The organism is Leptospira stimsonii (assembly GCF_003545885.1).
Classification (GTDB): Bacteria; Spirochaetota; Leptospiria; order Leptospirales; family Leptospiraceae; genus Leptospira; species Leptospira stimsonii.
This window is the reverse complement of record NZ_QHCT01000004.1, coordinates 330,344-432,588: the sequence shown is the minus strand read 5'-3', so window position 1 is coordinate 432,588 and position 102,245 is coordinate 330,344. Positions and strand designations below refer to the sequence as shown.

106 protein-coding genes and 1 riboswitch (1 of these 107 cut by a window edge) are annotated in these 102,245 nt (G+C 42.2%); of the genes, 49 read left to right on the top strand and 57 right to left on the bottom strand.

What is annotated here, in order from left to right:
* Positions 1–550: 550 nt before the first annotated feature.
* From DLM75_RS16600 to DLM75_RS16495, 18 genes are all read right to left on the bottom strand, one after another.
* The gene (locus DLM75_RS16600) at positions 551–1,126 is read right to left on the bottom strand and encodes a hypothetical protein (protein WP_118969598.1); all 576 of its coding nucleotides are present in this window, start codon (positions 1,124–1,126) and stop codon (positions 551–553) included.
* A 230-nt stretch (positions 1,127–1,356) separates the two neighbouring features.
* Entirely contained in the window at positions 1,357–2,055 is a 699-nt protein-coding gene (locus tag DLM75_RS16595) for a hypothetical protein (RefSeq protein WP_118969597.1), read from the bottom strand.
* Between the two features lie 215 nt (positions 2,056–2,270).
* A complete protein-coding gene (locus DLM75_RS16590) occupies positions 2,271–3,500 on the bottom strand; it encodes an SIR2 family protein (RefSeq protein WP_118969596.1) in 1,230 nt (409 codons plus the stop codon).
* Positions 3,501–3,707: 207 nt separating this feature from the next.
* Positions 3,708–4,313 carry a HEPN domain-containing protein gene (locus DLM75_RS16585; RefSeq protein WP_118969595.1) on the bottom strand — a complete coding sequence of 202 codons (606 nt, stop codon included), beginning with the start codon at positions 4,311–4,313 and terminating at the stop codon, positions 3,708–3,710.
* Positions 4,313–5,338: a ParA family protein gene (locus DLM75_RS16580; RefSeq protein WP_118969594.1), complete on the bottom strand. Its 1,026-nt coding sequence runs from the start codon at positions 5,336–5,338 to the stop codon at positions 4,313–4,315. Before DLM75_RS16580 ends, DLM75_RS16585 begins: the two co-directional genes overlap by 1 nt.
* Before the next feature lie 266 nt (positions 5,339–5,604).
* On the bottom strand, positions 5,605–5,928 hold the full coding sequence (locus tag DLM75_RS16575; RefSeq protein ID WP_118969593.1) for a type II toxin-antitoxin system PemK/MazF family toxin: 324 nt from the start codon (positions 5,926–5,928) through the stop codon (positions 5,605–5,607).
* Positions 5,922–6,170, bottom strand: coding sequence for an AbrB/MazE/SpoVT family DNA-binding domain-containing protein (locus tag DLM75_RS16570; RefSeq protein ID WP_118969592.1), 249 nt, complete (start codon positions 6,168–6,170; stop codon positions 5,922–5,924). The genes DLM75_RS16575 and DLM75_RS16570 overlap by 7 nt, the downstream gene beginning before the upstream one ends.
* 772 nt (positions 6,171–6,942) lie before the next feature.
* On the bottom strand, positions 6,943–7,608 hold the full coding sequence (locus DLM75_RS16560; protein WP_118969591.1) for a DUF4145 domain-containing protein: 666 nt from the start codon (positions 7,606–7,608) through the stop codon (positions 6,943–6,945).
* A gap of 263 nt (positions 7,609–7,871) precedes the next feature.
* A complete protein-coding gene (locus DLM75_RS16550) occupies positions 7,872–8,201 on the bottom strand; it encodes a helix-turn-helix domain-containing protein (protein WP_118969589.1) in 330 nt (109 codons plus the stop codon).
* The gene (locus DLM75_RS16545; protein WP_118969588.1) at positions 8,185–8,550 is read right to left on the bottom strand and encodes a type II toxin-antitoxin system RelE/ParE family toxin; all 366 of its coding nucleotides are present in this window, start codon (positions 8,548–8,550) and stop codon (positions 8,185–8,187) included. The genes DLM75_RS16550 and DLM75_RS16545 overlap by 17 nt, the downstream gene beginning before the upstream one ends.
* A 1,198-nt stretch (positions 8,551–9,748) precedes the next feature.
* Positions 9,749–10,132: a PIN domain-containing protein gene (locus DLM75_RS16540; RefSeq protein WP_118969587.1), complete on the bottom strand. Its 384-nt coding sequence runs from the start codon at positions 10,130–10,132 to the stop codon at positions 9,749–9,751.
* A complete protein-coding gene (locus DLM75_RS16535; protein ID WP_118969643.1) occupies positions 10,132–10,347 on the bottom strand; it encodes a DUF2191 domain-containing protein in 216 nt (71 codons plus the stop codon). The genes DLM75_RS16540 and DLM75_RS16535 overlap by 1 nt, the downstream gene beginning before the upstream one ends.
* A gap of 207 nt (positions 10,348–10,554) precedes the next feature.
* Positions 10,555–11,589 carry a tyrosine-type recombinase/integrase gene (locus tag DLM75_RS16530; protein ID WP_118969586.1) on the bottom strand — a complete coding sequence of 345 codons (1,035 nt, stop codon included), beginning with the start codon at positions 11,587–11,589 and terminating at the stop codon, positions 10,555–10,557.
* A gap of 464 nt (positions 11,590–12,053) precedes the next feature.
* Entirely contained in the window at positions 12,054–13,067 is a 1,014-nt protein-coding gene (locus DLM75_RS16525; RefSeq protein ID WP_118969585.1) for a patatin-like phospholipase family protein, read from the bottom strand.
* Positions 13,068–13,485: 418 nt separating this feature from the next.
* Positions 13,486–14,907, bottom strand: a complete 1,422-nt coding sequence (locus tag DLM75_RS16510; protein ID WP_118969582.1) for a high affinity choline transporter 1 — start codon at positions 14,905–14,907, stop codon at positions 13,486–13,488.
* Positions 14,908–15,084: 177 nt separating this feature from the next.
* Positions 15,085–15,432 carry a hypothetical protein gene (locus DLM75_RS16505; protein ID WP_118969581.1) on the bottom strand — a complete coding sequence of 116 codons (348 nt, stop codon included), beginning with the start codon at positions 15,430–15,432 and terminating at the stop codon, positions 15,085–15,087.
* A 58-nt stretch (positions 15,433–15,490) separates the two neighbouring features.
* Positions 15,491–15,829, bottom strand: coding sequence for a hypothetical protein (locus DLM75_RS16500; protein WP_118969580.1), 339 nt, complete (start codon positions 15,827–15,829; stop codon positions 15,491–15,493).
* A gap of 237 nt (positions 15,830–16,066) precedes the next feature.
* Positions 16,067–16,561 carry a MarR family winged helix-turn-helix transcriptional regulator gene (locus DLM75_RS16495; protein WP_118969579.1) on the bottom strand — a complete coding sequence of 165 codons (495 nt, stop codon included), beginning with the start codon at positions 16,559–16,561 and terminating at the stop codon, positions 16,067–16,069.
* Between the two features lie 77 nt (positions 16,562–16,638).
* Between DLM75_RS16495 and DLM75_RS24290 the strand changes: the two genes are divergently transcribed.
* Positions 16,639–16,809, top strand: a complete 171-nt coding sequence (locus tag DLM75_RS24290) for a hypothetical protein (RefSeq protein ID WP_158586484.1) — start codon at positions 16,639–16,641, stop codon at positions 16,807–16,809.
* 503 nt (positions 16,810–17,312) lie between these two features.
* Here DLM75_RS24290 and DLM75_RS16480 read toward each other — a convergent pair.
* Positions 17,313–18,023, bottom strand: coding sequence for a nitroreductase (locus DLM75_RS16480; RefSeq protein WP_118969576.1), 711 nt, complete (start codon positions 18,021–18,023; stop codon positions 17,313–17,315).
* A gap of 106 nt (positions 18,024–18,129) precedes the next feature.
* Here DLM75_RS16480 and DLM75_RS16475 point away from each other — a divergent pair, with 106 nt between their 5' ends.
* The 9 genes from DLM75_RS16475 (at position 18,130) to DLM75_RS16435 (ending at position 28,762) form a co-directional block, all read left to right on the top strand.
* Entirely contained in the window at positions 18,130–18,729 is a 600-nt protein-coding gene (locus DLM75_RS16475; RefSeq protein WP_118969575.1) for a TetR/AcrR family transcriptional regulator, read from the top strand.
* Positions 18,730–18,903: 174 nt separating this feature from the next.
* Positions 18,904–19,167: a metal-sensitive transcriptional regulator gene (locus DLM75_RS16470; RefSeq protein WP_118969574.1), complete on the top strand. Its 264-nt coding sequence runs from the start codon at positions 18,904–18,906 to the stop codon at positions 19,165–19,167.
* A gap of 365 nt (positions 19,168–19,532) precedes the next feature.
* Positions 19,533–19,757, top strand: coding sequence for a YgaP family membrane protein (locus DLM75_RS16465; RefSeq protein WP_118969573.1), 225 nt, complete (start codon positions 19,533–19,535; stop codon positions 19,755–19,757).
* A complete protein-coding gene (locus tag DLM75_RS16460) occupies positions 19,754–21,184 on the top strand; it encodes a TolC family protein (RefSeq protein WP_118969572.1) in 1,431 nt (476 codons plus the stop codon). The genes DLM75_RS16465 and DLM75_RS16460 overlap by 4 nt, the downstream gene beginning before the upstream one ends.
* Positions 21,174–24,368, top strand: coding sequence for an efflux RND transporter permease subunit (locus DLM75_RS16455; protein ID WP_118969571.1), 3,195 nt, complete (start codon positions 21,174–21,176; stop codon positions 24,366–24,368). The genes DLM75_RS16460 and DLM75_RS16455 overlap by 11 nt, the downstream gene beginning before the upstream one ends.
* 68 nt (positions 24,369–24,436) lie before the next feature.
* A complete protein-coding gene (locus DLM75_RS16450) occupies positions 24,437–25,918 on the top strand; it encodes a SpoIIE family protein phosphatase (RefSeq protein ID WP_118969570.1) in 1,482 nt (493 codons plus the stop codon).
* Between the two features lies 1 nt (position 25,919).
* Complete coding sequence (locus tag DLM75_RS16445; protein WP_118969569.1) at positions 25,920–27,359, top strand: tetratricopeptide repeat protein; 1,440 nt, start codon at positions 25,920–25,922, stop codon at positions 27,357–27,359.
* Positions 27,356–28,354 (top strand): LB_137 family protein, encoded by a 999-nt coding sequence (locus DLM75_RS16440; RefSeq protein WP_118969568.1) that lies wholly within the window; start codon positions 27,356–27,358, stop codon positions 28,352–28,354. Before DLM75_RS16445 ends, DLM75_RS16440 begins: the two co-directional genes overlap by 4 nt.
* Positions 28,355–28,363: 9 nt before the next feature.
* On the top strand, positions 28,364–28,762 hold the full coding sequence (locus DLM75_RS16435) for an STAS domain-containing protein (RefSeq protein ID WP_118969567.1): 399 nt from the start codon (positions 28,364–28,366) through the stop codon (positions 28,760–28,762).
* A gap of 113 nt (positions 28,763–28,875) precedes the next feature.
* Here DLM75_RS16435 and DLM75_RS16430 read toward each other — a convergent pair whose 3' ends face one another.
* Positions 28,876–29,271, bottom strand: coding sequence for a hypothetical protein (locus tag DLM75_RS16430; protein ID WP_118969642.1), 396 nt, complete (start codon positions 29,269–29,271; stop codon positions 28,876–28,878).
* Positions 29,272–29,702: 431 nt separating this feature from the next.
* Positions 29,703–31,304: an EAL domain-containing protein gene (locus DLM75_RS16425; RefSeq protein ID WP_118969566.1), complete on the bottom strand. Its 1,602-nt coding sequence runs from the start codon at positions 31,302–31,304 to the stop codon at positions 29,703–29,705.
* Between the two features lie 890 nt (positions 31,305–32,194).
* Between DLM75_RS16425 and DLM75_RS16420 the strand changes: the two genes are divergently transcribed.
* Positions 32,195–33,304 (top strand): AraC family transcriptional regulator, encoded by a 1,110-nt coding sequence (locus DLM75_RS16420; protein ID WP_118969565.1) that lies wholly within the window; start codon positions 32,195–32,197, stop codon positions 33,302–33,304.
* 243 nt (positions 33,305–33,547) lie between these two features.
* Positions 33,548–34,696: a helix-turn-helix domain-containing protein gene (locus tag DLM75_RS16415; RefSeq protein WP_118969641.1), complete on the top strand. Its 1,149-nt coding sequence runs from the start codon at positions 33,548–33,550 to the stop codon at positions 34,694–34,696.
* 708 nt (positions 34,697–35,404) lie between these two features.
* Here DLM75_RS16415 and DLM75_RS16410 read toward each other — a convergent pair.
* The 3 genes from DLM75_RS16410 to DLM75_RS16395 form a co-directional block, all read right to left on the bottom strand.
* Positions 35,405–35,941: an STAS domain-containing protein gene (locus tag DLM75_RS16410; protein ID WP_118969564.1), complete on the bottom strand. Its 537-nt coding sequence runs from the start codon at positions 35,939–35,941 to the stop codon at positions 35,405–35,407.
* Complete coding sequence (locus tag DLM75_RS16405; RefSeq protein WP_241547955.1) at positions 35,919–37,514, bottom strand: sensor domain-containing diguanylate cyclase; 1,596 nt, start codon at positions 37,512–37,514, stop codon at positions 35,919–35,921. The genes DLM75_RS16410 and DLM75_RS16405 overlap by 23 nt, the downstream gene beginning before the upstream one ends.
* 352 nt (positions 37,515–37,866) lie before the next feature.
* Positions 37,867–38,274, bottom strand: a complete 408-nt coding sequence (locus tag DLM75_RS16395; RefSeq protein WP_118969562.1) for a hypothetical protein — start codon at positions 38,272–38,274, stop codon at positions 37,867–37,869.
* Positions 38,275–38,381: 107 nt separating this feature from the next.
* On the opposite strand from DLM75_RS16395, the gene DLM75_RS16390 reads away from it, so the two are divergent.
* Both DLM75_RS16390 and DLM75_RS16385 read left to right on the top strand, forming a co-directional pair.
* Positions 38,382–38,636: a hypothetical protein gene (locus tag DLM75_RS16390; RefSeq protein WP_118969561.1), complete on the top strand. Its 255-nt coding sequence runs from the start codon at positions 38,382–38,384 to the stop codon at positions 38,634–38,636.
* A gap of 48 nt (positions 38,637–38,684) precedes the next feature.
* Positions 38,685–39,059 carry a nuclear transport factor 2 family protein gene (locus DLM75_RS16385; protein ID WP_118969560.1) on the top strand — a complete coding sequence of 125 codons (375 nt, stop codon included), beginning with the start codon at positions 38,685–38,687 and terminating at the stop codon, positions 39,057–39,059.
* A 61-nt stretch (positions 39,060–39,120) separates the two neighbouring features.
* On the opposite strand, the gene DLM75_RS16380 is transcribed toward DLM75_RS16385, so the two are convergent.
* Entirely contained in the window at positions 39,121–39,828 is a 708-nt protein-coding gene (locus DLM75_RS16380) for a Crp/Fnr family transcriptional regulator (protein ID WP_118969559.1), read from the bottom strand.
* 74 nt (positions 39,829–39,902) lie between these two features.
* On the opposite strand from DLM75_RS16380, the gene DLM75_RS16375 reads away from it, so the two are divergent.
* On the top strand, positions 39,903–40,979 hold the full coding sequence (locus DLM75_RS16375; RefSeq protein WP_241547954.1) for an N-acyl homoserine lactonase family protein: 1,077 nt from the start codon (positions 39,903–39,905) through the stop codon (positions 40,977–40,979).
* Positions 40,980–41,103: 124 nt separating this feature from the next.
* Here DLM75_RS16375 and DLM75_RS16370 read toward each other — a convergent pair whose 3' ends face one another.
* Positions 41,104–41,721 (bottom strand): hypothetical protein, encoded by a 618-nt coding sequence (locus tag DLM75_RS16370; RefSeq protein ID WP_118969558.1) that lies wholly within the window; start codon positions 41,719–41,721, stop codon positions 41,104–41,106.
* A gap of 212 nt (positions 41,722–41,933) precedes the next feature.
* On the opposite strand from DLM75_RS16370, the gene DLM75_RS16365 reads away from it, so the two are divergent.
* Genes DLM75_RS16365 through DLM75_RS16350 form a run of 4 tightly spaced genes read left to right on the top strand, consistent with a single transcriptional unit; the run spans position 41,934 to position 43,698 of the window.
* Positions 41,934–42,290, top strand: coding sequence for an ArsR/SmtB family transcription factor (locus DLM75_RS16365; protein ID WP_118969557.1), 357 nt, complete (start codon positions 41,934–41,936; stop codon positions 42,288–42,290).
* A gap of 27 nt (positions 42,291–42,317) precedes the next feature.
* Positions 42,318–42,821, top strand: a complete 504-nt coding sequence (locus DLM75_RS16360; protein WP_118969638.1) for an SRPBCC family protein — start codon at positions 42,318–42,320, stop codon at positions 42,819–42,821.
* Complete coding sequence (locus DLM75_RS16355; RefSeq protein WP_118969556.1) at positions 42,818–43,249, top strand: hypothetical protein; 432 nt, start codon at positions 42,818–42,820, stop codon at positions 43,247–43,249. The genes DLM75_RS16360 and DLM75_RS16355 overlap by 4 nt, the downstream gene beginning before the upstream one ends.
* Complete coding sequence (locus tag DLM75_RS16350; protein WP_118969555.1) at positions 43,246–43,698, top strand: VOC family protein; 453 nt, start codon at positions 43,246–43,248, stop codon at positions 43,696–43,698. Before DLM75_RS16355 ends, DLM75_RS16350 begins: the two co-directional genes overlap by 4 nt.
* Before the next feature lie 6 nt (positions 43,699–43,704).
* Here DLM75_RS16350 and DLM75_RS16345 read toward each other — a convergent pair whose 3' ends face one another.
* From DLM75_RS16345 to DLM75_RS24840, 3 genes are all read right to left on the bottom strand, one after another.
* Entirely contained in the window at positions 43,705–44,196 is a 492-nt protein-coding gene (locus DLM75_RS16345; protein WP_118969554.1) for a TPM domain-containing protein, read from the bottom strand.
* A 143-nt stretch (positions 44,197–44,339) separates the two neighbouring features.
* On the bottom strand, positions 44,340–45,053 hold the full coding sequence (locus tag DLM75_RS16340; RefSeq protein WP_118969553.1) for a glycoside hydrolase family 25 protein: 714 nt from the start codon (positions 45,051–45,053) through the stop codon (positions 44,340–44,342).
* A gap of 125 nt (positions 45,054–45,178) precedes the next feature.
* A complete protein-coding gene (locus DLM75_RS24840) occupies positions 45,179–45,301 on the bottom strand; it encodes a hypothetical protein (RefSeq protein WP_277738621.1) in 123 nt (40 codons plus the stop codon).
* 174 nt (positions 45,302–45,475) lie between these two features.
* Here DLM75_RS24840 and DLM75_RS16330 point away from each other — a divergent pair, with 174 nt between their 5' ends.
* On the top strand, positions 45,476–46,801 hold the full coding sequence (locus tag DLM75_RS16330) for a glycoside hydrolase family 3 N-terminal domain-containing protein (protein WP_118969551.1): 1,326 nt from the start codon (positions 45,476–45,478) through the stop codon (positions 46,799–46,801).
* Between the two features lie 117 nt (positions 46,802–46,918).
* Here DLM75_RS16330 and DLM75_RS16325 read toward each other — a convergent pair whose 3' ends face one another.
* The 3 genes from DLM75_RS16325 to DLM75_RS16315 all read right to left on the bottom strand — a co-directional run bounded on the left by DLM75_RS16325 (position 46,919) and on the right by DLM75_RS16315 (position 48,835).
* Positions 46,919–47,617, bottom strand: coding sequence for a FecR family protein (locus tag DLM75_RS16325; RefSeq protein ID WP_118969550.1), 699 nt, complete (start codon positions 47,615–47,617; stop codon positions 46,919–46,921).
* Between the two features lie 99 nt (positions 47,618–47,716).
* Positions 47,717–48,103 (bottom strand): nuclear transport factor 2 family protein, encoded by a 387-nt coding sequence (locus tag DLM75_RS16320; protein WP_118969549.1) that lies wholly within the window; start codon positions 48,101–48,103, stop codon positions 47,717–47,719.
* A 360-nt stretch (positions 48,104–48,463) separates the two neighbouring features.
* A complete protein-coding gene (locus tag DLM75_RS16315; RefSeq protein WP_118969548.1) occupies positions 48,464–48,835 on the bottom strand; it encodes a hypothetical protein in 372 nt (123 codons plus the stop codon).
* A gap of 223 nt (positions 48,836–49,058) precedes the next feature.
* Between DLM75_RS16315 and DLM75_RS16310 the strand changes: the two genes are divergently transcribed.
* The gene (locus tag DLM75_RS16310; RefSeq protein ID WP_118969547.1) at positions 49,059–49,385 is read left to right on the top strand and encodes a hypothetical protein; all 327 of its coding nucleotides are present in this window, start codon (positions 49,059–49,061) and stop codon (positions 49,383–49,385) included.
* Between the two features lie 79 nt (positions 49,386–49,464).
* Here DLM75_RS16310 and DLM75_RS16305 read toward each other — a convergent pair whose 3' ends face one another.
* The 4 genes from DLM75_RS16305 to DLM75_RS16290 form a co-directional block, all read right to left on the bottom strand.
* Complete coding sequence (locus DLM75_RS16305) at positions 49,465–50,118, bottom strand: dienelactone hydrolase (protein ID WP_118969546.1); 654 nt, start codon at positions 50,116–50,118, stop codon at positions 49,465–49,467.
* Positions 50,119–50,149: 31 nt separating this feature from the next.
* Positions 50,150–50,836 (bottom strand): Crp/Fnr family transcriptional regulator, encoded by a 687-nt coding sequence (locus tag DLM75_RS16300; protein ID WP_118969545.1) that lies wholly within the window; start codon positions 50,834–50,836, stop codon positions 50,150–50,152.
* 201 nt (positions 50,837–51,037) lie between these two features.
* Positions 51,038–51,772 carry a LytR/AlgR family response regulator transcription factor gene (locus tag DLM75_RS16295; protein ID WP_118969544.1) on the bottom strand — a complete coding sequence of 245 codons (735 nt, stop codon included), beginning with the start codon at positions 51,770–51,772 and terminating at the stop codon, positions 51,038–51,040.
* A 1-nt stretch (position 51,773) separates the two neighbouring features.
* Entirely contained in the window at positions 51,774–53,732 is a 1,959-nt protein-coding gene (locus DLM75_RS16290; protein ID WP_241547953.1) for a PAS domain S-box protein, read from the bottom strand.
* Positions 53,733–53,983: 251 nt separating this feature from the next.
* Here DLM75_RS16290 and DLM75_RS16285 point away from each other — a divergent pair, with 251 nt between their 5' ends.
* The 12 genes from DLM75_RS16285 to DLM75_RS16230 all read left to right on the top strand — a co-directional run bounded on the left by DLM75_RS16285 (position 53,984) and on the right by DLM75_RS16230 (position 67,967).
* A complete protein-coding gene (locus DLM75_RS16285) occupies positions 53,984–54,424 on the top strand; it encodes an Hsp20/alpha crystallin family protein (RefSeq protein WP_118969636.1) in 441 nt (146 codons plus the stop codon).
* Positions 54,425–54,572: 148 nt separating this feature from the next.
* A complete protein-coding gene (locus DLM75_RS16280; protein WP_118969543.1) occupies positions 54,573–57,134 on the top strand; it encodes a cation-translocating P-type ATPase in 2,562 nt (853 codons plus the stop codon).
* A gap of 2 nt (positions 57,135–57,136) precedes the next feature.
* A riboswitch (cyclic di-AMP (ydaO/yuaA leader) is annotated at positions 57,137–57,271 on the top strand.
* Entirely contained in the window at positions 57,271–57,435 is a 165-nt protein-coding gene (locus DLM75_RS24285) for a hypothetical protein (protein ID WP_158586483.1), read from the top strand. (Overlaps the previous riboswitch by 1 nt.)
* 649 nt (positions 57,436–58,084) lie before the next feature.
* Complete coding sequence (locus DLM75_RS16270) at positions 58,085–60,616, top strand: ATP-binding protein (protein WP_118969541.1); 2,532 nt, start codon at positions 58,085–58,087, stop codon at positions 60,614–60,616.
* A gap of 428 nt (positions 60,617–61,044) precedes the next feature.
* On the top strand, positions 61,045–61,320 hold the full coding sequence (locus tag DLM75_RS25035) for an MASE3 domain-containing protein (protein ID WP_118969540.1): 276 nt from the start codon (positions 61,045–61,047) through the stop codon (positions 61,318–61,320).
* A 238-nt stretch (positions 61,321–61,558) separates the two neighbouring features.
* Positions 61,559–61,924: a response regulator gene (locus DLM75_RS16260; protein ID WP_241547952.1), complete on the top strand. Its 366-nt coding sequence runs from the start codon at positions 61,559–61,561 to the stop codon at positions 61,922–61,924.
* Between the two features lie 112 nt (positions 61,925–62,036).
* On the top strand, positions 62,037–63,176 hold the full coding sequence (locus DLM75_RS16255; RefSeq protein WP_118969539.1) for an Acg family FMN-binding oxidoreductase: 1,140 nt from the start codon (positions 62,037–62,039) through the stop codon (positions 63,174–63,176).
* A gap of 164 nt (positions 63,177–63,340) precedes the next feature.
* Entirely contained in the window at positions 63,341–64,924 is a 1,584-nt protein-coding gene (locus tag DLM75_RS16250; protein ID WP_118969538.1) for a methyl-accepting chemotaxis protein, read from the top strand.
* Between the two features lie 240 nt (positions 64,925–65,164).
* Entirely contained in the window at positions 65,165–65,926 is a 762-nt protein-coding gene (locus tag DLM75_RS16245; RefSeq protein ID WP_118969537.1) for a DUF1554 domain-containing protein, read from the top strand.
* 83 nt (positions 65,927–66,009) lie between these two features.
* Positions 66,010–66,330 (top strand): DUF1330 domain-containing protein, encoded by a 321-nt coding sequence (locus DLM75_RS16240; protein ID WP_118969536.1) that lies wholly within the window; start codon positions 66,010–66,012, stop codon positions 66,328–66,330.
* 202 nt (positions 66,331–66,532) lie between these two features.
* Positions 66,533–67,483: an alpha/beta fold hydrolase gene (locus tag DLM75_RS16235; protein WP_241547951.1), complete on the top strand. Its 951-nt coding sequence runs from the start codon at positions 66,533–66,535 to the stop codon at positions 67,481–67,483.
* Between the two features lie 67 nt (positions 67,484–67,550).
* Positions 67,551–67,967 carry a hypothetical protein gene (locus tag DLM75_RS16230; protein WP_118969534.1) on the top strand — a complete coding sequence of 139 codons (417 nt, stop codon included), beginning with the start codon at positions 67,551–67,553 and terminating at the stop codon, positions 67,965–67,967.
* A gap of 2 nt (positions 67,968–67,969) precedes the next feature.
* Here DLM75_RS16230 and DLM75_RS16225 read toward each other — a convergent pair whose 3' ends face one another.
* The gene (locus tag DLM75_RS16225; RefSeq protein ID WP_118969634.1) at positions 67,970–69,298 is read right to left on the bottom strand and encodes a sterol desaturase family protein; all 1,329 of its coding nucleotides are present in this window, start codon (positions 69,296–69,298) and stop codon (positions 67,970–67,972) included.
* 260 nt (positions 69,299–69,558) lie between these two features.
* On the opposite strand from DLM75_RS16225, the gene DLM75_RS16220 reads away from it, so the two are divergent.
* The 3 genes from DLM75_RS16220 (at position 69,559) to DLM75_RS16210 (ending at position 74,778) form a co-directional block, all read left to right on the top strand.
* Entirely contained in the window at positions 69,559–70,716 is a 1,158-nt protein-coding gene (locus tag DLM75_RS16220; RefSeq protein ID WP_118969633.1) for a lactonase family protein, read from the top strand.
* 274 nt (positions 70,717–70,990) lie between these two features.
* Entirely contained in the window at positions 70,991–72,694 is a 1,704-nt protein-coding gene (locus DLM75_RS16215) for an FG-GAP-like repeat-containing protein (protein ID WP_118969533.1), read from the top strand.
* A gap of 284 nt (positions 72,695–72,978) precedes the next feature.
* Positions 72,979–74,778 (top strand): methyl-accepting chemotaxis protein, encoded by a 1,800-nt coding sequence (locus tag DLM75_RS16210; RefSeq protein ID WP_147456648.1) that lies wholly within the window; start codon positions 72,979–72,981, stop codon positions 74,776–74,778.
* A 12-nt stretch (positions 74,779–74,790) separates the two neighbouring features.
* On the opposite strand, the gene DLM75_RS16205 is transcribed toward DLM75_RS16210, so the two are convergent.
* Complete coding sequence (locus tag DLM75_RS16205) at positions 74,791–75,738, bottom strand: porin OmpL1 (RefSeq protein ID WP_118969531.1); 948 nt, start codon at positions 75,736–75,738, stop codon at positions 74,791–74,793.
* A gap of 69 nt (positions 75,739–75,807) precedes the next feature.
* Between DLM75_RS16205 and DLM75_RS16200 the strand changes: the two genes are divergently transcribed.
* Positions 75,808–76,122 carry a hypothetical protein gene (locus tag DLM75_RS16200; protein WP_118969530.1) on the top strand — a complete coding sequence of 105 codons (315 nt, stop codon included), beginning with the start codon at positions 75,808–75,810 and terminating at the stop codon, positions 76,120–76,122.
* A 203-nt stretch (positions 76,123–76,325) separates the two neighbouring features.
* Here the strand turns inward: DLM75_RS16200 and DLM75_RS16195 are convergent, their stop codons facing one another.
* Positions 76,326–77,174, bottom strand: a complete 849-nt coding sequence (locus DLM75_RS16195; protein WP_118969529.1) for a class I SAM-dependent methyltransferase — start codon at positions 77,172–77,174, stop codon at positions 76,326–76,328.
* 443 nt (positions 77,175–77,617) lie between these two features.
* Positions 77,618–78,193, bottom strand: coding sequence for a TetR/AcrR family transcriptional regulator (locus DLM75_RS16190; RefSeq protein WP_118969528.1), 576 nt, complete (start codon positions 78,191–78,193; stop codon positions 77,618–77,620).
* Positions 78,194–78,677: 484 nt separating this feature from the next.
* Here DLM75_RS16190 and DLM75_RS16185 point away from each other — a divergent pair, with 484 nt between their 5' ends.
* From DLM75_RS16185 to DLM75_RS16170, 4 genes are all read left to right on the top strand, one after another.
* Positions 78,678–80,414 carry a mucoidy inhibitor MuiA family protein gene (locus DLM75_RS16185; protein ID WP_158586482.1) on the top strand — a complete coding sequence of 579 codons (1,737 nt, stop codon included), beginning with the start codon at positions 78,678–78,680 and terminating at the stop codon, positions 80,412–80,414.
* Between the two features lie 114 nt (positions 80,415–80,528).
* On the top strand, positions 80,529–80,999 hold the full coding sequence (locus DLM75_RS16180) for a PaaI family thioesterase (RefSeq protein ID WP_118969632.1): 471 nt from the start codon (positions 80,529–80,531) through the stop codon (positions 80,997–80,999).
* 76 nt (positions 81,000–81,075) lie between these two features.
* Complete coding sequence (locus DLM75_RS16175; RefSeq protein WP_118969526.1) at positions 81,076–81,867, top strand: helix-turn-helix domain-containing protein; 792 nt, start codon at positions 81,076–81,078, stop codon at positions 81,865–81,867.
* 116 nt (positions 81,868–81,983) lie between these two features.
* Positions 81,984–82,622, top strand: a complete 639-nt coding sequence (locus DLM75_RS16170) for a hypothetical protein (RefSeq protein WP_118969525.1) — start codon at positions 81,984–81,986, stop codon at positions 82,620–82,622.
* 536 nt (positions 82,623–83,158) lie between these two features.
* On the opposite strand, the gene DLM75_RS16160 is transcribed toward DLM75_RS16170, so the two are convergent.
* Complete coding sequence (locus DLM75_RS16160; protein ID WP_118969523.1) at positions 83,159–84,085, bottom strand: NAD(P)/FAD-dependent oxidoreductase; 927 nt, start codon at positions 84,083–84,085, stop codon at positions 83,159–83,161.
* A gap of 251 nt (positions 84,086–84,336) precedes the next feature.
* On the opposite strand from DLM75_RS16160, the gene DLM75_RS16155 reads away from it, so the two are divergent.
* The 4 genes from DLM75_RS16155 (at position 84,337) to DLM75_RS16140 (ending at position 87,169) form a co-directional block, all read left to right on the top strand.
* Positions 84,337–85,254, top strand: coding sequence for a LysR family transcriptional regulator (locus DLM75_RS16155; RefSeq protein WP_118969522.1), 918 nt, complete (start codon positions 84,337–84,339; stop codon positions 85,252–85,254).
* Positions 85,255–85,434: 180 nt separating this feature from the next.
* A complete protein-coding gene (locus DLM75_RS16150) occupies positions 85,435–85,776 on the top strand; it encodes an ArsR/SmtB family transcription factor (RefSeq protein ID WP_118969521.1) in 342 nt (113 codons plus the stop codon).
* A 1-nt stretch (position 85,777) separates the two neighbouring features.
* A complete protein-coding gene (locus DLM75_RS16145; protein ID WP_118969520.1) occupies positions 85,778–86,248 on the top strand; it encodes an SRPBCC domain-containing protein in 471 nt (156 codons plus the stop codon).
* Positions 86,249–86,359: 111 nt separating this feature from the next.
* Positions 86,360–87,169: an alpha/beta fold hydrolase gene (locus tag DLM75_RS16140; RefSeq protein WP_241547949.1), complete on the top strand. Its 810-nt coding sequence runs from the start codon at positions 86,360–86,362 to the stop codon at positions 87,167–87,169.
* 139 nt (positions 87,170–87,308) lie between these two features.
* On the opposite strand, the gene DLM75_RS16135 is transcribed toward DLM75_RS16140, so the two are convergent.
* Both DLM75_RS16135 and DLM75_RS16125 read right to left on the bottom strand, forming a co-directional pair.
* On the bottom strand, positions 87,309–87,743 hold the full coding sequence (locus DLM75_RS16135; protein ID WP_118969631.1) for a MaoC family dehydratase: 435 nt from the start codon (positions 87,741–87,743) through the stop codon (positions 87,309–87,311).
* Between the two features lie 482 nt (positions 87,744–88,225).
* The gene (locus DLM75_RS16125; RefSeq protein ID WP_118969517.1) at positions 88,226–88,816 is read right to left on the bottom strand and encodes a TetR/AcrR family transcriptional regulator; all 591 of its coding nucleotides are present in this window, start codon (positions 88,814–88,816) and stop codon (positions 88,226–88,228) included.
* Between the two features lie 142 nt (positions 88,817–88,958).
* On the opposite strand from DLM75_RS16125, the gene DLM75_RS16120 reads away from it, so the two are divergent.
* Positions 88,959–89,387, top strand: a complete 429-nt coding sequence (locus DLM75_RS16120; protein ID WP_118969516.1) for a GFA family protein — start codon at positions 88,959–88,961, stop codon at positions 89,385–89,387.
* Between the two features lie 172 nt (positions 89,388–89,559).
* On the opposite strand, the gene DLM75_RS16115 is transcribed toward DLM75_RS16120, so the two are convergent.
* Positions 89,560–89,883, bottom strand: a complete 324-nt coding sequence (locus DLM75_RS16115) for a winged helix-turn-helix transcriptional regulator (protein WP_118969515.1) — start codon at positions 89,881–89,883, stop codon at positions 89,560–89,562.
* Between the two features lie 114 nt (positions 89,884–89,997).
* Here DLM75_RS16115 and DLM75_RS16110 point away from each other — a divergent pair, with 114 nt between their 5' ends.
* Positions 89,998–90,708: a hypothetical protein gene (locus DLM75_RS16110; protein WP_118969514.1), complete on the top strand. Its 711-nt coding sequence runs from the start codon at positions 89,998–90,000 to the stop codon at positions 90,706–90,708.
* Positions 90,709–90,938: 230 nt separating this feature from the next.
* Here DLM75_RS16110 and DLM75_RS16100 read toward each other — a convergent pair whose 3' ends face one another.
* The 5 genes from DLM75_RS16100 to DLM75_RS16080 form a co-directional block, all read right to left on the bottom strand.
* Positions 90,939–91,535 (bottom strand): class I SAM-dependent DNA methyltransferase, encoded by a 597-nt coding sequence (locus DLM75_RS16100; protein ID WP_118969512.1) that lies wholly within the window; start codon positions 91,533–91,535, stop codon positions 90,939–90,941.
* A 39-nt stretch (positions 91,536–91,574) separates the two neighbouring features.
* Entirely contained in the window at positions 91,575–91,916 is a 342-nt protein-coding gene (locus tag DLM75_RS16095) for an EthD family reductase (RefSeq protein WP_118969511.1), read from the bottom strand.
* Between the two features lie 356 nt (positions 91,917–92,272).
* Positions 92,273–92,443 carry a hypothetical protein gene (locus DLM75_RS24280; RefSeq protein ID WP_158586481.1) on the bottom strand — a complete coding sequence of 57 codons (171 nt, stop codon included), beginning with the start codon at positions 92,441–92,443 and terminating at the stop codon, positions 92,273–92,275.
* A gap of 130 nt (positions 92,444–92,573) precedes the next feature.
* A complete protein-coding gene (locus tag DLM75_RS16085; RefSeq protein ID WP_118969509.1) occupies positions 92,574–94,115 on the bottom strand; it encodes an FAD-dependent monooxygenase in 1,542 nt (513 codons plus the stop codon).
* Between the two features lie 9 nt (positions 94,116–94,124).
* Entirely contained in the window at positions 94,125–95,282 is a 1,158-nt protein-coding gene (locus tag DLM75_RS16080) for an FAD-dependent oxidoreductase (protein WP_118969508.1), read from the bottom strand.
* Positions 95,283–95,392: 110 nt separating this feature from the next.
* On the opposite strand from DLM75_RS16080, the gene DLM75_RS16075 reads away from it, so the two are divergent.
* Entirely contained in the window at positions 95,393–95,953 is a 561-nt protein-coding gene (locus DLM75_RS16075) for a TetR/AcrR family transcriptional regulator (RefSeq protein ID WP_118969507.1), read from the top strand.
* An 80-nt stretch (positions 95,954–96,033) separates the two neighbouring features.
* On the opposite strand, the gene DLM75_RS16070 is transcribed toward DLM75_RS16075, so the two are convergent.
* The 7 genes from DLM75_RS16070 to DLM75_RS16040 all read right to left on the bottom strand — a co-directional run bounded on the left by DLM75_RS16070 (position 96,034) and on the right by DLM75_RS16040 (position 99,820).
* Positions 96,034–96,465 (bottom strand): hypothetical protein, encoded by a 432-nt coding sequence (locus DLM75_RS16070; protein WP_118969506.1) that lies wholly within the window; start codon positions 96,463–96,465, stop codon positions 96,034–96,036.
* 22 nt (positions 96,466–96,487) lie between these two features.
* Entirely contained in the window at positions 96,488–96,883 is a 396-nt protein-coding gene (locus tag DLM75_RS16065) for a DUF2200 domain-containing protein (protein ID WP_118969505.1), read from the bottom strand.
* Positions 96,884–96,958: 75 nt separating this feature from the next.
* Positions 96,959–97,399 carry a VOC family protein gene (locus tag DLM75_RS16060; RefSeq protein ID WP_118969504.1) on the bottom strand — a complete coding sequence of 147 codons (441 nt, stop codon included), beginning with the start codon at positions 97,397–97,399 and terminating at the stop codon, positions 96,959–96,961.
* A 115-nt stretch (positions 97,400–97,514) separates the two neighbouring features.
* Entirely contained in the window at positions 97,515–97,931 is a 417-nt protein-coding gene (locus DLM75_RS16055) for a GFA family protein (RefSeq protein WP_118969503.1), read from the bottom strand.
* A gap of 55 nt (positions 97,932–97,986) precedes the next feature.
* On the bottom strand, positions 97,987–98,460 hold the full coding sequence (locus DLM75_RS16050) for an SRPBCC family protein (protein ID WP_118969502.1): 474 nt from the start codon (positions 98,458–98,460) through the stop codon (positions 97,987–97,989).
* Positions 98,447–98,791 (bottom strand): ArsR/SmtB family transcription factor, encoded by a 345-nt coding sequence (locus DLM75_RS16045; RefSeq protein WP_118969501.1) that lies wholly within the window; start codon positions 98,789–98,791, stop codon positions 98,447–98,449. The genes DLM75_RS16050 and DLM75_RS16045 overlap by 14 nt, the downstream gene beginning before the upstream one ends.
* A gap of 381 nt (positions 98,792–99,172) precedes the next feature.
* Positions 99,173–99,820 carry a TetR/AcrR family transcriptional regulator gene (locus DLM75_RS16040; RefSeq protein ID WP_118969500.1) on the bottom strand — a complete coding sequence of 216 codons (648 nt, stop codon included), beginning with the start codon at positions 99,818–99,820 and terminating at the stop codon, positions 99,173–99,175.
* Between the two features lie 85 nt (positions 99,821–99,905).
* On the opposite strand from DLM75_RS16040, the gene DLM75_RS16035 reads away from it, so the two are divergent.
* Positions 99,906–101,489: a phytoene desaturase family protein gene (locus DLM75_RS16035; protein ID WP_118969499.1), complete on the top strand. Its 1,584-nt coding sequence runs from the start codon at positions 99,906–99,908 to the stop codon at positions 101,487–101,489.
* A gap of 128 nt (positions 101,490–101,617) precedes the next feature.
* Here DLM75_RS16035 and DLM75_RS16030 read toward each other — a convergent pair whose 3' ends face one another.
* Positions 101,618–102,245 carry the 3' portion of a hypothetical protein gene (locus DLM75_RS16030; protein WP_241547948.1) on the bottom strand. It continues 110 nt past the right edge of the window, so only the last 628 of its 738 coding nucleotides appear in the window; the start codon falls outside the window, past its right edge; the stop codon is at positions 101,618–101,620.

The following is a 102,245-nucleotide window of genomic DNA, read 5'->3' as shown; positions in this document are numbered from 1 at the left end:
ATGGAAGCATAATCGTTTGATAATCGGGTATTGACATAGTTTTCCTTATTATTTGGAGCTTTCGCCTAACGAAAGAGGCTTCTCGACGTTTGCGTTCCTGGAGCGCGATAAACGCGCGAAAGGATTTTAATTCGGTTTGAGTGAGCCTTAGCGAACGTCTTGCAAACCGAATTAAAAAGCAAATGTGCCGAAGGCCAAGCGAGAGTTGCGAAGCAATCTCGAAGCGCCGCGAGAAGCCGAAGTTATGCGCTGAAAACGCATTAAACGAAAAGCCTATATTTTATCTGTGGAATTCGATTAAATTCCCATCCTTTGAAATTTTCAATTTAAGTTCAAAATAGTCCGTGAATTTTTTTAACTCATTTTCCCAATCATCGGAAAAGTTTTTAAAGAATCTAAAATAGGCATTATTCATAATTACAAATTTTCGTTCACATGATCCTTTTTGTTCTGACTTCTTTGACAATAGAGTATAATTCGTGTTCCAATGCACTCCCACTTTTGGAGGCGCCGATGAGCATTTCTTCCACTGCTTTAATGTAATACATACTTAATCCTTCAGATTAACTTGTCGCTCTGATATTGGAAAGCTTTTCCCAATTCCTGAGTTAATATTGATGAAAACATGAAATATTCCTTCGTTCAATTTAGGCTGATAAGCAGAAGTCACTGCATCAGAATTGATAAGCAAAAGCTTATAATCACTTTTTAAAGTCGAATTTTTTAACTTATCCACAGCAGAGCTTTTTTTACCTTGAAAAAAAGAAGGAGCCACATTGAAAGCTTCGCCAATCAGATTTTTAGTACTGTTATTCGCTGTTATATCATGACTATTTTCATTTTCGTTTCCATATTCAATTGTATAAATTTCAAATGGAAATATATTATTGTCGAATATCCATTTAATTCCTTCTAAAATAACAAGATCTGTCATTATCCTATTAGCCGCCTCAAATAATGTTACAGTTGGATAGGGCTCAACATTAATAATTTCCCTTTTCAACAATGTAAGTAGCTCTAATCCCTTCTTTTGTCCAATTGAAGCCCCGATCTCTTTTATCGAATTTTTATAGTTCAAGAGAATATTCTCAATATTGCCTCTAGTTACATTTCTTTCAAAGTTCATTGATATTTTCCAAAGCTGTTTTGCGTTTTTTGCGCATAACGAAAGAGGCTTCTCGACGTTGCGTCTCCGAGCGCTTGTGCGCGACGGAGTTGGCACGAGGTTCGAGGCGCCTTAGCGCCGGCTCGCGAACCAAAGTGACAAAGCAATGTGGCTTTAGCCCGTAGTGAGTCCGAGCGGGAACCGCGAGTGACGAACGAAGCGAGAAGCCGAAGTTAGGCGTAGTTGTGGCTTTAATGAAATTTAATTTTTAGAGAATCATTAAACTCTTCGGTTTTAATAATTCTTGAAATATCCGCAATGTTACCTATATTAAATTTTTCAGCCCCTAAGTTACCATTCTCGAAGTTAATCAAAATTCGATATTCGTTCTGATGTTTAAAAATACTCCTCTTATGAAATCCAAGTCTTTCTTTATTAAAGGTTCCATGAAAATCTTTTTCATCAAAGTATTCGACTAAGCCTAAACTTCCTTGAAGATTGTTGCTCTTAATCGCTGTTTGAACTCTCTTTAAAAATTCCTGAACGTTCGCGACAATAAGCATGTATTTTCCTAAGCCGTAGTTTTTTATATCAAGCTTTAGCGATTGTTCAAATTCGGAGATTTGATTTTCAGAGACTTCCTTCCAATCACCGCTATTTAAAGAATACATACAAAAAGCATGATGATCTAGTAATGAATTTTTCGATACGATAACTGGGGCAGCTATATCTGCCGAGTCGACTTGAAAATCTCCTATAGTTATCGAAATTTTATCTGGTTGAAGATGACTTTCAATCCCTTCATAAGAGTCACCTCTGAATTCTCCGTCAACATTCTCGTAGCTGCTATATACGCGCAGTGTATTCATATACAATACACCGGATTGAAACTCTTCAAGATGCTCCCGCTTATCTTGTATTTTAAAAAGAGAATAAATTATTTTTTTCATTTTTATTTTGCCGCAATTACGCCTAACGAAAGAGGCTTCTCGACGTTGCGTCTCCGAGCGCCTGTGCGCGATGGAGTTGGCACGAGGTTCGAGTGAGCCTTAGCGAACGTCTTGCGAACCGAAGTGACAAAGCAATGTGGCGGAGCCCGGAGTGAGCGCGAGCGGGAACCGTGAGTCGCGAACGCAGTGAGAAGCCGTAGTTAGACGGCGTGGATTTATAGAAAATCTTCTACTAACATATTCAAGTTGTAAATTTGGCACCTATTTCGAGCTATTACAGTTTGATAGTTTTTACTTTCTCCACATATAAGATATAAGACATTCTCTGTCCTGAAGGAAAATTTTCTAATATATCTATTTATATGTTTATCCTGAAATCCGTATCCAATCACTATTAAATTTTTTGATCGCTCCAGTATTTCACTAAATTTGAATAATAGATCTAAAAACAAACTATCGGGATTTAACTTTTCTCTTTGTCCAAAAATTAAACTTGGAATACCAAAGTTACTTTTTGCATCATTAATTTTTATAGTTCGATTTTCTAGTTTTTGCCAGAAGTAGTTTATCGATCCATGTAATTTATAAAATTTATTTATTGATTCGTTATTATAAACAGAAGTAAAGGTTTCATAGCCGTCAATTATTTCGAAACCATCATCCAGACAATAATCCTTTGGTAAAGTTTTCGCAACCTCTTCAATTGTATTATCATAATTTAAAGTAAAAATATGCTTTTTTATTCTATTCTCTATAAGAGGCGATAAATATTGGACTTTATTTACATCTTTGATATTCAAAATTTCTATTAACTTTAAATGCAGTAAGTGGTATAACTCAGCAAATTTTTCCTCTGGCTCATTCCAATTTTCCACTTTTTTTCTGATAAAATTACTAATATCTTCAATTATATATTTCAAATCTGAACTTGCTCTTCCAAAAAGTTCATCAAGATCTCTTTTTTCGTAATCAGGTCCTTTAAGATAATTTATGTTATTTACACTTTTAATTACCTCAGAAAAAGCATCGTGGACAGTATTAAATACATTTTGTATAGGTAGCAATAGGATCTTTTCAATGTCAATTGATTCTATTTTGTTTCCACGATCCAATTTCTCAATATAATTATTCCACGACGAAATAAAAGGCCGAGCTTCTAGATCTTCTCTTTCATAAATCAACTTAATTGCACTAACAACTTCCTCAATATTTGGAATTTCTAAAATACCTTCTCCTCTAATTGATTTTTGATGCATAATGCCAGTAACGACAAATGCATACATTTCCGCTGCCTTCTTTAATGAGGATTTTTGCTTAATTGATTCATACAAATCAGTCGTCAAGCGTTTTGTTCCTGGCATGCCGGCTTTGATAGAAGCGCCTGCACCTAGTAATACTACTAATTCTTGTGAATCAAGTTTCTCTAATAAATCTTGATATTTCATTTTTCATCCATGCCGTCTAACGAAAGAGACTTCTCGACGTTGCGTCCGCAAGCGCCTATGCGCGACGCGGTTGGCACGAGGTTCGAGCGACCTTAGTCGCGTCTCGCGAACCGAAGTGACAAAGCAATGTGGCGAAGCCCGCAGTGAGTCCGAGCGGGAACCGCGAGTGGCGAACGAAGCGAGAAGACGAAGTTATGCGCCGTATTTCTATTTTACAAGATCGTAAATTGCTCTTCCTAATTTTGAAATAAAACTCAAAATATCGTTTATATCTTCCTCAAGGACAGATTGTCTCTGGTAGGAATTATAAGGATAATCACCTTCATGCACAATTTGATTTCTTCTGATAGCCACATTCTTTAAAAAAGTCTTAACGTGATGTGTTGTTTCAGACATTTCTAAACTAATTTTATCCCATTTATGATTCTCAGACCAAATATAGGAAAGACCGTCTGCAATATTCTCAGGCTCTTGGAACGACTTAAAACCATTTGTTATAATTATTTGTTTTTCTATCAAATCTGTCTCGATCAATGGGTTACGCTTAATTTCGTTTGAGATTTCAAGAGGGATATTAAATTTATTGAACTTTTGAGTTGCTGTTCTTCGACTTTGATATATTTCTAACATTCCTCTTAGAATTAAGTCATGAACTAATTTATCTAAGGAAGATAGGCTTTGAACCCATTGCCATCGCAACAAATCTGAATAATCCATTGGAGGCTTAACTATTGAATGAATATAACTATATAGTGAAGTAATATTCTTTGTATTAGATAAATTTTTTTCAAAATTTAAAAAAGCAGTTTTCATTACACACAACTAATAATCGTATTAGCTATTTTTAGAAATATATTATTAAATCTTTCTCTACTAGCAATTAATTGTTCCAATATTGGCCCAGTACTCGAAAGTTGCGCGTCACTAAGACTGAAGACTGGTATTGAATGTTCATGTGATTTCTGTAACAATGCGCCAAATTCAGAAATTTCTGCTAAGCAATGATTATGGATGTCATTAGATTGTAGCTTATCATCATCTACCAACATATTATGATTTCTAAGCTCTGGAACTAATTCCTCTTCAATGGTTTTATTAATTTCAGAAATTCTGTCTTGATATGGACGAGCAGCTTTTCCTTTTCGAAGCGAAAATCTTTGGATGAGATGCCCTATATATTTGATTTCCTTTTCCGGGATAGGATAAGATGCATCTTTGAAAAGTTGACTCGAATTTTTAGCCCATTGCTTCCATCTAGGCAATATAGATTTTAAGGTTCGTATCGCCATGATCGAAAACGGATCAGGATTTGTTGGAATAATAAAACCATCGGCAGACATTACGAAGGCTTGATTTAATGAGCTTAGACCGGGATTCATATCAATGAATACATAGTCAACATTGTACTTCGCGCAGGTTAATTTGATTAGTTCTTCGAAAGCACCTGGCAAATTCTGCAAGGTTGTTATCGCATTATTGCTATTCATCGCCAGGCTAAGCGACGGATCGTATTCGGATAAATTAGGATGTCCTGGAATTAAAAAAAGATTTGAATTGGCCGGAGGAGTTACACAATCTATAGAGGAGATAGGCTTCGGCTTCCCTTCAAATGCAACCTTCACCGCATCTTTAATATTATTGAATTTTGTTCGCTCGTCTTCATAAAACTCTTCGAAATTATCTCCAATGATAAGGCTAGATAAATTACATTGTGGATCTCCGTCAACGAGCAAGACCTTTTTATTTAGATCCGTTAATTTCCATGCAATGTTGTAAGTTGAAGTTGTCTTACTAACGCCACCTTTATGGTTAAACAGAACAATAGTTTTTGTAGACATTTACTTAATTACCTTAAATTATTTATTAATAAGAGACTTTATTGAAATATGGCGCATAACGAAAGAGGCTTCTCGACGATTGCGTTTCTGGAGCGCGCTAAACGCGTGGAAGAATTGGCGCGAGGCTTGAGTGAGCCTTAGCGAACGATCACAAGCCGAGTGACAAAGCAAATGTGCCGAAGGCCAAGCGAGGGTTGCGATAGCAATCCCGAAGCGCCGCGAGAAGCCGAAGTTAGACGACGGTTTTTATCAAGTTGATTGGAATGCTAATCAACTAACATTTCCTTTATAATCAGTTTCATTTTATTAACTGTTTTGGGATCTATTTTTCCTAACTTTTTTACCAGACGCGTTTTATCTACAGTTCGAATTTGATCTAGCACCACCCAACCTTTCTTTCCTTGAAATGTCAGTTCAACTCTTGTTGGATAAGATCGTGATTTAGTAGTCATTGGTGCAATAATTATTGTGCCAATAGCCTTGTTCATTTCATTAGGCGAAACTATTACACAAGGTCTTGATTTCTTTATCTCGTGTCCGACCGTTGGATCCAAATTTATTAAATATACTTCGTATTGAGAAATCACCACTCCCAATCCTTGTCTGATAGATCTATTGAATCAGGAATGAGTAATTTATCATCTTTATTAGATGACATTGTCTTGAATTGTTTTTCCCAACCTTCTCTCGGTTTCGATTTTAGAGGTACAATAATTAGTTTATTATTATCGATTAGTAAATCTACTTCTTCTTCAATATGACATTCTTCTAAAACTGCCTTAGGAATCCGAATACCTTTCGAATTTCCAATTTTTACAACTGAAGCTTTCATAGTAATTACTATGTAATTACATTAAAATTTGTCAATCAAAAAGAGGCTCTCCTTTCGACATAAATAAAAGCCAAAATCATCGACTTGGGCTTGGATCTAAAGACATTCCTTACAAAAGGACATTTAAAAACTGTCGTCTAACGACAGAAGCTTGCCGACGTCGCGTCCCCGAGCGCTTCTGCGCGACAGGGTCGCGAACTTCTACTTCTGCAAATCTCTTCTTTTACTACTTAGTTAAGTTCGCGAAGCGATGTGTCGAAGACCGAAGTGAGTCCCGAACGGATTCCGTGAGTGGCGAACGAAGCGGCAAGCTTTAGTTAGCCGCTGTTTGCCCAATCAATATCAAATTGCATCGCGGGGACTGCTGGGGGCTCAAGAAACATTGATTACGGAAATAGTAACTTTTGAACTTTAAAGTTTTTCCTGGAAGGAAAGACCAACACAGAAAAACCCTAACACTTCTTTCTTAATTTCCGGATTAGAATCAAGTGAGTATAGTAGAGAAGAACAAATCCGGAATTTCCCCTTGCCCCGCTTCGTCCCCGCGCCTTTTACCGTCATCCCCGGGCAAATGGCGGCTAACGAAAGAGGCTTCTCGACGTTGCGTCTCCGAGCGCTTGTGCGCGATGGAGTTGGCACGAGGTTCGAGCGACCTTAGTCGCGTCCCGCGAACCGAAGTGACAAAGCAATGTGCCGAAGGCCGGAGTGAGCGCGAGCGGGAACCGTGAGTCGCGAACGCAGTGAGAAGCCGCAGTTAGGCGAAGTTCTGCTCTTATTTCATCTCCGGCTTTCCCATATCAGAAAGTTTCTTATTTAATTCTGTTCTTTTAGTAGCCAATTTAGAAGGTTGAATAAAATAAAAGTCAAATAACGTTTCTAATACTTCAATACTCCATTCTGCCTCGCCGATTTCCACATCAACAATTTCACCGCTGCTAATACTCTTCTTCGGATGAGCTGCATAATTTCCAATGTTTCGAATTGCATCAATACTATTTGCGATATACGTTGGCAAGCTTCCTGATGAAATAATTTTGCTAATCTCATCATCCAATGATTTTCCTTTTATTTGCGCATAGTTGTGAAGTAGATTTTGCAAGCAACGTCTGCTAAGTGCGGCGCTCGCTTTGGGACTAACATTTAAAACATTGCAAGCTTCTTGATAGTCATTCAAAAGGCTTAACGGAATTAATTCAGAAGGTAAATAATTCCTTGAAACGGTTCGAGGATAAATTAATTCTTTAAACTTTACTTCCTTTATAGACCAGCCGCCAGAATGTCCGTAAATTTTACCACATAATATATAAATGACGATCTTTTTGCATTCTTCGTTTGGGCAAACAAAGCTCTGAAAAATCCAATCTCCTTTGATATCTGTATCAATACGTTCTTCGTTTATTTCTGGCGTTGTTTGATGTAAACAGTGAGGACATTGCATAAGTTACCTTGAAAAGAAATTTTGCAGAATTTCGTCTAACGACAGAGGCTTCTCGACGTTGCGTCCGCAAGCGCTTGTGCGCGACGCGGTTGGAACGAGGTTCGAGCGCCCTTAGGCGCGTCTCGCGAACCGAAGTGACAAAGCAATGTGGCTTTAGCCCGTAGTGAGTCCGAGCGGGACCGCGAGTGACGAACGAAGCGAGAAGCCGAAGTTAGGCGATGTTTTTGCCGAAGCACAAACAAATTACGCCAAGGATGGCGTTTTTAGTTTTTAATTCCTAAAATATTTAATGCTTTAGAATTGTTTTTAAGAATGAACAACATTCTCTGAGCTGGACCTTGCGGAATGTTTTTTCCCGATTCCCAAGCTTCAATTGTTTTAGCAGAGACACCTAATGCTTGAGCGAAAGTATTTTGAGTAAGATGTAAATTGGTCCTGATATTTCTAATTTCTTTACCTTTAAATGTTGGTAATTTCAGAATCTCAATAATCTGCTCTTTTACACCAGGAACTTTTTTGCCTTTTGTGTATTCAATTGCTTCATTAAGTCCTTTAGAAAGACTATTAAATAGTTTGCTACTTTCTTTTTTCATGTCGTTCTCTCTTCGATTGAATTAATTCTTTTAGAGAAGTTACTAAATCCGCTAAGATCGTAAGTTCTTTCTTTGAAAGATTTTCTTTATCGTTCTTTTCAAGAAGTGTTATTAAGAATAATACTGAGAATTCTTCAATATCTAAATAAAAGACTCGAATTCCACCACTCTTACCGATTCCTTTCTTTTTCCATCGTATCTTTCTGATTCCGTTAGAACCTTTAATTACTGGACCGTATTTTGGATTTTCTAAAAGAAACTCTTGAAGTTCCTTTAACTCTTTATCTTCAAGTCCGGCTTTCTTCCAAAATAGATCGAAATCTGGAAGGTGAATGAATATTCTCTTCAATAAATCAATTAACCCTATTTAATAGGGTATTGTCAATCTCTAAATCCTTACAAAATCTCGGTTTAAATCGCCGCATGGACGCGGCGAAAGTAATCGGAGAAGCCTTGGCAAAAATGTTCGCCTAACGACAGAAGCTTGCCGACGTCGCGTCCCCGGAGCGCCTTTGCGCGAAAGGGTCGCGAACTTCTATTTCTGAAGATCCTTTCTATTACTACTTAGCCAAGTTCGCGAAGCGATGTGTCGAAGACCGAAGTGAGTCCCGAACGGGAACCGTGAGTGGCGAACGAAGCGGCAAGCTTTAGTTAGCCGCTGTTTGCCCAATCAATATCAAATTGCATCGCGGGGACTGCTGGGGGCCCAAGAAACATTGATTACAGAAATAGTAACTTTTAAACTTTAAAGTTTTTCCTGGAAGGAAAGACCAATACAGAAAAGCAATAACACTTCTTTCTTAATTTCTGGATTAGAATCAAATTAGTCTAGTAGAGAAGAACAAATCCGGAATTTCCCCTTGCCCCGCTTCGTCCCCGCGCCTTTTTCCGTCATCTCCCGGGCAAATGGCGGCTAACGACAGAAGCTTGCCGACGTCGCGTCCCCGAGCGCTTCTGCGCGACAGGGTCGCGAACTTCTATTTCTGAAAATCTCTTCTATTTCTAATTAGCCAAGTTCGCGAAGCGATGTGTCGAAGACCGAAGTGAGTCCCGAACGGGAACCGTGAGTGGCGAACGAAGCGGCAAGCTTTAGTTAGCCGCTGTTTGCCCAATCAATATCAAATTGCATCGCGGGGACTGCTGGGGGCTCAAGAAACATTGATTACAGAAATAGTAACTTTTGAACTTTAAAGTTTTTCCTGGAAGGAAAGACCAACACAGAAAAACCCTAACACTTCTTTCTTAATTTCCGGATTAGAATCAAGTGAGTATAGTAGAGAAGAACAAATCCGGAATTTCCCCTTGCCCCGCTTCGTCCCCGCGCCTTTTACCGTCATCCCCGGGCAAATGGCGGCTAACGAAAGAGGCTTCTCGACGTTCGCGTTCCCGAAGCGCTTGTCGCGAAGGGATTGACGGAGGCTTGAGCGAACCTTAGTGAGCGATTACAAGCCGAACGTCAAAGCGAATGTGCCGAAGGCCGGAGTGAGCGCGAGCGGGAACCGTGAGTCGCGAACGCAGTGAGAAGCCGAAGTTATGCGAAGTGCCTGCTATTGTTTCGACTGATAAATCTTTTCAGGATTTAAAACTTTTAATATTTTCTTATCCAAGGTCCAAAGTTTCAGGTTTCTTTTCGTTGCTTCATTAATTATTACTGAATCAATTAGACCAACGCCTTTATCCTTTAACTTCTGTTCGTAGGATAGTTTACCTGCTTCAAGAAAACTATTCTCTGATGTTAAAGTATTTAAATTTTCCCAATAGTCTAATATAAATGAAATCTCTGATTTACTTTTACAACCTTGCAGAAGTTCTCCAAAGATTACTTCATGGACAATAACTTCAGAAGATTCTATTAAATCTCTTAGTTCGCTAAAATATGGTTCATTTCTTTTGAAAAACTCGATCCAGATTGAAGTATCAACTAATACCATTATCTATCTCGATTTAGATTTCGTATATTTTCACTGCTAAATCCTTTCTGAAAAGCTAATGGTGATTTATCTAATTTCTGATTTAACTTCTTAATTTTTGCCTGCTTTAACCATTCAGAAAGTGCCTTTTGTAGCGAATCTGTAATATTCTTCCCGCCAGAATATTTCTGAATTTCAGCTATCAAATCATCGGGCAAAATCGCTGTAACTTTCATACGATCTATGATACGATATACTTTCGTATTTTGCCAGCCTTTTTTATCATTCTCTCCGATTTCTTTATCTCTCAAAACTTAATTCTAAAATCAAGTTTTGCAGGCATTTCGCATAACTCAAACTATCTGAGTGTAAAATAGAAATTGCACTGGCGAATTTCGTATAAACGCCGAAAACCCCAGGATAGGCGACGGGCGTATAAACGCCTAATTCTTTTTGAGGTTTAGGAGATCGAGGGGACTTGCCACTTCGGTAAGACGGACTTGGCTGACCTGAGTATAGATCTCTGTTGTTCGAACGCTCTTGTGGCCCAAGAGAAATTGGATGTGTTTGATGTTTGTACCTGCCTCCAGGAGATGGGTTGCGAAGGCATGTCGAAGGCTATGGATGCTCACCGACTTCTTGATTTCCGCCTTCTTTTTCGCCATCTCGAAGATCTTTTCCGCGGTCCGGATATGGATCGGCTTGGAAGGATCTTGTCCTGGAAACACCCATTCTTCGTAAGGATTTGCTTTTCGAAATTCTCTCCAGAGAGAGGCGCAAGCCTGAGAGAGCATCGTAAAACGGTCCTTCTTTCCTTTTCCCTCGCGAATCTTCAAACTATTCCTCGTTTCGTCTATGTCTTCCGGTTTCAGTTTCACGAGTTCGCTCACTCTCAGACCGCTCGCGTAGCAAAAAGAAAGAAGAAGTCTGTGTTTTGGATTCGGGAGCGCGGAAAGAATATTAGAAACTTCTAAAGGAGAAAGAATATTCGGAAGTTTTTGTTCTCTCTTCGGCCTCGGAAGATTCTTAAACCAAGGTTTCCCCAAGAAAATTCCGAAGTAAGAATTCAGAGCCTGGATTCTTAAAGAAATGCTTGTGGCGCTCAAACGTTTTTCCAAAAAAGAGACTTCCAAAAACTTCAGGACGTCCTTCTTTTCGATTTCCTTCGGATTCTTTCCTGACCATTTCAAAAGAGAGAGAACATTCGAATAATAAGATCGAATCGTCCTCCGCGATGCGTTCTTCATCCGCAAAGACGTGATCCAACCTCTAAGTTCCAATTCTCCCCTGAGAACGACTTGGGAAGAATCTAACCTCTGGAAAACCTCTAAGGTCGCTTCCGAAAAGGGAAGAACCCAATGCTTCTTTAAAGGATCCCATTTTGCCTTGGGGAGCCTCCTCACGAACTCATACGCTTTGGAATCGTAGGGGAATCGAACTAAAAGAAACCTTCCCTTCTTTTCTAAAAAGAAATGCATGAGGGAAGGATTGAAGACTACTAAATATTTGTATAGTTAAAAATGGAAAGGGAAGAATTCCAAAATGCGTAGCTTCGCCCCATAAGTCACAAATGTTTGAAAAAAATAGAACGAGGTAGTATACGGTCAAGGAGATTCTGACACATTCTGCGATCTTTGATTTTCTTTTTTCACAACTTCATTATTTTGTAATTTTGTTTTTCTTCTTTACGCAGATTCCTCCAAAAAATGCCTTTCTTTTCGGGAAAGAAGAGATGTTTCTTCACATTCTTTCGAAGTCGCCTAACGTAGAAATCGTCCTCCTTTGCGGAAGAGCGTTTTTGAAGAATGGATTCTTCACTTTTTTTGGAAGTTGTTTTTTTGGTTTCTTCTCTTGGAGGGAAGAACAAAAGAACGAGAGTTTTAGAAAGGGGAAAGGGGCCTAAGGGGAATCCATTTTTTCAAAGGAATCCTCTTTTTGGGGACTAAGAATTTGTTTTTGATTTGAGCGAGGAAACGGCTTTGGCCCAGTCTCTCTTGAGATATTCGAAAATTCTTTCTTTCTGGAGACGGGCGTCCTGTTTTCCCAGCTCGTACGCTCCTCGGACACCGATCGGATCCGTATAGTCGAAGGAAGTGATCGGCAGAGGTTCGGAAGGTGTTTGTAAAAAACATCTCTCCAAAAGTTTCGGGTCTTTTCCCACGATCGTCGTCGGTTCGTAGTAGATTCCGATCGTCTTACTGTCGGGTGGAAACGTCTCTAAAAGGAGATTGTTCGTGAGACCTCCGTCGAAGTAATATTCTTTTCCGTGACTCTGAACGGAAACCACGGGAGGAACCGAAGAAGAATTAAGAATGATCTGTTCGACGGTTTCGGGATCGTTGAAATCTTTTTCCGTAAATAAGACTTCTTTCATATTCCAGTTTCTAAGAACCCTCTGCATCCTTTCCGTGTTGAGTCCCCGCGCGCGATCTCTCTCGTCTTCTAAAAATGCTTTCGCCGTTTCCGCGATCAGTCTCGCGAGGCGGAATTTATTTTTGAAAGAATCCGTCTTAGGAATGGCGCGTAACGTATGAATGAAAACTTTCGTCCCGGATTTTATGATTTTTTCGAAATCCATTCCAAAACGGATCGTCTTTCGATACATTTCTTCGTGAGGAAATGCCCGTTCGCCTTTAAAGAGACGGCTTAGATAAAAGTTCTGAGGATTTTTTCTTACGATGTTTTCGAAAAAGGCCACACATTCTTCTTCTCCGTCGCAGATCAAACAGAGAACCATCGCCGCCCCTGCAGAAACTCCGGAGACTTCTCTGAATTTTAATCCCCAGGATTTTAATTCATGTCCAAAACCCAATCCGTAAAACGCCTTACATCCACCCCCGGCAATCGCAAAACTGATTTCGTTTTCCATCCAGAGACCTTGAAAGGCTTCTCCCAGTTTTGTCTGGGATTCCTGTCTTCTCGCAAACGCAATGGAATCGTCTAAAACGGGTGGCATTGAATTCTCCGAAAATACATTTTGACCATAGTTTGACGGGGAACTCCTACGCGAAAAGAAATTATTGGAGAATTTTTTTCTTTCCTTCTTTCTAAACCTGCGATCCTCAACGAAGGATAAAAAGAAGAATGGAACCCAAGAGAAGCCACTTTTTCTTTTTGTTCGACCCTCCTTTCGAGTGAGAATCTTCTCGTTGTTCCGACGGCTTTTTTGTGAAAGGCACGCCCCACCCTGATCTTGGGTGGAGGTGGAGAGGCGGCGGGAAAAACTCCGGAAGATTTCCCTTATCACAGATTGGGTTTCTTTTCAAGGAAGATTTTTCGAAACATTCTGTAGGAACTCCTACAAAACTTTTTTTGGGAAATCGTCTCGATTTGAAAAAGGGTTCCGACCTTCAGAGAATTCCGTAGAGTAGCTCCTACATTTCCCCTTTCGATTCTTTCTCTAAGCTTCCCTGGACTGAAAAGCCAAGACCCCTTCTTTCTAAAAAATCTCCTGCAAGAAGGGCAAACCAGCTTGCGATCAGTCCAGGAATCGACGCAGGAATTTCAAAAGAACCGAGATTCCAAAAAAGCCATACGATAAACCCGCAGATCATCGAAGCGACTGCTCCCGTTCCCGTGGAACGTTTCCAAAAAAGTCCGGCGACTAAGGGGACAAAAAGGGAAACCAAACTTAACGCTGATGCTTGGGAAACGAGTTCGTAGATATTACTCTTTGTAACCGCCATCGACAAAGAAACCAAGGTGATCACAACAACAGAAATTCTTAATATTCTTAAAAGATATTTTTCGGAAGGATTTTTTAAGAAGGGACGAACAACGTTCTCACCCAAAACGGAAGCCGGAGCCAGAATCGCACCGCTCGCCGTGCTCATCACCGCGGAGAGAAGCGCGCCGAAAAAGAGAATTTGCGTAAACAATCCCGTATGAGTCAGAACCGTTTTTGGAAGAATCATCTGAGCGTCCGCGGCGCCGATCTCCGGATAAACTTTTCTCGCACATAGAACAGCGAGTAACGGAAGTAAGGCGACGCTCAGATAGAAAAAGGAAGCCAAAAGGGAAGAATAAACCGCAACCTTTTCCGATTTCGAAGCCATCACTCTCTGAAAGATATCTTGTTGAGGAATCGATCCCAGCCCGATCGTCATCCAAGCGGCGATATAAATTAAAATACTTTTCGCATCCATCTCTGGAACAAATCGAAAGAACCCTGGTTTCGTGGAACCTAAAACGACTCCGATCCCTCCCGCTTTCTCGCTCAGATCCCAGACTAAATAAGCAAGTCCTAATACAATTAGAATCGTCTGCAGAAAGTCCGTAAGCGAAATCGCCCACATCCCTCCGATCGTCGTGTAGACCAAAACCACGCCCGCTCCTAGAAAAATTCCCGTGGAAACCGGAAGATCAGTCAAGGAGTGAAGAATGATTCCCAACGCGACGAACTGAGCGGCGATCCAACCGAAATAGGAAGGAATCATAAAAATGCTCGAAACGACTTCTGCCCTCCTTCCAAAACGATTCTTATAAAAATCGCCGAAGGTAAGAATGTTCATCCGATAGAGAGGTCTGGCGAAAAAAAGTCCTACCAAAAAAAGACAGAGGGCCGCGCCGAACGGATCTTCGATGACTCCTAAAACTCCTTCGTCTATAAATCTTGAAGAAGCGCCAAGCAAGGTCTCCGAACCGAACCAAGTCGCAAACAAAGCGGAAGAAGCTAAAAAAAGGGGAAGTCTTCTTCCTGCGAGAACATAGTCTTTTGAATCGCTTACAAAACGAGACGCGATCGCTCCGATCAAAATCGTTGCGACGAGATAGAGGATCACCGAAATTCCAAGCAATGAATTAATTACCTTCTCTTTTATTCTTTATTATTTTTCTCTCAGAAAGGCAATTCAAAAGCGATGGATTTTCTTAACGGTTCCGTTTTATTCTTCTTAGCTCCTTTCTCTCGATCTTCCCGACTTCGTTTTAAAATCGAGGATGAAGAATGGGTTGTTTATTTTTTTTGTTTTAACTCAATTGTGTCCGTGAGCTTTTTTACAAAGATCGGCGAGTTGGGAGTGATTTAGATTTCCAAAGTGTTCTAAATTTCCGGGAGAATCGCGAACCCATTTGTCGTAATGACCTTCATCGCTTCGAGAAAGATTGATAAGACATTCGTACGCCGGAAGCGTCCCTCTGAGATCTTTCATTTTTTTAGAAAGCGCGTCCGCGCCTTCCTTTGAATTTTCGAATGTGTATTCGAATCTTTCTTCCATCCGAGAATTGATTCGATTCGCTTCGATCTGTTCTCCGATCAACTTGAGTTCCGATTCGGAAAGAATGAGAATCGTAAAAATAAATATCGATTTGCTTAAGACCATCTTATCCTTTCCAACCCGGAAAAGAAATTTTTTTGATCCCGTTTTTTAAGATTGAGAATTATTTATTTTTTAGAGACGCCTTTTTACAGAGATCGGCTAACGCTCCATGAGTCAGACCTTCGGTTTCACCCAAATTCTTAGGAGAATTCGGAACGGGTTTTCCGTAAAATCCACCCTCCTCTTTGGAAAGATTGATGATACAATCCCTGGAAGGTTCGTTTCCTTTTAACTCCGACATTTTGTTTTCAATCAAAGAAAAACCTCCCTTCGTATTTTCAAAAAGAAACTCGGATTTACCGTAGGAAACTCCCGTTCGAGCGTTGATTCTTTCACTGATCAACTTGAGTTCTAAAGGAGAGAGAATCAGAAGCGTGAAGATGATTAAAATTTCGGACATGAAATTCTCCTAAAACCTCGGATCAAAATTCACCTTGAAAAGAGGAAATAAATTTTCATTGAAATGATCCGAATGAAAGGATTCGTCCAGACAAAAAAACTTCTCTCGCGAAACCCTATGAATTTTACGAACGCGATTCTAAAATTCTTAAATGGAATTCCGGAACCGTCCTTCCGAAAAACGTAAAAAAGACTCAAAGTTCTTTCGCTCGCGAACCGGGAGAAAGGAATGGAACGATCATTCTTCCTTGGATTGGGAAGAATTACGAAGATGAGTCGCTTCTTGAATGAGTATTTTGGTTGCCTCTTCTTGAAAACGAATGAGCAATTTCAATTCTTCTTCTTTGTAGTTTTGAAAAAGATTCATCATCGCGTTCCCCATCGGGGAATAAATCTTTCCCGCGTCTTCGATCGCCTCCGGTATCAAATCAACAACTACCTTTCTTCGATCGTTCGGATCAGCACTTCGACGAACGATTCCCGCCTTCTCCAAACGATCGATAACCGACGTAACGGCTCCGGTCGTCAAACCGAGGGATTCCGCTATCTTACCGGCAGTGATCGGACCACCTTCCAGGAGAGGGAGTGTTTTCATATCCGTCGCATTGAGCCCGAATTTTTCGGCGGCGGCCTGATGATAGAGAACGGTCGCATTGCTAGAATGATGGCAAACCAGTGAAAGTTTCTGTAGGAGCTCCTCGCGAGAAGAATTTTGCAGATTATCAGTTGACATATTTAGTTAGATTGATTAAGATACTTAATCGTTCTTACGATTTAGAAAAAGAAATAAAAGACATAAGGAGCTTTCTCATGAATTTACAAAGCAAAGAAATCGAAGATTCCGTCAAGCTTTCGCTCGGAAAGTGGTATAGCTGGGACACCCCGACGGGACTGAGCATAGCGCTCCTCTCGTTCGGAGTTTTTCTGGTCCTTCTAACCGTAGTCGGATACATCGGTCGTTCTATCACGCTTCTTCATTGAGCAAGCGGATCGAAAAATTCAAATTCTCCGGTTCAAAAACATTCTTGCTTCAAACTTGCAAAATTTCCTCCGAGAAATAAGAGTTTTCGGAGGAATCGGAATCACAGCGACGAGTTCCACATCGAGAAACGATCGACCAAAAAAAGAAGATCGAAATCCTAAGATTCCTCCGTCGGAACTCCGACATCCCCGTCGAAGTCGCGCACCCCACCCTGCGGCGCGATCCGTAGAGAGTGCCGCGCTGAGTTTTGGGTGGAGGAGGAAGGTGGCGGGAAAATCTCCGGCTGACATTCCACTATCAGAAAATTCTTCTTTTTGCAAGCTAAAACGGTTCCTAAGCTTGGTCGGAACTCCTACAAAAACTCCCCGAATTGGCTCACTCGAAGAACTTCGCAAAAATTTCTTTCCCTTGCCCCAACAAGATAAATTAGTTATTTAGTTTATTATAATTTACTTTTTTACTTTCCGGACCACTCATTCTTACCAAAGAGAAAAACGTTCCTTCAGTAAAACTTGAGGAGTTCTCCCGAAGCTTCTCTGGGAGTATGGAATCGATTGAGATTGGAATCAGCCTTTGGATAACCGAGACTCAAACCGCAAACAACTTTCTCCGATTCGGAAAGATTCAACTCCGATCTCACCACTTCCGGAAACGCGGATAATGCCGCCTGCGGAACGGACCCTAAGCCGTAACCTCGCGCGAGCAACATCAAGGTATTGAGATAACATCCGATATCAAGCGCGATATAAAAATTCAAATCAAACTCGGTTGTGATAAACACCGCAGTCGGCGCTCCGAAGAATTCGAAATTCCGAAGCATAAAATGATCCCTCGCATCCTTATCCTTTCGCTCGATTCCGGCGACTCCATAGATCTTCATTCCAAGATCGAACATTCTTTTCTTTGCATTCGCCGGAAAAGAAGCCGGCCAGATCGTATCGGGAACCGGTTCTCCCTTCTTTGCCCTTTCGACGAGAAGCTTCGCCATCGTTTCTCTTCTCGCTCCGCTTACGACATGAACCTTCCAAGGTTGACTATTCTTCCAGCTCGGCGCTCGGAGCGATTTCTGAAACAAGTCTTGCAAGATACCCTCTTCGATCGGTTTTGATTCGTAATCTCGAATGCTATGTCGAGTGAGTACGGCCTCTTCCACGCTCTTTGCCACCCCGGCGACGTTTAAAAAATCGGTTTCTCTGGTTTCATTTGATGACATAAAAACTCCAAATTGGACTTGCCTTATCCGAATTCCTCCGATTCAATGAAAGAAAGAAGAGCGGAACAGACAAGTCTGTCTACTATTTCAACAAAGGGAATGAAGAATGTCAAGTAGAGAATCCGGCCCAAAATCAAGAATTTTAGAGACCGCAGTTCGACTCTTTCAATCACAAGGTTATGGAAATACCGGAATCAATCAAATCATCCAAGAATCGAAAACGGCAAAGGCGAGTTTCTACGATCACTTCCCATCCAAAGACGATTTAGGTCGCGCCTACATCGAATTCTATGGAGAAGAACAACTTGTCCTTTTGGAAAAATTAAAATCAAGATCCTCCGATCCTCAAGAATTCATTCGCGCTTGGACTCAAATCTTAAGAAGACAAACACGAAACAGTAGCTTCGCCGGTTGTCCAATGGCGAACACAGTTGCACAGATTGCCTCCACGTCCCACTCCATTTCGGAAGAGGCAAAAAGAGTGTCCCTAAAAACGATCGAAATCCTAACTTCTTATTTGGGAGAATGGCAAAAGAAAGGTTTGATCTCGATGAATACCGATCCGAAACTTCTCGCAAGAAGGGTCTTCGCCTGTTACGAAGGCGTTCTTCATACATGGAAACTTACCGGAAAAATTTCGGCGTTAGACGACCTTCCCGTACTCGTAGATGCGATTTTCCATTCTCCCTCCTCCAAATCTCTTTGAAATAGAAACTCGGGGATTTTAAGAATTTCGAATTCTTCCTCATCTCCATTTTTAATTCTTTTGAACGTTCCTTTCTTGTAATCCGTTTCTTATAAGCCGCGCGCGGCGGGTCAGAAGACTACTAAGGTGGAGAATTTCAATTGACGCCCTATATACCCCGTATGGTATTTGGCTATGACGAATCAAAACGACACCAAACTTCTGATCAATCGAATCCACAGGATCAAAGGACAACTCGACGCAGTGGAAAAAGGGCTTCTTAACGATTCGATGGACTGCGAAAAAACTCTCCTCCTATTAAAGGCCGCGAGCCAAGCGATCAAAAAATTCGGTGAAGCATACGTGCAGGAATATATGGATCGTTGTCTAACGGAGAATAAGAAAAAGCCGAATATGGAAAACATTCGAACTGCGATCAAAGCCGCTTTTTTCCTTTGATCAAAAAATTCTTCTCTAAACCGATTCGAAAGGCTCTTTTGAGGCTTCTATAGACTTCTACCTATCCTAAGTTTCGATTTTAAATTCCTGGATCCGCTCGTTTCAATCGATTCCTCATCCTTTTTCTTCGAGGTTTGTTGGAGAAGATGTAGAATAAGGCCTCAACGAAAGCCTCTACTACTGTATCCCCCATCAGGTTCGATTTCTGTGCACAACTCGAGTCAAATACCGAATCCATTCCCCTCTTCCCTCAAAAGCTCTAATTCTTAAATTTTAGAATTAAAATATCTCTTTTCAAAAACATATACCCCTGTGGGTATGTCAATTAGTATATACCCCACAGGGTATATACTAAGGAGAATGAGATGAACCGTTGGTATAGAGAAAGGCTACTTTTTTTGATAGCAGGCACCGTATCTTTGATAGGCGTTACTTTGGGACTACTCGTGAACCCTTGGGGTTTCCTATTGAATTTCCTCGTAGGAATCAATATGATCCTCTTTGCATTCGCGGGCTTTTGTCCGATGTCGCTGATCTTAAAAAGTTTCGGAATCCCCTCTCTTCGTGAGATTCAAGGAGAAAGGAGATGAAATCCTTTTCAGGAATTCTTCCGATTCTTTTCGCCTTTTTCGCCTCGCCCTTTTGGGGCGAGGTTTACGCCGATAGCGTTCTTGAATTTTCGGAAGTATGGACTAAAATTCAAACGCAGGCCCCCAACTTAAAATCGAAAGCTCTGGAAGTCCAAGCCACGGAAATCTCGAAGGATCGTGCTAAAAAACACTGGCTCCCAAAAATTTACGCCGATGTTCGTTCCTATCAGACAAACGATCCTGCTCTGAATTTTATGGGGAAACTCGGACAAAGATCGGCGACTCAATCGGACTTCTCCACTGCGAGCGTTCGTTCTCAACCTTCCAATTTTTTGGATACGAATAATCAACCCTACACCGGTTTGAATTCGAATACCGCGAATATTTTCGCAAAAGACACACTGAACAATCCGGGCTCTCAAACCTACGCCCGAGGGACCTTGGGAATAGAACTTCCTCTTTATGAAGGCGGAGGGAAATCATCCGCATCCCTTATACAAGAGAAACGATTGAACGCCGTTCACGCAGAAGAAAAATACATTCGTTTTCGCGAATATTCGAACGCCGCTGTCGCTTATCAATCCATTCTTCTTGCCGAAGAAAACGGAAAGATCGCTGAAAATCTTCATCGTAAAATCTCCGACTTCCTAAACCAATATCAGTTAGGGAACCGCTCCAACCTCGTGGGGTTTTCCGGATCCTTGGCGCTGAAGTCATTACAACTTATATTAGATGTTTCTAAAAAAGAACAGGAGACCGTTCGACAAAGCGCAGACGAAACTCTTCACTTTCTCGCCGTTGATCTTCCCGAGGATTTTAAACCGAAAAAGAACACTCTCCTTAAGTTTGTGGAAGAATATCTTCCTCTTCCGGGCGAACAAGAATCAGGTCATACTCCTCTCTCGGATGCTTATTCGGCTTATGCGGACGGAGCGAAAGAATCCGTGAATTCGGAAAAATCCAAATTCTTACCCAAAGTGGCGGCCTACGCGGAAACGTATGCATACGACGGGAATCGAAATTTTGCAAATTCTTACAACGCCGGCATCTATCTGCAAATGAATCTTTTAAGTCCGACCGACATAGGCGCGTTAGACGAAGCAAAAGTGAAGGCAGAAGGAGCGAAAAAAAAATCCGAAGAGATTAAACTCAGAGAGGAAAGTAATTTTAGAATTCTTCTCCAACAGGAAAAAACACTTTCGGAAAACCTTAAATCGATCTATGAATCGGTCCGAATCCAAGAGGAGCAATTACAGGTTTCTCAAAAACTTTTCCGCAACGGAACCATCCAAGCACCTCAACTCGCGGAATCCTTTTCGGCGATGGTCCAACTTCTCAAAATGAAAACCGCTTCCGAATCGGAATATCTGAGAATTCGAGGCGAGCTCTCCATCTACTCAAAAAGAGGAAATTCCAATGAAAGATAAACAAACACAGAAGACAGGTTTCGCGGGGAGGATTGCACTCGCGTTTGTTCATTCCAAACTCACTCCGATTCTTATCTTCTCGAGTCTCTTTTTAGGAATCATCGCGGTCTTTCTGACTCCGAAGGAAGAAGAACCACAGATCTCGGTTCCGATGATCGACATTCAACTTTCCGCTCCCGGTTTTAGCCGTTACGAAGTGGAACGCAAAGTCACCGAACCAGTTGAAAGAGCGGTTTGGGGCTTGGAAGGTGTAGAATACGTCTACTCCGCAAGTAGTGATCATGGTGCGATCGTCACCGTTCGTTTCGAAGTCGGACAACCCTTGGAACCCTCTCTCGTAAAAATTCACCACAAACTCATGGAAGTCCAAAGAGAGTTACCGCCTAACGTGGCACCGGCGACCGTTCGATCCTTGACGATCGACGACGTCCCTTTTTTAGCGCTATCGTTTAGCTCCGATCAGAGAGACGATTACTCCTTACGAACGTTAGTCGCTCCTTTAGCAAGAGATCTTTCCGGAACTCCGGATCTTTCCAAGGTTGAACTTTTGGGAGGCAGAAAACGTTCCGTTCGTGTAATCGCAGACCCTTCTCGAATGAATCGCTCCGGGATCAGCATCTCCGACATAGCCAATGCCTTAAAACTCAACGATACGTTTCTTCCGGTCGGACAAAACTGGGGAAAGGAAAAAAAATACGACGTAGAAGTGGGAACGACGATTTCCAAGTTACAGGACGTAAGTTCTCTTCCGGTTGCACAACGCGGAGGGCGTGTGATCCGAGTTTCAGACGTCGCTGAAATTGCGGAGGGTGCGCAGGAAAGAAATAAACAATCCATTCTCTACGATAAAACCATCGACGGAAAAGAAAAAAACTCGGTCACAATCAGCTTCTCCAAAAGAAAAGGAACGAACGTGGTCCCTCTATCCCAAGAACTTTTAGAAAGAGCGGAAAGTTTCGGAAAGCGTCTTCCGCAAGACGTAAAGATGTCCGTGATCCGAGACTACGGTTCCACAGCGGATGCAAAGTCGAAAGAATTGATCGAACATCTTTTGATCGCGACAATTTCAGTCAGCATCCTAATCGCACTCTGGATGGGTTTTCGGGCTTCCATTGTGGTTTCAGTGGCGATTCCGGTAACGCTGGCATTGACCTTGGCTCTTTATTACTTTTTAGGTTATACGCTCAACCGTGTCACGTTATTCGCTCTTATCTTCTCGATAGGAATCCTGGTCGACGACGCGATCGTGGTCGTCGAAAACATAGAACGACACCTGAAAGAAAATCCAAAACGAGGAATCTTAGAATCCACGATCGAAGCCGTTTCCGAAGTGGGGAATCCGACGATTCTCGCGACGTTTACCGTGATCGCGGCGATTCTTCCTATGGCGTTCGTGAGAGGGCTGATGGGTCCGTATATGAAACCGATCCCCGTCGGAGCGAGTCTTGCGATGCTTCTTTCCTTATTGGTCGCGTTTATCGTAACTCCTTGGATCAGTGTTCGACTTTTGAAAACGACTCACTCACATTCCGAGAAAGAAAAAATTTCCAAACTGGATCGAATTTACATACGGGTAGTCGACTGGTTGCTCGCATCGAAAGTGAATTCCCTCAAATTCGGAGTCGGGATCGTGGGACTTCTTCTACTCGCTTCCTCCTTGGTCGCGTTCAAAGCGGTAAAGGTGAAGATGCTTCCTTTCGACGATAAAGACGAGTTTCAGGTGTTGATCGACTTTGATCCGAAAACTCCCCTTTCCAAAAGTATCGATCGTTCCAAAATTCTCGCGGAAGGAATATTAAAGAATGAGAATGTAGAGAAGGTACAAATTTTCGGAGGAGAAGCGGCTCCCTTCTCCTTTTCGGGAATGGTCAAACACAGCTTTCTTAGAAAATCGGATTGGCAGATCGATCTTCACGTCGTTCTCAAATCCAAGGAACATCGATCGATCAAAAGTCACGAGATCATCGAGTCATTGCGTGAAGAGATCGCTAATTTCGGAAGAATGGAGAACGCGATCACAAAGGTCTTGGAGATTCCTCCCGGACCTCCCGTACTCGCCACGTTCGTAGCCGAGGTCTACGGACCGAACGAAACGGAACGAAAGAAAACCGCATTCGAAATTCATAAAATTCTTTCCGAACAGGAAGGAGTCATCGATCTGGATTCGAGTTTGAGGGCGGGAAGACCGAAGATCGTCTATCCGTTTGATTCCAATCTCGGAGGAGTGTTGGGAGTACGTTCGGAAACGATCGCGAGAGACGGACAGTTTCTTTTTTCCGAGACGCCGATTCTTTCCCTATCCGAAGCGATTCATCCGGAAGAAATCACTGTAGATCTATCGGTTGCGGATCGAATTCGTTCCTCTCAGGCGCCGTTTCGTCCGATGACGGTTTCTTCGTTGGAAAGCGGATCGATTCCTTCCGAAAGTGTATTAAATAATTCTTATATTCGTGAGAATCTTACGTTAAACCGAAAGAACTTGCGATCAGTGGAATACGTCACGAGCGAGTTTTACGGAGCAGAGGAAGCGCCGGTCTATGGAATTCTCAAATTGGCGCCGAAGATACACTACCCGACCGGAACGGCGGAAACTCCGCGAAACACCGATCAAGTTTTCGTAAAATGGGACGGAGAATGGTTTATCACATACGAAGTCTTCCGAGATTTGGGAGGAGCCTTCGCTCTTGTGATGATTCTCATCTATGTCCTCGTTCTCGGTTGGTTTAAAAATTATTTCCTTCCGCTGATCATCATGGCGCCGATCCCTATCTCTTTGATCGGGATTCTACCGGGACATTGGTTTACGGGAGCCTATTTTACCGCAACATCGATGATCGGTTTTATCGCGGGCGCGGGAATCATCGTTCGAAATTCGATCATTCTCGTGGACTTTATCGAATCCGAGATTCGTTTGGGAAAACCGCTCAAACAAGCGGTGATCGACGCAGGCGTAGTTCGATTTCGACCCATGCTTCTCACCGCGTCCGCTGTCGTCGTCGGAAGCGCGATCATGCTCTTGGATCCGATCTTCCAAGGACTCGCCGTTTCTCTGATCTTCGGGGAAATTGCGGCGACGATTCTCAGTCGATTTGCGGTTCCAACGCTCTACTATTGGTTCTTAGGAAAGAATCGAATGGAAGAATTACACTCCGAAACGGAATCAACTTTGCATTCGATCCAATGAAACAAAAGAATCCAATTTATAGAATGCAATGATTTTTGAAAATTTAAAAACGATAATCTATCTTGGTCATGAAGAAGTCTCTTCGATTACAGATTATCGTCATTTATACGATCCTAACCGTGGTGAACCTTACGTTTGTCGCGGTTATGATTTTCGAAAATCAAACCGACCTTTTGATTTCGAATTTTACTCTGGAATCGGATCGAGTCGCGAGAGAAATTCTCAAAAAGATAGAATCGTTCGGCAATGTCGATTATCAAAATTCTTCTCAGATCAACGAATTTCAGAGTAAACTTTTTAGCATCGGTCTCACCAATTTTACCGTTTTAGAGATCGAAGATACTTCGCTTGAAAAAACTAAAACACTTCTCTCCAACGGCGCGGTTTCCCCATTCTCCGATCTCAAATCAAAATTGAGTAAGATTTCAAGCGCAAAAGCGGCGCTCAACACTTCTTACGATATCGAATTGGATTCGGATCAATTCATTGTTCATCTGATTTTTTTTCTCAACCCGAAGACGTTCCTCATCTCCGAAATCAAAATGCGGGAAATGATCGATCGTCTTCGCTCCCTTTATATTCAGCTCGGACTTCTGCTCGTTTGGGGGTTCGGTTTTCATATTCTTTTTGGAATCTTTCTCTATCGTAAGATCTTTATCCGTCTTTTTCTTCTCAAAGAAGTCAGTGAAACGATGGCCACCGGAGATTTGAATGCCAGGGTTTCTTGGAATCAATCGGCCCAAGACGAGCTGGATGCGTTAGGAAATACGTTCAACGGAATGGCGGAACAGATCGCTTCGCAGTTTGATGCGCTTCATCTCAAAAATACACAGATCCAAACGGAGTTAGAAATCGGAAAGAACGTTCAGGAATGTTTTCTTCCCGGAAAAAGAAAACAATTTCGTTTGATCCACGCAAACGTTCATTACCAACCGATGCGGGAGGTCAGCGGAGATATCTACGACATTATCGAAATCAACGAGGCTCGCACGGCATTCTTCTTGGCGGATGCGACGGGCCACGGGGTTTCGGCGGCCTTGATCACTTCTATCATTCACTACAATATGCAGGATATTCTGAAAGAAACGATCAATCCGGCCGAGGTATTCAATCGACTCAGCGACAATCTTTTCGAAACTCTACAAGGCACCTTTTTCGCCACGGGAATCTTTTTTCTCTTTGAAAAGGACGGCTCCGCCTACTTCTGTAGCGCCGGCCACAATCCGATCTACTATTTCCGTAAGAACAAGAAAACGATTCTCACCTTGAATTCGACCGGATTCGTTTTGGGAATCGGGATTCCCGATCCTTACAAGGTTCTTAAAATTAGAACCGAACCGGGGGACAAGATTCTCATTTACACGGATGGGATCTTAGACGCGGAAAGTCCTACCAAAGAACAATTCGGGGACGATCGCCTTGTGGAAACGTTTCAGAAATACGCCGAACTTCCTTCGGAAGAATTGTTGTCTCGCTTACGTTCCGATCTTCATTCCTTCGCGAATCATTTTCCGGACGACGTAACTTTTGGAATCTTAGAGATCGCTTAATATGAAAAAGAGCGCGTTTATCGCCGTCATCGGCTTTTTTATTATCTTGTGCTTCGGCTTGATCGTTCTTGATACCAAACTCTTCGAACTCAAAGTAATATTAGAAAAAAGGAAAGTGCTCAACTTTTCTTTTTCGAGCGAAATCCTAAGATCCAAGTTTGAGAGTATTCTCTCCAACAAAGAAAATCTCCGAGCGGAGATGAATCTCAACAATCTTCAGAGTTCTCTCATAGAAAGTGACGGGCTTCCTTCTTTTCAAACGAGTTTCTGGCAAAATTTCGGATCAGGTTTGATCAATGCGGTTCGTTTTGTTACGGGGAAACCGCCGATTCACTTTGAACTCAATTCTTCCAATATCCGTGCTTTAGAACGTGCCTTTCGTTTGGAAAGGAATCAAGCCTATAAGGACGCCTACAACGCGTATTCCGAAACGCTTCCCTCCTTTCCCAAAGGGAGCGAGGAAAGCGGATTCATTCTTTTACACCAAGGTTTCTGTCTCGCGGCTCAGGGAGAATTCGACGCGGCTATCAAAGACTTACAGAAGGTCTTAGAAAACAATCCGGGAAGTAGTTTTGCAAACGACGCGGAAATTTTGACGGGAGTGATTCTCAAATCCAAGGAAAACGCAAAGGAAATCGAAGCGAATTCTGAAAGCCCGGAGGCGAAAATTCGAGCCTACTTTGCAAAGGGAAATTACGCGAAAGTATTGGAAGAAATTGCCAAAACGGAACTTCGTTCCGCTGAGATGAAATACCTCCGTGCGTATTCTCTGGAAAAGACGGGAAATCAAAACGAAGCGATCACGGAATACGCTAAACTTGCATTCTCCGATACGGACAAAGAGATCGCGATCAAAGCGAACCGACGTCTTTTGATGTTGGGTCATTACTACAACGCAGGTTCCGAGATCGCGAGAATTTCGGACAGGAACGCAGAACGCCTCGGTGACGTTTCGGAAGCCGCAACGATCCGAACATCGGCGGAAAAATTGAAACTCGGCGAAGAAGAATCGAAACAAACCAGAGAACCGAATTCTTCTAAGGAAGTCCTAAAAACTCCGATACAAGAAGTCATCGCGAATTCCGAATCCTTTCTAAAAAAAGCGGACGAAGCCGCGAAAGCCGCCGAAATTCGGAATTACATCGCGGTTCATATTGCGGACGCCGCACCGGTTTACGGAGAAAGGATCCTAATCGACGGAGATCGGACAAAATTGTTTTCCACACACTTTCCGATCACCCTTCCGACTTATACGATCCAATCGATCTCTCTCGAGAAAAAACCGGTCCGAAATTCCAAACTGAAATTCGTAAAAGATTCCAAAACAACTTCTTTTCTGAAAGCGATCTTCGAAGACGATCAATCCATCACTCTGATCGAAAATAAAAAACAACAGAAGATCGATCTAACCTCACCGATCACAATCGAGTTATCCAAATGAATCGAATTTTCGCGTTAGTCGCTCTTTTCCTCTTTCTTACGATGCAAATCGAGGCGCATCGTGTCGTCTTAAAAACCGGAGAAATCGTAACGGGCCAATGGAAGGATGGTGACGGGCAAAACGATCATATCGTAATTATCATCGACGGAATCGAAAGAAAGATCGAAAAAAAGGAAATCCTAGAACTCTTTTTCGAAGAAACGGGTAACGGCCTATGTTTTAGCCCGAAAAACGAATCCGAAAAAAAATGCGGCTTAAAACTTTTGAAGCTGAGTTCGCAGACCGTCTATTACATGGATGAAACAAATCGTTATCTAAGAATTCCTCTTCCAGATTTAAAGGAACTTACCATCGAAGAACCTTCTGCCAAAATTTTAGAACAAATATCACAAACAGGAATTCGCGTTCGAATCGTATCGGAACAAAGTCATGATTCTCTTTTCAAAATCGAAAGGATAAACGGAGAATCCATTTTTCTGCAAAAAGAATTTTCCGAAGCTCCGATTGAAATTCTAAAAAAGGAGATCCAAACTCTCACTTGCGTCCTAGGAGAAGATCCGAAAAAAGATGGAGATAAAAGTTCAAACAACAAAACCTCCGTCACGCTCATCGACTATTTAATTCCAGGGTATTATTTAAAAAAACAAGGGCATACAAAATCCGGATACACGCTCATGGGATTGACGGCCTTCTTTGTATCAGGCGCTTTCCATGAATTTTTAGAAGCAAAAAAAGCAAATTCCGGAGCACCGACCTTGATTCCACAGGGAAACGGATCCGTTCTTTGGCTTGAATCGGAAAACGACGAATTTCAAAGGCACAAACAACTCAACCAAATTTTCCTCCTCTCCCTGGCGCTCACCTATATTTTTAATGCGACTCTCTTAACGTTCCCTGTCACATACGAGTTGTTATTTCGAGAAACGGAGCGTCCATTAGAACCGTCGCTTGGGAAAGAGCAAAAAATCGAAATGAAAATAAACATTAACTTTTAGGAACATACAATGACAACAACCAACAACTCGAAAGATGAACTTTCAGTAGAGATCGTATCGAATTCACATGTACAACAAAGTCTCAAACCGAATATCAGCATCATAAAAGCAAAAGGAGAAATTAACATCTTTTCCTCCAAAAAATTAAAGGATGTTTTCACGGATAAGATCGACGAAGGAGTCACCGTCCTTCTTTTGGATCTTTCCGAAACGACCCATATCGATTCTTCCGGTTTGGCGGTCTTGATCAGCACACAGGCGAAGCTGATGAAACAGGTAAAGGGGGGATTGGTCCTCTATTCCATACCTAGTTCAATCATGAAAATCTTCGAGCTCACTCGATTGGATAAGCTGATATCGATGGTGATTGACTTGGACGCGGCAGTCGACAAAGGCTTGAGCTACTGAAATTTCAGGAAGGAAGAATTGTTTGAAAACACCTACTCTCGATAACGAGCAGTAGGTTGATCGTAGAGCAAATAATAATCTCTCCGAATTCAAAAAAGAATTCGAGTTTTGAATTAAGAACCGTCTTGTATCAAATAGTCCAAGTGTAGACGAATGTCCGGTTCCTCCGACGAGACATTTTCAAAAAGAAGATCATCCTCGACCTTATTTGAAATCAGTTGATCCAATTCATTCGGATCTTTTACCAAGTATGTTCCATTGAAGATGCTGTAATTTTCGATCCAGAGTTCCAATTTCTTACTATCCGAAAGGAGAATACAGTTTTGATTCACTCGAATCGAATCGGAGATCATCTTTCTAAAATTCGTAAGATTGGGGAAGTCCTCGTTTTCAATTCGATTTAGATCCAGAATGTAAATCCCGGAATAATCGTCGAGAATCGAAAGAATTACATCCCTCACATTCATAATGGAACGGTTGTCAACTACACCGGAGAGCTTAATCCACATCACTCTTGTGGCGGCTCCTTTCCCATGGAACGTAACGAACTCGTTGCTAACCTGCATTTGTTTCCTCTCTAAAAAAACCTTTCCTCTCCCTTTTTTACTCGTATTCACGAAACGGAATCTAACATCGAATCCAAATCCGGGTTCCATTCAATTCCACGTTATTCGCTCTTTTCAAAGGAAGAATGACAATCGAATTTTTAAAATTTCAATTGTTTCTTATACTTTGTAGAGTGTATAGGATTTCAGAGATACTTCGCCGCATTCTATAACTGGAACACTTTTTTACGAATGGCATCCATACATTTACAAAATGACCTACAATTGGAGTTCGTTTTTATCCCGTATAACGTTCATTAGGCGTATACGAAGAACGAATCATACTTAGACCCGTCCGTGTATGAAATAAATTTTCGACTTCAGTTTAAAGAATTTTACTTTGGTCCACCTGCGAGTGTAAGAAAAGGAAGATCATAAAGATTCGAAGGCTTTCCATAAAGAAATCCTTGTAGGTAATTTGCACCACAATCGATTGCAATCTTTTCTAGAGTAGAATTTTCAATTCCTTCGAAAACGGTTTTTTTACCGAGGGAAAGCAACACCTGCGAAATCGCTTTGAGTACACTTCTTTTACTCAAATTTGAATCCGTACCCAAGATCAGACTTTTATCCAGTTTTACATAATCACTTTCGATCTTTTCAATTCGGGAAAAGTTGGAATTGCCTACTCCAAAATCATCGATCGCAATCTGAAATCCGAATTTTTTCAAAATAGACATTTGTTCTATGATCAATGGGGTTTCCTCGTAGCGACTTTCCGTAATTTCCAAGATCACAGAAGAAGGAGAAAGACTTAAGTTAGAAAAGTAAAAAATCAGATTATCTGCAAATTCCGGATTCTTAAGCTGAAATGGAGAAATATTAATCGAACAGATAAAGTCGGAAGACGGACAACGTCGTTTCAATTCCATAAAATCTCGAAACGCGTTGCGTATCACCCAGGACCCGATTGAGCTGATCAGACCCGATTCTTCCGCAAGTGGAATGAATATGTCAGGACTGATCATCCCCTTTTCCGATTGATTCCAACGGGAAAGCGCTTCTAACGAATGAAGGGTTCTTGTCTCGGCGGAAAGAATCGGTTGATAATGAAGAAAAAGTTCTTTTTTATGAACGGAGTTTCTCAAAGACAAATACGTTGCGATCATCTGAGAAGAGTCGTTTTGGCTTTCTGTCGCATAGCGACTAAACGGATATTCAATCACCTGATTTAGATTGCTTCGGAGTCCTCTTAAAATCTGAAGCGGGGTCGCATCCAATTCCGCCGTATGATAACCTCCGATCGACAACTTGAGGTGAAATTCATGGCCTTCCACTTGAATCGTATTCTTCATATAAGAGATTAAACTGGAAGGAATCCAATTGATATCAACGTCCGGTTTGTTGATCTGATAAGAAAAGAATATCTGATTTGCGGAAACCCGAAATCCCAAATTCTGAGAATTCGTGATCGTTAAAAATTCAGCGTGTAAATCCAGAAAAACGGCTTCATAGATCTGATTTTCGAACTGATGAAGGAAGGGATGGTTGTAAATTTCAATATTGACGAGATAAAAATACGTGCTCTGCAATTTGAGAGAGCGAAGAAGACCATTTCGGAGAGAACGAAATCTTTGAACACGGTGTTTTTCCGAATTGATCGAAGCCTGAGTCGTAGATTCGATATGAACAAAAACAACCTTACTTTTGGAGTTCGTTTCAAAATTGATCTTATAAACACGATCCAAAGCGGAACGAACCACTAACCGAATGCGGCGATCGGCTCTTACTTTTCGAATCCCCGCCCCATGCGCATAGATATTGCCATATTCTAAAAATCTCTCGATGGTTCTGCTGAGTTTCGAATCCGACTTCAGCAAAGAATCGTATTCGATGTCCGAATACAAAAGGTCTCCCCCGAAATTGTACAGGGCATAGCTATAGGTTCGAGAATCGAGGTCGCGATCCAACGGAACATCTTGAAAGCGAGAAAGCATTCTAAGATTTTACAGTAAAATAGATCCTTTTCCTTTCAATTTATAACCTAAGTGATAAGCAATTTCAAATCGAATCAACAAATCCCTTCAGAGTGGAATTAGAATTTTCTATTTTTCTAATTTACGACTGGAAAATGTTTTCTGATCCAAAATAGAAATTCTTGGCTTCCGAGAAAATTTGAGTCCATTTCAATTTCTGAGGATTCATCCTTTGAAAAAGAAACGAAGGAAATGAGGTTTTGAGTTAACTTTCCAAAATATAATCTGAAGAGAGAACCCTTCCCCATTTCACAATCTCCCGATCTAAGAAAATGGAACCTTATCATTTTCCGAAACCCACTTCCGAAATTTATTTCTCGCTCTCCTTTCTTCTAAATTTAATTCGAACAAAAGATTGAAAACAAGACAATAGCTGATTCGCCTCTTATAAAATTGGTCTGGCTTATCGATCTCTCTTCTTTTCAAATCCTTAAGTACATTCTTGTTCGGATTAAAATTTGACCAAGCACCTTTTAAAAAACGCTAGCTTTCACATTATAATCAGAATCAATAAAAGAATTTTTCATGTCCGCTCGGGCAGAATTTATCCAAATAATCTGAATATTGTGACGACAAAATATTTAATTTCATGATAGATCGATTTGAATTACAATAATACCGTAATATTCACTTTTTATATTGTAATTTTAAATCAGAACGTAATTTCATTTCTTTCATAATAGAATGATCTATTTTTTATAGAATTTGATAAGAAGAAATAGAATTCGTTTTAAAATTTAATTTATTCTTTTCAAAAATCAGAATTCGATCGATTTTGATTTTATAAAAGATTTGCTTTAGTTTTTCATACAAAGAAATCAGAAAATTCCAAAATTAGAACATGAAGAGTTATGGTGAATATTAATTTAGATTTATTCTTAAATGAAACGTTCTTGATCGGTCTCATTCGATTTGGTGCAGGCTTTGCATTGATCTTAGGAGTTGGCAATTGGATTCGCGCTCAGAAACAAATCGATTACCTCATTTCGTATGTTCTGATACTGACGGCTATCTTTCAGGCGATCGACGAAAATAGTCTTCTCCTGGTGAACCATCTCTGGCTTTCCAAACTTTTATTTTTAATCGATATCATCGCGTTAGCCGCAAGCGGCACCTTTGTCTTTCTGATTTCTTCGATGATTTTTCGTAAATTTACGGAATTACCCCTCTTTTACTATTGGAATTTTTTGGGACCCTTCCTGCTCGCAATTCCGATCGCTACATTCTATGAAACGCCAGGGAGCAAAGAACTCGATTTCTTTCTCTTTATGGCCGATCTCTACGTTATTATCTATTTCTCCATCGCGATGGTCAACATCTGGAGGGATCGAGAATCCGTCCTTTCTCGTATGAATTTCCGAATGATCCTGATTTTAGTGGTTCTCATTTCCCTTTGTATTCCCTTGGAAATTTGCGGAATTCTTCTGGAAAATAAATTTCTGATCCTTCTTTCAAGCGTTCACACGACGTTTGTCCTTGTCTTTTATTACTTTATGACCCTTCTTTTTCCAAAGATATTGGACTTTTCGGAGATCGAGTCGAACAAGAATCTAACCAAACGTTCTCTCCTGCATGATATCGATATTCGTGCTCTTGAAGAAAAATTAGCGTATATGGTAAAGGAGGAACGAATCTATTTGGATGAAGACATTCGACTCCCGGATCTTTCGGAAGAACTCGGTATTTCGGTCCATCAGCTTTCTTATTTTCTCAATAACCATTTGGGACTCAATTTCAACAACTACATCAACCGATTTCGAGTCGAGGAAGCAAAATCGATGTTACTCAACGACCCCACGCGCTCGGTCGTCTCGGTCGGAATTGCGGTTGGTTTCAATTCCAATTCTTCTTTTTATAAGGCATTTTATAAGGAAACTGGAATGTCTCCAAAACAATTTAGAGAATCACAGCCGAGAATTATTCACTACCCTTCCTCTCACGATGTTCAGCTAAAAAACTAATTCGTTCTCTGAAAGGTTTTCTCGGCCGATCCTTTGTCAAATACTCCTTCGGGGAAATTGACAAAGAATCGTCGGGGTCTATAATTTATAGAATATACTTCCGATTAATTTAAATTCTAAAATAGAATATTCTGATTTTTATAATTTCAACAATTTTCAATTATATTTGCCGACGCATTTCAATCGGAAAGGCGTTACACTTGCCTCCAATCATGTTTGAAAATAAAAGAGGAGGCGCATCGAATGTTTAACTTGAATACATTATCGGATATCATGTCTTCCACCGTTTTCTCGGACGTAAACTTGTTCTACACGCACGCGGCAGGAGTCGGAACGGGAATGATCATGGCGATTTCCAGATTTTACGGAGGGAAAAAAAACGAATTCAACAAAGCGTATGGAACGATCTTATTGAGCGTGAGCGTCTTTTTGATGGCAAACAACAGAATCATCTTTCCGCAAGAAACGGATCCGAGACTTCTAAAAGACCCATTCTTTTTAGGTTTTTATTTCGGGCTCGTTTTGTACGCCAGTTCTGCGGTTTTCATCTGTATGAAGTTCGTCTTAGGGAACCTAGAAAACCCTTGGTATTATTGCAAACGACTTATCGGAATTCTCCCCGTAGCGATCGGATTCGCGTTCGTTTTGCCAAGTTTCGTCTATATCTGTGTTTGTGACGGAATCGGAATCTGCATCACACTTTATACCTTCGTTTGGTCCAGTTATACGATTCGAAAAACCGGAAAAGAACCGGTTTTCTATCATTTTCCGTTCATCAGTTTTGCAATTTCATTCTCCCTAGTTTTGGATCTTTCCGGAACGATTTTGGAATCCACAAAGATGCTTTTGTTTTCCGAACTCATTCCGGGAATCATGCTGGCGTATGTGACTTTGATTGAGAGAATCCATCCGATCCTTTTCAGCAAAGTAAATGGAGAATCAAAAACGCCTGAAGTCGTAGATTCACGGCAATTAACGGAAGATCCGATTCCACTCTTCGACGAAGAAGAAGCCCTTCCGGAAATGAGCCGAAATATATTAGAAGGTGTGGAACTCAGCAAAATTGAAGAAAGAATCAACGCATTTCTGCAAATTCGAGGATATGCAGACGAAGAGTTGAGACTCCCCGACTTTGCTTCCTATTTGGGTCTTTCCACACATCAGGCTTCTTATTATATCAACAAACATATGTCGATGAAGTTTGCGGATTTCTTAAACATGAATCGAATCGAGGACGTAAAACGAAATCTGAGAAACAAGTCTCACATGAATCTTTTGCAGATTGCTTTAGAATGTGGATTTAACTCGGCGTCTTCGTTTCATAGAGCCTGCGTTAAATTCACAGGAAAATCGCCCCGCGAATTTCGTAAGTTGATCAATTCTCAGAATTGAATTTGTAGATAGAATTCCTTCCGAAACGTTTCGATACAAAGGAGACAAGTCCTTTGTATCGAAAGTCTTTTTTGTATCTCTGGGTCTTCATTTTTTTACGGTGAATTTTTGTTACAGCTCCTACAAAAAAAGAAAATCCAGAATCAAACTCGGCTCATTTCCTAATTTACGCAACGATTGAAAACGCAAGGGAGAATTTGCCATTCCTTCCATTTGAAACTCTCAACCCAAAGCAAGAATAGCGAATCAATTCAGAAGAATAAAAAAAATCTACCTGACCAATGAATGCAAATTGGCCAAATAGACAGAATGTTTTCTATGGAGATATAGGAGCTGAGCGTTTTGAAATCCACAATCCGTGAATTCGAAACTGAACTAAGTTTAGTCTAAAATTAAATTCTTCTCCTTTCTCGTTATAAGTTGAATTCAATAAAGCTTAGAATCCTCTAGGAAAATTTTTCTTCAGAACCTCAGAAGAATTCCTGAACCTTCCAGTAAAACCATTGGATTTTTCGAAAAGAGGGTATTTTCCCGTATTGAATGATGGAGGAATGGTTTGAAAAATATCTACCTGGCCAGCGTGTTATTGTCAGCCAGGTAGACTAGTACAATAGAGTGAGTTCCCTTCTACACTTCGCATCATAACGCACTGTGGGAGTTCGATCTCTTCAGGATATAATTTGAATCAAAAACATCTAGGAATAGAATTTAGAATTCAAATTCTTGAATTAAGGAATCGAGCTCCAGTGTGGTTCTCAATTCTTCTAAACTAAAAATGGGAGTGACATCTTCTATCTTTGGGGAACTTAGAATCCAATCGTAAACTTTCGCATGACGGGTGAGCACGAAATAATGCCCTACACTTCTCGAAAGATCGTTTAAAAAATTTGTAATTCCATACGTAAATTCAGAGTCTATATTCGAAACATTTCTCAAATCAAGAACGAGTCGAGAATCGGATTCATGCAATACCGAAAATAATTTCGCCGTCACACGTCCGAGCGTTTCCACATTGATCACTCCGGATAATCGAATCAACAGTAAAGAATGTCGAACTGCTTCCACTTTTATTTCAATAGATTCATATTCAATTTCAGCGATATTCTTCACGTCTACTCCTAAACGAAATCGATTTTTGATATCTCTTGGAAGAGATGTCGTTTTCAGTTTAAGAGTATAACGGGTGAATTCTATAAATCCTTTCAGGCTATAGATTGACGGTTCAAAAAGAATGAATCGGATCAAAGACGCAGACTCGATTTCGACCGGTCGACTTTGCCCGGTATAAGGCTTGATCCGCATGAACAAAGGATTCTTCCAAACCGTGTCTTCCTCCTCTGCCTTCGGATATGCCTATGCTCAAGGTCACTGCCTTTCCGTTTTGGAGGACGACCTGATTCTCCACCTCTTGTCGAAGATGTTCGGCGATATTGATCGAGTCTTCGGGATTTGCGCCAAATAAAAAGATAGCAAATTCTTCTCCTCCCCAGCGACAGACGGCATCAGTCTGTCGAATACAGGAATTCAATATCTTCGCGACTCTTACCAAAATTTTATCTCCTTCGTCATGACCGTATTGATCGTTCACCAATTTAAAATGATCGATATCCACCATGAGTATCGTCCAGGTCTGTCCATGTCTGCTACTGATCGCAAGGGACTTCTGAGTCAACTTTAAGAAACCTCTTCGATTGGATATTCCGGTCAACGGATCAGTATGAATCAATGCCGATATCTGTTCGATAGAAGACCGTAGCTGAAGATAAAGAATTAATACGACAGACAATGCGCAAACAAGTCCCCAAATCGGTAATAAATTTTTGACGATAAAAAGAATAAATTCCGAAACTTCGATTCTATGAATCAGATATACATCCCCCACTTTGACTTCAAAGGAAGCCCAATATGTCTGATCATTACGATAAAGAACTTCGGAAGGAATTTCAGGAATTTGAATTTTCATCAGATCCTGAAGACCCTCTTTTCCACTCCTTGCGATGACATGCCTATGTTCGTCGATCAGCATACTTTCGCCGATTCCTTCTCCGTTTTCCAAAATCCTTTTTATCGTATCCAAACCGATATCGATCGATGCGACTCCGAGAAAGCGATCTCGATAATATACTGGTTCGGCAATCGTGATCATTAGGCCCCTTCCTCCGATATCTTCGTACAGTTCCGTGATGATCTGACGTTTGCTCGGATTCGTTTTCGGTTCCGCCTGAACCCAGAATGGCCTCGTATAGAGTTCGTCTTTAAAATGAAAGTTCCTCGCAACCTCACCGATTCTTGGAGTAAAATAGAGAAACTGTTGAGCGGAGAGATAATACGCCGATACGACGTCGTTTTGTTTTTCGGCGAGGGTTTCGAATTGTCCACCCAAACTCAAAACTGCCTCGATCTCTTTCAACAGAAAAGGATTCACTCTATGAATCGATCCGACCGCAGTCAAAGTTCCCGCGTAAGCAGGGTCTTCTTTTAATTGATTTCCGAGAGATATTTCAAAACGGTTCAGATCGGGAAGATCTTTCATTTTTTTAACGATTCGCGGATCCGTCGCGACGTCTTCGTGATAATTCATATAATTCGTGACGGATAAGCCCAACGCCCTGGACTGATTGCTTACACGATGGAGATAGTCTTGCATCGCTCGCGCCCTCATTCCAATCATTCTATAAAGATCGCTTTCCAACTTCTGTATTTCGTACACGAGAATGATAAACATAAGAAGAGGAATGATCGCAAAAAGCAGAAATAGAATCCTCTTTTTAATTCTTATCTTCTCTCTATCTCTCTGAATTCGATACGTTCGTTGCAACTTTTAATTCTCCTCATCCTGTCGAGACAAAAGATCTCTACGGTCGAGTTGCTTTTCGATACGATAAAAAGAAATATTTATTCTCTTTTGAAAAGTGTCGAATTCGAAAATGAAAGAATTGTTTTACGATACGCCGCCCAAAATGCACTCGTCCGAAATCTTTTCGGAGAATTTTTTTTCCTCTGTGAGACTGAGATCAGACGATTCACCTTTCATAGGAATTCGTTTTTCAAGTCACGAACACGAACGTAGATCCAAATTGATACCAACTTGACAAAAGCGGGCACTTCTTGGAACCGAATCTATTTTTTTATAATTTCATAGGTACCAATGCGCATTTCCGCTTCGTTTTTCAAATAGAGAAAAATCGAGCGACGATCATTTCGTAATGAAGCGCAAAATAAAACAAGACGACTAAGTTTGCGTAGAATATGGCCGGAATCAGCCAAAAGAGGGTGAGCCAGAAAGAACCCTCGTTTAAATAGATAAAGAAAATCGATATTCCAAGCCCGAGATAAAGATCGATGCAGATTTGTCTCGCCCAGTGCATCCTGAACATTTTTTGAAGGCTATGAATTAGATTCTCGCGCCAACTACAATAGATCGTATAACATAGAAAGCTAAAAAAGGCCAGCCAGACCGCTGACCTACCTACCCCGAAAGCTCCGGTTATTCCGATGGAAGCGTGATTTTGTTCCACCCAGAACACACTGATTCCAAAAATAAAAAACGAAACCCATAAAACGATTTTTACAATCATAAGTTCTCCTCGATTCTATTTTCAAGCGTTCTTCTTTCGTTATAAATCGGTCAATGTATATTTGAAAACCATTGACAATACAATAACCGGTTATTATATTCTTCTTTGTGATTCCAAAAAAGATTGGACGAAAGCAGAAGGAAGTTCGTAAAGTCGGACAACCTAGAATCGACCCGGGGGCTCCTCTGGAACGAAGATCCGTCGGTTTGCCCGAATCTTGGTGGAAAGAAATCGATCTCTTGGCGAAAAACTATGAGAGCAAGGCCTCGGAAATCGTTCGTCTTGCAGTCGGTCTCCACCTGCGTCGTCTCGGTAAGATCAAAACCAAAATCGAACTTCATAAAAATCGAAAACCGAATTGATCCACGAAACGACTACGATTCGAATTTTCAAACAGGAGTAAACCCAGAATGAATTTAAAAGAAGCGGAAGAATTTTGTATTCGCTGGCTTTCCGCATGGACCGGAAATCAACCGGAACATCTGATTTCATTTTACGCAAAAGACGCTTTTTATTCCGATCCCACAGCCAAAAAAGGCTTTCAAGGCCATGGTAAAATCTTACCTTACTTCAGAATTCTTTTGAGAAATAACCCGGACTGGAAATGGACACACGAGGAAATCTTTCCGAACGAAAAGGGGTTCTTACTCAAATGGAAAGCGATCATCCCCACCAAGGAAAAAAATATCATTGAATACGGAATGGATATTGTGGAAGTCATAGACGGAAAAATCACAAGAAACGAAGTCTATTTCGACACACGCAGTTTGATTTCGAAAAGATAATTTAAGTAGTCTAGGCTATATCATAAATAGACGTTTCAGTAATTTACAAATATCTAATCCTTCAATTTTCTTTTGATTCTTCAGAAAGTAGAAATAATTGTCCCGGCTGTACGATTTCGATTCTTCCCTTTACGGTTTCGATCAAACCTTCCTTTTTGAGTTTTCTCAACTCTCGAACCACAACTTCTCGAACGGTGCCGATCGAATCAGCGAGATCCTGTTGAGAAAGTTTTACCGAAAGAAAAGGTGGAGATTCCTGACTCATTGCGTTCAAGAGCAAATGACGGGCAAGTCTTTGTCTTACGCTAGTGAACGCGATTCCATAGACTTCCCTAAGAGCGGCGTACACCCTTCTCGCACATTCCTCTGCGAATAACCATGCTAAGTCCGGAGTTTTTTTTCCGAAGAATCGTACGTCCTCAAAGGAAACGGCCAAAACTTCCGAATCCGCTAACGCCTGGACGTGTGTTTCTTCCGGTTCTCCGGATTTTTCATCCGTTACGATTGCGCCCACGATTCCCATCATCTCGCCGGGTTTCGCATATCGAACCGTCGTTTGTCGTCCGGAAGGAGCGTATAAATACAATCTAAAAAATCCTGAAAGAATCAAGCCCGCATAACGTGTACCATCGGAACTCTGAGGAATCATCTGTCCCGCGGTGATTTTTACGATCCTCCCTCTTTCCAGAAGAGGCCAGTAGGATTCTTTTTTTATGGTCGAGAATATGCTGAGTTCCAAGATTTGAGCGATCTCTTTCGTAAACTCCATCTTCCCTCCGAAAGGATTCGAACCGAATTTTTTAAATCACTGGAACAAAAGTTCCAGGTGATTTTGAAGTAGCGATGTATTCTGTATTCGATCGTCTTCGAAGTCAAGAGATTCCGAATTCGTCCGGAGGTTTTACAGTGTATCGAATGTTCATCAACAAATCCCTTTTTCTTTTCCTCATTCCGATCCTAACGTCGTCTTACGGCTGTTTTTTGGGAGCTCCGCTCAAAAAGGAAATCAGGGACTGGAAGGAAACTCAAAAAACGGAACAGCGTTTTAGAACTTGGGAGGAAGTATTCTCCAAGCCGACTCGACTCGAAGTGAAAGCACTGTTGACCGGATACGTTCTTACCGGTCCGTCCATTCTGATCGATTCTAAAAATCCGAAAACTCCTGAAAATCAAAAGGTGGAACAATGGGTGCCCGCTTTGAGTTATTTAGTCAGACATCCAAAAGAAGGAAAATTTCTTATGGACTCCGGGGTTCCTTCCGTCGACGAACAAGGACATTGCGACTTTACTCTGGTCGGGCCGATTCTAAATATTCCCTGCCGCTCCGAAAAAGGTCGCGACTCCGCAAGTCAGCTGAGTCTTTTGAACGTTTCGAATGAAGATTTAAGATTCGTCCTGATCTCCCACTTGCACTGGGATCATATCGGAGGAATGGGAGCACTTCGGAAAAGAGGACCTGTGCGGATTTTAATCTCCGAAGAAGAAGCGGATGACGCGAGCAAAGCTTTCTCGATTCTTCACGGTTACGCCCCCCGCGCTCTGGAAGTGGACTTCGACGTTTCCATTCTAAAAAAAGATAAATTTCAAAAGATGCCTATATTAGGAAAAGTTTATGATCTTTTCGGAGACGGTTCCGTTTGGATCGTTTCCGCTCACGGACATACGGAGGGAGAATTAGCCGTTTTACTCAATTCAACCGAGGGAGCATTTTTATTTACATTCGATTCTTCCCATCTCAAAGCGGGATTTGAGAACGAAGTCACTCCGGGAGCGGTTGTTGATCGTGTAAAAAGTCTGGAAAGTATTCGAAAAATGAGATCCTTTTCTTTAGCGTATCCAAAAGTAAAAGTCGTCTACGGACACGAACCGACTCAGTGGAAAAAAGAATCGACTGTGACGTTGACAAACGGAAATTTTTAGAATCTCCAACCATATAAAAAAAGTCTCATGCAATTTTTTGCATGAGACACCAATTAAGAAGGAGTTCGTTTTCAAAGAAGAGATAGGATTCTTCTTTTCGTTCGTTTCGCAATCGAGATCGAACTTAGTTTCCGGTCAGCACTTTGTATTCTTTCGGTATCTGAAATCCGTTAAAACGATTGGTGAGACCGTAGATGAGAATGCCTGTAAGTACGACACCCAAAATCAAGATCCAAACGGATTGTTGTCCCGGCGAGGCACCCAAAAGAGAACGTTTCATTTTCGTTCTGTGAACCGCGGCGATGTGACCGAATACGGAGATGATCGCCAAGGAATAGTAAGGAATAAAAAATACGTTAAACGGAAATGTGTTCAAACCCGCCGCTCCAAAGTAGAAGTTCGTATCGAGATGAAGAACGGATCTTCCCGTAAGAACCGCGCTCATATGAATCGTCAAAAAAAGAGCGAGATACAATCCGGTTAGAATCTGCAATTGTTCAAAAGAATTGGTGACCTCCTTTCTTTTCCGAATAAACAAACGAATTCCAGAAACGATTTGGGTCAAGACCGCGATAAGAAGCAAGGTTTCCACAAGCGGATTTCGATAAACAAAACGTAAGATTTCCATCGTCGAAATATGCGCAGTAGGCCCCCAGAAGCTCATAAAATGATTGAAAAGATGCACTCCGATAAAAACGGAAAGTGTTAGTCCGGAAACATAGTGAATTTTTTTGATCGTCATAACCAAGTCCTATTAAGATCCGGAACGTTTCCATTGAATTCGTCCCGGTTTATTCAAAAGAAAGACGCTTCGTCCGATACGATTGTGACAAAAAGTCCAAGAAGAATCTAAAAATTCTCCCTTAAATCCCGGCTTTAAGATTCGCATTTTTCTCGAAACTTTAAAAAAGGCTTGCTATTCATTCTTTATATAACTAATAGGTTATATAAAGAATGAATTCTAAACTCGCCACTTCTAATCGTTTGAACGCAACGTTCGCGGCGCTCGCCGATCCGACTCGCCGCGCGATCCTTTCCCGTTTGGCCTCGGGTGAAACTTCCGTGATGGAATTGGCAAAACCGTTTGCGATGAGTCAACCCGCCATTTCGAAACATCTGAAAGTTTTGGAACAGGCCGGTTTGATTTCGAGAAGCCGGGCGGCGCAAAAGCGACCGAGAAGAATTCATGCCAAACCTCTCGCGGAAGCGTTTGATTGGCTGGAGAAATATCGCAAATTCTGGGATGGAAGTTTTGAACAACTGGATGATCTCTTAGAAGAGCTCAAGACAAAGAAGAAGAACAAAGCTTAGATGAAGAAAACAAATTCGGAGATTGATATGAACAAGGCCGGAAATTTAAAACTGGTTCCCAAAGATGATCTGGAAATCGTGATGACTCGAGAATTCAACGCGCCTCGAAAAATGGTTTTTGAAACGATCACAAAACCGAAATACGTCCGACGTTGGCTTTTGGGTCCACCGGGTTGGTCTATGGATGTTTGCGAAATCGATTTTAAAGTCGGCGGAAAATATCGCTACTTTTGGAAACACGAAGACGGTAGAACGATGGGAATGGGCGGCGTTTATAAAGAAATCCAAAGACCGGAAAGAATCGTTCACACGGAAGTTTTCGACGAAGCCTGGTATGCGGGAGAATCATGGATCACCACCGTTTTTACCGAAAAGGACGGACGAACTTTTATGACGGCGACGATGGAGTATGAGTCTGTTCAAGCAAGGGATTCCGTAATTCATTCTCCGATGGAAGGCGGGGTTTCTAGTAGTTACGAAAGACTCGATGAAATTCTTTTATCCGAACAAGTATTAGGAGATACAAAATGACGAAGACATTAGAAAAGAAGGATTCACTTTTTATGAATCTTCTAAAAAGTACCGGAGCCGTTTTGATCGGACTCGTAACGATTTTCGTTATTTCCCTAGGAACCGATCAAATATTACACGTTTTGAATGTTTATCCGCCTTGGGGTGAACCTATGTTCGACAACGGGCTGAACGCCCTCGCACTTTCCTATCGATTGCCGTACGGAGTGTTAGGCAGTTATATCACCGCGTATTTCGCTCCTAAAAATCCGATGCGTCACGCGCTCATCTTGGGAGGAATCGGGTTTATTCTCAGCACCCTCGGAGCGATCGGAGCCATACAATACAAGCTTGGACCGATCTGGTATCCGATCGCACTGATCCTCAGCGCGCTCCCCTCTGCGTGGTTAGGCGGTAAAATTCTCGAAAAGCAAGAAGGGAAACGATGAAAAAAATCAAACCCTTTCTCTGGTTCAACGACAATCTCGGTGAAGCGATCGATTTTTATACGTCCGTCTTTCCAAATTCGAAAGTGGAACAGATCTCTAAAAACGGAGAAAAAGTAGTAAGCGCCGCGTTTCAACTCGAGGGTCAAGACTTCTTGGCCTTGGACGGCGGACCACACTTTACGTTTTCGCCCGCTGTTTCTTTTTTTGTAAACTGCGAGACACAAGAAGAAATCGATGATTTTTGGGAAAAACTCTCTCAAGGCGGCGAAACCCAAAGATGCGGTTGGCTCAAAGATAAGTTCGGTCTTTCTTGGCAGATCATTCCTTCGGTGCTTGGAAAATTCTTACAAAATGCAGATCGTGAAAAGGCAAATCGCGCGATGCAGGCGATGCTTTCCATGAACAAACTGGATATAAAAACTCTTCAAGAAGCTTTCGATGGAAGATGATTCTCTTCAGTGAACGGAATACCAATCCACAATGGCTTTGACTCCGTTAGAAACACCCGGGTTCAACTGACCTTGGCGGAAGTAAGGGATAAAATCTTTTTCGATGATTTCTTTTGCTTCCGAATTAGACATCCTCGTAGCGGCAACCTTGCCTAATTCGATTCGAATCTTTCTATCACTAAAAGATATCAATACGACGATTCCGTATTCCGGAAAGGAAGAATCGGTCTGCGCGAATTTTTGAAAGTATTTCACTGCGTATTCTTCCTCCGTGAGTTGATCGAGTAACGGGACAATCACGACCTCCAATCGGAGTTTTGTTTCCAGGTGAAGAGAGTTACAAAGAAGATTGACTGTAGATTTTGTTTCCACCGAAAGTTTATTAGCGTAATCGTGAGAACAATCCGCCTTTAAACTTTTGTGAATTCCGCTATGAATGAAAGATGACGTCGAAAGAAATAAAATAGAAATAAAAACGATAGAGATTCTAAATTTCATTACTTACAATAACAAAAACGTTCTATTTTTTATTATGATTTTTGCATGATCTTCCGCGCCATTGTTTTTCAACTTATAATCGAGTCTTTTTTCTAATCGAATTTTTACGATTCGACGAATATTCCAGAATACGTATCGAACATTCAATTTTTAGAAAATAGAGTTTCTAAACGTCCGTTCATTACATTGAGGTCCACATATCCTTCGATACCGGGGATTCTACCTCGATTCTTATACTGCCACAAAACCCAGGAAATATCGGAAAATGTATTCGGATGTTTGTAAATATCTCGGATCCAAATCGGATGATCGAAAAATTCTTCTCCGAGATAGCGATCTATAAATTCGAAAGTTAAATATAAAATTGTCTTTCTCTCATAATGGGAATCGATTCTTTGCAAAAATTCTTGAATTTCCTTCTTCACATTCTCCACATTCGGTCGTTCTTTACAATTCCCCGTAAATTCCAAATCGACAACCGGAGGCAACGCATCCAATTCATTTGGAACCAGCCTTATAAAATTTTCTGCTTGTTCAATTCCCGTTTTGCAGAGGGTAAAAAAATGATAAGCGCCGGTCGTGAATCCTGATTTTCTTGCCTCTTTCCAATTCGTTCGAAAGGAAGAATCTTGAAATTCCGCTCCCTCAGTGGCTTTGATATATACGAATGAAATTTCAGCTTTCGGAACCTTGCCCCAATCGATCCTACCTTGGTGGTGTGATACGTCGATTCCGCGTAACGGATATTTTTCCTCGGAAGGATATACGAACCAGATTTTTCCGGTATCGATCGCTTTGTATCCGCCAAACAAAGCGCAGACGATCAATAGGATAGAAAAAAGAAGTCTCGGTTTCATCGCTGATTTTTTTTCGAAATGGAATCGAATGTTTTCTATCAAAGAAAGGTAATTCAAAGAAGAAAAGAGAATTTTGACTCTTTTCGAAATTCTTTCGAGAAAAACGGTGAACCGGAAAAGAGGACTTACGTCAAACCCATCAGGGCGGCCACTCGGAACTCACGTACGAGTAGAAATTCTTCGCTGATGGGAAAAATCTGAAATCTCGGATTCGATTCGTTTCCATAAGAATTCGAAAGAAAGTTCATTGTATCACCGACGAAACTTCTTGAGGAATCTCGCTCCTCTGGATCTTTCCAAATCCTCGCGACCATCCCCCAAAAAAACTCGAAGAAAAAGGAAGAATTGAAGGTTGTAAAGATGTCTTTGTCGAAAAAGTTTGTTAGCGAGAGAGAATATCAAAAAAACAAAAGGAATCGATTTTGTTCATTCTACGTATCACGAATTTTTCCTGTTTCCTCCTTTCCGTCGGATTTTTCGCCATCACATTTTTGATTCGAGATCCTCTTCTTTTAAAAGTGAGGTCCGTAAGTCTTTGGATCGTTTTTTCCACGACCTTCTTGTTCACTCTTTTCTTTTCGTCTCTTGTCAAAAAGAATCGAGATCGATTCGTTCGTATCCTTCTCTTTCTTTCCCTTTTATTCGTATGGGCGGGCGCCGCAAATTCGGTCTACAAGGAACTCATCTTTCAAACGAGAAAAAAAGCGGTTTTGAATTCCGATCCGAAACTACTCAAAAAATTCGCGGAACATATCCTCGTAGGATACCGTAACGATGAGGATTTGGAGAATTACCTTAAAATTCCTTTCGCAGGTTTTTTCCTCACTTCGCATAATCTTTCCGGTATGAACGTAGAAACACTCAAAGGAAAGATCGAAAAGATTCAAAAAATCAGAAAAGATCTCGGCTTTCCGATCGCATTGATTTCCTCCGATCAAGAAGGTGGGATCGTATCGAGACTTTCCCCTCCTCTCAAACGCCCCGCTTCTCTATTAGAATTGTATAAAATGTTTCCAATCGATTCCGATTCGAAAACGAAAATGCGAAGGGCAATTTTCGAAAAAGCAAAGGATCTACGGTACGTCGGAGTGAATTTTAATTTTAGTCCAGTGGCCGACCTCATGGAAAAAAATTCCAATCCTCTCGACTTCTTTAGTCAAATTCAAACCAGAGCGATCTCAAACGATCCAGAAGTGGTTTCCGAACTCGTAAGAATGTATTGCGAAGTGATGATCGAAAATCGAATCCTTCCTACGTTAAAACACTTCCCCGGAATCGGTACAGTGACGGAGGACACGCATTTTTTTAACGGTAACGTGAGACGAACAACCGCGGAGATGAAAAACAAAGATCTCGTTCCTTTTATCGACTCGATGAAAGAACAAAAAACTATCGCCGTAATGTTATCTCATTCTTTTTGGAAGGGATTGGATTCGCAAAACCCAGTTTCTTTGTCCAAAGCGGTTATCACAGACTTTTTAAGGAAGGAAGGTTCGAAGTCGGCGATCTTAATCACGGACGATCTCAATATGTTTCCAGTCTATTACCGTTCGGGTGGAATCGTTCAAGCAAGTGCGGACAGTTTAAATGCCGGCACCGATTTACTTCTGATTTCTTACGATGGGGAACAAGTCTACGAGGTGTTATACGAACTCATACGATTGGGTTCGAACGACTCCATCGACAAGAACTTAGAACAAAGCAATCTCCGATTAAAGGAACTGCAAAAATTCTTCGGTTCGAGATGAAGATCGAATCATTTCCCACTTTTGTCGATTTTGAATTTTAAGGAAAGGAATTGTTAAGCGAAGCAGAAAACGCCGGAATAGTATTCGTTCCGGCTTATTTTAGAATTTTCTAACGTATCAGGGAGAATCCAATTTTTTTCTAATGAGAGAAAGTAAAACTTTCACCTGTTCCGGCGCCATTTGACTTTGAGGACCCAAAGGAGAATTTTCGATCTCGCTATGATTGTGAGAATAAACAAGTTTAGCCTCTTGCAGATCTTTCAGCGTAATATAAATCGTTTTAGAACCTCGCGTAACGGCAAGATAGTCGGTGTCATTCACTTTTTTGGAATGGGATGCTACGTTTTCTAATTCGATCTGACCTTCGCAATGACAGGTAAAGGTCATGTCTTCGTGAACCGCAGTAAAAAACTTGGTTCCCCTAACCCCGGCCGTACTCGTAGGCGTATGTACGCTGAGCTTATCGCCCTTTAACAACTTGTTCGAAAGAACCCAGGAGCTTCCTCGATCTTGAAAGAAAATCTTTTCATGCGATTCTTGTTTTAAACGAAACTGAGAATCCGATTGAATTTCGATCACCGAAGAATTTTCTCCAAAGACAATCGTTACTACCGATTTCGGCCCGGTGATCACAACGTCTTCGTTCTGAATTTCTTGAGAAACCGTAGCAGGTATCTTTTGATCCCCGCGTTGAATCGAAACGGTTCCTTTTACAAACGTGATCACACCCTTCGTTGGGTCCGCAGACTTGCTCTTACACTGAAAGAATAGAAGGCCCACACAAACGAAAGCCGACAGTATCCCTATTTTTTTCATAAGTTCTCCACTATCTCCGAGTTGGAATCGGAATCGATCACAAAGATGAAGGATCGATTTCCAAATGGCAAACGATTATTTTAAAGAATGAGGAATCTTTTAATCGGAACTTTTCGCGGGAATCGGAAGACGTTGTGCCGGATCGTAGAAAAAAGTTTCCTCAGCGATTCTTTCGCCTTCCCAGCGCTGATACGCTAACTCCTCCATGTGCATGGCGGTTCCATCCTTCCATTCGAAATGAAAGATCCATCGAATGACAACCTTGTCACCGTTCACAAAAACGGGACGAACACACGTCGATGTCAGAGTTTTCACTCTGGAAAGAACTTTTTTCTCGTTCGCGACGTGCAACCTTCGTCCGATCCGAGGCGCAGATTGATTTTCCTGCATGGAAGAATTCTCCGTATAAAATTCTTCGATGGCTACGTCGTGTTTGTTTTCTTCCACGAGCGCGATAAAACGTTCCAAAGTTTCCGAAGTAGGCATATTCTATTCTCCTAGTCTAACAAGACAAATGCGAACAATCGACGGATTGTATTCCCAGTTAGACGATCGGCTTTATCGATTCGATCTCTTAATGGACAACGAAATCCAAAAATTCTTATTAGACCCACGTTCCATATTCTGAAATGAGAGTTTGATTTTCCAGTTAATTTTATGTCAAACTATTCTCCCTTTACTTTCAGACGAGAGATTCCCCGGGTCCATTGGAAATGAATTCCATCCGGTTTTGGAATTTCTCCAATGAAAACAAAGTCACAAACTCCTACCTTTGGAAAACTTCCGATTCAAACCGAAGGAATGGATCAAAGTAGAATCTGCTTCGTTTCACAAAAACGTACGGGCTTATCTCAGATAATATAAATAAATTGAAAAATGAATGATATTCTCCATGTCATCGGAAGAAATGCCGGGAAATTTTGTTCGGTATTCCCGAAGAAACAAATCAAAGTCGAAATCTTTCGAATCACAATAACGGCCTCTACTCCCTACATAATACTTTGAATTTTTGTAGTCTCGAAATTCCGCAAGAAGTTGGTTTTTCAACGTTCGGATCATTTCCACTCGATCGGAGTCGAACATTCCTAATCCGTAATATTTTAAACGCCTTCTAATTTTGTTTTCGATTTTTTTCTTCTCTGCGATATCGAATTCATACGCTAAATCGCTAAAGCAGATAAAATCATAGGTTTGATCTTGGTTCTTTTTACTCTTCATAGGGGAACAGTTCGTCAAAAAGGAATTCCGTCGCGGTATCCACCCGATCTATAAGAAAGGAAAGAGCAACTTCTCTTAAATTCATCTTTTCTAATTTCCATTTCCAATTTCATAAGAATGCATGAATTCCCTTTTTTGTTTCCGCAAAGAATTTTATAGAAAATGACTTGAAAATACAGTTTAAGAACGTTCGAAGTATAACTTTAAAGGAGAATTCGATCTTATGACTGATAGTAAGAAAGAATCTGTCGGTCTCTTGGCCGGATTTATTTATTTCGTTTCTAGCTTTTTAGCGGCAGGCACGATCGCGGACCGTATCGCTTCCACGATTGTAGAATGGAGAGAAGTTTCCAATTTCGAAGGTGCGGCCGGTTATGCGTACGCATTACAAATTCCCGCTTGGTTTATGTTTGCGTTAGTTGCTCTTTGGATTCTTTTTCTATTTATACGAAAGCAACCCATAATCGTTTATTTTGCGATCTTTATCTATATCGGAATTTCGATCCCGTTTCTTTTGCTAATACTCGACTTGATCGGAATCAGATCCTAATTTTTCGAACCTATATTCTCCGGAATAAAAACTCTGGATCGATTATAATATTTTAAGAATATACTGTGATCGGAATATTCTATCCGCTCATCCGAGCGGTCGGCTCGGAAAACCAGTCCGTTGCGGCCTTTGTCACCAAATTCCATTTCTGTGGATCTTCCAAATGACTCGGCGAACCTTCGATACGACTTATTTTTTTTTGAGGAGATTCGATTCTCTTAAACGTCGTTTGGTCGGATTCCTGCCCCTTTACATTCAAAGCTCCGATGATGTTTAAGATCGGAACCTCGCAGAAATCGACGCTGAGTGGCGGAATTTCTCCAATAAAGACAAAACTTTCTATTTGGTTTTTTAACTTCAAACTGGCTCTAAAAAATCGTTCGGCGTAAACCGATAAACCCACGTACCCGAATCTCATATCCTTCGTCAGACTGTGATTTTTTAGCCAGTGGGTAACAGCGATTAGTCGATCTGACAAAAGTTCCTCATCCAATCGGTTGATGGAAATTTGTCTTTCCTTATCCGTCAAAAGACCGTAGAGAAAGAAGGTCGCGATTTTTTTTCCATTGAGCGCGCTGGAAAGTTTTTTGAGTCGATCCGCAAATCGGGAATGTTCCTCTTCGAGTATATTGATGACGAGCAAATCCGCGCCCTCGGGGACGACGATGTCTCCTTTGAGCTCCACTTGATTTACGGGAAAACTCACGGTTTTGCTAAAATGCCTTCTACCCATTGAATTTCTTTTTTGAGTTCGGTCTTTGGTTCTAGTCGAGAAGACTCATCAAAGCGGTTTCGTTTTTGATAAGAATTTTTCTTTTTTCAATTTCAATCCAACCCCGACACTTGAAATCGGAAAGGGCTCTGACTAAGGTTTCCGTAGTGGCGCCGATGATGGAAGCGAGCACGTCTCTGGTAAAAGGAAGCTCGATTTTGACTCCGACCTCCTTCATTCTTTCCAAAAGGAATTCGGACAACTTCGCGTGCGTATGACGGATCCCCATCGAGTAGATTTTGTTTTCGGCTTCCACACATTCCTGAGTCATTTTGTCGAAAGCCATATCGCTGAACTCCCGGTTTGTATGTAGCAATTCTTGAATTTCGAATTGTGATACGAATTGAACTTCCGTATCTTCTAATGCGATTGCGTTGTGCAAATAGGTTCCGCCCATCACTGCATCCCGAAAACCGACCCAACTTCCAGGATAATGAATTTTGAATGTTTGCTGTTTGTCGTTTGCCTTGGAATGTCGGAAGGAACGAACGTATCCTTTTCGAACGATATAGAAACCGTTGGAAGAATCGCCTTCCGAAAAAAGTAGCGCGTTCTTTTCAAAATGTTTCGTATTTTGGGAATCGCTCAATTCATATTTCGGAACCAACTCAAGACGTTTTTTCTTACTCGGGACTTGATTCTCGTCGGAAACACCTTTGGATACTGTAAGTGCGCTCATATTCTTCCTAATCCTTTCCATTCTTACTGAGTAGTTTATATAGGAGTTTGGAGGGGCCGTCAATGACCCAAGGGATATACGACGGATTGCGGGGGTTTTCTGCGGATTGAAAGGGTTAAATTCTAAAAATCTCCGAGACGAAAAGAAGCGTAAAACCGCTCCGATCGGGGATTGGAGGAATTCTAGGCCTTTCCGGAAAATTCAGAGAAGTTCTTTGATCTTTGCGATGTATTTCCGGCCGACCGGAAGTTGGGTTTCGTCCTCGTCCTTAAGGTAGACGACGTAGTTCCCCATCGTATCACTCTGGAGATGAGAAAGTTTCTGGAGATTGATGATGTATTGTTTATAAATTCTTAAAAATTGATTGGATGGAAGTTTTGCCTCCAAGCTCTTTAGGGATTTATAAGTGATGTATTCCCTTTCTTCCGTATGAATCACGCTGAAATTATCCCGGGACGCGATGTAGATGATGTCAGTGTAAGGAACCAGAAAATAATTTTCCTTTTCCAAGATGAACAGCCCGTGTTCGTTGAACGCATTTCCTGAATTTTGGCTTCTCTTGTTTTGAAGAAACTCCACGGCTCGATCCACGGCTTTGTAAAATCGATCCTTTGAAAACGGTTTTAAAAGATAATCGAGAGCGCCTAACTCAAATGCGTCGATCGCCTTATCTCGAAATGCGGTGACAAAGATCACATACGGAGGATTTTCCAGTTTTTCAAGCACTTCCAATCCTGATATCACGGGAAGATTGATATCTAAGAAGGCTAAGTCGAAAGATTCTTCTTGGAGAAATTGTAATGCCTCTTCTCCGTCTTTTGCTACTTTACAAAGTTTTAATTCAGGTCGAGAGAGACAGAAGTTTACGAGCAACTCTCTGGTAGGAGCCTCGTCTTCCACGATGATCGCTTTCCATTCTTTATTCGGAGATGCCATTTCAGTTTAATTTTCCCAGCTGTTCGTTTTTTGGCGTGTCAAAATCGACGGTTACCAATGTCCCTCCATCGGCGTGATTTTCAATTTTTACTTCCGATTCGTAAAGATAAAATTTCAGACGCTCCGAGATATTGTTCAACGTTCTTGAATAAAAATTTTCCGTATTCTCGATACCTTTTCCGTTGTCACGAATTCGGATTCGAGTTCGATTTCCTTCGATCGTGGCTTCGACCGAAATTTTCCCGCCGCCTTTTTGGTTTCGAATTCCGTGTATGTAAGAATTTTCGACAATCGGTTGTAAGGTGAGAGGCGGGAGTTGACATTTGCTAAAGTCGCCTTTTTTTACCACCTCGATATCTAAAAAGTCGGAGAATCTGAGTTTGAGAAGTTTCATATAATTCTCCATAAATTCCCACTCTACATCGAAAGGAATCAACGCCCTCTGCGCGTTGTCTATTAGGAATCTATAATTTTCCGCGAGCATCAAAATTGCGGAATCCGCGAGTTCCGAATTGGTCTGCAAATAGGAATGAATGATGCTCAATGTATTGAATAAAAAATGCGGGCTCATTCGATCCTGTAGCGTCTTGAGATTGTTTTCCGTCAATCTCACTTTTTCTTCGGTTTCCTTTCTTTCGGTGATATCGTTTCGAATCGCAAGATATTGATGCGGTTTGCCGTTTTCGTCAAAAATAGGCGAAATCGTCGTATCCACCCAATAGAACTTCCCGTCTTTCGATTTATTTTTAATCTCCCCTTTCCAAATCTTTCCCTTCGAAATGGTCTTCCACAACTCGATAAAAAATTCTTTCGGATGATAACCTGAATTGATGATTCTATGATTTCTCCCTAAGAGTTCATTTTTGGAATAACCGCTGATATTGCAAAAGTTCTGATTCACATAGATGATATTCCCCAGTTTGTCGGTAATCGCCACGATCGAGACCGCGTTCAAAGCGGTGTGAAAGTCCGATAACTCTTTGAGTGAGCTTTTCAGATTTTTTTCGACTTCTTTGGTGAGGGTAACGTCGACTCCGACGAACCAATGTTTCCAACCTGCGATCGGAAACTCGGTCGATATATTGGACATCGCGATCGTTTTTATTTTTCCGGTCTTCGATTTGATTTCCAATTCCCAATTCTTAAAATCGGAATCGACGCTTTGATGATAGAATTCGGAGGAATTTCCGTAGTCTTGAATTCCTAAAAGTTGATCCTTAAAAAAACGTTCTTTTCCGATGACTTCCTCTTTCTCATAGCCGGTTACGTTCTCACATTCATGATTCCAAGATAGAATCCTAAATTGTTCGTCCACCGAGAAAAACATCACCGGCATATTCTCAAGCACCTGACCGATTCGATCCTCGTTTCCTTGTGTAAACGGAACTTCCACTTTTTCGAAAATGAGAGAACCCATTTGATAAGCGACATTCTCGATCCAAGAAATGAACGTTTCGTCTTGAGCGTTTTTGGCTTGTTCGGAATAGAAGATCAAAGCTCCGGACTTTTTTTTCTGAGATAAAATCGGAATCCCAAAAACGGTTTTCGGAGCCGGATGGGAAGTGCGAAGAATGTGTTCGTACCGAACCTCGTCCTTCGGATCGTTACTCCAAATTGTTTTTTGTTCGTTTACGAGACGAAGAAGGAATTCTTCCGAGGCGGGAACCGTAATTCTTTTGGAATCATGGGCAAAGGTTTCCTCGGGCTTTGTTTCAGCGCCGAAAGCGGCTTTGAGGTAAAACGTTTTGGAAGCGTCGTCGATCATCCAAAGTTCCGCTCTTGTCCAATCGGAGATCGCTGAAATTTTCTCTAGGACAAGGGGAAGAGCCTGATCCGAAAGAAGTTTTCCGGAGAGGACTTTAGAAAAAAGATCCAAAATCTGTAATATGATTTGGATCTCGTTTTTCTCGTTTTTTATAAATTCAAACTGACGATCCGAATTATCGACAATCGTTCCCATATTGCTTTTCTTTTCGATTCATGACTTAAGGGATAAGAATTATCACAGTGGCGATTTTCTGTAAACTGAATTCCAGTTTTTTAAGTTTCCCTTTTTACTCCAGCGCTTTCCCGTTTTTTGTTCTCTGCGAAAAAACTCCCTGTATATTTACCGTTCGGCTTTGTTTTTTGGCGTTTTCCTCAACCACCCTTGACCTCCTTCGGAAAAAGCCTTATAAAGAAAAAAATCCAAATTCATCAAAGGAGAATTCTATGAATGGAGTTACAAAACACCCCAATCGGATTCAGAGCCTTACCGGTTTCGATCATTTTTTCCGCAATTGGCCGGATTGGAACGATTTGTTTCATAACGAATGGGTTTCCCATGTTCCGGCAGTGAACGTGAAAAGAAATTCGAACGGATACGAGCTGGATTTCGCCGCACCCGGATTGGAGAAGAAGGATTTTAACATAGACATCGACGGGGATATGATTACGATCAGCGCGGAGAAAGAATCCGAAAACAAGGAAGAGGATAAACAATACAGCAAAAGAGAATACAATTATTCTTCCTTTAGTCGTTCCTTCACTTTACCGGAAACGGTGGATCGATCCAAAATCTCCGCAAAATACGAGAACGGAGTTCTCAAATTAGATCTTCCTATAAAGGAAGGAGCGCCAAAGACAAACCCGGTGAAGATCGGAGTTCAATAAATTCAAGGTCTTGCACAACGCCCTCAAACACTCTCCAACGAGGGCGTCGTTTTTTGATTTCTTTCCAAAGATTTGTTTCTATCCTGACCGCGTGATTCATTTTATTTTTTCGTAAATTATTAAATTCTAAAGAAACGAGATCCTCTTGATGCCGAATCCTTCCTCCGAAAAAATATTACCAAAGGGCCTCACTTCTAAGGAAGCTCTCGATAGATTCGAACGTTTTGGTCCGAACGAACTGAGCAGTCAAAAAACTTCCTTTTGGAAGTTGATTCTTTCGGTTGTTTCGGAACCGATGTTGTCCCTTCTCATTCTGTGCGGTATTTTATACGCCGTTCTCGGGAATTTAGAGGAAGCGGGAATGTTATCCGTCGCCGTGATCGCGGTCATATCCATCACGATCTATCAGAATAACAAATCCCAAAACGCGCTTTCCTCCTTAAAAGAACTCGCCCCTCTCAAAGCGAGAATCATACGAGACGGGAAAATCAAAATTCTTCCTTCCAGAGAAGTTGTTCCCGGAGACGTTGTGATCCTTCAGGAAGGAGATCGTATTTCTGCGGACGGTTTTTTGACATTCTCCTTAAATCTGAACGTGGATGAATCTCTTTTGACTGGAGAATCGGCAAGTATTCCAAAAGAAGCGGAACCTCCTTCCGAAAAGAACATGCAGAATCCTGCAAATACTAATTCCTTCGTTTTCGCTGGAAGTACGGTCGTCGCAGGGGAAGCCGTGTTTCAGGTCGCCGCCACGGGAGATTCCACCGAAATCGGAAAGATAGGAAAGGAATTGCAGACGATCTCTCAATCTCCGAGTCCTCTTCAGACGGAGATCAAACGGTTTACGATCGCCTTTTCATTGTTTGCCGGAGTTCTCTGCGTCTTTCTCATCGTCGGCTTAGGTTTGCGGCACGGACGCTGGTTGGAGGCTTTTCTCGCGGGTATTACTTTTTCAATGGCGGTTTTACCCGAAGAGATCCCGGTAGTTCTGAGCGTTTTCTTTTCCTTAGGGGCTTGGAGAATCTCTAAAATCGGAGTTCTCACGAAAAATCTCAGCGCCATCGAAACGTTAGGCGCCGCTACGGTCCTTTGCGTCGACAAAACCGGTACGCTTACGGAAAACAACATGAAAGTCCGAGGCCTTTATTGCGAAGGAGAATTTTTGCAATGTGACTCCAAACTTTTGGAAATACCGGAACGATTTCATTCTCTTTTGGAATTCGCTTTGCTTGCATCCAAGAAAGATCCTTATGACCCGATGGAAAAAGCAATCCGAGAATTGGGGGTGACCTTTCTTTCCGGAACCGAACACATTCACGACTGGGAATTGAAAAAAGAATATCCGCTTTCCTCAAAGCTTATGGCACTGAGTTACGCTTGGTCGTCCCGTGAGAACGAAGAAGTCCTTCAAATCGGAGCCAAAGGCGCTCCGGAAGCGATCTTCGATCTTTGCCATTTTTCGAAAGAATTGTTAAACGAATGGGAAAACGTCGTGGAACGATACTCTTCGCAAGGGTTTAGAATATTAGGCGTTGCGAAGTCGAAGGCAAAAACCAGAGGAGTTCCGGACGATCAACACGATCTAACGTTTGATTTTTTAGGTTTGATTCTTCTGGAAGATCCGATCCGAGAATCGGTTCCCGCTTCCGTTCTTGAGTGTAAACGTGCCGGAATCAAAGTTGTAATGATCACCGGGGACCACGCAGGAACGGCGAAGTCGATTGCAAAGCAGATCGGCTTTGATTCTTCCGAAACGGTTCTGAGCGGAGACGAATTGGAAGCGCTCACAGAAGAGGAACTAGCTTCGCGTTTGGATCAGGTTCGTATCTTTTGCAGAATTCGACCGCATCAAAAACTGAAGATCGTCCGCGGTTTCCAGAGTAAGGGAGAAACCGTGGCCATGACCGGAGACGGGGTAAACGATACTTTGGCGCTTCACGCCTCTCATATAGGAATCTCGATGGGAAAACGAGGAACGGATGTAGCGAGAGAAGCATCCGACTTAGTCTTGTTAGACGATAATTTCTCATCGATCGTAAAGGCAGTCATGCTCGGCAGAAGAATCTACGAGAACATTCAAAAAAGTGTGTCCTATATCATTTCAGTCCATATCCCGATCATCGGGATGTCTCTTCTTCCCGTCTTCACGGGAGATCCGCTCTATTTCTTTCCGGCTCACGTCTTGTTGATGGAATTGATTATAGATCCTGCATGTACTCTCGTGTTCGAAGGTGTGGACGCGGAAAAACATATCTATGCGTCTCCTCCTCGAGGAGGGAAAGAAAGCCTCATGAGTTTCCAAAATGCCTCGCTGAGTTTATTCAGAGGAGGATTGATTCTTCTCGTCCTCATCGGACTTTCCTTCTGGGGAAAACACGAACACTGGACGTTTGAGAAGATCCGATCCGTAGCGTTTCTTGGTTTGGTTTCTTCCAATCTCGGAATGATTTTGACTCATCTTTCAAAAGATCTTCCCTTCTACAGAGTTCTTTCTCGATCGAACACAATTCTCTATTGGATCAGCGGCTTGACCATTCTCATCCTCCTAATGATTTTTCACGTCGATCTATTCACCCATCTTTTCGGTTTTGAAAGAATTTCCCTTGTCGACGTCGTCTCCTCCGTCTCGATCGGTCTCTTCGTAAGTCTCGTGTGGGAATCAAAAAAGATCAAAGATAGTTTCTACTTGAGAATTCGAGCGGCTTTCTAATTTCCTTGAGTCTACCTAGTCCGCAGAGTCATCCGGAACGGAGGAACCAACTTTTGAGGCGAATTGCATCTCGGACGCAAAGGATATCTCTCATTCCTATTCCGTCCGCTAATTCGTAGGCGCGGAGAGGAGACAGATGGAAATTTTATTTCCGAATTCTTCTCGACTCACATTGGTTTTGGAGAACCGATTCTCGATGATTCTCTTCTCTTCGTTTACATATCTTTCCCTTTCGAAAGGGAAAGTTTTCGAAACCGAAATGTTTGAAAACCTTTTGAACAAAGCGGCCCAACTCGGTTGAACGGTTTATAAAAACAGTTCGAACGTGACGAAGGAAATCTTGAATCAAATTCAAATTCTAAATTCTTCTTTCGTTCTGTTCGAAAGATCACAATCCCTTTTTTCGCACAAGGAACTCGCAGGGAAGATTCTTACCAGTATCGAGAGTTCCAAGATTCCCGGTAGGAATTTTGATCGATCGACAATTTACCACGTTGAACAAAATCCGATTTTTGTCTCGGTTATCGAAGACCCGTTTTTGAAAACGTATCAAGAAAATATTTCTGAAACTCCGAAAACAGACCTGCCCTTTCTTTTTACCGGAAGGATATTCTTAGGGAATCGTTAAAATTAAACAAACGATCATAAAAGCTCCCCAAACCTTCGCTCCATCGCAAAGGAGCGTCCTTGATCTCCGGAAAGAATTGGAACGTTTTAATTCTTAGAAATTGAAAGAATTCAACCCTTAGATTCGTCTTACAAATCGCTAACCGACTTCTTATCGTTTGGCGGTTCTTCTTACCCGTTCCGAAACCCGAGTATATTAGAATTTTTTAAAAAACGGCTTCTAATTTTTAAATTTTGTCATACTATGTAGGAGAGGTCTTTCCCTTTGGAATTTTCAGCCTGGAGAGGAGAAGAACTTAGACCGAAATTTCTGAACAAATCAAATGCGTTTAAGTGATTTCAAATCAACCTTACCGATCGTTTTAATTTTATTTTTTTGTTCCGCTTGTAAGGACTTCGAAAACCATCCTCTTCTTGTTCAGAACGGTGAAGTGGATCTTTCCGCTTGGAACCCGAACCAGGATGGAATCCTCAACTTAAGAGGGAATTGGGAATTCTGTTGGGATGAGTTGATCCCTCCGAACGCAGACGAGTCGTTCTGGAAAGAACACTGCAACGGATATCAGGCTGTCCCCTCTTACTGGAAATTCTATGATATTCCCGAAAAAAACCTTTCTCCTTTCGGAAAGGCCACCTATCGGATCAAAATCAAACTTCCCAAGTCGTTTCAAGGATCCTATGGAATCAGTTGGACCGAAATTCTATCTGCGTTCGAAATCTTTGTGAATCAGAAATCCGTAATTCGTGTCGGGAAGGTTGGGTCCAGTTACGAAAGTATGATCCCGGCCGTCAGACCGGATCGAGTCCGGTTGGATTACCTTCAAGACGAGGTAACAATCGTAGTCTGGGTTTCAAACTTCAATCACGAGAATCACGGCTTCTGGCGTCCTTTGTATTTCGGAGAATGGGACCAGATCCGTAATACGCAGATCAAACATCTTCTCGCAGAGATCGCGAGTTTCTCCTCGATCTTTTTAGTCGGTCTCTATCATCTTATGATTTTTCTCTTTCGTACGCGCTCTAGAGAATACTTTTATTTCGCCCTTTTTTGTATTTTAATGTCGCTTCGACAATTGAGCGCGGAAAATCACAGCATCGTCTTATTCTTTCCGGAAATGAACTTCGATTTTTATATTCGATTCATCTACTTCGTAGTGTTCTCGATTTGTATTTCCATGTGTATGTTTATCAAATCCCTTTTTCCTACGGAGGTTCCGTCTAACTTCATTTATTCGACGATCGGCGTATTTTCCATGTTTATCTTCGCTCTCATTCTACCCGTTCCGGTATTTACTAGTTTTTCCGCCGTTGAATTTACTCTAATCGCTATTCTTCCTCTCGGTCTCATTCCTTATATGATCAGGGCTTTGAAAAAGAATCGAGAAGGAGCTTCGGTAATACTAGTCGCTTACGTTGTCTTTTCGACGACGGTAGTAAATGACATTCTATTCACGTTAGGATATCTTTCTACCGGATACTATTCCAATCTCGGGGTGATTCTTTTTATTCTTCTTCAAGCAAGCGTTTTAGCTAAAAAACTCACACGAGCGATCCAAAGATCGGAACAACTCGCCCTCGAGCTGGAATCGACCCTGAAGGAGAGCCTTCGAACTCATCGCGAACTGATGGAATTGAAAGAATTACAAAATACGAATTTAGAAACCCAGGTGTTATTGAGAACTCAGGAACTGGTAAAAGCAAGAAACGAGGCGGAACTCGCGAATAAGGTCAAGTCTCAATTTCTGGCGACGATGAGTCATGAAATTAGAACACCTTTGAACGGGATCATCGGATTGATCGAACAGTTCAAAACAACCCCTCTCAACGCGAATCAAGAGCATATACGAAGCCTAATTCAAAGTAGCGGTGAAACCCTTTTTAAGATCATCAATGATATTTTAGATTATTCTAAATTAGAAGCCGATAAAATAGAACTCGAGCTCGGCATCGTTTCCTGGGAACTGATTCTGCAAGAAATGCAAGGAATCTTTCAATATCAAGTCCTACAAAAAGGGTTGGAACTAAACGTAGTTTATTCTCCCGGGTTTATAGACTCGGCTATGGGCGACGAACATCGAATCAAACAGATTCTTTCCAATCTTATTTCGAACGCGATCAAATTTACGGATTCCGGAACGATCGATATCATTCTGGATTCGGAACCCATAAAACCGGAGAATCTCGTCCGTTATAAAATCCAAGTTGCCGACAGCGGAATCGGAATTCCGAATGAAAAGATCGATCTTCTCTTTCAGAAATTCTTTCAATTGGATTCTAGTATTTCGCGACGTTACGGAGGAACCGGACTCGGACTTGCGATATCGAAAAAATTGGTGGAGCTGATGCAAGGGACCATACGTGCGTTCCGAAACGAAAACGGCGGCTCTACGTTTGAATTCACAATTTTGTTATCCGAAAAATCTTCCGGAGAAATTCCGAAAACGATCGATGAAGTCGATTTATCGGGACTCCCTCCGAATACGAAAATTCTCATCGCTGAGGACGATTCCACGAATGTTTTTCTATTGTCCCGTATTTTAAGAAAGTTGAATATTCACTGCGAAGTCGCAAAGGACGGATTGGAAGCAGTTGAAAAGGCAAAAAAAGAAAACTTCGATCTAATCTTTATGGATATCAACATGCCGAATTTGGACGGAATCACGGCTTCACTGTGGATCTTAAACGACCCGAAGATCGTTAAAAAGCCCGTGATCATTCCCGTGACTGCGGATGTGTTACAAGAGGATAAGGCGAAGTGCAGAAATGCGGGGATGTCCGGCTTTCTTGCAAAACCGTATTACAGGAAGGATATAGAGCAATTGATTTACGATTGGTTAATCCTATCCAAAAGATAATACGATAGAGCGTCGCTTAAGTGAGTCATCTACGTCTGCCTTTTCCAAGGAAGAATTCGAATCGCCCACAATTCCTGAGTTGAAATTTGGACGGAGATAGATCGAAAGAAACATTTTTACATTTCTTTCGTCGATTGAAAAAAGGATCGTTCCGATTAAAGAGCGGATACGCTTTGGAATCTCTGCCGTCTTTTTATTTACATAAAATTAGAATTACAAGGCCCGAGTTGTCGGCATGGAATCGATTTTAAGTCCAAGAATTGGGGCTTGTAAAACAAACGCGAAGCGGTGAAAAACGATGACAGAAAAAAATAAATTCCTGAATCCATACATCGTACAAAACGAATCCTTCAATTCTTCGCACTTTTTGTTTCCGCTTATTTACCGATTCTAATCATTCAAAATCTTTCCTTCGTTTAAACTACGACTTGCCCGCTCCGGATTATCTCGTATTTCACAACGTCGCGGAAGTTTTTAGCATCACGGTTTCCATTTCGATTTTCGGTCTCGGTTGGTTTACGTATAAACGAACACGAAACTACCATTCTCTTTTTATTTTCGAAATCAGGATGTTTCAAAGGAAATATAGATTCAAAGCGAGATCGAAGATCAGCACGTCTTCTTGGATATCGCCGTCCAATAGGTTTGTTCCTTTTGGAATTGGTTTCAGATTCTTTAAAACATGCGTTTCCGGATCCGTCTAACGGACTTCTGACTATCGAGATTCATACATTGGATTCAGGAGATATCTTATTCGAATCTTCCGATAACGGAGTCAAAATTTCAAATTCGCTCGACCGTAAAAATTTCGATTAACTCGGCAGGAAATTGATCTACGGAATCGGAGAAGGACAACTTCACGGAAAAATATCCATTTGTAACCAAGCGAATTTTTTCTTTTAATTGCAGTTCAGAAACGATCTTTATTTTCCCCGAGTTTAAATGAAATCCGAGATCAAAATTCTTATCGTTGAGGACGAATTCTTAACTGCTTTGTTACTGCAAAAGGAATTAAAACGAATCGGATATGAGATAACAGATCACGTTTCGAAAGGAGAGAATGCGATCAAAAGCGCAAGAGACAATCCTCCCGACGTTATTCTCATGGTTATCAATCTAGGCGGGGCTCAGGACGGAATCGAAACCGCGAAACAAATGAATTCGTTTCAATCGATCCCGATCATTTTCGTAACCGGTGATACGGATAAGGAAACAAAGGAAAAAGCGCTGAGCATTCATCCTTTAGGGTATCTACTCAAACCGGTGGAAATCAATCAGATCAAAGAAATTATCGAGTCAAAACTCTAAGATTCCACATTTTTGCTTGAATCATTCTTCGTTTTAATCCTTCCTATAAACCGACCGGAACGTTGGATTCTCGATTCGCGCGAGGATCTTCCGTTTCGAGGGGAGAACAAGAATGCAAAGACGCCACTCCATCGTATCCGACCGTCTCACTCGGAAGTACTTCCTTGCCAAGATCGCTCTTTTAGGAGCAGGCCTGACCTTTCATTCCTTATTACCCGGTTGTAACGGAGTCGATTATGGGGAGGAAGTCAATCGAATACGGATGAAATCCTTTTCCGATCTTTCGAGCGAAAACGGAAAGATGTTGGATTTAATACGTTATGCGACACTGGCTCCCTCCGGTCACAACTCTCAACCTTGGAAATTCTCGTTCAATGAATACACAATTCGGATCTTTCCGGATTTTAGTAGAAAATTACGAATCGTAGATCCCGACGATCGAGAACTCTATATAAGTTTAGGTTGCGCCCTCGAAAATCTCGTGATCGCTTCCGAGCAAATGGGATACATTCCGGAAGTTGAATATTTTCCCGCTAAAGAAGAAGAATGTATTCGAGTGACTCTCAAAAAAGGAGCCTCGAAGAAGGACGAAGCCAATTTCCGCGCGATTCCACTTAGACAATCCACACGTAACGAATACGACGGTAGGAATCTGTCCGTTTCCGAACTAAAAAAATTGGATTCATTCTCCAAAGCAAAAACGATTGAGAATCTCGTCTTCACTGACAAAAAAGAAATCGAAGCTCTGATCGAATATGTGAAAGAAGGAGATCGTATCCAACTTTCCAATCCTGAGTATTATCAAGAACTTAAGGACTGGATCCGATTCAACGAATCCGAAGCCATCGCAAAAGGAGACGGATTGGCCACGAGATGTACGGGCAATCCTTCCGTTCCTCGCTGGTTCGGTCAGATTCTTATGGACGCGGTAGTGAGCGCAAAGAGCCAAGGAAACTCGGATGAAAGATTAATCCGAAGTTCCTCCGGAATGTTGGTATTCACGTCACAGAAAAACGACAAAGAATCCTGGATCGATGTGGGACGTGCGTTCGAACGATGGACGTTACTGGCCACTTCTCTAAACGTCAAATCCGCCTTTATGAATCAACCCGCCGAAGTTCCGAAACTTCGCTCTCAGTTAGGAGAATATCTCAATCTCGGGAAGGCTTATCCGCAACTCTTGGTTCGTTTCGGATATTCCCAACGAATGCCAAACTCCCCTCGTCGCCCCTTAGAACAGGTGATCGTTTGAAATTTCGCTTATCAAAACCGATCCATAAGAAATAATTTATTAAGGAATTATAAGCAGGTTCCTGATGTTTCTTTGCGCATTCGTCACCTTATAAGTTAAAATTTTCGATTTTTCAAAGAAGCAAATTTACATTGAGCGAAAATCGCACCGATGTAAAAAGCCGAATGCTTTCAAGAGATTCTAAAACTCATCCAACGGATCGAGAGATCATCGCGTCCGGTCCTGCTTATATCAATTGGATACGATTGATCCTAATCGTACTATTTTACGTTTCCATAATAGCTTCGTGGCAACGGAGTACGGTTACTCAGAACACATTCTATCTTTTAGGCGTGTCGAGTATGTTGTTGTACGCCATTTATAGTTTTTATAAAATAAAGGTTCACGGAAAAATTTCAGAAAGGCAAAGTCAGTTGTTTATGATTTTGGATGTTTTGAGTCTGTTTTCTACGATGATCGTCGTTGCCGCGGATGTTCCTCAAAACTCGGGAGTGATCGTCAAAGGGCAGATTTTTTACGGGATCGCCTACCTTTATATCATTTGTTCCGGTCTTCTTCTTTCGCCAGGATTCGTTTTAGTTATGGGGTTGGTTACGTCCTTAACTCAATCGATTGTGATCATCGTCGCGGTACAATACGGTTTACAGATGGTGGACGATCCTTTGTTGGCCGCCTCCGCCGGTTTTGCCTCCTTATCGGAGCAGGTTATGAAAATCATTTTTCTTTTCACTGCCTCCATGATCGTTCGCTTTCTTGTCAGTCTCTTTTTGAAGTTGGTTCAGAACTCGGAAAGAAGACAAAGGGAATTAGAACATTCACAAAACATAATGAACGAAAAAACGAATAAGATGCGTGAGTCGGCGGGTTATTTAAGAACTTCTTCTCAGAACCTAAGGGACTTTATGAACGATTTTACTCAAATCGTTTCCGATCACGCGTCCTCCTTCGAAGAGATCAGTTCCACGATGGAAGAATTTCAAGCGCAGACTGAAAGTTCGGCCGAAACCGTGCAGAATCAATTTCAGAATATCGAGAACCTCGTCGTACACAGTCAAAACCTCAAAGCGATCATCGAACGTATCACATCTTTCAATCATCACCTCAATCAAAGTTTGGATAAAGTGAGAAACGCAGGTTCCGCAGTCAACGGCTTTGTAAAAGAACTTTCTCTTTCTTTGTTCGCCCTCGGAGATTCGTTTAAAAGCGTGAGCGACGTAAATCAAATCATGTCCGAAGTGGCCGATCGAACAAACCTTCTTTCCTTAAACGCTTCGATCGAAGCGGCAAGGGCGGGAAGCGCCGGAAAAGGTTTTGCGGTTGTTGCACAAGAAGTCTCTAAACTCGCCGAAAGTAGCGCGAGAAACGCCGATTTGATCTCCGACATCATCAAGAAATCCACGAATCATGTTTCCTCGGGACAAAAATCCGCAGAAATCACCGCCGAACGTTTTCAAGAACAGGATTCCCTCTTTCACGATTTCGTTTCCCATTTCGAAGAATTCACACAACTCTTTCGAGAACAGACTTCGATCAATTCTCAATTCTTCTCCAACTTAGATTATCTGAAATCATTATCATCGGAAATAGAATTGGCATCGAAAGAACAAAGGGTCGGTCTTCGAGCGATCGTAAGTTCAATCAACGACCTTCAAACTTCCATGGCTTCCTTAACCGAAAAAAGCGAAAATCTCTCAGGAATCATCTTAGAACTAGACGTTCAATCGGGAGAATTGACAAAAAAAGAATGATCCGGTAAAGAGCGAAAGATCCTATTGCACGAAGGATCAAAGAAGAATCACTCTGCACCACTTATAAACTATTATAAAAAAAGAGGTAACACTAGGAAAGAGGAGCGGCGCTTCGTTCCCTGATTTGTAACGTTGATTCCAAACTCGGCTTTCCAAATTCCGATATCTCGTTTTTTTGTTTAATTATCATTTGTGAATTTGTTTTGATAAATGAGGCCAGGTTCGCTTGGTTAAAAAACGATGAGAAATGAATCCACGAATTTTCCCGTTTCTATTTCCATTCTTCTCCTATTATTCTTCGTTTCCTGTAATGAAGCGGAAAGACTATCAACGGATGCGCTTAAAAATCCGTTGATTGCGCTAATCGAACCCGCACGGTTTTTTAATTCTTCTTCGAATCTCCCATCTACCAACGTATCAACCTGTGCAACCGACAAAGGGCCTTGCTACATATTCGAACTCTACAATATTGGGGGAGTTCTAACCAACGGAAATATCGGTGGAGTTGCGGGAGCAGATACTCTGTGTCAAAATGCGGCGGCAGTTTTACCTTCCTCCTTCGGAAGCCCGAGTGACTACAAAGCGATGATCATGGATGAATCCGGTGGAAGAAATTTAACGAAGAATTGGGTCTTATATCCGAACACGAATTATCTCAATATCAAAAAAAGCACTCTGAATCCGAACGACAGCGTTCTTGCATTCAAAACCGACTCTCAAGCGATGTATACGGGAACGCTTACCAATCGGATCATCGTTGATGGAGCTCGACCGCCTAACACATACACTTTTACCGGAATCCGAATCGATACACCCGGCTCTCCCGGAACCTGGTTACCGGGAGATTTACGAAGTTGTTTTAATTGGACAAGCACCGCAATAGGAACTACATACGGATCGATCGGCGATCCTGTAGAATTATCGAACTACTTTATCGATCGAGGATATTTTTCGGCAAGTGGGTGCGACACTCAGCATGGAATCTACTGTGTTCGACAATAAGAAAGGTTTGTATTCTTCCTGAATATCTTGACTTTTGAAAGAATCGGGACGATTGTTTTCCAATCGAAACCGGATCCACTATCATGAAATACTATTCAGTCGCTGAAATCAATATAACTAGCGTTCGGTGGATTCCCGCCTATGTCCGTAATGTCACCAAGATGGTCGAAAATTTCGGAGGCAAATATCTGGCTCGAACGGGTAACGTAGATAAGATGGAAGGCGAAAGAAAAATCCCCCAACTTTTTCTTATCATTGAATGGCCTTCAAAAGACGCGGCGCAGAAATTCTACGAATCGGAAGAATACAAACCTTATCTGGAAAGCAGACTCAAAGGCTCCCAAAGTGAATTTGTATTGGTCTGCGGTGAGGACGTGAACAAAATCGCGGAAATACCGGACTGAAACGAAGGTTGAGACGGATTTTTTCGGTGGCGATCGAGATACGAATCGAAGAATCGCATTAAAATTCTATATTTTTATCTCATAATGTATTTCATTAAGAAAAATCGATCCGTCGTCTTCGTCCTCTCGAAAACTTTTTGACTGATTCGTTTAACAATTCAGAATAACCTTCAATCCGACAGGGACGAGAATGGGTAGGAAATTGAAACTGATCAAAAAAATCACGCTGGGAATTATCGCGTCTTTATTGTCCGTAATTCTTCTTCTCATTGTTTTTAATTGGGAATCGGATAGGACGGTCCAGGAATTACAGGCCCGATGGGCGCAAAAACCATCCACCTTTATCGAGTTAAACGGCCTTAGGGTCCACCTAAGGGACGAAGGACCGAAAGAAGATCCGATTCCACTCGTGTTGATCCACGGAGGCGCCTCCTCTCTTCACACCTGGGACGGTTGGTCCGAGGAACTCAAAACCACAAGAAGAGTGATTCGTTTTGATTTACCAGGCTTCGGTTTAACGGGACCCGCCTTGGACCAAGATTATTCGATTCAAAAATACATCGAATTTGTTCTCTCGATATTAGATCGTCTTAAAGTAAAACGCGCCATTCTAATCGGAAATTCTTTCGGAGGCAATATCGCTTGGCGTACGGCGTTGGAACAACCCAGTCGATTTCAAAAACTAGTCCTTATGGACGCGGGCGGATATAAATTGGAATCTCTTTCGGTTCCGATCGCCTTTCGAATCGCGAGAATTCCAGTCTTAAACAATCTTCTCAATAAGATATTGCCTAGGAAATTGGTCGAGTCGAGCGTAAAAAACACGTACGGAAATCCTTCGAAAGTCACCGAAGAAAAGGTGGATCGTTTTTTCGAACTTGCTTTGAGAGAAGGGAACAGAAAGGCTCTAGGACAATTTCAAAGAACGCTGGTTTCAGAATCCAGAATATTAGAAAAACGTATTCCAGAAATTCGAATCCCAACGCTGATTCTCTGGGGAAAAAAGGATCGTCTTCAACCGCCGATCAACGCGGAAAAGTTTCATAAGGACATCGTAGGAAGTCGTTTGGTTTTTTTTGAAGACCTCGGACATACTCCTCAAGAAGAAAATCCTCAAGAAACGATCAAAGTCGTGAAGGAATTTATCCGTTGAAAAACGCTCGAACAAACTCTATCGAAAATCTGGTTTCTGTTGTATTTCAAGAATATCCGTTAGTGAAATGATAATTTTAAGATGGATTTGTTTTTCCTCTTTGATCTTGCCTCTTCTCTTTTGTCTGGATAGACAGAGAGTCGATCCAGAAAGAAACCATATCTTTGCGGATATACGGATTCAAAGAGAGAATAAAACGATACGGTTGCAATTCTCATTCTATCGCGAGATCAGCGAAATTCTAAACGGTCAAGAAAACAGAGGTTTCGGAAAATCCCCTCTTCTCGTAGATTTCCCGAAAATTGACGGAGATCCTCTGATCGAGACTGAAAGAAATGGTATAAAATTCTATTCCATAGAATTGGTAGAAGAAGAGAAAGAATATTCCATTTCCTTTATGCGTAAGGACGGGCTTTACAAGGGGAGTTTTCGAATTCCTCAGGAAAGATTACAAAATACGATTCAAGTAGAGTTTAAAAAATAGAATCAATTTTCTTCCAATAACTCGTTTCCGATCCCTTGTCCTTTGTCCATTCCGAAAGATTCTCGGTTTTTCAACAGCCAAAGCCAAGAAAGCAGGAAAAAACCTGAAATCAAATATGCCGTTTTGGAATCGCCGAAGAAAGTAACGGTTAGATAAAAGAGATACAGCAATCGAATCGGCTCGGCGTAGAGCACCCATCTTCTGAGATCGCAAATTCCTCCGATACAAGCAAAGGAAAGAATGCTCATAAAAAAAATCGTATGTAAAATCGAAGTCGGTATTTCGGAAGCGAAAAGTAGCGCCAAAAACGATCCGAACAACGTAATACAGGACCAAAGAATGGAATAGATCGTCAATCCCTTCGGTAATATTACATCATATTTTTTTAATGTTTCAATTTGATTGATCCTTTTTTGTTCCGGCTCAACAAAGGTTGTCGGCTTCCATCCCGGGTTCGCAAAAAGAATTCTTATCCGATCCTTCCAGCCCCTGGAATTTTTTCCGAGCACGAACATTTCCACCCAATAATGAAAATTGGCCCAAAGCGGATTAAAACTTTTGAGTTGTGTCGTGATTCCGTAGACCGCCTCCTCCGTTTCCGGTTGGAATGTTCGAAACCATTTGTCAAAGAAGATAAACATACCACCGTAATTCTTGTTGATGTATTGCGGGTTGATCCCGTGATGAACTCGATGATGCGAAGGAGTGTTGAAAATAGTTTCGAACCAACCCGGCAATCTTCGTATCCATCGTACGTGAATCAGAAATTGATAGATGAGACTGAGTTGTGCAACCAAACCCATCACGATCGGCGGGAAACCGATGACGGCGAGCGGAAGATAAAACACCCAAGTGAAGAGCCCTCGAAAACTTGCCTGACGAAACGCGACACCCAGATTGTATTCTTCACTTTGATGATGTACGATATGTCCCGCCCAAAGAAAATTCGTCTCGTGACTGAATCGATGATTCCAATAATACGCAAGTTCATAAAAAAACAAACACGCGCCCCAGGTTAAGGCTACGATTCCTAAAGACAAATAGGCCTCCGGAATTCCGAAAAACTCCCACATCGAGATCCACGAAACCGTTTGGCCAGGCCAGGCTGGAAGATCGAAAATTCTCCAGCGGGAATAGATCCAAAGATAACCCGCAATCGTGATCGAATGAAATACGATAATAAAAATCTGGTTTAAAATTCCGGTGGCAAAATTGTTAAGCGAATCGCCTAGTCGATAGAGTTTTCGATTTCTAAGGTCGGAAAATCCCATCTCGATCGCAATGAACAAAAATAAAAAAGGAATAAATAGAATTACTAAATTGCGCTCCATCTCGAGGTCCGATTCTATCTTATTACCGGGTCTCCGATCGGACAATACAAAATGACCTAGGAACGTTCTGAAATACGAGACGATCATTACAGTATTTTCTAATATTGCCTGTAATACTCCGTGTCTTGTTCCTTTTTTTTTATCGTAGATTCTTTTTGAGAAAAAAAGAACGGTAAAATTGGCTTGTTGCCTTGTTCTATCTAAAGAGAGTAGTTTATAAATTCCTTGAAAACACCAAGAAGACCGCTCGAGCCGAAAGAATGAACCGTAGACTATTCCTTTTTTGCATACTTCCTTTTTATCTCGTATCCTGTACGATTTGGCCCGCCTTAACCATTTTTGCTTCGAATGAAAAAGAGGCGGATTCGGATTTAACACCCTTGGCTTTTCTTCTTTTAACACAGAGCGGAGGTCCGCAAGAGACTCCCAATCTTCTGTATGTCACCAACTTTAACGCAAACACGGTCACATACTTTAACGCAAAGACGGGCGCGTATCTCAATGGAACTCTTGCTAATTCCAGTTTTGCGACTCCCGCGGGGCCTAATTTTGTCGCGGTCAATCCGATCGCAAACGTTGTCTACGTTACGAGTCAAACCGCGAGTTCGATCACATACTTGGATGCAAAGACGGGCGCATACATCAATGGAACTCTCGCGAACTCGACCTTTGCAACGGGAACGGATCCCTATTCGATCGCAGTCGATGCGAACGCAAATCTAGTCTATGTTACCAACTCGACTTCAGGTACCGTGACATTTTTCGACGCGAAAACCGGAGCGTATCGGAACGGAACCCTCGCGAACTCCAGCGTTGCGACGGCGGGAAACACACCGATGGCGATCGCGCTTGATCCAACTGCGGATCGAATGTATATTACAAATTTTGATTTGGACGACGTCTCCTATTACACAGCTTCTACCGCTATCTTATCCGCGAGTTTTAATACTGAGTCCGGTCCGACTTCAATCGCGATCCATCCTTCCGCGAATCTTTTGTACGTGGGAAACAATGCGGGTAACTCGGTTACTTTCTACAACGCGACGAACGGCGCTTATATCAATGGAACGCTTACCAATTCCAGTCTTCCCGTTGGAGTCGGCCCCGTTTCCATCGCAGTCAATCCTTCTTCCAATATTTTATATTCGGCAAATCAGACGGCGCAAACGGTTAGTTATCACAACGCAATCAACGGTGCTTTTCTAAACGGAAACCTCGCAAACTCCAGCTTCCAAACGGGAACCGGAGCTTCAAGCGTTGCGGTCAATCCGATTGCGAACCTAGTGTATGTGACCAATTCTACCTCTGCGACCGTTACTTTCTTCAATGCTACCACGGGTGCGTATCTCAACGGAACCCTTTCGAACTCGAGCTTTCCAACAGGAACGGGACCTTCTTGGGTTGCCGTAAATCCGTAAACGAATCCGCTCTCATTTGATGAGGCCGAGATTTTGTCCGCGTATCCCTCGTTCGAGGGATTTTTTTCTGATACGGAAGTAGAAATGTTAAGCGAAATGCGTTATTCTGCATGAATCGCGAAGAAGTTAAGAAATAACTTTTAAACGCTGATAGAAATCAGCTTTTCATTTTTACCCACCATCCCAATGTTTTTCCAATCGACTTGGAAAGTTCTCCAAAAAGAAGAATCTTTGTAATTTCCTTGGAGTTATTTTCGTTTTTCATATTATTATTTTGAAAAGAATCCAAAAATTCAATGGCTCCGCCGTTTTCCTTTCGCTTTGGTTGATGGGTTGTGTAAAACCGATCTTCAATCCGGAGATTACGTTTTCGCGCGCCTGGACGGAAACTGAAATTCTAAAATGTCTTCTTTCCGGATCTTGTCTGGGTCAAACTCAACCCACTCTGAAAGTCGCAAATCTTTCTTCTTCTCGAAATTCAATATTAGAATCCGGTTTTATAGTCGGAACGGCGAACGACGATTTATCGAGTATCGAAGTGAGCCTGGATGCCGGACCATTCTTACCCGCAACCGGAACGGTCCAATGGCGTTATCTCATTCCTTCTTCTTGGAAAGCTGGGAGTTTTCATTCCATCCAAGTGCGAAGCAGGGATTTCTCCGGAAATCCTTCCGGGATTCTGAATTACGGTATGTGGAAAGGAAAGAACAAAGACGTCAATGGAGACGGCTTTCCCGATATCGCGATCGGAGCTTCCTTATTTTCTACCACAAGAAACGGTGACATCTATCTCTATTACGGACTTGGAATGGGAGGATTCAATCCCACAAACGCAACGATGGCTAACGTGATCATCACGGGAGATGCGGCCGCTTCCTTCGGATATGCGCTTCAACTAGGGGACGTAAACGGAGACGGTTTTGCGGATCTCGTAGCAGGCGGTTCTTTCGAATACGGAGGAGCAAACGGGAAAGTATATATCTTCTATAGCAACGGAACGAGCGGAATTTTTGCATCTAGTTTTGCAAACGCGAATTTGGTTCTCAACGCGGGTGCTTCCACAACACTCGGGTATTCTCTCTCTTTAGGGGACGTGAACGGAGACGGAATAACGGATATCGCGACGAGCGGTTACGTTGGATCCGGCATCGCTCAAATTTATCACGGAGGAACCGGCGGTGTTTCCCCTGCTCCCAATACTTCGATCGTCGGACCTGGAACGAACTTCGGTTCGGCGATTCGATTGGGTGATCTGAACGGCGACGGATTTTCCGATTTGATCGTGAACGGAAATACATATAGCGCTTCTTCCGGTAGACTCTGGATCTTTCACAGCGGGCCGGGCGGAATCACTGCGACCAATACTGCAACTCCTACGCTGACTCTTACCGGCGCTTCGCCGAATGATACGTTCGGAATCTCCATGGAAACCGGCGATATCAACGGAGACGGATTCGAAGATTTGATCGCCGCTTCCCCAGGCTATTCCGGATCGAACGGAAGGGTCTATACGTTTCATGGAAGCTCGAGCGGACTCACCGCCGTATCCGTGAGCGGAGCGAATCAAACTCTTACAGCCGGCACAGCCGCAGAATCCTTCGGCGGCAGTTTAGCGTTAGGCGATGTAAATGGAGACGGATTCTCGGATCTCGCCGTAAGCGCCACAAACTTCAATGCAGGACTTGGAAAAACAGTCGTCTTTCATTCGACTGGAACAACGATCTCCGGAGCCACCTCCACAATCATCGAAGGAGAATCACCGGGAGACACCTTTGGAGTCGGAGCCTTTGGCGATTGGAACGCAGACGGATTTGCGGACTGGATCGCGGGTGCGGCAGGAAATACGACCAGTTCCGGTCGAGCCTATCTTTTCTACAGTCAAGGAGCGAGCGGACTCGATGTGTCCTTGGCCGCGAGCGCAAACTTGGCAATCTCGGGGCCGACGAATTCTCTTTTCGGATCAACGTTCAGTCGATAAGAATCGATCCCAAGGAATATTCATCATATTGAATGAATATTCTATTTTTATAATTCATAAATCATCTCCAATCAAACTAAAACAAACATCAATTCGGGGTTTCCCTCAGACGGAATGATCGGTTCTTTTTTAGGAACGAAAACTGGTGATATAAAAAACATTCTTTCTCAGAACCCCGTATTCAAAAAGAATCAGGAAATTTATTTTTGACTTATTCGAGAAGATCCTTTGTATATAGTCTGACCCGAGACGGAGAATTCGGTCCGGTTCAAAAGAGGCCTTTCATGTCCGACGAATCCAGATTTCTCCTTCGACTTTCCCTAAAATTGGAAGCGATCACCTATTTGCAAGGTGTGCCGATCGGAATCGTTTTTATCGTAGTCGCGGGCGGATTTACAGGCGAAAAGCTCGTTTACTTTTTAGAAGGGGTATTGACCGCGACTCTGATCACTCTGTTCGTATTGTTCATTCGTTGGCAAATCTTAAGAAGAATCTTGACTCATCCTATTTCTAAAAATACCGATCCCCCGTCGATCGAAGTGTCCGCTCAAAAGAGAAAAATCTCCTTATTGAATTTTCCTCTATTGGAAGTAGCCATCACCGTTGCACAATGGACTATTGGAATTGGAATCGCCTATTTCACGACAAACGCACTCATTCCTCTGACGATACAAGAAACGTTACTCTATCCGATTCTTTGGTGTATGATTATCGGTATCGTAGCATGTTCTCACTTTTTCGTATCGGAAATCGAAATCTCTTCGATCTTACAAAATGCGGACTTAGAAAAAGTCGAATTGGATCCGAAGCAATATCACAAAGTGACATTAGAACAAAGATTCATCTATACTCTTTCTTCGATCGTCCTATTGCCGATCATATTTCTGACGTACTTCCTATTGGTATTAAGAGGTTCCTACTCGGAAGCGTATCCGATCGAGTATGCTCTGTTTGTGGCTTTTCTTCTTTTGGCATTGATGATATTCACAACGTCCAAATTATTCTTAAGTTCCTTAAGGAAGAATTCAAATGCGATATCCGAAATCGTAAGTGCGATCGCATCGGGGAATATCCAGAGTTCGATGGCCCTGATCTCAAGCGACGAGATCGGACAAGTGAGCCATAAGATGAGCGCGTTCCTTTCCAAAATGAATTCGGTTGTAATGGCGATACGAAGCGAAGCGAGAACCCTGCAGGAACGATCGGATATCCTTGCAAACGATACGCAAAAATTTTCAACTCAGGCCCAAGACCAAGCGGCCTCATTTGAAGAATTGGCATCTGCGGTCGAAGAATTATCCGCTAGCGGTACATCGGTTCTCCATCAGGCGAACAATCAGGAAGAACGGGTTCGAATCGCGGAAGACGCGGTTCAAGAACTCAGCAACGCGATCGGAGCGATTCATCAAGAATCCGGCTTCGCAAAAAAGGAAGCGAGTAGAATGGCCAGCTTTGTCGAAACAGGAAGAGAATCGATAGAAAGATCCGTTCGCACCATGTCCAAAATTGAAACCAGTACGGACAAGATGGGATCGGCGCTAACGATCATTCTTGCGATCGCGGATAAGCTCAAATTACTTTCGATCAACGCTTCGATCGAAGCGGCGAGATCCGGCGAAGCCGGCAAAGGATTCAGCGTGGTCGCGGAGGAAATTTCGAAATTGGGAGAGAATACGAATAGCAACGCGGTAAGAATTCAAAGTCTGATCGAGGACGCAACCACACGTGTCAAAGAAGGGGCGCACGATATGGCGGAGTCCGCGGAGTCGTTTACGAAAATCGAAGTGAGTATCAAACAATCGATTCCTATGGTCGAAAAAATCTCCGCGCTTTCTCTGCGGCAACTTTCGGCGAACGAAGCGGTCAAACAAAATTTCGATTTGATCAATCGTTTGGCCGCTGATATCAAAAACTCCACGCAGGAACAATCTCTGACCCTAACCGAATTTGCGGAATCCGTTCTTCGTCTTTCACAAAATACACAAGCCGTATCTACAAATTCGGATAATATCAACGTACTCGCCTCACAACTCGCAGGGCAATCACAGGTTCTCAATCGCGAAGTGGATTACTTCCGTAAATGAAACAACATAGACTTAGAGTTCTTGTTTAAAACCGAACCGATAAACTTGACCGCCCACTACAATGGAGAATGCGGGATACGGAGAAATATTCACCGCACCGCCTACTGTTTGCGATTTCCCTACGGAATAGGCTTCGGAAAGAATCGTTTCAACTTCGATGAATACGTGACCTTTTTCCGAAACACGAGCTTGTGTTCCGATCAAGAAGTTAGGCGCAAAGCCGGAAGCACGAAAGCGTGTGTGTTCGCGTGTTGAAACCGGATCCGTACCGTCGCTCACGAGATTTGCCAAAGTGGAAAGCCCAACCGCGCTGAGAACATCGTATCCCGCCTTGATATTGTTCGTACCATTTAAAGACCAGCCGCCGTTGAAATAATTGATACCCGCGCCCAAATAAATAGCCGTATCTTCCGTAAAATTAATTTTGAGGCCGACGGTGGCTGGAATGACGACAGAACTGAATCCCCAAGTGATATCGACCAAACTGATACCAAGCATATCCGCTTTGGTAATACCACCGGCAATTTTTTGTGTGTATTCGGCCGCGATCCTCCAAAAGAAATACTTCGCAAAATCGGATTCGTAACCGACCATCAAGTTTCCACCAACCATGGCGCCTTTTGTGCTTCTCGCGTTGATAAGACCTCCCGTAGTGCGCTCCAAAATGATGAGCCTATTTTCAGAAGGAACCGCGCGTCGAACTCCGACACCGAGATACGTTCCCGTGCCTGCGGCCTTCGAAGGATCTTGAACACAACCCGAATCGACTCCTACGGAACAAGGATTCGAAGATCGTACGGGCCCGAAATACGTAGCCGCGTCGATTCCATCCTTCGTGATTGTGCTTCCCATTTCACCTAAATCCAATTGCAGACCAAGACCTACGATCGCATAGGACTTAGCAGAAACGCTCATTGTCGAAAAAAATACGACCGCCAAAAACAGTAACCTACGACTCATGGATAAACTCCTCTTACACCATTTCTCTAATTTAAATAGACCACTAGTCTATTTTATTTGAAACAGACCATGAGCGAATCCATATGGAAGTCAAGTTACAAATCCGAAAGAGGAACAAAGCGTTGTTATAGAGCCGAATCGAATCGATTCAATCAAAAAAAGGGAATGAACGTTCTAGAAAGCGGAGTCAACAAAGGTGTGGTTGCACAAAGAAGAATGTTGAAAAGGAACGATTCAAAAATAATCAGAATCCACATCGGGGAAATCTACAAAGACAACCCCTTCCTATTGAATTCTTACACTCTCACACAGACGGACGAAAGGACGATCTATCGGAAAAGTCCGAAAAAAAAACCCACGTTCCACTCCCTGTTTCCCCGTTGAAAATGGAACATGAGAAAATAATAGACTACGATATGCAAAATTACTATGTAAAATAGTGCGAAGTAGTACAAAAGGTAATTTTTTTTAAGCTCCATCCTGTCCGGTTCTCCCTGAATCGAAAATAATTAGTTCATTCGAATATCATTTTATTCTAATTATTATTTTCACAAAAACGGAAACGATCACAAGCCGATCAAGAATCTTCAGGATTTTTCTCCCCAGACAACCAAGGCGCTCGATTCGATCTGAACGTCTCCGCTGGAATACTTTTGATTTACGGATTGAAACACTTCTTCCTTAATTTTCTCTTTTAAATTTTCGTCGGCTTTGGAAAGGGCCGCAACAATCGGAGCCGCTACTTCGGTCATCACGTTCCAATACGTTTCCGCGGTTTGACACTTGAGTTTGCCGTCGACTTCTTTGACAAAAACATTCTTCAGACCTACCTCTCGAAACAGATTGAAGATGAGATTTTTTTCGGAACAACGAAACATTCCCGGAGCGCCTGGAATGGGAGCGGGTAAGTTCATATTCTTTTGAATCGCACCCATCACGGCGGTGATCCAAAAATTCTTATCCGGAACATTCCAAACCGAGGTTGCGACTTTTCCACCCGGTTTCAATACACGAAACATTTCGCTCGCGGCGAGTTTCATATCGGGAAAAAACATAAAGCCGAATCTACAACTGATCGCGTCGAAGGTGTTATCGGGAAAAGGAAGTTCACTCACGTCACAAGCCTGTGTCTCGATGTTCGTAATACCTCGACGTCTCGCGTTTTCCTTTGCCACGATAAGCATATCTTCCGCGAGATCGGTGATGAGGACGGATCCATCCTTGACCAAAGTAGCAATCGTCAAACCGGGTTCGCCCGTTCCCGCGGCTATATCCAAAACTCGATCCGTCTTTTTCAGATCCAGCCTGCGAATGATTTCATCTCCCATCGGCTTCAAAAAATCCATAAACAGGTCGTCCCATTTCTTCCAACCCGGGGAGAATCGATTCCAAGATTCCTTTTGTTGTTCTCGTATTTCTTGTAAGTGAAGTTCCATTTAGAATCTTGCTTCCTTTTGAAAATTTTGTTATCCCGTCCAATCCGCGGTCTGAAAAACTCTGATCCCACTTTTACTGATTAATCAGTAAGCCTCGCTCGAAAATAAAAAGACTTCAAATCACCCTGGAAACCCCAATCCTTTCGGAATGGGTATCCGACCCAATGGCCCATGAGAATCGACTAGGAAAAAAATTCCGATAAAAATCGCCCACTCCATTCGAGGCAAAAATAACTTCGAAAGAGAAGGGTCCAAATTTTGTGGACATTACTGAATTCAAAACAGAACCACTCTTCCTATAAGTCGAATTCCCATTTTCAAAAAAGCGAATTCTTCCCTAAGACATAGAACTTACTGATCGATCAGTAAGTCAATAAAAAATTTAGAACCATCAACGGGAATTTTTAAGATCCAGGAGAGAATTCTCTCTTGTCACCTTTTTTTTAGGATTTTACATCTTTCGATAAGAGGTTGGCAATCCTTTCTGCAAATTCCGCCGTAGGGAAATCGGTCACCTTATTGAACTGAAGACTCCCAAAAAGTTGTCCATAACCGAAGCTGGCGGACATAAAGAGCCACGAGAGAAGTTTCGTTGTTTCCGAATCGGAAACGTATCGCCCGGTTTCGGTGACGAGAGCGGAATGAATCGCCTTTAATTTTCCATGGATCACCTCTCGATCCGCGTCCGTAAAATTCGGAAACTCCGCCAAAAGCCAGCGCTCTTTTCGAACCGTGTCCGAATCGTGCCCGCACACCCGCAGAGCAATCTGAGAAAACAATTCCTGAAGCGACTTTGCGGATTTGCCCACTTCCACAATTTGTTCCGGATCGGGTAAATGCGAATACAGTACAACCTTACGAATCGCTTCCTTCCCTTCCGGAAAATAGTAATAGAGAGCCGCCGTAGTACAACGCGCCTCTTCAGCAATGAGTTTTATCGAAACCGAATTGTAGCCGCGTTTGATAAAGAGCGAACCGGCCACATTTAAGATCGTCTCGCGTAAACCTGTTTCTTGCATAGTGATAGGACTTACCTTGTCTAAAGATTGAAAAATAAATGCGCTTTGCAAAGTACCTGATGGAATTCTTAGCCCCTGTCAATCTAATTTTAAAAAGACGGGGAAACCCTCCGCATTCTTTCTTTCGCTCCGTATTTTTCGAAATCTAAGGTTAGACGTCCGTTTTTCCGGTTCCATTCTTTTCCGATTTGTTGGAAACGATCCACGCTAAAATATACGAATAAAGGATCCCGTCTCGTATCAATCGAATAATCGTATGTATTTTAGTTTATCTTGTTTTTCTAATATTCTAATAAAAAACGAGCTAACCCGTATGTGGATCCTATTTAGAATCATGTTCGACGGGAAAACAGGAAGGAACGACCAATTTTCCCGAATGAGAAGAATCGAAGTCCCATTTGTGATTGCCAAATTTTCGAAAATAGGAAACCATTTTTAGTCCGTATCGATCTTTTTAGTCGATAGAATGAAAGACGAGGATCCAATGAAACCATTTCCTAAAACTGTACAAAAATCGAATTCAAAAAGAATTCTTCCATCCGCAATATTTCTCTTTCTCTTGCCGTTCTTTTTTCTAAATGCGGAAGACCAGGATTCTTCCCGAGTCATTGGTAAAATCCAATCCGTAACAATTTTCTCCGATCGAGCCCTCGTTCGGAGAAACCAAGATGTAAAACTTCAGGGAGAAGAAACGACGCTTCGTTTTGTCCGTTTACCCGCCGCCGTGATTCTCGATTCGATTCGGGCTTCCTCCGAGGGAACCCTAAACATTTCGTCCGTTTCCATTCGTACGATTCCCGCTGGAGAAGATTCCGAAATCACAAACGATCCTCTAAAAAAGAAAATGGTTTCGATTCAGCAAGAGATTCGTTCCGAAACGGATCGACAAACGAGTTTCCGTGAACAGTTAAAACTTCTCTCGAGTTTCGGACAGTTGACAACCGAAGAATCGGATCGACAACTCCGTTCGAATGCCGTTGACGTAAAGAATTGGTCCACTAGTCTGGAATTCTTAGAAAATCGCAGAAACTCTTATCTTGAAAAAATTCAAAGATCCGAAGAAAGATTAGAACAATTGAATAAAGAATTCGCGCAAGCGAACTCCGCATTCTTACGAATGGCCGATGCAAAACGTTGGTCCCAATCCGAAGTCGAGGTAGTTTGTTCCGGCAAGCCGGGTTCCAAAGGTTCGATCTCCATCGAGTATTTAGTCTCGAACGTTTCTTGGAGAGGAATTTACGATCTCCACGGTTCTTCCGAAGGAGGAGATTTCCGTTTAGAATCCCGAGTGGCTCTTCGCCAATACACTGGAGAAGATTGGAAGAATGTGGACATCACGATTTCGAGCGCGAAACCTTCCGCCGCAATCTCCTTACCTCTTCTTCGACCTTGGAGAGTGAGCCAAGGAAGTTTGTCTCAGCCCGGTAGCAATAAAAATACGTTCAACTCGGACGAACAAAACCCGAGCGACGCCGAAGTCTCAGAGGGAGAAGAAGATTCCGCCAACTTTACATTCCGTTTACCTAATAGAGAAACGGTCGTCAGCGATAACTCAGAACACAGGATTTCGATGGACAGCGCGCAGATCAAGGGCTCGGTTTCCCACGTGGCGATCCCTACTCTTTCCAATTTCGTGTTTCTCAAAGCAAAATTTAAGAATACTACGAAGATGCCCTTACTCTGGAACGACGTAAAGGTTTTTATGGACGGTAGTTTTATAGGAAGTTATACTCCCGGAAATAGAACCGCAGTGGGTCAAGAATTCGAAATGTATTTAGGACCCGATCAACGAATGAAACTCAAGAGAACCCTTCTGAAAGGTGAAGTCGCAGGCGCCGGTTTTTTGGGCAAAACCGTACAGATCGAAAATCAATGGCAGATCGAAGTTTCCAATTATACGAAGCGACCGAGACAGGTCCTCGTTTACGATCAATTCCCCGTATCTGCGGACCCGAACATCTCCACGAAATTTTTGGGATCGAATCACGAAAGTTTAAAGAAAGACGCAAATGGGACTCTCTCTTGGGCGCTTCTCGTCAAACCGGGTGAAAGAGAAAAATTCGATTTTTCTTATTCGATTGAAATTCCCCAGTCAATGTGGACCAGTTTGGAAAACATTCGAGAGGATCGTAAGACTTCCAATGAAATCGACGATCTCAAAGAAAGGAACGCTCCCGCAAGTCCGAAAAAAATCTATAACTTAGAAAGAATTTTTAAATAAAGGAAAGATTCTCTTTTTCTAAATTGAGGTTTCGAATTTCGCAGGAATTGCATGTTTTTCCAAGACCCAAAAAACGAAACGTGTTATTCTTCTTCCATAGAAAGAGAGGAAAAAATGACCGTTTCCGAATTATTATATCATAATGTACCCACGGATCTTTTCACATTAAAGGAAGATTGTAGCCTCGTTGAACAAGCGCAGAACCTGATCGATCAATGTCATCCAGGCGCGACTAACATGAAAGTCCTCAAAGTTACATCCGAACTTTCGGAAGCGGACATACCGTACTCCCAGAGTAACCGCGCACTTCACGGATTTATGCACGGTGGTTGTTTTTTTAGCGTCGGCGATACGCTTACTTCGATCATGGCTTTCTTCCACGTGGAGAACGAAAGAGAAAGGACGTTTACGATGGATGCGACGATTCGTTATCTTCGTCCGGTGAGAACGGACACGGTGCGAGCCAAGGCAAGACTCGTTCGTAAGAATGGAAAACTTTTGGAATACGTTTGCGACTTTTTCAACGAAGAAAACAAAAGAGCCGCTCAGGCGAAATATAGATACGCGATTGCCGAACCGCGTTGATTTTTTTTCGCGATCGAATTCTCGGCGAGAAAGAGTTTTCTATTGCATCCTTTTCCTTTTCGAATAAGATGAATCGATGCAGAACGTAATCTGTGCGCTCAGAGGTGCGGTTCTATTTGTCGGAAAACTCCCGGACCTTTCCTTTCATTCGACTGTGACCTCGGCTACGGTAGTCGGTCTCGATCGTGAAATCAAAAAAAGAATCAAAGGAACCGAAGAATGGATGAGCGCTCGTTGTTTTGTATTCGATGGTGCATTGAGTCACGAAACCATTCTAAGCGGAACGGTAGGAATTTTATTCGCCGATCCGGGAAGTGAAATCGGAGCGATCCTCGCCGAAGAAGCCGGACCGAAAGGACTTTCCGAAAATCCCCTTTGGGCGCCGGAATTGATCGCTACTTGTGAAGAGATTCTCAAAACAAACTCGGAATGTTATCCTGAGATTCTGAACGACTCCTTTCCCTTCAATCGTTTGCTTCCCGCAAAAAACATCCAAGACGATGATCGACTAATTCATGTTTTGCGAAAGCTCGTCGAGAATCCGGAAGAGACTGTAAACGTTGACGAGCTTGCTCGAGAAATCGGAATGTCCGCCTCCTGGTTACAACACGAATTTAAGAACGTGGTCGGTTTGCCACTCCGTGCGTTTCGCAAATGGTTCCGTATCAAGACCGCCGTCATCGCACTCAAACAAGGAGCCTCCCTCGCGGATGCCGCACTGAGCGCCGGATTTTATGATCAGGCACATTTTACGAATGTATTTCGGGAAATATTCGGGATCTCCCCATCGACCGTTTTTGGAAAAGGAGAACCGATCCATTGGTATATTCAAAACGAGGAATTGGACAGGATCATTACCGCTCGTTAATCGTTTCTGGTAAGGATTCGGATTCCCGAATTTTTGTGAGTTCGTTTCATTTTTCCAAATGCACTTCAAGTTAATCTTGACCACTCTCACTTCCTATCGATACCTATCTTTCCAAGATGACTCAGGACATTGATCTTTACCTCAGAAGAAGCATTTTGGATCCGTTTCAAAAAAGACTTCGGATCGATTCGAAAAACGTTCAATACGGCGATAAACAATTTCGCTGTCATGATATCAAAGAGATCCGATACGGAATCACTCAACTCTACATCAACGGGATCAAGGCCAATCGTATCTACTCGATCGGACTCAAAGACGGAAAAAATCAGACGATTCAAATCGGATTTCAATCGCTTCGTATTTTTGTGACCAACAAAAAAATCGAGGATCGATATCTTCAAATCATAGATTCTCTTTGGGAACATGTAACTAAAAAGTTAGCCCAAGAAGCGCTCGAAAATTTAGAGAACGGAAGACCGTATAAGGTGAAGAATTTAGAGATCACTCCTCGCGGAGTCAACATGCACGTCGTGAAATGGTTTAAAAAGAACGAGGATCATTTCGTGGAATGGAAAGATCTCCGAAAGTATTCTCAAGAAGGACACCTGCATTTGTTTGCCGATTCCAATCCGAAAATCAAAATCAAAATCAATTTTCAAACCGTTTGGAATGCCCCTGTTTTGGCTTCCGTTTTAGAAACCTTATGGCAGGACGGTAGAGCCTATTCGTTGGCGGCCTCACACGATCGATTTTAAGGAATTTCCTATAATTCTTCATAAACTATTTTGTTGCAGGAGAATATTCTACTATTCTTAACTACCGATTGATCGCGCCACGTCCGGACCAAGACGGCGCCTGCACGGTGAGAATGAGAATTTTCTAAACGGAAGAACCTCGTAGAGAATGAAAGGCACCTCCTGAGCAAAGTCGATTTTATCGCTTCTCGAAAGGAGGTGGAAATTGATTACAATCCCAACGACTTTCCGAGAATTGAAAAACGAATCCATGAACGAAACAATCCGTGAGTTCAAGACGACCTCTAATACGGAATAGAATTCCAACCACCGGATGAAAGAAGAATTCAATCGCCCATTTGAATCGAGCGAAGAAATAAGATCCATTCCGCATCACGTTCTATGCAAGTCCATACAGATGAGTTTTCGTTCTTCTTGACCTTTCCTTTTACACAATCGTAAAAAGAAAAGAGAACTCGTTTCATACGTTTTCCGAAGGAAGTCCTCATTCTCCTTAAACAACGAAGAGATTCTTCGAAATACGGAGCTAAACATTCTTATTCGGCTAAATTCTTCGTAAACTCTTCTCCCAGTAACGCCGAGACGACTCCGGCTCCAGCCGTAGCACCCGAAGCAGATGCCAATAAGACGGAATGGGCGGGACTCACGTTATCTCCGCAGGCAAAAACGCCTTCGACAGAGGTCGCCCCTCTTTCATTCACTTTATAAAAACCGAACTGGTTTTTTTCACAACCCAGGGTTTCGCCGATCCGGGATTTGAGCGCAAACGGGAACGTTGGGTGAAAGAAAACCGCTTCCCTTTTCACAACTTCACCGTTTTCGAGAGAAACCGCTTTCAGCCTTTCTCCTTCGTAAAGAAAACCGGAAATTTTCTCTTCAATCAATTTAACTCTATTACGTTTTAATAATCCTTTTTCCTCCTCGCCAAAAAAAGCCTTCCCATTCGTAAAAAGAATGAGATCGGAAGCAAGGTCGTTTACAAGCGGTAACATATGAAACGTCAGCTCGTTATTGGAAATCAAACCTAAGCGGGAACCTCGAATTTCAAAGCCATGACAATAAGGACAATGAAAAATCGATTTCCCCCAGAGTTCCTGAAAACCGGGCACAGGCAACGGCTTATCTTCTACACCGTAAGCAAGAATGACTTTCCGAAAATGAAAAATTTCTCCGGATAAAAACGTTGCGACAAAACCAAGATCGGATTTTTCAACGGATAAGACGGATCCCTCAAAAAATTGAATCGACTTATACTTTTCCAAGTCCTTCCTTACCATTTTTCTCCACTCAGCCGGGTGAATTCCGTCTCTTGTCGGAAAGTTATTCAGATGAGAAGACGGCGCATTGCGAGGACGACTATCATCGCAGACCAAAGCGGTTCTACTCATACGACCTAGGGACATTCCGGCGCTCAACCCCGCCGGTCCGCCGCCGATAATCAAAACTTCATAATCAAATTTCATCCTATCCTCCTAACAATCAACGGAAATCGAACAGCAGAAGAAATTGAAATGCGCATAACGCATGTGTCTTAAACTAACTTCTCAAAATCGATTTTTCCGTTTTGATCTTTTTTTTAAATTCAAATCGATCCTATATAAAATTGAGACGAGGCGATACTAAAAAGTAAAGACTAATAAGAATAAAGTGTACGTTTTTTGAATTTATTTTTATTTAAATTGACTTATTGATACTATTTTGGTATCAATATGGAATGGATCTAACCAAACTAAAGTCATTCATAGTAGTCGCGGAAGAACTTAACTTTAGAAAGAGCGCGGAAATTCTCGGGATATCACAACCTCCTCTGACACGTTTGATCTCTTCCATAGAAGAAAAACTTTCCACAAAACTTTTTGAAAGAACGACTAGACAAGTAAAGTTAACCGGAGCGGGAGTTTATCTTTTGAAAGAAGGAAGGGAAATTATAGACAGAATGGATCATCTGGAAAGGGAAATTCGGTCCATCGGAAAACTCAAATCGGGAAATCTCAGTATCGGCTTTTCGATCACCACCTTTTTAGCAAGCCTCCCGCAGATAATCGGTGAATTTCGCGATCGATTTCCTAAGTTAAAATTTCAACTCCATCAAGAATCGAGAAATCGAATCCTCAAGGGTCTAAGATCGGGTCGGTTCGACGTTTGTTTTTTGGAAGGTTCCGTAACGGAGGAAGGAATCGAAAGACATTCGGTAAACGATGAAGGATTCGGAGTTTTAGTTCCCAAAAAACATCCTCTTGCAAAAAGAAAAGAAATCGAACTCAAAGAATTAAAAGACGAAACGATCATCCTTCATCCTAAAAAAGAAACCGGAAATTTTTATGATACCATCTTGCAGCTCTTCAAACAGAGCGGAATCAAGCCGAAAGTATATCTAAAAAAAGAAAGAGAAAGTTGTCCTATTTTGGTCGCCACCGGAAAAGGTTTATCTCTGACAATCCTGGGGGCTCAGAATTTCGTTCCCTCCGAAACTCAATTTGTTCCGATCAAAAAATTATATCTGCCCGTTTCCGTGTTCTGGATCTCCGAAAATAAAAACCCTTCGTTGAATACGTTTTTAAGTTTTGTCACCGAAAGTAGCTCAATCAAAAACAAAAAAGCGGAATGTCTAATGGATGTAATGAGACTTTGAGCGGAAGATAAGAATATTTTATTAGAAGATCGGCTCCGAAACGAAAGAATTCCTCTTCCATTCGGACTATCACCTTAAGGCACGAAAGAAAAAGAAACTTTTCGGCATACCCATCTCAAAATCGAGTAAAATAGTTAAGTAAATACTTGACTATTTTACCGCTTAGAAATACTTAAGAATATGCTTAACCATTCTACGCCGATAGATCGAGTGTTTTACGCACTTTCGGATCCGTCCCGACTCGCTATCGTGGAACGTTTGAGCAAAAAGGGAGCGTCCGTCAGCGAGCTTGCCGAACCCCTAAATATGAGCATGGCAGGCGTAGTTCAACATATTCGAATTTTAGAGGAAAGCGGACTCATCAAAACGCATAAGGTCGGACGCGTGCGCTCCTGCGAAATCGAAACGCGCTCCTTGGAATTGATCGAAGACTGGCTCAATCAACGTCGCAAGATGTGGGAAATAAATCTTGATCGATTGGGAGAATTTCTCGAAAGAACCAAAAAAGATAGGAAGAAGTAAAATGCAGAAACTTAAAGTTGCGCATGAAATATTCAGCATAGAAAAAATCTATCAAGCGGATTCCGAAACTGTTTTTTCCGCATGGAGCAATCTAGATTCCAAAGCTCAGTGGTTTATCGGACCGGGAGAGTGGAGCGTCGTAAAAAGGGAACTTGATTTTCGAGTCGGAGGGAAAGAAATTCTTCATGGTCGTTTCCCAAACGGGAAAGAAACTCTTTATAAAGCAGAATATTATAATATTCTTCCATATGAAAGAATCGTATTTACCTATCAAATGTATTTGGGAGAAAATATTCATTCGATTTCGATCGCCTCCGTCGAAATCGAAAGTATAAGTTCGGACGAGACGATGCTGACGTTTACGGAACAAGTCGCATTCTTAGATGGGACGATCGGAAGAGAAGGTTTGCTCTCTCGAAAAGAAGGTACGATGGCGCTTTTAGATAAAATCACGGAATTCTTGCGAAAATAAAAGACGGAGAAAAAAATGAAACACTTTCCTATTCTTATTTGTATCGCCTTATTCTTATTCGCCGTAAGTTGTTCGACAAAGGATCCGCTCTCAATCAGAGAACGTTCCTTCATGAAATCAGAACCTACACAAAAGGGACTCGTACCGATCGATGACATCCAGTTGTATTACGAGATTCATGGTAAGAACGACGGGATTCCTCTTGTCTTATTAAATGGAGGTGGCTCTACGATCGAAGTGACCTTTAGCAAAGTGCTTCCTATCTTCGCAAAACACAGAAAGGTGATCGCCTTAGACGAACAAGGTCATGGGAGAACGAGTGATCGGAAAGGACCGGTTCGATTCGAGACATCAGCGGAAGATGTTGTCTCCCTTCTTCAATATCTAAAGATCGATAAAGTGGACCTATTCGGTTTTAGCAACGGTGCGAGTGTCGCCTTACAAGTATCACTAAAACATCCGGAACTTGTTAGAAAACTTGTCTTTGCATCCTCGATTACAAAAAAAAGCGGCGCCTACCCGCAGTTTTGGGACTTTATGAAAAAGGCAACTTTCGAAACGATGCCACAGGCTCTGAAAGACGCGTTTTTGAAAGTAAATCCGGATCCCAAAAAACTCTATACCATGTTCGAGAAAGATCGTGAAAGGATGATCAATTTTAGTGACGTTAGCGACAAAGATATCGGATCCATTAAAGCGACGACCCTCATTGTCACAGGGGATCGAGACATCGGTAGACCGGAACACGCGATTGAATTGGCGCGAAAGATTCCAAATGCTCGCCTTCTCATTCTACCCGGCGGACACGGCGATTATTTAGGAGAAGCGATTCAGTATCAGGATGGAAGTTCTTTTCCAGCGATCACGGCCGCTCTTGTGGAAGGATTTCTTGGGCCTCCTGATTCGGAAAAAATTCCTTAATTTCCCATTAAACACATTCCATTTCCATTATATTCCAAATTGAATATGAGTGCCATTGGAATGGAAACTTCGGATCAACGCGGAAAAAAATCGAACTGAAACTGGTGGCCCGCTTCTTCTTTTCAATGCAAATTTTTACTCAGTCTTTGGTTCCGAACATTCCATTGCCGATGAACATCATCGTAAGTTTTCCATCTTGATTGAATAATTCGGCTCTCCCTTTGATCAGTCCGATTCCCTTACGAAAGGGTTTCTTTTCCAGGATTGTGAATTTTCCGTGAAGGGTATCTCCGGGGCGAACCGGACGTTTCCATCTCAATTGGTCCACACCGGGAGAACCCATACTCGAAGAGTCGTTCAAAACCGAATCCACGTAAAGACGCATACAGATGCTCGCCGTATGCCAACCGCTCGCGATCAAACCTTCGAACATGGAACTTTTTGCGGCTACTTCGTCGATATGAAACGGCTGAGGATCGAATCGTTTTGCAAAATCAAGAATTGCTTCGCGAGTGACCGTAATGCCGCCTAACGTAATCTCTTCTCCAACGTGAAAATCTTCGTAATATTTCATTTTTGCCATCCTAAGACAGAGCGTATAGAATTCTCACTGAGTTATCAAATGAATTCAACCTGAGAATCAAATTGTCGGAACAACGACGCCTTTCCGTAAATATCGCGCCCCACCCTAATTTTTGGGTGGAGGGGCGGGTGGCGGAAATGTGCGGGAGGTTCTTCTCTATCAGAAAATCCTAATTCTTTCAAGAAAAAAGTATATTCGACGTAGGAGCTCACACATTTTTTTTCGGAATCCGAATCGCGCTTCTTTCCAAAACATTCTCTTTTCAAAAAGACGTTTGAATTTTTGTTTTCCTTTGCGCGAAGACAAATCGACTTCTTCTTTTCAACCGAAAATTCAAACTCGCGAAGGAAGAATTCTTCCTTGCACTTTTTCAGAATTTTTCGAAAACCACAGAGCTCGGATTTTAAACAGGCATCCTCGGAATCGTTTTCCTGACCACACCTTCACGCAAACAAATTCAAATCGAATGATTATTATTTATCCAATTCCACAGAAGCCAGCCATTCCGTTTCCAGACGTTCTATATACCATATATCACCTGTTAGTTGGAACATTTGCACCGTTCCTTCAAAAGAAATTAAGAATCTTTTTGCAACCGTCTCCGAATTTACGGACTTGGGAATCCGTCCCTCTTCTCTATTTTTTTCGACAAATAAATGAACCGCTTTCAACCAACGTTCCGTTAAAACTTTGATCTCTTCGGATAATTCTTCGTCCATAAGCGCCTGCGTTCTAAGATTTCCTAACGAACAACCTTGCAATTCTCCTTCGAGCGCTTGCACTTTCAAAACTCGAACCCATTCCTTTGCGAACTTCTTATAATCGGAATTTCGATCCATCAAGGTCTGCATTGATTCCAAAAAATGATCGGTTCTTCGACGAATGTATGCCTTGGCTAGGTCCGACTTCGTCGGAAAATGATGATAAAAACTGGCCTTATGAGAACCGGAAGAGGAGAGAATTTCAGCCAGACTGGAAGCCGAATATCCTTTCTTATAGAAAAGGTCGTCTGCGGTCGTTAAAATGTCTTCATAAGCCGATTTGGAATAACGTCTTTTTTTCATCCTCGCCTCATTTTAAAATAGATGATCCGTCTATTTTAAGGAATTCTTGTTCTAAATAGACATTTAGTCTATTTTTGTTAGTCGAGCAACTCATTAATGATCGAGACAAACAGTGACTCCAATTTAAGAAAGGAAGAATTTTATGACAGATACACATTCCGGAACCTGCTTTTGTGGTTCCGTTGAAATTGAAGTGAAAGGAATGCCCGAGGCCATGGGGTTTTGTCATTGCAATTCCTGCAGATCCTGGTCAGCATCCCCCGTAAACGCGTTTACTCTCTGGAAACCGGAGAACGTAAAGGTGACAAAAGGTGCCGAATTTTTAGGAAAGTTCACGAAGAATCCCACGAGCGACCGTCAATTCTGCACCAAGTGCGGAGGACATCTTCTTACGGTTCATCCAACGTTCGGTCTCACCGATGTTTACGCGGCGACCATTCCGAGCCTTCCGTTTTCTCCGGCCGTCCATGTGAACTATCCGGAAACCGTGATGCGAATGAAAGACGGACTTCCCAAACTCAAGGATTTTCCGGCAGAAATCGGCGGTTCGGGCCAAATCGTTCCGGAATAGAATCCTTTTTTAGATCAAGATCGAATTGAAGCCGACAATGAAAGTCGGCTTCTTTTTCCTTTCTCCACTTCAAAGAGTTAGAATATTCCGATTTAGGAATATACTACTACCCTCTTTTATTCGTTCTCGAGACTTCACTTTGTCCTCGGTTCGATCAAGTTCTTTTTTGCGACTAACGTTTTGTATGCTTTAGACCCCATTCACGCAGGGATTTAAGAACCGGGCCTAACGTTTTTCCAAACGGGGTCAAACGGTATTCCATACGCGGCGGATGTTCGGAATACAATTTCCGAACGATGATTCCCTTTTTTTCAAGCTCTTTCAGTCGAGCGGAAAGTACTGCGGGAGTAATACCCGATAAGGACGTTTCAAAATCACCAAAACGCAAAACTTCGGCTTTGATAAAAAAATCTCGAAGAATTAACAAAGTCCAACGTTCCCCTATCAAATCCAAAGTCCGCGCGACCGGGCAATCCAACTGATACGATCTTTCCATAGGTTTGACAAAAATCAGTTGACAGAATTCGTCAAGTTACTTTTTATTATATAGTTACTATATTTTTAATAGTAACACACTTTAGAATTTATACCGAACATTGAGGAGGATCTTATGTCCTTTGATTTAGAGACTGCTGGGATACTAGTTTCCCTGTTTTTGGGAATCGGCCTTGCGACCGGAAGGCTTTTCACATTCAACCCGAAAGGGGCGCTTTTGCTCTGCCTCTTTCTTGTCGTTTGGTTCGGAGTCATTCTTCTCCTTTCCTTAAATAGGGTTTTTACACCCGCAAAACATTCTCCGATTCCGGTCGGAGCCACGGTGATGCTCCCTCTGATATTAGGTCCGATTGCCATTTCTCGAATATCCAAGTTAAGAAATTTTTTACTCTCGATCCCTCAACAAAGCCTCATTCAAATTCATCTGGTACGTTTGATCGGAATGATATTCCTCCTCTACTACTTCCAAAATAAATTGCCGAGTATTTTCGCTTCGAGCGCGGCCTTAGGAGATTGTTTGGTCGCGGTTTTGACGCCATTCTTATTGTGGGCGATCCATCGAAATACGTTTTATGCACCTCGATTTTTTCTGGTTTTCCATTGTATCGGAATTCTCGATTTTGCGGCCGCAATCACGTTAGGCACGCTTTCAGCTGATGGGCCACAAAGGCTCATTTTTCAGAACGTTCCATCCAATTTGATCGCATCCTTTCCTTTGGTTCTCATTCCCACATTCGGCGTTCCGGTCATTGCTGTTGCGCATTTTGTTTCTCTATTAAAATTTAAAGAAGCGAGGGAAAAGAAAGAAGATTCCTTTTTTCATTGATCGTTTTTTATCTAGGAGGAAAACGTCAACGGACTAAGATTCTTAAAGTAAGCTTCTCCACGCCGGAACTTTCTTTTGTTTATTACGAGGAGTTCTTTGGTTATTCTGGCAAAGTTGGAGGAGCCGCAGAACATCGAATTTGTGGATGTCTCGATTTAAAACGGGATTCTTACTTTTCGAAACCGATTTGAATTTACGCGGAAATCAAGCGACATTCGGTCGAAGCAGAATTACTTCCTGCTCGAAGAAAGAAATAAGGATGCATCTTGGTTCATGAAAATATTCTTACCATGATAAATTGTTTTAATTTCTACTTTTTTGAACCCGACCTCGTGAAGTAAGAATTTCAAATCTGCAGGATCAAAACCGTTGTGAACTTCCGGGTGATTGACTTTTTCATTCTTATCAAAATCAACGATCACTAATTTCCCGTTCTCATTCAAGGCGGAATAAAAATAGGTAAGCATCTTACGAACTTCACGAATGTGGAGGAGAACCAAGGAAACTACGATCACATCGGCGAAAACGGGTACGGGTACTTTAGCAAAATCGGAATGAATCAGCTCGGCGTTTTTTATATTTGCGCGAAAGATCTTTTCCTTTACGATTTCAATCATTGGTTCAGCCGAGTCCACCATGAATAGTTTATCAACCAGAGGCGATAACTCTAAACCGACAAGACCCGTTCCGCACCCATAATCTAATAGCGTCCTCACTCTCCTCTCTTTTAGTTCGTTTTGGATCGCACGCACTATTACTTTCGCTAATTCTTTCCTTTGCTTCGTATCGTAACTTTTTGCAATCTGATTGAATGGCCGGTTTTCCATGCGATCTTTGATTTCGTTTTTTTAAGGTGAATCGGAAATTTACCGTTCCCCCTCGGAGGCTAACGGGATCTCAACGACATTTACCTGATTGATCGGAACGATATCGGTATAATTTTTTATATCGTCCTGTAACTCCTGAGCGTGCGGTAAGAATGCGTTCAAAAAATCTTCGGCGCTGTCGAAGTAATAATTACAAACGGCGACAAAAGTAGAATCTAATTGTCCATTTGGAAGATCGATTCCCCTTTCGACCGATACTCCACGATACCCCTTCCCTTTAGAAAGAAGAGAAATCGATCTTGGCATGTGAACGTTTAAATAATAAGAAAAATCAAAACGATAATTTTCCTTCTTTTGGTAAATCGACGTAATGTTAAACACTAGTTATCCTCAAGTTTTGTTTTTTAATTCTGGAGATATCGTTTTAGAATCTTTTCATTCGATTGAATCAGAACCTTTTTTTCAAATTCATCTTCATTCGAAAGCACCAATGCACTCTAAGAGTCCTTGGCTGATTACGAAATCGTCTCGTATTAGACACAAACACTCAGAACATTGTCAAAATTTATCGCGTCCTCGCAGACTAAATTTGTGGAAGTTCTTCAGAACCTTTCGATACAAATTCCAACCACCGGAATGGCCTTTCTTATCAAAATAATTCGTTACTCGTTTCGTTCGGAAGGGAATGGACCGATTTCCACAAAACATCCTTGCAATCCATCCTATGCGTAACACGTTTACGAATACTTGAGATACGTTTTTTGAACCGAAATTTGTTTTTCATGAGTAAAAAGAATTCGAACCGATAAGGGATGGAGCTGGTATTTCCACAGTCCGAAGAAGGTTACCATTTTGTAAGCGTTACAACCGGCGAAAAATAGTAAGACGAAGTTCGAATCTTCGGTCAAAACATCTTCGCAAATCGTGTATTCATTTTTTCTAAAGACATACAATCTATTTCTTCTATTACCTAAATACCAAATCCGATTCTCTCCTAATATGGAAGTTAAAACTCGTAGATCCGATCCCGTTCCTACTTTAACCTTTGATTTTAGAATGACGAAGGAACCAGCGATCCGCGACGGGTTGGAGTTCGGCGCAATCCGCTCCTTTGTCTGAAGTCCAAGCTACGATTCCATCCGGTCGAATCAAAACCAAACTCAGACCCAATTCTTCTTTGGCGCGACCACAAACATATTTTATTTGATCTTCGTATCCGGTCGCAAACGTTTTGAGGGAAGTATCCATGCGAAAGTCCAGCAGAATACCTTTCCCGTCTAACATGGATTCACCGATAGTATGGCCATCTTCGAACTCAAAATTAGGAACGCTACGACCAACGAAAGGATCGACGTTTTCAAAGTCATAATGAGTAAATACCCCCCAAACCCTGCCGGCAAAATAAGTGGCGCCGTCCCGAGTTCCCATAAGGTCGCGAAGAATTGCGTTCATTGCACGCGTCTCCGGATTCGGTTTCATAATGGATACTTGTGCCCGTGACCAATCCAGGATTTGCGCTCCGATTGAATATCGCTCCGTTTGATACGTCTCCAACAAACCCTGAGGCGCTTTTCCTTGAATGGTAGCCGCGAGTTTCCAACCAAGATTCATGGCATCCCCCAATCCGAGGTTGAGCCCTTGCCCTCCCAGTGGAGAATGAATGTGGGCCGCATCCCCTGCTAAAAAAATACGTCCTTTGCGATAAGACGACGCCTGTCTTGCTCGATCGGTCCAAGTGGTGACGGTTTCTAAGGAATGAATCGTAACGTCCGTGTTTGAGACACGGCGGATTACTTCTTGCAAATCTTCCGAAGAGACTTTCTTTCCCGAATCATGAAAGACTCCTCCGTCAAAATCTTGTATCACGAGATAACCCGGTTGAGATTGCAAATACATACCTCTCTCCGTCACGTTTCTTCCCGGCTTGAGCTTCTCCGGATTTGCGATCGTCACCTTCGCGCTGTAACCGGTGAATTCCGGCTCCGTACCAGCAAATTCAAAGCCGCCTAACTTACGAACTACGCTTCGCGCCCCGTCACAACCTACGAGCCATTTTGTTTGAAAAGACCGATCTCCAGATTGAACAATGACCTCGTCACCCGTTTGATGAAAGTCCGTGATTGGGAATCCTCGTTTGATCGTTACTCCCAAGTTCTCCGCGCGATTGGAGAAAATATTTTCCAGTTCCTGCATTTCTGAAATCAAACTCGTTGCGGTCGAGCTCGGAAGATGATACTTCCACTTCGAAGTGTCTATATCACCTTCATAAAATGGAATTCCCGCAAAGTGCCCGACCTGACGACGTGCGCCTTCTCCACCATTCGAGTGTGGATTCTTCAAACGTTTGTGTACTTCAAGTTTTTCTAATAAACCGCGACGGAAAAGCGCTTCGATCGTAGGCGTCGAAAGCCCTCTGATTCCGAATGGAATTTGTTTTAAGGAAGAATTCGTATTCTCCTCCTTCTCTAATATGAGAACAGAACACTTAGCGAGCGCCAATTCACAGGCGAGAAAGAGACCTACCGGTCCCGCTCCTGATATGATAACGTCGTAATTCTGTCTTTTTTCGTTATGATTCATTCTTATTTCCTAATATATTGGATTGCTAACGGACCTTACCCCGTTAAAAAATTCTACCAAACTCTGTGGAGCGTACGGACCGAGACAAAGATCGAGAATGACTTTCGATTCTTCCGCTTCCGAAAAGCTACGAGAGAAAAGTTCTCTTTCATAGGAGATGAGAGCCGCTCCCAGGTCTCCGCGATTGGATACGATCGCTTTGGCGAGTTCGGCTCCGTCTAACATCGCTAGATTCGCTCCTTCTCCGGAAGGCGCCATTAAATGTGCGGCGTCGCCGAGCAATGTCACTCCTGGTATTCGGTCCCAACGATGGTTGGAAGGGAGCGTATGAATCGGCCTAAATACCGGATTTGTATCTCCGTTAAGGATGAGCGATCTTAGTTCCGGAGCCCAGCCCTGGAATTCTTGAGCAATGGCAACTAACGCATCCTTCGGTGCGGAGGAGTTGATGGTTTCAAACCATTCTTTTGGTCGATTCAATTGCACGTAAGTATGCAATACCGCATCGGGTTCGCGGTGCGCGACGATTCCTTTTCCCGGAGCCAATGCGAACATCGCTCCCTTGCCGACAACGTCCGCACTGGCTCTATGTCGAGTATCACAATTTTCGAGGAAGATCTCGATAAAAGTCGTCCCGATATACTCCGGCACCGCATCCGAAAGAAGCGGGCGGACTTTGGACCAAGCGCCATCCGCTCCTACCAGTAGATCCGTTGTCACAGACAAACCGTTTGTAAACGTTATCTCGTGTCTTCCATCTCCAAACGAAGACACAGAATTCAACTTGTGTCCCCAGAGAATCGTATCGGGAGGAATCGAATTGATAAGAATCCGACGAAGGTCTCCTCTCAAGACTTCGGGGCGACTTCCCTTTTCGTCGTCGTGTTCTTCCAGCAAAAGAAAAGCGTCTTTATCGAATATCCGTGTCGCCTGCGCTCCCCTATGAATGATCTCGAGGAATTGTTCAAAGAGTCCCGCTTCCCTCAAAGCGATCTGTCCGTTGTTTTCGTGAATATCGAGCATTCCACCTTGTTTACGAGCGTCAGCTCCAATCTCCGCTTCAAAGATCGTCGACTTGATACCGTGAACGTGAAGGACTCGGGCGAGTGTTAGGCCGCCAAGGCCGGCGCCTATGATTGCAATCGGAGTATGTTCCTTTTTTTGCATTGTGAACTCCATTTTTTGGTCGGGATACAAATTCTTCTTATTTTTATATTGACTAAAATATTTAAGTCAATATAAAATTTAAAATCAGAATCGGTAAAAAAGGATTTTTTATGGGACTAAGAGAACTTAAAAAGCAACAGACTCGCAAGGCCATTTCCGATATGGCGACCAAACTCTTCATTGAACGTGGCTATCACGAGGTTACCACCGCGGAAATCGCAAAACTAGCCAACGTTTCCGTGCCGACGTTGTTCAACTATTTTTCAAATAAAGAATCTCTTGTTTTTGACGAGGACGTCGAGAGAGAGGAACGACTGATTGAAGCAGTCGTCTCTCGAAAAAAAGGAATTTCCATTCTGGATTCTCTTCTTGAGTTCGGATTAAAGAATCCCGCGTTCAATCCGGCAAATCGAAAACTTGTTCGTGATTTTAGAAAACTGATCAAATCTACGCCGGAGCTTTCTATCTATGAAAGACAAATCATGATGCGGTATGAGAACTCTCTTGCAAAGGTTCTTCGAAAAGAGGCTAAGAACAAATTAGGCGAGGTGGAAGCCGCGTCCATCGCACACTTCATTTCCGATGCATTCTACAGGGCGAGCGATTCTCCACATCCTCGAGTCACACTGGAAACACTCTTTAAGATTCTAAAGAACGGATGGTCCGAATAAGGATATAACTTCGTGAAAGTTAGAAAGGCAGTCGAGAAAAAAATTCTGCGATTGTTTCGTATTGAGAAAGAAATCCTATTTCAACAGTGAACGATTACTTGAACACAGATTTGTTCTTTGTTTTCATTCAAATAGATCTTTAGTTGTTGTATCCATTTCTTCCAGGCACGATCATTCTTTGATGAAGGTTCTTTCCTCATGCGCCAGCCAAAATCTTGCAGATCGATCCACGATCCATCGAGAAGAATGATACCCGAAGTATGATAATCAACGGGAAGATTTCTGATATAACTGGAATTGTTTAGAATCTCCGGATCCGTTTTTAGGTAATTTGATTTTAGTTCCCCGTCATCCAAAGGGTGCTCCGAGGGAAAAATCCAATAGTCCCAATGATGCGCGCGAATCGATTGGAGACTGTCTTCATCGAGACGATGTGGTTCAAGCGCCTTTCTTAATTGGAAATCGATATCATTCGTAAAACGATCGATCAATACCGTGATATGCGAATTCATTCTTATATGGATCGTAAATCCGTTACGGATTCGAACCTCTCAGTATCTTTTCCATCGACTTCCCTTTTGCCAATTCGTCAATCAACTTATCCAGGTAACGAATCTTACGCATAAGATCGTCTTCGATCTCTTCCACCCGATATCCGCAGATCATCCCCTTGATGAGTGTCACATTCTGATTCATTTGAGGAGCCTGATCGAAAAATTCTTCAAAACTCACTCCCTTCTCGATTTGTTTTTTAAGTTCTTTTCCCACGTAACCCGTTAACCAGCAAATGATCGTATCTACCTCTTCTTTCGTTCGTCCCTTTCTTTCCGCTTTTTGAATATAAAGAGGATAAACGCTGGCAAATGAAGTCGTAAATATCTTTGGTTTCTCTTGTGAGGATCTCGATCCTTGTTTTTCCTTTTTCACCATAACCTGAATCCTTTGTAAGAATTATAATTCAAAGTTTCATTTTTGAGAACGGGTGATGTATATACGAGCCACGTTTTACGCGAGCTCCTCGGCGAGCGCGATGAGAAAACCTTCTGGGGACCGAAGGTAGCAGAGTAGATAACTATTCTCAAATTGTTCCACCTTGCCGACGAGTTGGACGCCGTGTTTTTGAAGGCGGATCAGAACTTCGTTAAGGTCTTCGACGGCAAACATGATTCGACGAATTCCTAACGTGTTCGCGGACGGATTCTTCGGCTCTGGTATGATCGCCTCCGGTCGAATGAACTTTGCCAGCTCCAATCGACTGTGACCGTCCGGAGTACGCATCATAGCGATATCGACTTGCATTCCTTTTAGCCCTACTATATGGTCCGCCCAAGTTCCCTCGACCCGCGTTTGTCCTTCCAGCTCAAGACCAAGTTCCGCAAAAAGGGCGATCGTAGCCGCCAGGTCTTCGACAACGATACTCACGTTGTCCATTCGTTTTAGTTTCATCTTTTCGCAACCACCTTTCCTTGTTAAACTTTCAAATTCCAATTCGCAGAGAGTAAAACTCTACGAAAGGGAGTTTTTTGTTCTATCAAAAATAAATCCGATCGATCAGAATCTTTTATGCCGAAGGCATCTTTTCAAATTTGGGCAATGACGGATCGAGGTGGTCCCAAGAATAACCGCGCGAGGCGTAAGTCACAACCTGCGGTTTAAACCGACTTGGATCGTCAAGACTTCCCGCGTGTACCGTAAATAGTTCGGGCATCGCTTCAAACGTTAGATACACTGGAGAGCCACATCTGGGGCAGAATCCTCCGGTCTTTTTATTCCCGCTATCTCCAAGCATATCAAAGCGAGTCGCTTCCCCGAACAGATTTACTTTCGTCTTAGACGGAAACGTTAGATACGATCCATGACCGGTTCCGCTCATACGTTGACAATCACGGCACTGACAATCATTCATAAAAATCGGTTCATCGGAAATGTTGTAACGAATATCGCCGCAAGCACAACCGCCGGAATAAGTCTGATCCATAATGGTTCTCCAAAGATAAGTTTTTGAGATTTCTGAATTCAAAAATCGAATACGACTAGATCGTGTTTGTCTGTTGTGATAAAGCCCGGCCGGATTCCAGAAAAGTTTTTAGATTTGAAAGAACCATCGGCCAACCCTTGGATATTCCTGCGTACATCTGATCATCCAGATCCTCGTGGGTCACAATCAAACGAACCAAACCTTTGCCATAGGGTTCGATATCGAAGGTCACACGAGAGTGTTTTGATTCTTCTTCCATTTCACTCGGTCTCGCCCAGGAAAGAACGAGGCGACGAGGCGGAATACTTTCAACAACCTTTCCCTTTATATCGATCGTCTTAGCTTCGTCCACACGCTCGTGCCTCCATTCCGAACCGGGCTCCCAATCCGAAACGTTTACATGCGCGGGTTTATCGGAAAACGGATCCACCCAATACTGATGCGTTATCTCCGTATCGATCAATGCGCGCCAAACTTTCTCCGGTGTGCTCTCTATGTAAGTTACATAAACAAAACTAGGTTTCTTCATCGTTCTCTCCTTCGAGTTGCGTTTTCAGATCGTTTAAAAGTCGTAAACGCTTTTGTTCAAATTTTTTTACCCATCGTTCATAGACCTCGTAAATCGGAACGGGATTTATAAAGTGAAGTTTCTCTCGACCTTTCCATACCACCGTTACGAGAACCGCGTCGATTAAAACGTCAATGTGTTGCGACGCCGATTGTCTCTGCATATCAAGATGTTCGCAAAGAGCCGAAAGAGTTTGTCCGTTGTTCGCAAAAAGAAGATCGAGAACTTTACGACGATTCGGATCTGCCAACGCCTTAAACACTTTGTCAGCCCCTGGTTTTTCTTTGGGCATACAAAAATTTTATGCAGGTATTTACCTGCATGTCAACAAAAAATTAGAAACCAACATGGAATTCCTTTCTTGTACGAACGCGAGTTTTACCGCTTCATGGAACGATTGTTCTGAAAGGATCGTTTTGGAGGAGAAGAATGATTTGAAAAGGTTGTCAAAACTCACAAGAAAGGAGGTCACAGAACGAAAGCGGCGGCAAAAAAAGAAAAAACTGAGACGAAAGAAATAGAAAGAAGAATAAGGATTTGAACTACACAATCACTAAGAATGTTGCTAAAAAATCCTTCGTCCGAAATTCCAAGTTACAACTCCAGATTAAAATCGGATTCTTAACTCCGACTTTGTTCCATCATACATTTAAGAAGAATTCGTTTCGCAAAATCAAAGAGAATGTTTGGAAGGCTTCGTATCCGACTTCATACCGTTATAAAGATAATGGATCAGTTCTTTTGTGATTCTTCTCGCCTCCTTCAAATCAACGGAACGAAACATTACCTGCTTTCCCGCCAAAAGAACCGCAATTCCGTGAACCAGAGTCCAAGCAGAAGTCGCCGCACTCACCGCGTCTTCGGTCTGAATCACTCCGCTTCTTTGGCAATCGCGAATGATCTCGACGATGATCCGAAAGGAATCGTCTTCCGTCTTCACCAAGGATTTATATTTAGAATGGCTCTCGATCTGATTCCCATACATGATCCGAAAAAGATCCGGAGACTCCAAAGCGAATTCAACGTAACAAACCCCAGCTTCTCGAAAGAGCAAAAGAGGTTTTTTTCGATACTTAACCTGCAATTTTCTTTGGCGTTCTGCGAGCATCCGAAAACCTTCCTCTGCTATGTCCGCATACAAGGATTCCAAATCCTCATAGTGGCGATAAGGTGCGGATTGACTTACACCCGCATACGTCGCCGCCTTTCGAAGACTTAAAGCCTTATAACCCTCATCCTTCAGAATACGAAGAGCGGCATCCAAAAGCGCTTTTTTCAGATCCCCATGGTGATAGGAAATTTTTTCCGGCGAATTTTTCATGTTGACGTTTATTACATTACACTTTCTAGTTTAATTCTTAATGTAATAGATGATTACATTCAAACAATTCAGGAGATTTTTGTCAATGAATATCAATCAAGTTGGAACCGAATTCGATATAATATTTATAGGATCAGGAATGGGAAGCCTTTGTGCCGCAAGCCTATTGGCCCAGTCCTACGGAAAAAAAATTCTAATGCTTGAAAAACATTCCCAACCCGGGGGATTCACACATGAGTTTCAGAGAAAACAAGGGAAATATCATTGGGACGTAGGCATTCACTACGTCGGAGACATGCAGGAGGAAGGACTTTGTAGAAAAATTTCGGATAAGATCACCCGAAAAAAAGTTCTTTGGAAACGAATCGCGGAACCGTTCGAAAAATTGATTTTCCCTTCCATTTCTTTCGACATCTACGGAGATCCGGAGAAATTCAAGGCCGATCTGAAAGATCAATTCCCGGAGGAAGCCGAAGCGATCGATCGTTATTTTAAAGATATCAAAAAGACATCGAATCTATTTGGGAAATCGATTATGATGCGTCTTGTCCCTCCTCCTCTGGATTCCGTTGCCGGTCTTTTAGGAGATTCAAAAATTTTCACTCTGAAAGAATACTTGGACGTAAACTTTCGTAGCCAAGAACTAAAAGGAATTCTCGCCGCGCAATGGGGAGATTACGGCTTACCTCCGTCAAAAGTCGCCTTCGCGATGCACGCGACTCTCGTTCAACATTATCTACACGGAGGTTATTATCCGATCGGAGGAGCCGGGAAAATTTTCGACGCGATCGAACCGATTCTTGAAGAATCCGGAGGAGCGGTTCTTTCTTCAGTAGAAGTTAAAGAAATTCTAATACAAGACGGGAAGGCCATCGGAGTAAAGGCGAAGGCTCTTCGAGGTGAAGGATCGGAAAGGGATTTTTTCGCTCCGGTCGTCGTCTCCTGTGCGGGAGCGTATCCGACTTATACGAAGTTGATCCCTGAGAATCATCCGATCTCTTTTCGTAAAAGTCTAAAAGAATTTTATAATAAAGAAAAGATGACTACGAGCATCTGTCTCTATCTCGGTTTATCCGAAAGTCCTGCGAAGTTCGGTTTTAAAGGAGAGAATTATTGGATTTTTTCTTCGAGCGATCACGATCAAAATTTCTCGGAAAGAAACGATTGGATCGGCGCGGACGGGGATATCCCAAATCTATATCTTTCCTTTCCAAGTTTGAAAAACCCGGAAGCCAAAAGTCATACGATGGATGTGATCACGTTCACGGACTATGAACATTTTTCCGCTTGGAAATCGGAACCTTGGAAACGAAGAGGAGAAGAATACAAACAACTCAAGGAGAAAATCACGGAGCGAATCCTAAATACTTTAGATTCCCGTTTCCCGGGGATCAGAAATATCGTGGAGTATTCCGAACTCTCTACTCCGATCACGAACGAACATTTCACTTCGCATCCGGACGGAGCCATCTACGGTTTGGCTTGTGTTCCAGAACGATACAAAAAGGAAGAATGTCCTTGGTTTAACGTTCGAACTCCGATAGAAGGATTGTATCTTACGGGAGCCGATGCCGCTTCTCCCGGCGTCGCCGGGGCCATGATGGGAGGACTCGCTTCCGCACTTGCGATCACGGGTAATGCGGAACTTTTAAAGGAATTACGAAACTAAAGACGAAAACTCGTCCCTATATTTTTTAGCAAAGGAACGTGTAAAATTCATAGCCGCCTCGAAAGAGACGGCTTTTCACTACATTCTATTTTTATTATATTTTAATAATAAATTTCACTAATTTTTTATCAAAGCCGAACACAACCTTGCGGGTCACACTGGAATGAAATCTGCTTCGAGTCCCGATCCAGTTCGAACTCGATCGGGAATTTGTGGAACTTCGCCTTATCCTCGTGAAACTCTAACCAAAGCTTGTATTTTCCGGGTAAAAAATAAAACCCTATTTCATCAAAACGGGAAGGTCGAACGTGATAGTTATACGAAATGGTTCGATTTTCCGAACTGATATTCAAGGATAAAGGTTCCTGAAAGTTTTTCCACGAAAGAAATAAACGGATTTTCAAGGAATCGTCCACGGAAAGATGTTTTGTTTTTTTAATTTCTTCGAGAACATTCTTCCAATTCGATTTCCAATACGGCTGAATCAGGGTCATACCGGAATCCGATTTGTTATACGTTTCTCGACCGGCTCCTACTTGAACACTTTCTCCGCCTCGATCATAGATCGTTTCGTGTCTGGTTCCGATCCGATCGAAACGATTTTCCAATAAAGAAGTGTACAAATTCTTTAATAAAAGCGGATCGACCTTGAAACAAAGGATCTCCTTTTTTTGTCCCCTTCTCTCCTTAATATGAGAGAGGTCTTGCGAAAAATAAAATTCCGTATGATCGGGACGCATTCCTCCGTCTCGATGA

Excerpts from the sequence above, each read along its gene's own strand:
- DLM75_RS16385 (WP_118969560.1), top strand. The coding sequence starts at position 38,685 with ATGAATTTAAAAGAAGCGGAAGAATTTTGTATTCGCTGGCTTTCCGCA.
- DLM75_RS16285 (WP_118969636.1), top strand. The coding sequence starts at position 53,984 with ATGAATGGAGTTACAAAACACCCCAATCGGATTCAGAGCCTTACCGGT.
- DLM75_RS16065 (WP_118969505.1), bottom strand. The coding sequence starts at position 96,883 with ATGGTGAAAAAGGAAAAACAAGGATCGAGATCCTCACAAGAGAAACCA.
- DLM75_RS16460 (WP_118969572.1), top strand. The coding sequence starts at position 19,754 with ATGAAATCCTTTTCAGGAATTCTTCCGATTCTTTTCGCCTTTTTCGCC.
- DLM75_RS16465 (WP_118969573.1), top strand. The coding sequence starts at position 19,533 with ATGAACCGTTGGTATAGAGAAAGGCTACTTTTTTTGATAGCAGGCACC.
- DLM75_RS16345 (WP_118969554.1), bottom strand. The coding sequence starts at position 44,196 with ATGAAATTTAGAATCTCTATCGTTTTTATTTCTATTTTATTTCTTTCG.
- DLM75_RS16225 (WP_118969634.1), bottom strand. The coding sequence starts at position 69,298 with ATGGAGCGCAATTTAGTAATTCTATTTATTCCTTTTTTATTTTTGTTC.
- DLM75_RS16350 (WP_118969555.1), top strand. The coding sequence starts at position 43,246 with ATGAAAAAAATCAAACCCTTTCTCTGGTTCAACGACAATCTCGGTGAA.
- DLM75_RS16600 (WP_118969598.1), bottom strand. The coding sequence starts at position 1,126 with ATGAACTTTGAAAGAAATGTAACTAGAGGCAATATTGAGAATATTCTC.
- DLM75_RS16340 (WP_118969553.1), bottom strand. The coding sequence starts at position 45,053 with ATGAAACCGAGACTTCTTTTTTCTATCCTATTGATCGTCTGCGCTTTG.
- DLM75_RS16355 (WP_118969556.1), top strand. The coding sequence starts at position 42,818 with ATGACGAAGACATTAGAAAAGAAGGATTCACTTTTTATGAATCTTCTA.
- DLM75_RS16580 (WP_118969594.1), bottom strand. The coding sequence starts at position 5,338 with ATGTCTACAAAAACTATTGTTCTGTTTAACCATAAAGGTGGCGTTAGT.
- DLM75_RS16325 (WP_118969550.1), bottom strand. The coding sequence starts at position 47,617 with ATGAAAAAAATAGGGATACTGTCGGCTTTCGTTTGTGTGGGCCTTCTA.
- DLM75_RS16430 (WP_118969642.1), bottom strand. The coding sequence starts at position 29,271 with ATGTGGATTAAGCTCTCCGGTGTAGTTGACAACCGTTCCATTATGAAT.
- DLM75_RS24840 (WP_277738621.1), bottom strand. The coding sequence starts at position 45,301 with ATGAACTTTCTTTCGAATTCTTATGGAAACGAATCGAATCCGAGATTT.
- DLM75_RS16180 (WP_118969632.1), top strand. The coding sequence starts at position 80,529 with ATGACCGTTTCCGAATTATTATATCATAATGTACCCACGGATCTTTTC.
- DLM75_RS16280 (WP_118969543.1), top strand. The coding sequence starts at position 54,573 with ATGCCGAATCCTTCCTCCGAAAAAATATTACCAAAGGGCCTCACTTCT.
- DLM75_RS16100 (WP_118969512.1), bottom strand. The coding sequence starts at position 91,535 with ATGGAAAACCGGCCATTCAATCAGATTGCAAAAAGTTACGATACGAAG.
- DLM75_RS16550 (WP_118969589.1), bottom strand. The coding sequence starts at position 8,201 with ATGAAAAAAGAAAGTAGCAAACTATTTAATAGTCTTTCTAAAGGACTT.
- DLM75_RS16085 (WP_118969509.1), bottom strand. The coding sequence starts at position 94,115 with ATGAATCATAACGAAAAAAGACAGAATTACGACGTTATCATATCAGGA.
- DLM75_RS16290 (WP_241547953.1), bottom strand. The coding sequence starts at position 53,732 with ATGGGAACGATTGTCGATAATTCGGATCGTCAGTTTGAATTTATAAAA.
- DLM75_RS16440 (WP_118969568.1), top strand. The coding sequence starts at position 27,356 with ATGAATCGAATTTTCGCGTTAGTCGCTCTTTTCCTCTTTCTTACGATG.
- DLM75_RS16310 (WP_118969547.1), top strand. The coding sequence starts at position 49,059 with ATGACTGATAGTAAGAAAGAATCTGTCGGTCTCTTGGCCGGATTTATT.
- DLM75_RS16175 (WP_118969526.1), top strand. The coding sequence starts at position 81,076 with ATGCAGAACGTAATCTGTGCGCTCAGAGGTGCGGTTCTATTTGTCGGA.
- DLM75_RS24290 (WP_158586484.1), top strand. The coding sequence starts at position 16,639 with ATGAATTTACAAAGCAAAGAAATCGAAGATTCCGTCAAGCTTTCGCTC.
- DLM75_RS16245 (WP_118969537.1), top strand. The coding sequence starts at position 65,165 with ATGAGAAATGAATCCACGAATTTTCCCGTTTCTATTTCCATTCTTCTC.
- DLM75_RS16040 (WP_118969500.1), bottom strand. The coding sequence starts at position 99,820 with ATGAAAAATTCGCCGGAAAAAATTTCCTATCACCATGGGGATCTGAAA.
- DLM75_RS16480 (WP_118969576.1), bottom strand. The coding sequence starts at position 18,023 with ATGTCATCAAATGAAACCAGAGAAACCGATTTTTTAAACGTCGCCGGG.
- DLM75_RS16135 (WP_118969631.1), bottom strand. The coding sequence starts at position 87,743 with ATGAAATATTACGAAGATTTTCACGTTGGAGAAGAGATTACGTTAGGC.
- DLM75_RS16360 (WP_118969638.1), top strand. The coding sequence starts at position 42,318 with ATGAACAAGGCCGGAAATTTAAAACTGGTTCCCAAAGATGATCTGGAA.
- DLM75_RS16250 (WP_118969538.1), top strand. The coding sequence starts at position 63,341 with ATGCTTTCAAGAGATTCTAAAACTCATCCAACGGATCGAGAGATCATC.
- DLM75_RS16595 (WP_118969597.1), bottom strand. The coding sequence starts at position 2,055 with ATGAAAAAAATAATTTATTCTCTTTTTAAAATACAAGATAAGCGGGAG.
- DLM75_RS16570 (WP_118969592.1), bottom strand. The coding sequence starts at position 6,170 with ATGAAAGCTTCAGTTGTAAAAATTGGAAATTCGAAAGGTATTCGGATT.
- DLM75_RS16305 (WP_118969546.1), bottom strand. The coding sequence starts at position 50,118 with ATGGGTAGAAGGCATTTTAGCAAAACCGTGAGTTTTCCCGTAAATCAA.
- DLM75_RS16045 (WP_118969501.1), bottom strand. The coding sequence starts at position 98,791 with ATGCCCAAAGAAAAACCAGGGGCTGACAAAGTGTTTAAGGCGTTGGCA.
- DLM75_RS16230 (WP_118969534.1), top strand. The coding sequence starts at position 67,551 with ATGATAATTTTAAGATGGATTTGTTTTTCCTCTTTGATCTTGCCTCTT.
- DLM75_RS16315 (WP_118969548.1), bottom strand. The coding sequence starts at position 48,835 with ATGAAGAGTAAAAAGAACCAAGATCAAACCTATGATTTTATCTGCTTT.
- DLM75_RS16380 (WP_118969559.1), bottom strand. The coding sequence starts at position 39,828 with ATGGAGTTTACGAAAGAGATCGCTCAAATCTTGGAACTCAGCATATTC.
- DLM75_RS16115 (WP_118969515.1), bottom strand. The coding sequence starts at position 89,883 with ATGGAAAGATCGTATCAGTTGGATTGCCCGGTCGCGCGGACTTTGGAT.
- DLM75_RS16240 (WP_118969536.1), top strand. The coding sequence starts at position 66,010 with ATGAAATACTATTCAGTCGCTGAAATCAATATAACTAGCGTTCGGTGG.
- DLM75_RS16525 (WP_118969585.1), bottom strand. The coding sequence starts at position 13,067 with ATGCCACCCGTTTTAGACGATTCCATTGCGTTTGCGAGAAGACAGGAA.
- DLM75_RS16060 (WP_118969504.1), bottom strand. The coding sequence starts at position 97,399 with ATGAAACTAAAACGAATGGACAACGTGAGTATCGTTGTCGAAGACCTG.
- DLM75_RS16415 (WP_118969641.1), top strand. The coding sequence starts at position 33,548 with ATGTTTAACTTGAATACATTATCGGATATCATGTCTTCCACCGTTTTC.
- DLM75_RS16170 (WP_118969525.1), top strand. The coding sequence starts at position 81,984 with ATGACTCAGGACATTGATCTTTACCTCAGAAGAAGCATTTTGGATCCG.
- DLM75_RS16505 (WP_118969581.1), bottom strand. The coding sequence starts at position 15,432 with ATGGTCTTAAGCAAATCGATATTTATTTTTACGATTCTCATTCTTTCC.
- DLM75_RS16140 (WP_241547949.1), top strand. The coding sequence starts at position 86,360 with ATGAAATCAGAACCTACACAAAAGGGACTCGTACCGATCGATGACATC.
- DLM75_RS16185 (WP_158586482.1), top strand. The coding sequence starts at position 78,678 with ATGAAACCATTTCCTAAAACTGTACAAAAATCGAATTCAAAAAGAATT.
- DLM75_RS16080 (WP_118969508.1), bottom strand. The coding sequence starts at position 95,282 with ATGCAAAAAAAGGAACATACTCCGATTGCAATCATAGGCGCCGGCCTT.
- DLM75_RS16395 (WP_118969562.1), bottom strand. The coding sequence starts at position 38,274 with ATGATTGTAAAAATCGTTTTATGGGTTTCGTTTTTTATTTTTGGAATC.
- DLM75_RS16540 (WP_118969587.1), bottom strand. The coding sequence starts at position 10,132 with ATGGTATTAGTTGATACTTCAATCTGGATCGAGTTTTTCAAAAGAAAT.
- DLM75_RS16070 (WP_118969506.1), bottom strand. The coding sequence starts at position 96,465 with ATGAATTCGCATATCACGGTATTGATCGATCGTTTTACGAATGATATC.
- DLM75_RS16370 (WP_118969558.1), bottom strand. The coding sequence starts at position 41,721 with ATGACGATCAAAAAAATTCACTATGTTTCCGGACTAACACTTTCCGTT.
- DLM75_RS16585 (WP_118969595.1), bottom strand. The coding sequence starts at position 4,313 with ATGAAAACTGCTTTTTTAAATTTTGAAAAAAATTTATCTAATACAAAG.
- DLM75_RS16270 (WP_118969541.1), top strand. The coding sequence starts at position 58,085 with ATGCGTTTAAGTGATTTCAAATCAACCTTACCGATCGTTTTAATTTTA.
- DLM75_RS16160 (WP_118969523.1), bottom strand. The coding sequence starts at position 84,085 with ATGAAATTTGATTATGAAGTTTTGATTATCGGCGGCGGACCGGCGGGG.
- DLM75_RS16255 (WP_118969539.1), top strand. The coding sequence starts at position 62,037 with ATGCAAAGACGCCACTCCATCGTATCCGACCGTCTCACTCGGAAGTAC.
- DLM75_RS16295 (WP_118969544.1), bottom strand. The coding sequence starts at position 51,772 with ATGGCATCTCCGAATAAAGAATGGAAAGCGATCATCGTGGAAGACGAG.
- DLM75_RS16495 (WP_118969579.1), bottom strand. The coding sequence starts at position 16,561 with ATGTCAACTGATAATCTGCAAAATTCTTCTCGCGAGGAGCTCCTACAG.
- DLM75_RS16220 (WP_118969633.1), top strand. The coding sequence starts at position 69,559 with ATGAACCGTAGACTATTCCTTTTTTGCATACTTCCTTTTTATCTCGTA.
- DLM75_RS16200 (WP_118969530.1), top strand. The coding sequence starts at position 75,808 with ATGAGCGAATCCATATGGAAGTCAAGTTACAAATCCGAAAGAGGAACA.
- DLM75_RS16420 (WP_118969565.1), top strand. The coding sequence starts at position 32,195 with ATGGTGAATATTAATTTAGATTTATTCTTAAATGAAACGTTCTTGATC.
- DLM75_RS16125 (WP_118969517.1), bottom strand. The coding sequence starts at position 88,816 with ATGAAAAAAAGACGTTATTCCAAATCGGCTTATGAAGACATTTTAACG.
- DLM75_RS16150 (WP_118969521.1), top strand. The coding sequence starts at position 85,435 with ATGCTTAACCATTCTACGCCGATAGATCGAGTGTTTTACGCACTTTCG.
- DLM75_RS16075 (WP_118969507.1), top strand. The coding sequence starts at position 95,393 with ATGGGACTAAGAGAACTTAAAAAGCAACAGACTCGCAAGGCCATTTCC.
- DLM75_RS16530 (WP_118969586.1), bottom strand. The coding sequence starts at position 11,589 with ATGCATTTCTTTTTAGAAAAGAAGGGAAGGTTTCTTTTAGTTCGATTC.
- DLM75_RS16145 (WP_118969520.1), top strand. The coding sequence starts at position 85,778 with ATGCAGAAACTTAAAGTTGCGCATGAAATATTCAGCATAGAAAAAATC.
- DLM75_RS16035 (WP_118969499.1), top strand. The coding sequence starts at position 99,906 with ATGAATATCAATCAAGTTGGAACCGAATTCGATATAATATTTATAGGA.
- DLM75_RS16450 (WP_118969570.1), top strand. The coding sequence starts at position 24,437 with ATGAAGAAGTCTCTTCGATTACAGATTATCGTCATTTATACGATCCTA.
- DLM75_RS16535 (WP_118969643.1), bottom strand. The coding sequence starts at position 10,347 with ATGAAAGTTACAGCGATTTTGCCCGATGATTTGATAGCTGAAATTCAG.
- DLM75_RS16110 (WP_118969514.1), top strand. The coding sequence starts at position 89,998 with ATGTCCTTTGATTTAGAGACTGCTGGGATACTAGTTTCCCTGTTTTTG.
- DLM75_RS16050 (WP_118969502.1), bottom strand. The coding sequence starts at position 98,460 with ATGAAGAAACCTAGTTTTGTTTATGTAACTTACATAGAGAGCACACCG.
- DLM75_RS16155 (WP_118969522.1), top strand. The coding sequence starts at position 84,337 with ATGGATCTAACCAAACTAAAGTCATTCATAGTAGTCGCGGAAGAACTT.
- DLM75_RS16205 (WP_118969531.1), bottom strand. The coding sequence starts at position 75,738 with ATGAGTCGTAGGTTACTGTTTTTGGCGGTCGTATTTTTTTCGACAATG.
- DLM75_RS16375 (WP_241547954.1), top strand. The coding sequence starts at position 39,903 with ATGTATTCTGTATTCGATCGTCTTCGAAGTCAAGAGATTCCGAATTCG.
- DLM75_RS16445 (WP_118969569.1), top strand. The coding sequence starts at position 25,920 with ATGAAAAAGAGCGCGTTTATCGCCGTCATCGGCTTTTTTATTATCTTG.
- DLM75_RS16500 (WP_118969580.1), bottom strand. The coding sequence starts at position 15,829 with ATGTCCGAAATTTTAATCATCTTCACGCTTCTGATTCTCTCTCCTTTA.
- DLM75_RS16560 (WP_118969591.1), bottom strand. The coding sequence starts at position 7,608 with ATGCAATGTCCTCACTGTTTACATCAAACAACGCCAGAAATAAACGAA.
- DLM75_RS16455 (WP_118969571.1), top strand. The coding sequence starts at position 21,174 with ATGAAAGATAAACAAACACAGAAGACAGGTTTCGCGGGGAGGATTGCA.
- DLM75_RS16435 (WP_118969567.1), top strand. The coding sequence starts at position 28,364 with ATGACAACAACCAACAACTCGAAAGATGAACTTTCAGTAGAGATCGTA.
- DLM75_RS16055 (WP_118969503.1), bottom strand. The coding sequence starts at position 97,931 with ATGGATCAGACTTATTCCGGCGGTTGTGCTTGCGGCGATATTCGTTAC.
- DLM75_RS16120 (WP_118969516.1), top strand. The coding sequence starts at position 88,959 with ATGACAGATACACATTCCGGAACCTGCTTTTGTGGTTCCGTTGAAATT.
- DLM75_RS16425 (WP_118969566.1), bottom strand. The coding sequence starts at position 31,304 with ATGCTTTCTCGCTTTCAAGATGTTCCGTTGGATCGCGACCTCGATTCT.
- DLM75_RS16210 (WP_147456648.1), top strand. The coding sequence starts at position 72,979 with ATGTCCGACGAATCCAGATTTCTCCTTCGACTTTCCCTAAAATTGGAA.
- DLM75_RS16300 (WP_118969545.1), bottom strand. The coding sequence starts at position 50,836 with ATGAGCGCACTTACAGTATCCAAAGGTGTTTCCGACGAGAATCAAGTC.
- DLM75_RS16195 (WP_118969529.1), bottom strand. The coding sequence starts at position 77,174 with ATGGAACTTCACTTACAAGAAATACGAGAACAACAAAAGGAATCTTGG.
- DLM75_RS24285 (WP_158586483.1), top strand. The coding sequence starts at position 57,271 with ATGGAAATTTTATTTCCGAATTCTTCTCGACTCACATTGGTTTTGGAG.
- DLM75_RS16320 (WP_118969549.1), bottom strand. The coding sequence starts at position 48,103 with ATGCCTACTTCGGAAACTTTGGAACGTTTTATCGCGCTCGTGGAAGAA.
- DLM75_RS16365 (WP_118969557.1), top strand. The coding sequence starts at position 41,934 with ATGAATTCTAAACTCGCCACTTCTAATCGTTTGAACGCAACGTTCGCG.
- DLM75_RS16475 (WP_118969575.1), top strand. The coding sequence starts at position 18,130 with ATGTCAAGTAGAGAATCCGGCCCAAAATCAAGAATTTTAGAGACCGCA.
- DLM75_RS16590 (WP_118969596.1), bottom strand. The coding sequence starts at position 3,500 with ATGAAATATCAAGATTTATTAGAGAAACTTGATTCACAAGAATTAGTA.
- DLM75_RS16470 (WP_118969574.1), top strand. The coding sequence starts at position 18,904 with ATGACGAATCAAAACGACACCAAACTTCTGATCAATCGAATCCACAGG.
- DLM75_RS16260 (WP_241547952.1), top strand. The coding sequence starts at position 61,559 with ATGAAATCCGAGATCAAAATTCTTATCGTTGAGGACGAATTCTTAACT.
- DLM75_RS16190 (WP_118969528.1), bottom strand. The coding sequence starts at position 78,193 with ATGCAAGAAACAGGTTTACGCGAGACGATCTTAAATGTGGCCGGTTCG.